Annotated in this window: 99 protein-coding genes, 1 pseudogene and 2 riboswitches; of the genes and pseudogenes, 83 read left to right on the top strand and 17 right to left on the bottom strand. The window is 42.1% G+C overall.

Annotated features, from left to right (window positions below):
* Window positions 1–385 precede the first annotated feature (385 nt).
* Complete coding sequence (locus G573_RS0104185) at window positions 386–1321, bottom strand: dihydroorotate oxidase (protein WP_027975534.1); 936 nt, start codon at window positions 1319–1321, stop codon at window positions 386–388.
* A 1193-nt stretch (window positions 1322–2514) separates the two neighbouring features.
* Here G573_RS0104185 and G573_RS0104190 point away from each other — a divergent pair.
* The 6 genes and pseudogenes from G573_RS0104190 to G573_RS0104225 all read left to right on the top strand — a co-directional run.
* On the top strand, window positions 2515–3207 hold the full coding sequence (locus G573_RS0104190) for a phosphoglycerate mutase (protein WP_027975535.1): 693 nt from the start codon (window positions 2515–2517) through the stop codon (window positions 3205–3207).
* 250 nt (window positions 3208–3457) lie between these two features.
* Complete coding sequence (gene pbp2b, locus G573_RS0104200) at window positions 3458–5536, top strand: penicillin-binding protein PBP2B (RefSeq protein WP_027975536.1); 2079 nt, start codon at window positions 3458–3460, stop codon at window positions 5534–5536.
* A 10-nt stretch (window positions 5537–5546) separates the two neighbouring features.
* Window positions 5547–6146: a recombination mediator RecR gene (gene recR / locus G573_RS0104205; RefSeq protein ID WP_027975537.1), complete on the top strand. Its 600-nt coding sequence runs from the start codon at window positions 5547–5549 to the stop codon at window positions 6144–6146.
* 213 nt (window positions 6147–6359) lie between these two features.
* Window positions 6360–7406: a D-alanine--D-alanine ligase gene (locus G573_RS0104210; RefSeq protein WP_027975538.1), complete on the top strand. Its 1047-nt coding sequence runs from the start codon at window positions 6360–6362 to the stop codon at window positions 7404–7406.
* A gap of 259 nt (window positions 7407–7665) precedes the next feature.
* Window positions 7666–8133 (top strand): hypothetical protein, encoded by a 468-nt coding sequence (locus G573_RS0104220; protein WP_425423397.1) that lies wholly within the window; start codon window positions 7666–7668, stop codon window positions 8131–8133.
* A gap of 106 nt (window positions 8134–8239) precedes the next feature.
* A pseudogene (locus G573_RS0104225) lies at window positions 8240–8488 on the top strand (D-alanine--D-alanine ligase); the annotation flags it as partial.
* A gap of 51 nt (window positions 8489–8539) precedes the next feature.
* On the opposite strand, the gene G573_RS0104230 reads toward G573_RS0104225, so the two are convergent.
* Complete coding sequence (locus G573_RS0104230) at window positions 8540–9103, bottom strand: folate family ECF transporter S component (RefSeq protein ID WP_027975541.1); 564 nt, start codon at window positions 9101–9103, stop codon at window positions 8540–8542.
* 53 nt (window positions 9104–9156) lie between these two features.
* A riboswitch (THF riboswitch) is annotated at window positions 9157–9247 on the bottom strand.
* A gap of 198 nt (window positions 9248–9445) precedes the next feature.
* Here G573_RS0104230 and G573_RS0104235 point away from each other — a divergent pair.
* The 19 genes from G573_RS0104235 to G573_RS0104345 all read left to right on the top strand — a co-directional run bounded on the left by G573_RS0104235 (window position 9446) and on the right by G573_RS0104345 (window position 30164).
* Entirely contained in the window at window positions 9446–10816 is a 1371-nt protein-coding gene (locus G573_RS0104235; protein WP_027975542.1) for a UDP-N-acetylmuramoyl-tripeptide--D-alanyl-D-alanine ligase, read from the top strand.
* 66 nt (window positions 10817–10882) lie between these two features.
* Window positions 10883–12067 (top strand): hypothetical protein, encoded by a 1185-nt coding sequence (locus tag G573_RS0104240; RefSeq protein WP_027975543.1) that lies wholly within the window; start codon window positions 10883–10885, stop codon window positions 12065–12067.
* Between the two features lie 44 nt (window positions 12068–12111).
* Window positions 12112–12789 carry a YwaF family protein gene (locus tag G573_RS0104245; protein ID WP_027975544.1) on the top strand — a complete coding sequence of 226 codons (678 nt, stop codon included), beginning with the start codon at window positions 12112–12114 and terminating at the stop codon, window positions 12787–12789.
* Between the two features lie 196 nt (window positions 12790–12985).
* Entirely contained in the window at window positions 12986–14530 is a 1545-nt protein-coding gene (locus G573_RS0104250; protein WP_027975545.1) for a peptide chain release factor 3, read from the top strand.
* Between the two features lie 316 nt (window positions 14531–14846).
* Window positions 14847–15320, top strand: coding sequence for an Rrf2 family transcriptional regulator (locus tag G573_RS0104255; RefSeq protein WP_027975546.1), 474 nt, complete (start codon window positions 14847–14849; stop codon window positions 15318–15320).
* A gap of 240 nt (window positions 15321–15560) precedes the next feature.
* Complete coding sequence (locus G573_RS0104260; RefSeq protein WP_027975547.1) at window positions 15561–16130, top strand: TMEM175 family protein; 570 nt, start codon at window positions 15561–15563, stop codon at window positions 16128–16130.
* Between the two features lie 123 nt (window positions 16131–16253).
* Window positions 16254–17390 (top strand): low temperature requirement protein A, encoded by a 1137-nt coding sequence (locus G573_RS0104265; RefSeq protein ID WP_027975548.1) that lies wholly within the window; start codon window positions 16254–16256, stop codon window positions 17388–17390.
* 210 nt (window positions 17391–17600) lie between these two features.
* Complete coding sequence (locus G573_RS0104270) at window positions 17601–18029, top strand: YjdF family protein (RefSeq protein ID WP_027975549.1); 429 nt, start codon at window positions 17601–17603, stop codon at window positions 18027–18029.
* Between the two features lie 322 nt (window positions 18030–18351).
* Complete coding sequence (locus tag G573_RS0104275) at window positions 18352–20154, top strand: SH3 domain-containing protein (protein ID WP_027975550.1); 1803 nt, start codon at window positions 18352–18354, stop codon at window positions 20152–20154.
* A 192-nt stretch (window positions 20155–20346) separates the two neighbouring features.
* Entirely contained in the window at window positions 20347–21906 is a 1560-nt protein-coding gene (gene cshA / locus G573_RS0104280; protein ID WP_027975551.1) for a degradosome RNA helicase CshA, read from the top strand.
* A gap of 265 nt (window positions 21907–22171) precedes the next feature.
* The gene (locus G573_RS10895; RefSeq protein WP_051175705.1) at window positions 22172–22417 is read left to right on the top strand and encodes a hypothetical protein; all 246 of its coding nucleotides are present in this window, start codon (window positions 22172–22174) and stop codon (window positions 22415–22417) included.
* Window positions 22418–22437: 20 nt separating this feature from the next.
* On the top strand, window positions 22438–22671 hold the full coding sequence (locus G573_RS10900; protein WP_037586749.1) for a hypothetical protein: 234 nt from the start codon (window positions 22438–22440) through the stop codon (window positions 22669–22671).
* A 1146-nt stretch (window positions 22672–23817) separates the two neighbouring features.
* The gene (locus G573_RS0104315; RefSeq protein WP_027975553.1) at window positions 23818–24279 is read left to right on the top strand and encodes a PTS sugar transporter subunit IIA; all 462 of its coding nucleotides are present in this window, start codon (window positions 23818–23820) and stop codon (window positions 24277–24279) included.
* On the top strand, window positions 24272–24556 hold the full coding sequence (locus G573_RS0104320; RefSeq protein WP_027975554.1) for a PTS sugar transporter subunit IIB: 285 nt from the start codon (window positions 24272–24274) through the stop codon (window positions 24554–24556). The genes G573_RS0104315 and G573_RS0104320 overlap by 8 nt, the downstream gene beginning before the upstream one ends.
* Window positions 24557–24577: 21 nt before the next feature.
* Window positions 24578–25840 carry a PTS ascorbate transporter subunit IIC gene (locus G573_RS0104325; protein WP_027975555.1) on the top strand — a complete coding sequence of 421 codons (1263 nt, stop codon included), beginning with the start codon at window positions 24578–24580 and terminating at the stop codon, window positions 25838–25840.
* Window positions 25841–25898: 58 nt separating this feature from the next.
* The gene (locus tag G573_RS0104330) at window positions 25899–26519 is read left to right on the top strand and encodes an SIS domain-containing protein (protein ID WP_051175707.1); all 621 of its coding nucleotides are present in this window, start codon (window positions 25899–25901) and stop codon (window positions 26517–26519) included.
* Window positions 26516–27418 (top strand): 4-hydroxy-tetrahydrodipicolinate synthase, encoded by a 903-nt coding sequence (gene dapA, locus G573_RS0104335; protein WP_027975557.1) that lies wholly within the window; start codon window positions 26516–26518, stop codon window positions 27416–27418. The genes G573_RS0104330 and dapA overlap by 4 nt, the downstream gene beginning before the upstream one ends.
* A gap of 3 nt (window positions 27419–27421) precedes the next feature.
* Window positions 27422–28057 (top strand): bifunctional 4-hydroxy-2-oxoglutarate aldolase/2-dehydro-3-deoxy-phosphogluconate aldolase, encoded by a 636-nt coding sequence (eda, locus tag G573_RS0104340; RefSeq protein ID WP_027975558.1) that lies wholly within the window; start codon window positions 27422–27424, stop codon window positions 28055–28057.
* A 13-nt stretch (window positions 28058–28070) separates the two neighbouring features.
* Window positions 28071–30164 (top strand): BglG family transcription antiterminator, encoded by a 2094-nt coding sequence (locus G573_RS0104345; RefSeq protein WP_156888795.1) that lies wholly within the window; start codon window positions 28071–28073, stop codon window positions 30162–30164.
* Window positions 30165–30246: 82 nt separating this feature from the next.
* Here G573_RS0104345 and G573_RS0104350 read toward each other — a convergent pair whose 3' ends face one another.
* A complete protein-coding gene (locus G573_RS0104350; protein ID WP_027975560.1) occupies window positions 30247–31245 on the bottom strand; it encodes a GIY-YIG nuclease family protein in 999 nt (332 codons plus the stop codon).
* Window positions 31246–31682: 437 nt separating this feature from the next.
* Between G573_RS0104350 and G573_RS0104355 the strand changes: the two genes are divergently transcribed.
* The 9 genes from G573_RS0104355 to G573_RS0104395 all read left to right on the top strand — a co-directional run bounded on the left by G573_RS0104355 (window position 31683) and on the right by G573_RS0104395 (window position 43145).
* Window positions 31683–32435: a lysophospholipid acyltransferase family protein gene (locus tag G573_RS0104355; protein WP_027975561.1), complete on the top strand. Its 753-nt coding sequence runs from the start codon at window positions 31683–31685 to the stop codon at window positions 32433–32435.
* Between the two features lie 70 nt (window positions 32436–32505).
* On the top strand, window positions 32506–33168 hold the full coding sequence (locus tag G573_RS0104360; RefSeq protein WP_027975562.1) for a helix-hairpin-helix domain-containing protein: 663 nt from the start codon (window positions 32506–32508) through the stop codon (window positions 33166–33168).
* A complete protein-coding gene (locus G573_RS0104365; protein ID WP_027975563.1) occupies window positions 33158–35392 on the top strand; it encodes a DNA internalization-related competence protein ComEC/Rec2 in 2235 nt (744 codons plus the stop codon). The genes G573_RS0104360 and G573_RS0104365 overlap by 11 nt, the downstream gene beginning before the upstream one ends.
* 229 nt (window positions 35393–35621) lie before the next feature.
* On the top strand, window positions 35622–36218 hold the full coding sequence (locus G573_RS0104370; protein WP_027975564.1) for a DUF805 domain-containing protein: 597 nt from the start codon (window positions 35622–35624) through the stop codon (window positions 36216–36218).
* Window positions 36219–36474: 256 nt separating this feature from the next.
* Window positions 36475–37512 (top strand): DNA polymerase III subunit delta, encoded by a 1038-nt coding sequence (gene holA / locus G573_RS0104375; RefSeq protein ID WP_027975565.1) that lies wholly within the window; start codon window positions 36475–36477, stop codon window positions 37510–37512.
* A 72-nt stretch (window positions 37513–37584) separates the two neighbouring features.
* Window positions 37585–38196: a superoxide dismutase SodA gene (gene sodA / locus G573_RS0104380; protein ID WP_027975566.1), complete on the top strand. Its 612-nt coding sequence runs from the start codon at window positions 37585–37587 to the stop codon at window positions 38194–38196.
* A 570-nt stretch (window positions 38197–38766) separates the two neighbouring features.
* A complete protein-coding gene (locus G573_RS0104385) occupies window positions 38767–39828 on the top strand; it encodes a serine hydrolase (protein ID WP_027975567.1) in 1062 nt (353 codons plus the stop codon).
* A gap of 371 nt (window positions 39829–40199) precedes the next feature.
* A complete protein-coding gene (locus tag G573_RS0104390) occupies window positions 40200–42026 on the top strand; it encodes an FAD-dependent oxidoreductase (RefSeq protein ID WP_027975568.1) in 1827 nt (608 codons plus the stop codon).
* Window positions 42027–42281: 255 nt separating this feature from the next.
* On the top strand, window positions 42282–43145 hold the full coding sequence (locus G573_RS0104395; protein WP_156888796.1) for a hypothetical protein: 864 nt from the start codon (window positions 42282–42284) through the stop codon (window positions 43143–43145).
* 318 nt (window positions 43146–43463) lie between these two features.
* On the opposite strand, the gene G573_RS11270 is transcribed toward G573_RS0104395, so the two are convergent.
* The 3 genes from G573_RS11270 to queA all read right to left on the bottom strand — a co-directional run bounded on the left by G573_RS11270 (window position 43464) and on the right by queA (window position 45257).
* The gene (locus G573_RS11270) at window positions 43464–43637 is read right to left on the bottom strand and encodes a hypothetical protein (RefSeq protein ID WP_245543135.1); all 174 of its coding nucleotides are present in this window, start codon (window positions 43635–43637) and stop codon (window positions 43464–43466) included.
* A gap of 20 nt (window positions 43638–43657) precedes the next feature.
* The gene (locus G573_RS0104400; protein ID WP_027975570.1) at window positions 43658–43909 is read right to left on the bottom strand and encodes a hypothetical protein; all 252 of its coding nucleotides are present in this window, start codon (window positions 43907–43909) and stop codon (window positions 43658–43660) included.
* A 319-nt stretch (window positions 43910–44228) separates the two neighbouring features.
* A complete protein-coding gene (queA, locus tag G573_RS0104405; RefSeq protein WP_027975571.1) occupies window positions 44229–45257 on the bottom strand; it encodes a tRNA preQ1(34) S-adenosylmethionine ribosyltransferase-isomerase QueA in 1029 nt (342 codons plus the stop codon).
* Between the two features lie 213 nt (window positions 45258–45470).
* Here queA and G573_RS0104410 point away from each other — a divergent pair, with 213 nt between their 5' ends.
* Window positions 45471–46151 carry a VIT1/CCC1 transporter family protein gene (locus G573_RS0104410; RefSeq protein WP_027975572.1) on the top strand — a complete coding sequence of 227 codons (681 nt, stop codon included), beginning with the start codon at window positions 45471–45473 and terminating at the stop codon, window positions 46149–46151.
* Window positions 46152–46755: 604 nt separating this feature from the next.
* Window positions 46756–47457, top strand: a complete 702-nt coding sequence (nagB, locus tag G573_RS0104415) for a glucosamine-6-phosphate deaminase (RefSeq protein WP_027975573.1) — start codon at window positions 46756–46758, stop codon at window positions 47455–47457.
* 483 nt (window positions 47458–47940) lie between these two features.
* Here the strand turns inward: nagB and G573_RS0104420 are convergent, their stop codons facing one another.
* Both G573_RS0104420 and G573_RS0104425 read right to left on the bottom strand, forming a co-directional pair.
* Window positions 47941–48612 (bottom strand): ABC transporter ATP-binding protein, encoded by a 672-nt coding sequence (locus G573_RS0104420; RefSeq protein WP_027975574.1) that lies wholly within the window; start codon window positions 48610–48612, stop codon window positions 47941–47943.
* Window position 48613: 1 nt separating this feature from the next.
* Complete coding sequence (locus G573_RS0104425) at window positions 48614–49672, bottom strand: ABC transporter permease (protein WP_027975575.1); 1059 nt, start codon at window positions 49670–49672, stop codon at window positions 48614–48616.
* Between the two features lie 324 nt (window positions 49673–49996).
* On the opposite strand from G573_RS0104425, the gene G573_RS0104430 reads away from it, so the two are divergent.
* From G573_RS0104430 to ribH, 31 genes are all read left to right on the top strand, one after another.
* Window positions 49997–50446, top strand: a complete 450-nt coding sequence (locus G573_RS0104430) for a LytTR family DNA-binding domain-containing protein (RefSeq protein WP_027975576.1) — start codon at window positions 49997–49999, stop codon at window positions 50444–50446.
* A complete protein-coding gene (locus tag G573_RS0104435; protein ID WP_027975577.1) occupies window positions 50443–50826 on the top strand; it encodes a hypothetical protein in 384 nt (127 codons plus the stop codon). Before G573_RS0104430 ends, G573_RS0104435 begins: the two co-directional genes overlap by 4 nt.
* A gap of 15 nt (window positions 50827–50841) precedes the next feature.
* The gene (locus G573_RS0104440; protein ID WP_027975578.1) at window positions 50842–51699 is read left to right on the top strand and encodes a CPBP family intramembrane glutamic endopeptidase; all 858 of its coding nucleotides are present in this window, start codon (window positions 50842–50844) and stop codon (window positions 51697–51699) included.
* Window positions 51696–52670 carry a ketopantoate reductase family protein gene (locus tag G573_RS0104445; RefSeq protein WP_027975579.1) on the top strand — a complete coding sequence of 325 codons (975 nt, stop codon included), beginning with the start codon at window positions 51696–51698 and terminating at the stop codon, window positions 52668–52670. The genes G573_RS0104440 and G573_RS0104445 overlap by 4 nt, the downstream gene beginning before the upstream one ends.
* A gap of 124 nt (window positions 52671–52794) precedes the next feature.
* A complete protein-coding gene (locus tag G573_RS0104450; protein ID WP_027975580.1) occupies window positions 52795–53727 on the top strand; it encodes a competence protein CoiA in 933 nt (310 codons plus the stop codon).
* A gap of 85 nt (window positions 53728–53812) precedes the next feature.
* Entirely contained in the window at window positions 53813–55696 is a 1884-nt protein-coding gene (locus tag G573_RS0104455) for a BglG family transcription antiterminator (protein ID WP_027975581.1), read from the top strand.
* Window positions 55697–55784: 88 nt separating this feature from the next.
* Window positions 55785–56231, top strand: coding sequence for a PTS sugar transporter subunit IIA (locus tag G573_RS0104460; RefSeq protein WP_027975582.1), 447 nt, complete (start codon window positions 55785–55787; stop codon window positions 56229–56231).
* Window positions 56231–57628: a fructose-specific PTS transporter subunit EIIC gene (locus G573_RS0104465; protein ID WP_027975583.1), complete on the top strand. Its 1398-nt coding sequence runs from the start codon at window positions 56231–56233 to the stop codon at window positions 57626–57628. Before G573_RS0104460 ends, G573_RS0104465 begins: the two co-directional genes overlap by 1 nt.
* 146 nt (window positions 57629–57774) lie before the next feature.
* Window positions 57775–59589: an oligoendopeptidase F gene (pepF, locus tag G573_RS0104470; protein ID WP_027975584.1), complete on the top strand. Its 1815-nt coding sequence runs from the start codon at window positions 57775–57777 to the stop codon at window positions 59587–59589.
* Window positions 59586–60203, top strand: coding sequence for an HAD-IA family hydrolase (locus tag G573_RS0104475; RefSeq protein ID WP_027975585.1), 618 nt, complete (start codon window positions 59586–59588; stop codon window positions 60201–60203). Before pepF ends, G573_RS0104475 begins: the two co-directional genes overlap by 4 nt.
* A 51-nt stretch (window positions 60204–60254) precedes the next feature.
* The gene (locus G573_RS0104480) at window positions 60255–60962 is read left to right on the top strand and encodes an O-methyltransferase (protein ID WP_027975586.1); all 708 of its coding nucleotides are present in this window, start codon (window positions 60255–60257) and stop codon (window positions 60960–60962) included.
* A gap of 61 nt (window positions 60963–61023) precedes the next feature.
* Complete coding sequence (gene prsA, locus G573_RS0104485) at window positions 61024–62025, top strand: peptidylprolyl isomerase PrsA (protein ID WP_027975587.1); 1002 nt, start codon at window positions 61024–61026, stop codon at window positions 62023–62025.
* Between the two features lie 238 nt (window positions 62026–62263).
* The gene (locus G573_RS0104490) at window positions 62264–62761 is read left to right on the top strand and encodes an LURP-one-related/scramblase family protein (protein WP_027975588.1); all 498 of its coding nucleotides are present in this window, start codon (window positions 62264–62266) and stop codon (window positions 62759–62761) included.
* Window positions 62762–62854: 93 nt separating this feature from the next.
* A complete protein-coding gene (alaS, locus tag G573_RS0104495) occupies window positions 62855–65473 on the top strand; it encodes an alanine--tRNA ligase (protein WP_027975589.1) in 2619 nt (872 codons plus the stop codon).
* A gap of 27 nt (window positions 65474–65500) precedes the next feature.
* The gene (locus G573_RS0104500) at window positions 65501–66199 is read left to right on the top strand and encodes a DUF554 family protein (protein WP_027975590.1); all 699 of its coding nucleotides are present in this window, start codon (window positions 65501–65503) and stop codon (window positions 66197–66199) included.
* 151 nt (window positions 66200–66350) lie between these two features.
* Complete coding sequence (locus G573_RS0104505) at window positions 66351–67190, top strand: TraX family protein (protein WP_027975591.1); 840 nt, start codon at window positions 66351–66353, stop codon at window positions 67188–67190.
* Between the two features lie 42 nt (window positions 67191–67232).
* On the top strand, window positions 67233–67892 hold the full coding sequence (locus G573_RS0104510; RefSeq protein WP_027975592.1) for a response regulator transcription factor: 660 nt from the start codon (window positions 67233–67235) through the stop codon (window positions 67890–67892).
* The gene (locus G573_RS0104515) at window positions 67883–69265 is read left to right on the top strand and encodes a HAMP domain-containing sensor histidine kinase (RefSeq protein ID WP_027975593.1); all 1383 of its coding nucleotides are present in this window, start codon (window positions 67883–67885) and stop codon (window positions 69263–69265) included. The genes G573_RS0104510 and G573_RS0104515 overlap by 10 nt, the downstream gene beginning before the upstream one ends.
* 171 nt (window positions 69266–69436) lie before the next feature.
* Window positions 69437–70273, top strand: coding sequence for an ABC transporter ATP-binding protein (locus G573_RS0104525; RefSeq protein ID WP_027975594.1), 837 nt, complete (start codon window positions 69437–69439; stop codon window positions 70271–70273).
* Entirely contained in the window at window positions 70266–70970 is a 705-nt protein-coding gene (locus tag G573_RS0104530; RefSeq protein ID WP_027975595.1) for an ABC transporter permease, read from the top strand. The genes G573_RS0104525 and G573_RS0104530 overlap by 8 nt, the downstream gene beginning before the upstream one ends.
* A gap of 25 nt (window positions 70971–70995) precedes the next feature.
* The gene (locus tag G573_RS0104535) at window positions 70996–71217 is read left to right on the top strand and encodes a helix-turn-helix transcriptional regulator (RefSeq protein ID WP_037586751.1); all 222 of its coding nucleotides are present in this window, start codon (window positions 70996–70998) and stop codon (window positions 71215–71217) included.
* Complete coding sequence (locus tag G573_RS0104540; RefSeq protein ID WP_037586753.1) at window positions 71210–71959, top strand: DUF3169 family protein; 750 nt, start codon at window positions 71210–71212, stop codon at window positions 71957–71959. Before G573_RS0104535 ends, G573_RS0104540 begins: the two co-directional genes overlap by 8 nt.
* Before the next feature lie 13 nt (window positions 71960–71972).
* Window positions 71973–72662 (top strand): CPBP family intramembrane glutamic endopeptidase, encoded by a 690-nt coding sequence (locus G573_RS0104545; RefSeq protein ID WP_027975598.1) that lies wholly within the window; start codon window positions 71973–71975, stop codon window positions 72660–72662.
* A 146-nt stretch (window positions 72663–72808) separates the two neighbouring features.
* The gene (argC, locus tag G573_RS0104550; protein WP_027975599.1) at window positions 72809–73831 is read left to right on the top strand and encodes an N-acetyl-gamma-glutamyl-phosphate reductase; all 1023 of its coding nucleotides are present in this window, start codon (window positions 72809–72811) and stop codon (window positions 73829–73831) included.
* A gap of 150 nt (window positions 73832–73981) precedes the next feature.
* Entirely contained in the window at window positions 73982–75175 is a 1194-nt protein-coding gene (argJ, locus tag G573_RS0104560) for a bifunctional glutamate N-acetyltransferase/amino-acid acetyltransferase ArgJ (RefSeq protein ID WP_027975600.1), read from the top strand.
* A 127-nt stretch (window positions 75176–75302) separates the two neighbouring features.
* Window positions 75303–76040, top strand: coding sequence for an acetylglutamate kinase (gene argB, locus G573_RS0104565; RefSeq protein ID WP_027975601.1), 738 nt, complete (start codon window positions 75303–75305; stop codon window positions 76038–76040).
* 64 nt (window positions 76041–76104) lie between these two features.
* Window positions 76105–77235 (top strand): acetylornithine transaminase, encoded by a 1131-nt coding sequence (locus G573_RS0104570; protein ID WP_027975602.1) that lies wholly within the window; start codon window positions 76105–76107, stop codon window positions 77233–77235.
* A gap of 60 nt (window positions 77236–77295) precedes the next feature.
* Window positions 77296–77427: riboswitch (FMN riboswitch) on the top strand.
* Window positions 77428–77824: 397 nt separating this feature from the next.
* Window positions 77825–78898, top strand: coding sequence for a bifunctional diaminohydroxyphosphoribosylaminopyrimidine deaminase/5-amino-6-(5-phosphoribosylamino)uracil reductase RibD (ribD, locus tag G573_RS0104575; protein WP_027975603.1), 1074 nt, complete (start codon window positions 77825–77827; stop codon window positions 78896–78898).
* Entirely contained in the window at window positions 78883–79491 is a 609-nt protein-coding gene (locus G573_RS0104580; RefSeq protein ID WP_027975604.1) for a riboflavin synthase, read from the top strand. The genes ribD and G573_RS0104580 overlap by 16 nt, the downstream gene beginning before the upstream one ends.
* Window positions 79484–80659 carry a bifunctional 3,4-dihydroxy-2-butanone-4-phosphate synthase/GTP cyclohydrolase II gene (locus G573_RS0104585; RefSeq protein WP_027975605.1) on the top strand — a complete coding sequence of 392 codons (1176 nt, stop codon included), beginning with the start codon at window positions 79484–79486 and terminating at the stop codon, window positions 80657–80659. Before G573_RS0104580 ends, G573_RS0104585 begins: the two co-directional genes overlap by 8 nt.
* 15 nt (window positions 80660–80674) lie before the next feature.
* A complete protein-coding gene (gene ribH / locus G573_RS0104590; protein WP_027975606.1) occupies window positions 80675–81148 on the top strand; it encodes a 6,7-dimethyl-8-ribityllumazine synthase in 474 nt (157 codons plus the stop codon).
* Window positions 81149–81231: 83 nt separating this feature from the next.
* Here the strand turns inward: ribH and G573_RS0104595 are convergent, their stop codons facing one another.
* Together G573_RS0104595 and G573_RS0104600 are read right to left on the bottom strand one after the other, a co-directional pair.
* Window positions 81232–82716 carry a carbon starvation CstA family protein gene (locus G573_RS0104595; RefSeq protein WP_027975607.1) on the bottom strand — a complete coding sequence of 495 codons (1485 nt, stop codon included), beginning with the start codon at window positions 82714–82716 and terminating at the stop codon, window positions 81232–81234.
* 175 nt (window positions 82717–82891) lie between these two features.
* Window positions 82892–83614: a LytR/AlgR family response regulator transcription factor gene (locus G573_RS0104600; RefSeq protein WP_027975608.1), complete on the bottom strand. Its 723-nt coding sequence runs from the start codon at window positions 83612–83614 to the stop codon at window positions 82892–82894.
* A gap of 311 nt (window positions 83615–83925) precedes the next feature.
* Between G573_RS0104600 and ldcB the strand changes: the two genes are divergently transcribed.
* Entirely contained in the window at window positions 83926–86538 is a 2613-nt protein-coding gene (ldcB, locus tag G573_RS0104605; protein ID WP_027975609.1) for an LD-carboxypeptidase LdcB/DacB, read from the top strand.
* A gap of 165 nt (window positions 86539–86703) precedes the next feature.
* Here the strand turns inward: ldcB and G573_RS0104610 are convergent, their stop codons facing one another.
* The 5 genes from G573_RS0104610 to G573_RS0104635 form a co-directional block, all read right to left on the bottom strand.
* Entirely contained in the window at window positions 86704–88455 is a 1752-nt protein-coding gene (locus G573_RS0104610; protein WP_027975610.1) for a sensor histidine kinase, read from the bottom strand.
* Between the two features lie 207 nt (window positions 88456–88662).
* Window positions 88663–89622 carry a class 1b ribonucleoside-diphosphate reductase subunit beta gene (gene nrdF, locus G573_RS0104615; RefSeq protein WP_027975611.1) on the bottom strand — a complete coding sequence of 320 codons (960 nt, stop codon included), beginning with the start codon at window positions 89620–89622 and terminating at the stop codon, window positions 88663–88665.
* Between the two features lie 22 nt (window positions 89623–89644).
* The gene (locus G573_RS0104620; RefSeq protein WP_027975612.1) at window positions 89645–90025 is read right to left on the bottom strand and encodes a hypothetical protein; all 381 of its coding nucleotides are present in this window, start codon (window positions 90023–90025) and stop codon (window positions 89645–89647) included.
* Window positions 90026–90050: 25 nt separating this feature from the next.
* Window positions 90051–92210 (bottom strand): class 1b ribonucleoside-diphosphate reductase subunit alpha, encoded by a 2160-nt coding sequence (nrdE, locus tag G573_RS10905; protein WP_037586756.1) that lies wholly within the window; start codon window positions 92208–92210, stop codon window positions 90051–90053.
* Window positions 92211–92536: 326 nt separating this feature from the next.
* On the bottom strand, window positions 92537–92761 hold the full coding sequence (locus G573_RS0104635) for a redoxin NrdH (protein WP_027975613.1): 225 nt from the start codon (window positions 92759–92761) through the stop codon (window positions 92537–92539).
* A gap of 266 nt (window positions 92762–93027) precedes the next feature.
* Between G573_RS0104635 and acnA the strand changes: the two genes are divergently transcribed.
* The 8 genes from acnA (at window position 93028) to G573_RS0104675 (ending at window position 105191) form a co-directional block, all read left to right on the top strand.
* Window positions 93028–95688, top strand: coding sequence for an aconitate hydratase AcnA (gene acnA, locus G573_RS0104640; RefSeq protein WP_027975614.1), 2661 nt, complete (start codon window positions 93028–93030; stop codon window positions 95686–95688).
* Between the two features lie 3 nt (window positions 95689–95691).
* Window positions 95692–96810, top strand: coding sequence for a citrate synthase (locus G573_RS0104645; RefSeq protein WP_027975615.1), 1119 nt, complete (start codon window positions 95692–95694; stop codon window positions 96808–96810).
* Window position 96811: 1 nt separating this feature from the next.
* Window positions 96812–97987, top strand: a complete 1176-nt coding sequence (gene icd, locus G573_RS0104650; RefSeq protein ID WP_027975616.1) for an NADP-dependent isocitrate dehydrogenase — start codon at window positions 96812–96814, stop codon at window positions 97985–97987.
* A gap of 676 nt (window positions 97988–98663) precedes the next feature.
* Window positions 98664–99458 (top strand): putative ABC transporter permease, encoded by a 795-nt coding sequence (locus G573_RS0104655; RefSeq protein ID WP_027975617.1) that lies wholly within the window; start codon window positions 98664–98666, stop codon window positions 99456–99458.
* Between the two features lie 316 nt (window positions 99459–99774).
* Window positions 99775–100038 carry a phosphocarrier protein HPr gene (locus G573_RS0104660; protein WP_003089104.1) on the top strand — a complete coding sequence of 88 codons (264 nt, stop codon included), beginning with the start codon at window positions 99775–99777 and terminating at the stop codon, window positions 100036–100038.
* A 4-nt stretch (window positions 100039–100042) separates the two neighbouring features.
* Complete coding sequence (ptsP, locus tag G573_RS0104665) at window positions 100043–101776, top strand: phosphoenolpyruvate--protein phosphotransferase (RefSeq protein WP_027975618.1); 1734 nt, start codon at window positions 100043–100045, stop codon at window positions 101774–101776.
* A gap of 234 nt (window positions 101777–102010) precedes the next feature.
* Window positions 102011–103438 (top strand): NADP-dependent glyceraldehyde-3-phosphate dehydrogenase, encoded by a 1428-nt coding sequence (locus G573_RS0104670; RefSeq protein ID WP_027975619.1) that lies wholly within the window; start codon window positions 102011–102013, stop codon window positions 103436–103438.
* Between the two features lie 112 nt (window positions 103439–103550).
* Complete coding sequence (locus G573_RS0104675) at window positions 103551–105191, top strand: phosphoenolpyruvate carboxykinase (ATP) (protein WP_027975620.1); 1641 nt, start codon at window positions 103551–103553, stop codon at window positions 105189–105191.
* A gap of 118 nt (window positions 105192–105309) precedes the next feature.
* Here the strand turns inward: G573_RS0104675 and G573_RS0104680 are convergent, their stop codons facing one another.
* Window positions 105310–106401 carry a DEAD/DEAH box helicase gene (locus tag G573_RS0104680; RefSeq protein WP_027975621.1) on the bottom strand — a complete coding sequence of 364 codons (1092 nt, stop codon included), beginning with the start codon at window positions 106399–106401 and terminating at the stop codon, window positions 105310–105312.
* Window positions 106398–107378: a Gfo/Idh/MocA family protein gene (locus G573_RS0104685; protein WP_027975622.1), complete on the bottom strand. Its 981-nt coding sequence runs from the start codon at window positions 107376–107378 to the stop codon at window positions 106398–106400. The genes G573_RS0104680 and G573_RS0104685 overlap by 4 nt, the downstream gene beginning before the upstream one ends.
* A gap of 218 nt (window positions 107379–107596) precedes the next feature.
* Here G573_RS0104685 and udk point away from each other — a divergent pair, with 218 nt between their 5' ends.
* The 7 genes from udk to G573_RS0104720 all read left to right on the top strand — a co-directional run.
* Window positions 107597–108226 carry a uridine kinase gene (gene udk / locus G573_RS0104690; protein ID WP_027975623.1) on the top strand — a complete coding sequence of 210 codons (630 nt, stop codon included), beginning with the start codon at window positions 107597–107599 and terminating at the stop codon, window positions 108224–108226.
* Between the two features lie 642 nt (window positions 108227–108868).
* Window positions 108869–109840, top strand: a complete 972-nt coding sequence (locus G573_RS0104695; protein WP_027975624.1) for a LacI family DNA-binding transcriptional regulator — start codon at window positions 108869–108871, stop codon at window positions 109838–109840.
* A 154-nt stretch (window positions 109841–109994) separates the two neighbouring features.
* A complete protein-coding gene (locus tag G573_RS0104700; RefSeq protein ID WP_027975625.1) occupies window positions 109995–111311 on the top strand; it encodes an ABC transporter substrate-binding protein in 1317 nt (438 codons plus the stop codon).
* A gap of 71 nt (window positions 111312–111382) precedes the next feature.
* Entirely contained in the window at window positions 111383–112261 is an 879-nt protein-coding gene (locus G573_RS0104705; RefSeq protein ID WP_027975626.1) for a carbohydrate ABC transporter permease, read from the top strand.
* 2 nt (window positions 112262–112263) lie between these two features.
* Complete coding sequence (locus G573_RS0104710) at window positions 112264–113106, top strand: carbohydrate ABC transporter permease (RefSeq protein WP_037586759.1); 843 nt, start codon at window positions 112264–112266, stop codon at window positions 113104–113106.
* Window positions 113107–113115: 9 nt separating this feature from the next.
* Window positions 113116–114597, top strand: coding sequence for a glycoside hydrolase family 32 protein (locus G573_RS0104715; RefSeq protein WP_027975628.1), 1482 nt, complete (start codon window positions 113116–113118; stop codon window positions 114595–114597).
* 15 nt (window positions 114598–114612) lie between these two features.
* A partial coding sequence (locus tag G573_RS0104720) for an alpha-amylase family glycosyl hydrolase (protein ID WP_027975629.1) occupies window positions 114613–115078 on the top strand: 466 nt, incomplete at its 3' end.

Below are 115078 nucleotides of genomic sequence, written 5' to 3' on the forward strand. Positions count from 1 at the left end.
GGACAAAAATCGGTAAATCGTCATGAAATGGCGATTTCGATTTTCCTCGCTCTCCTATTTTAAGGCTCAGGTAGAAATCATCCACTGGATAATTTCTATCCCACCTCCGCACAGTTTATTAGCTCAAAAGGTCTGGGAGACCTTTTGAGAGTGATAATAAAGCTAACTAAGTTAGCTTCAAATATCCGCTATCACTTGCGTAGCAAGGGATAAGGACTTCCAATTAGCAGTGGTTCATTGGTGCTAAAGCATCTAATGAACTGTGCAGGGGTAAGACTAAGTCGGCTAAGCCAACAAGTCTTACTCCCAACCACTGCGTTAAATATGTGATACTTCATAAATTGAAAGAGTTTGGGACTTTTGGCCCAAACTCTTCTTGAAAAAATTAGTCGATATAGGTCAGCTTGCCACGGAAATCTTCTAAGCTGTCATAACCTTTGGCAGCCATGATGTCTTTTAGTTCTTTGGTAATGCGTTCAAAGACTTCCGGGCCTTCCTGATGAAGGGCAGTTCCGATTTGGACCATGCTGGCACCGCAGAGAATATGCTCAAAGGCATCGCGGCCGGTTTTGACACCGCCTGTTCCGATAATTTGAATAGACGGGTTGAGGCGCTTGTAAAAGGCATGGACATTTGCCAAGGCTGTTGGTTTGACATAGTCACCGCCAAGTCCGCCAAACCCGTTTTTAGGCTTGATAACAACTGCTTCATCTTCAATGACTAGGCCATTGCCGATAGAATTGATACAGTTAACAAAGGTTAAAGGATATTTATTGAAAATAGCGGCTGCCTGATCAAAATGCACAATATCAAAATAGGGCGGCAGTTTAATTCCCAAAGGTTTTGTAAAATAAGAGAAAACTTCTGAGAGAATTTGGTCAGTCGTTTCAAAATCATAAGCAATCTGCGGTTTGCCGGGAACATTTGGGCAGGAAAGATTGAGCTCGATCAAGCCTTGATAGTCAGAAGCTTGGACCGCTTTTAAGATGGTATGGGTCTCTTCAGGAGACATACCAACGAGGGAAAGAAAATGATTTTTACTGTCAGGCTCTTGCTGCAGCTCAATGACATAGTCTAGATAATACTGGAAGCCTTTGTTAGGCAGTCCCATGGAATTAATAGAACCCAGAGCTGTGTCTGCATAGCGTGGTTCAGGGTTGCCGGCACGTTCTTTGAGTGTTCCTGTTTTGGTGACAAAAGATCCTGCAGCCGAATCTTCAATCGCTTTTAATTCCTCGCGTGTCATGCAGTAGACACCTGCGGCATTCATAAGACAGTTGTCAAAGGTAAAGGGACCAATTGTTGTATGAGTTGAAACCATAGAGCCTCCAAAAAGATGAATTTTTTCTATTGTAACACTAGATATGGGCAGCGGCAAGCTTATTTGAAAATATTCTTATGGTTTTATGGCTTCCTTATTGATGTCGGCTTTTTTTATTATCCCTATTTTTCGGGGGGAATTGTGTTTTTTTCATAGACTATACAGTTATGTTAAATTCAGTCAAATGGCTCTGATTCAGAAACATTAAATGTTAAAATCATTTTTTAAGTTATGATAAATGCGGACCATTAATTGAATAGGATTGCTTATGTTTTTAGAGAAATATCGACGCTATATATTTTATAAGTTATATACTCTTAGCTTTATTGTGTGTATTGATTCCCAACAATGACATCAAGTTAATTATATTTACTTTGCTCATATTGCGATCTCTTTTTGTTATTGTCATATACTTAAAAAGTAATAGGTGATAATAATTAAGCTCAGACTGAAGAAAAAGTCTATTTTCTCAAAAAGTAATATTTTGTTATGATACCTTCCTTAGGTAGCACGGACGGTAGCGACTTCCTTCGGAATTCCATACCTAGATTTTGAGCCTAGGTCTCAAAATCTCCGAGAGGCAAAAACTCTATGTTTCTGCCTCTTTTGCTACATCGGAAGGTATCAGGGTTAGGGTTCTTTCATTCTCTATATCATCTTATAAAAAATGAAAAGAGATACTATTCTATGATAAAATTTTAGAGAGAATTTAGTTTTGGAAGTTTGTCTACAACCTGAGCTATTAGATCAATATTTAAGCATGGGATTCAATGGCGTTTGATAATTTCGAAGCAGCGGATGTGGATTATCTGTCCATTGTTGATGGCAGGCTAACCTACTTAGCCCATGAATTTTATGATAGGAGATTAATATGGAGTACTTTATCGTTGGAGCAATTACAGCACTTGTTGTTATAACACTCCTAAATCTAATGAATCGTAAAAAATAATAAATTGGATTGGTACTGCACTAATCCAAGCAGGTGCCTATTGAATTCATTAAAAGTATCATTTATCTCTTTGAGATGTTTTTTATTTCTTCAAGAGGCTAATGTCATTTTAAATCTTTGGTCGTTTGCTTCTGAAACAGGAGATTTCAATCTTTTTCGAAAATGTAGTAGATTTTTTCACGATATTTTTGTAAAATAAAACAGTAAACTATTTGACATTGGTCAAAAATAAAGGAGAACATTAATGGTAAAATTAGTATTTGCTCGTCACGGTGAATCAGAGTGGAACAAGGCTAACCTTTTCACTGGCTGGGCTGATGTTGACCTTTCAGATAAAGGAACCCAGCAGGCGATTGATGCCGGTAAATTGATCAAGGAAGCAGGAATTGAATTTGACCTTGCCTTCACATCAGTTTTGACACGTGCCATCAAAACAACTAACCTAGCTCTTGAATATTCTGATCAGCTTTGGGTACCGGTTGAAAAATCATGGCGCTTGAATGAACGTCACTACGGTGGTTTGACTGGTAAAAATAAGGCTGAAGCCGCTGAACAATTCGGTGATGAACAAGTTCACATCTGGCGTCGTTCTTATGATGTTTTGCCGCCGGCTATGGCTAAAGACGACCAATACTCTGCCCATACAGACCGCCGTTATGCAAATCTTGATGATACGATTGTTCCGGACGCTGAAAACCTGAAGGTAACGCTTGAACGTGCTCTTCCATTCTGGGAAGATAAAATCGCTCCGGCACTTAAAGACGGTAAAAATGTTTTCGTTGGTGCACACGGTAATTCGATTCGTGCCCTTGTTAAACATATTAAACAATTGTCAGATGATGAAATTATGGGTGTTGAAATTCCTAATTTCCCACCATTGGTATTTGAATTTGACGAAAATCTGAACGTGACTGCTGAGTACTACCTCGGAGAATAATTTTTGGATTGTTTGTTTAAAGAAAAAGAAATGAGATTGGCTGAGTTCCAATCTCATTTTCTATAGGCAGGATTCGATTTATTTGCCAATCGGCCGTAAACCTAAGACAGCTGTCGTAAACTTGCCTCTGCTCAGTTCCTGTCTTGCTTTTTCTTTGCAGGAATTTTGCTCTGTTTGAAGAAAAGTCATAAGTTTTCAGCTAAATTATGATAAAATAAAAGACGTAGTTTCATAAAAAATAGGAGGAAAAATGGTACGTAAACTCAAGAAACCTAAGAAGAATCAGTCCAGAACCTTTGTTCTTATCTCAAACAGAATCAATCTCCTATTTTTCTTTATTGTAGCTCTGTTTACAATCTTGCTGTTACGATTAGCACAGATGCAGATCTACGACGCTAAATTTTACAAGGCCAAGTTAACAGAATCAACGAATTATACGATTAAGACATCAAGTCCCAGAGGTCAGATTTATGACGCTAAGGGCGTTCCTCTGGTTGAAAATGAGGTCAAAGAAGTTGTTGCTTTCACCAGAAGCAATACGATGACTGCCGAAGACATCAAAAAGAATGCTCAAAAGTTGGCAGGCATGGTTACGCTGACGGAGAGTAAGGTCACTAAGCGTCAGAAAAAAGATTATTATTTAGCGGATCCTAAGATCTATCAAAAAGTGGTTAAGAAGCTGCCGGATAAGAAAAAATATGATAATTTCGGCAATAATCTGAAGGAATCAGATATCTATGCCAATGCGGTCAAGGCTGTTCCGGACAGTGCGATTAATTATTCTGAAGATGAAGAAAAGATTATCTATATTTTCAGTCAGATGAATGCGACATCGGTCTTTAACACGGCCTCCTTGACAACGGGAGATTTGACAGCCGAACAAATTGCTGTGCTGGCTACCAGCAAGTCAGATTTGGAAGGTATTTCTGTGAAGACGGACTGGGAGCGTAAGGCCGATAAAAATTCAATTACCTCTGTTATCGGTAAGGTTTCCAGCCAGAAAACCGGCCTGCCTGCTGAGGAAGCAAGTGACTATGTCAAAAAAGGCTATTCGCTGAATGACCGTGTCGGAACTTCTTACTTAGAGAAGCAGTACGAAGATTATCTGCAGGGCAGCCGAACTATTCAGTCTATTAAAGTCAATAAGGAAGGCAAGATTGTCAGCAATAAAACCACTGCCAAGGGTACCAAAGGAAAAAATTTGAAACTAACCATTGATCTGGAGTTTCAAAAGGGTGTTGAACAAATTCTCAATAAATACTTTAAATCAGAATTAGCTGCCGGAAATACTAAGTATTCTGAAGGTGTCTATGCGGTTGTTTTAAATCCTGATACAGGCGCAGTCTTGTCGATGGCCGGTTTGGAGCATGACCTGAAATCAGGAGAGCTTTCATCCAATGCGCTGGGAACCATTACAGAGGTTTTCACACCCGGTTCTGTGGTTAAGGGAGCTACTTTAACTGCCGGCTGGGAAAATGGTGTCTTATCAGGCAATCAGGTCATCAATGACCAAGCCATCCAGTTTGCAGGTTCTAACCCCATCAAATCCTGGTTTACCAATGGCTCAATTCCTCTGACTGCCAGCCAGTCTTTGGAATATTCGTCCAATACCTACATGGTTCAGCTGGCCTTAAAACTGATGGGACAGGATTACCACAGCGGTATGACCCTGTCATCAGATGGCTATGAGAGTGCCATGGAAAAGCTGCGGACGGCCTACGCTCAGTACGGTCTCGGTGTGGCAACTGAAATTGACCTTCCGGGTGAATCAAAAGGCTATACACCGGATAAGTTTGATGCTGCCAATGTCTTGACAGAGTCATTCGGTCAGTTTGACAACTATACGGCCATGCAGCTGGCTCAGTATGCTGCTACTGTCGCTAACGGCGGCAAGCGGATTGCCCCCCATTTAGTTGAAGGGATCTATGACAACAATAAGACCGGCGGCTTGGGTAAATTGGTTCAGTCTGTTGATACCAAGGTCTTAAATGAAGTACCGATTTCCAGTGATAACATGGCCATCATCAAAGACGGCTTCTATAATGTTGTTAATGGCGGCAGTTATGCGACTGGTAAGACTCTTGCCAACGGTGCCAGTGTTCCGATTTCAGCTAAAACAGGGACAGCCGAAGCTTATGTTACGGGCGAAGACGGCAAATCTGTCTATACATCTAATCTGAACGTTGTAGCCTATGCGCCCAGCAACAATCCGCAGGTCGCGGTAGCCGTTGTTTTGCCGCATGAAACAGACCTGCACGGGACAACCAGTCATGCCATTACGCGGGATATTATCAATCTTTATCAGAAAATGAATCCGATGAAACAGTGAGGAAAAAAGAATGCTTTACCCAACTCCCATAGCCAAATTGATTGAAAGCTTTACCAAGCTGCCCGGAATTGGGATTAAAACGGCGACACGTTTAGCTTTTTATACAATTGGTATGAGTGATGAGGATGTTAATGATTTTGCCAAAAATCTTCTGGCTGCTAAGCGGGAGCTGACCTATTGTTCGGTCTGCGGCAATCTGACCGATGATGATCCTTGCAGTATTTGTACAGACGACAGCAGGGACAGTTCAACTATTCTCGTGGTAGAAGACAGCAAGGATGTGTCAGCCATGGAAAAAATTCAGGAATACCATGGGCTCTATCATGTTTTGCATGGGCTTATCTCTCCGATGAATGGTATTGGTCCGGATGACATTAATCTGAAAAGCCTTTTGACACGCTTGCGGGATAATAGTGACATTACTGAAGTTATTATTGCCACCAATGCAACAGCAGATGGAGAAGCAACTGCTATGTATATTTCCAGAGTGCTAAAGCCGGCAGGCATCAAAGTAACCCGTCTGGCCCGGGGCTTAGCGGTGGGATCGGACATTGAGTATGCTGATGAGGTAACCCTCCTGCGCGCCATTGAAAATAGGACAGAACTATAAATGAACTCTGCCTGACAGATGCTGCACGCGATTTTCTTCGAGCGTATCGCTGCCTATCAGCAGATTTTAAAGATGGGACGACAAATTTGTTGTCCTTTTTCTTTTTGCTGACTGACTGCTAAAAACTCTTTTTCCTTTTCAATATCTTTTGAAAAGGTACCTTATTTATGATATGATAATTGAGAAATGAATGAAAAATAGAAAAGGTAATTTATGTCAAAAGAAACACTGGTTTTATTGTATGGCGGCCGTTCTGCTGAGCGTGACGTTTCAGTGCTCTCGGCTGAGAGTGTGATGCGGGCGGTGAATTATGACAAATTCTTGGTCAAAACCTATTTCATCACTCAAGAAGGTGACTTTATAAAGACTCAGGAGTTTAGCAGCAGGCCCCAAGACTCAGAAAAATTAATGACCAATGAAACAGCTGTACTTTCTCAAAAAATCAAGCCTAGTGATATTTATGAAGAGGGAGCTGTTGTTTTTCCCGTCCTTCACGGACCGATGGGCGAAGACGGCTCTGTTCAGGGCTTTTTGGAAGTTTTGAGGATGCCTTATGTAGGAACAAATGTACTGACTTCAAGTGTAGCCATGGACAAGATTACCACCAAGCAAGTCTTAGAAAGTGCGGCTATTCCTCAGGTTGCCTATGTGAGCTTTATTGAAGGGGAAGATTTGGAGGCCAAGCTGGCTGAGGCTGAGACCAAATTGACTTACCCTGTATTTGTCAAACCGGCTAATATGGGCTCCAGTGTGGGGATTTCTAAGGCTACTCAGCAGGCAGAGCTGAGAGCAGCTATTGAGCTTGCTTTGAAATATGACAGCCGCATTTTAATTGAACAGGGCGTTGATGCGCGTGAGATTGAAGTCGGTATTTTGGGAAACAGCGCTGTGCAGACAACCCTGCCGGGAGAAGTTGTCAAAGATGTGGCTTTCTATGATTATGAAGCTAAATATATTGACAATAAGATTACCATGGCTATTCCGGCAGCTGTTGATGACAGTACCGCTGCAAAAATGCGCTCCTACGCTGCCACGGCTTTCAGAACTTTAGGGGGCTGCGGTTTATCACGCTGTGACTTCTTTTTGACAGCCGAGGGAGATATTTTTCTCAATGAACTCAATACCATGCCTGGCTTCACCCAGTGGTCCATGTACCCGCTGCTTTGGGAGAATATGGGACTTGCTTATCCGGATTTAATTGAAAAGCTGGTTCAATTGGCAAAAGAAATATTTGCCAAGCGGGAGAGCCATTTGATTTAGCATGAAAAAAGCACCAGAATCCGTTATGGGGACAGGGCATCATGCCGGAAGCTACAGGGGAAATGCTCCGCCATGCCTTTGAGGATATCGGCATGACGAAGGTCTGGTGCGGCTACTTATGAAGGCAACACGAAGTCAAAGCGGGTTCAGGAAAAGGTCGGCTTTAAGTATCGGTGGACTACGTGTTGACGCTCCGTTGATGCATGAGAAACGGATGATCCATGTAATGCCATGACGAAGGAAGAGGGGCTTGCAAAAAATGAATCGGGTTTTGCAGGAGGAAAACGAAATATGCGTAGAATGCTATGCTGAAGAAAATAGAATAACACCATTATTAAATCCGGTGGATTGCTTAAGAAATCATACACAATATATTTGTGGTACTTGTGGGCGGTGCATTTGCATAGAGCATGATCCCAAACGTGGATCGCAACGGTGGAACTTCCCTTTTAAGTCATTAGAAATTGCAAAATTATATTTGCGCACCGCTGATTATTGCTGTAAAAAGCCATGTGGTATTTATGAAATCAAAAATCAAGGCGGTAGAAACTCATATAAAATCTTTGCGGATATTGAGGATTTGGAAATATATTTGAAAAAGAACAAGGGGAAGACGTGTGAAAGCATGAGGCCTGTTTTCATTTTCGAAAGATACACAGAATATGGAAACACGCAGGTAAGGAAATTGACTGTTGACGAGGTAGAGAGATATATGTCAGAACGATAGATTCCAGTTTCACAAGGAGAACGCAATATGTACGCACAGGCAGCGATAAAACAGAATACCTTACTCCGCGTAACGGTGCATACGGCATCGTTATGAGGGGTGTGCAAAAATGCGCTCCTACGCTGCCACGGCTTTCAGAACTTTAGGGGGCTGTGGCTTATCACGCTGTGACTTCTTTTTGACAGCCGAGGGAGATATTTTTCTCAATGAGCTCAATACCATGCCCGGCTTCACCCAGTGGTCAATGTATCCGCTGCTTTGGGAGAATATGGGACTTGCTTATCCGGATTTAATTGAAAAGCTGGTTCAATTGGCAAAAGAAATGTTTGCCAAGCGGGAGAGCCATTTGATTTAGCATGAAAAAAGCACCAGAGGTGGGATGCCCCTCCGGTGCTTTTCTTGTTATTTATTTAGAGATGCTTACTAGCTTACGCAGTTCCGGGATGCGCTGCAGCTGTGGAATGATAAGCATCGTCAGCACTATTCGAATCGGAATTTCAAAGATTTTTAACCAACGGCCGGCAATGTACTGGGCGATGATAGGTGTTCCGTAGTAGATTTGAATTAAGAGCGGTGTAAAGATGAACGTTCCAATCAGCATAACCACTGCTGTTGCGATACCGACATGGATCCAGTCTTTTTTATTTTCCCAATCGAGGGATTTACCATAGAAGAAGTAACCGTAGAAAAATCCTTGAACGGCCTCCACCAAGGTCCACCAAATAATAAAGTTTCCAGTTCCGCCGGACAGATTGTCCACAATGTCATACAGTCCAAGTGTGATAAAGGACCAAACAGGACCTGCTACCATCCCAATCATGGTGTTGACAATAAATGTCAGACTAACAACTAATTGTTGGGGGATGATGGAAATTGAAAACTTTCCGACAATAAAACTAAGGGCAATCAGCATGGTTAGTGTCACCAAGCGCTGCACACTTAACTTGGGAAGTGAAAAAATATTTTTCATGAAAAAAGGCTCCTTAAACTAAATTTGGAGCTGTTTAATCAAGATTTCTTGAAAACAGCGGATGCAATGATTCACCGCGCCTGAGGCTTCGTTGTGTGACGACATCCCATTCACACACACTTAACGCGAATCATTTACTCTGTGCAGGAGAAATATTTCCTACCCTGTGATTATACCATAAGTCCTTCTGCAAATATAGTCCAAAAGCAGTGAAATATGCTATAATGATATGGATACTGGTCTGGTATCCGATGATAACAATAAGAGCAGATATGATTTCAAAAATGAGCAATGAAAGCCGGCTAAGAAATTGTACTGTTTCATCATAATAAGGAAAATAAAATGAAAGTTACCCTACATGAAGTTGCCAAGGTGGTTGGCGCTAAAAATAGCATTTCGGATTTTGATGACGTTCCCCTGCGACAGGCTGAATTTGACAGCCGAAAGATAGAAGCAGGAGACCTGTTTGTGCCGCTCAAGGGGGCGCGTGACGGCCACGACTTTATTGAAACAGCTTTTGCAAACGGGGCAGCAGCAGTTCTTTCAGAAAAAAAGTTAGATGACAGCAGACCTTATCTTTGGGTTGATGACTGTTTGACAGCCTTTCAGGTTCTGGCCCAATATTATCTGGAAAAGATGCGTGTTGATGTCATTGCAGTAACGGGATCAAACGGTAAAACAACGACCAAAGATATGATCGCAGATATTCTGGCAAGCACCTACAAAACCTATAAGACCCAAGGCAATTACAATAATGAAATCGGCCTTCCTTATACTGTTTTGCATATGCCTGATGATACCGAAAAAATCGTCCTTGAAATGGGACAGGATCGTCTCGGAGATATTGCGCTTTTATCTAATTTGGCTCATCCGCATATCGCTGTGGTGACCTTGATCGGTGAGGCCCATTTAGAATTTTTTGGCAGCCGTGAAAAGATTGCTGAGGGAAAGATGCAGATTACGCAAGGAATGGACGGTCATGGTATTTTGCTTGCACCGGCAGATAAGATTATCAACCCTTTTCTGCCGGATAATCAAAAAGTTATTCGTTTTGGCCCTGATGCAGATATTTATGTGACAGAATTGGAAGAGCACAAAGATTTTCTGACTTTTGCTACGAATTTTTTGGAAGAGAAGGTTACATTGCCTGTCACCGGTAAGTATAATGCTGCTAATGCCATGATTGCCGCTTATGTCGGAAAGCTACTGAATGTTTCGGAAGAAAAGATTATTGCTGCCTTGTCTGACCTTCAATTAACGCGCAATCGCACAGAATGGAAAAAGGCTGCCAATGGGGCAGATATCCTTTCAGATGTCTACAATGCTAACCCTACGGCTATGAGGTTAATTTTGGAGACTTTTTCTGCTATTGCAGGCAATGAAGGCGGTAAAAAAATAGCTGTTCTGGCAGACATGAAAGAATTGGGACCTGATTCTGTTCAAATGCATACAGATTTGATTACCAGTCTGAATCCCGATGTTTTGGATACCGTTATTTTTTACGGGGATGATATTGCTGATTTAGCTCAGCTGGCCAGTCAGATATTTCCGCTTGGCAAGGTTTACTATTTCAAAAAAACGAAAGATCAGGATCAATTTGAGGAGCTGCTTAAACGGATCAAAGAAATCCTGCAGCCTGAGGATCAGATCCTTCTTAAAGGGTCAAATTCGATGAATTTAGGTCAGGTCGTAGAATTTTTGGAAGCAGATTAATTGCTGCTTCAACTTCATTCGGGCGGCAGTCCAGCTTGATGATAGAAGGCTTTTTTGGAGAAAAAAATGAATTTAATAAAAGAAGAATGGCGCTTTTTCTTAGAAAATAACACTAAAGTTTACCAATGTTTTTATACTATTGCACTTATAGCTGTCGTTTATACATACTCTTTTAAACGTTATATGGTAGACGATATTTATGTAGAGCTTACCTTGTTTTCTTTGCTGCTAAGCCTTGTGACCTTTATCTGGCATCTTTATTTACATAAGTGGTCAAAGGGAAGCTTATTTGCAGTAACTGCAGTAGGTATCTGCTTGGTTTTGCTGCCTTCTGAATTTTATTTGATAGATTTTGCTCCGGACTTCTCCTTGCTGTCTTTCTTTTTGCTGTCCGTTTCAGTGGATCCTAAACAGCCCAATCTGGTGACTATTGTTTTTTATGCTAAAATACTTTTGGCAATAGGAGTTTTGCTGTTTTATATTAACGGCAAAATACCAGATGCCACTCTTTACAGGCCTGCAAAACATCTGCTTCGCCATTCTTACGGTTTTATGCATCCCAATTCTTTGAGTATGTTTGTTATGAGCTTGTTTTATGACTTTTCGCTCATGCGTAAGAAGACAGTGCCGCTGTCTGAAGTGCTCTGGCTGATTATGCTTGGGCTGTTAGTTTACTCAATAACGGATTCAAGGACAGGTCTTCTTATTTTTACAGTTATTCTTGTGACTTCCTTGCTTAAAAAACAATTGCTGAGATATAAGGTATCAGGAAAGCTTGTATTTCAGTCAATCCTCGCTGTCTTTGTGCTTGGTACCTTACTTTCCTATTTCTACCAGCCTGAGTCGTCTGTGTTTCATTCTTTAAATTCAATGTTCTCCGGCCGTTTAAGAAATGCTCACGCTTATATCAAGGCCTACGGTTTTAGACTTTTGCCTAGGCGGGTTCCGGATTTGCACTATGCCAACGGAGCCAGAATTTTTAATGAAAATTACTATGTTGACTCTCTCATGCGTCAAGGAATCTTGGTTTATCTGCTGTTTCCTGTCATGATAGGGCTTCAGACCTTGAAGAAGCGCTTTACGCTTTATCATTTCATCTTTATTTTGTCAGCTTTTTTGACAGCTATGATTGAAGACTATGGTGTTAGCCTTGGTATCTGTACGATCTTACTGTTTAATTACTTTGGTCTTCCCGATGAAAAATCCGGCAGCTCAGAAAACCTTGAAGAGTATAGCAGGCCGGAGATTTAAGACACCGGCGCAAGCGCTTATAGAAGATAAAAAGAAAGTATATGATGAAGGCATTTTTAACCTCCCAGAAAACACAGCCGCCTGAGATTTCTCTTTTGTGGTATCTTGTAATGATGGCTGTATTGCTTGTATTGATTTATATTTCTGTTAAGTCTTATCGAAATCCCATCTATGTCAGGGCTTTTAAACTGCTGCAGGCTGTGCAGCTGACAGCTCTTTATACCTGGTATGTGTTTGCGGACATCCCGCTTTCTAACAGTCTGCCGCTCTATCATTGCAGGCTGGCTATGTTTGCCCTTTTGCTCCTGCCTGATGGGACAAAGCTCAAGCAGTATTTTGCCTTGATGGGGGCAAGCGGAGCTATTTTTGCTTTGGGATACCCTGTCATGGACGCCTATGATTTTCCCCATATCACAGCTTTTTCGTTTATTGCCGGCCATTATGCTCTGTTGGTCAATGGTTTGGTTTATTTGCTTAATCATTATGACAGTCAGCTTCTCAGTCGGTTCAGAATCAGCAGTTATACTTTGGGTCTCAATCTTTTTTTGATCTTTGTCAATAAAGTGACAGGCGGCAACTATGGAATTTTACGCGATACCCCTTTTATCACTCAAAGCGCTTTATGGGTAAGATATTTAGCGGTTTCTCTGGTTTTAATTGCCATGCTGCTGCTGATTGATGAGATTTTCAAAAGGGTTAAGAAAAGGGAATTTGTTCTTTAAAGAGTTTATTCAGCAGAAGAGTTGGCTAAAATGGCTCTTCTGTTTTTTACAGCAGCTGAGACCTAAAGATAATTGAAAAAAAGCTGAAAATTAAGTATACTAATAGGGTTGGTATGCTGGACATAAGAGAGAGTGTCATAAAAACAACTCTGATAAGCATCAAAGAATTGTATACGATTAACTAAAAAGAGGACCTATGAATTTACAAGAAGAAATCAAAAAACGCCGAACCTTTGCTATTATCAGTCACCCGGATGCGGGGAAAACGACCATTACGGAACAGCTTCTTTACTTTGGCGGTGAAATCCGTGAAGCAGGAACTGTCAAGGGTAAAAAAACAGGTACTTTTGCTAAATCGGATTGGATGGACATTGAAAAGCAGCGCGGCATTTCTGTAACGTCATCTGTTATGCAGTTTGACTATGCCGGCAAACGTGTCAATATCCTTGATACACCGGGGCATGAGGATTTCTCAGAGGATACTTACCGGACACTTATGGCCGTAGATGCGGCTGTCATGGTTGTGGATTCGGCTAAGGGGATTGAGGCACAGACCAAAAAACTGTTCGAAGTTGTTAAACATCGCGGCATTCCGGTCTTTACCTTTATAAACAAATTGGACCGTGATGGCCGGGAACCGCTCGATCTCTTAGAAGAATTAGAAGACGTGCTTGGTATCGCCAGCTATCCTATGAATTGGCCGATCGGGATGGGGAAATCTTTTGAAGGCCTTTATGACCTGTATAATAAGCGTTTGGAGCTCTACAAAGGTGATGAACGTTTTGCGGATTTTGACAAAGGAGCAAAGCTTTTTGCTAATAACCCCTTTTATGAGCAGGTCTTAGAAGATGTTGAATTGCTGCAGGAAGCCGGCAATGAATTTTCAGAAGAAGCCATCTTAAAAGGAGAGCTGACACCTGTCTTCTTTGGTTCTGCCCTGACTAATTTCGGTGTTCAGACCTTCTTAGATTCCTTTTTAGAATTTGCCCCGGAACCGCACGGGCATAGAACGACTGAAGGAAAGCTGATTGATCCGCTCGATCAGGACTTTTCTGGCTTTGTCTTCAAAATCCAAGCCAATATGGATCCTAGGCACCGTGACCGGATTGCTTTTGTTCGCATTGTTTCAGGCGAATTTGAACGCGGCATGTCAGTGAACCTTAGCAGGACCGGAAAGAGTGTCAAACTGTCAAATGTTACTCAATTCATGGCTGAAAGCAGGGAAAATGTAACGAATGCTGTTGCCGGTGATATTATCGGGGTTTATGATACAGGTACTTACCAAGTTGGTGATACCCTGACCGTCGGCAAAAATAAATTTGAATTTGAACCGCTGCCGACCTTTACGCCGGAATTGTTCATGAAAGTAGCAGCTAAAAATGTTATGAAGCAAAAGTCCTTCCATAAAGGAATCGAGCAATTGGTTCAGGAAGGAGCTATTCAGCTCTATAAAAATTATCAGACGGGTGAATACATGCTGGGAGCGGTCGGCCAGCTGCAGTTTGAAGTTTTCAAACATCGGATGGAGAACGAATACAATGCAGAAGTTGTCATGACATCAATGGGTAAAAAGACTGTCCGCTGGATTAAGGAAGAAGACCTGGATGAGCGCATGTCTTCCAGCCGCAATATCTTGGCGCGTGATCGCTTTGATCAGCCCGTCTTTCTCTTTGAAAATGACTTTGCCCTGCGCTGGTTTGCTGATAAATATCCGGATGTTGAGCTGGAAGAAAAGATGTAAAAAACTCTTGCAGGGCTAAAATCATTGCTTATTCTGACCGGACAAGCCATAGTTAAGAACTGATATACTCAGTTCTTTTTTGTTAAATGCAAATTTGAGCTGACAAAGTCCCAACGGCTGCCAGTCTTGACTGTTTAAAACTGTTGATTTTTGCTTTTTTAGAGAAGGCAAAAGAGGTTTATTCAGTTTAGGTCATGTAACAATAACGAGGCTGATAAGCAGTCTTACAGTTTATAGATGTATTTTTAATTTATACAACATTTTTGCCTATTATGATATAATGATTCAAGAAAAAATAATTTGAGAAAGGAGCAAAATGAAACAGTCCGTACAATTTAGCGATGCCATTCATATCATGGTTTATGTGTCCTGTATCAATAATCCTGATTTTTTAAAAAGTGAAATGATTGCAGCCAGCGTTCAAACCAATGCTTCCAATGTTCGAAAAATCATGGGCAATCTGAGAAGAGCCGGTTTGATTGTCAGTCAGCGCGGCAAAGCTCAGCCTAGGCTGGCAAAAGACAGTACAGAGATTACCTTATTAGATATTTTTGAAAGCCTGCCGGCCAATAATGCCTTGCTGCAGGTAGACAGAAATACCAATGCCGACTGTATCATTGCCAGCGGTGTTAAAGAGGTCTTGACTATCAAATACCAAGAAATACAAGAAGCAGCTGAAAAGGCAATGGCTGAGATTACCTTATCCGATATTATGGCTGATTTTTCGCAGATTGCTGTGCAAAGGTATCCTCATTTTGCTGAGGAATTAAGCAAATTTTTGCCTGATTGAGCTGCAAAGCTGAACCGATTGCCAGCTTTAGAAGTCTTGGCAAGCAAGCGGTTCACAATCAGCCTAAATAAAAGAGAACCGATATAGTTTCAAGCTATGTCGGTTCTTGCTTTTGTCATTTTATACTGCTGAAACAGGTGAACACAGTAGTGTCTGTTTTTTAAACAATGTCTTAATCAAGGCTCATGAAATGTGATAAAATAATAGGAAGTAAAAAGAAAAAGGGGACTATCTGTTTTGATGTCAAAAGAACGTTTAACTGCTTTTACCGATGCTGTTCTGGCTATCATTATGACCATTTTAATTTTGGAGCTGGAAAAGCCCGCTGCAATATCTTGGTCAGCTTTTTGGGATCTGCGGATGAATTTTTTTGCCTATACGGTTTCTTTTTTCTGGCTGGGTGCGATGTGGGTCAATCTCCACCAATCCTGGCATGAGGTGGAAAAAATAACCAATAAACAGGCTTGGCAGTCGCTTTTCCTGCTGTTTTTCGCATCATTTTTCCCTTATGCCACCAGCATTGTAGCGACTCATTTTGAGAGCAGTGTGGCTCAAGGCTTTTATGGTTTAGTTGTTCTTTTGGTCAGCTTTTCCAACGTTTGGATGTATAATGGTTTGGCTCATATCAGCAGCAGTCCGCAGGCCAAACACTTTGCTATCGGCCATAATCGGGCCATGGTTTATGATATCACTGTCAAGCTTATTGGGTTGGCGCTCAGCCTGACGGTTTATCCGCCGGCGATGATGTATTCAGTTGTAGCTGCGGCCTGTTTTGTCGTTGGACCGCTCTCAGAGCGCTTCAAACGATAATCATCGGTATCTTGGGCTGCTGGCAAACCAAGGCAGAGAGCAAAGCAAACCTTGACTGCCAAATGGCTCAGCTGTATGCTTTTGCCTTGAAAGGATGACGTATTAAACGATTTAGGAGGATTTATGGCTGCACTTATTAAGCACAAAAAAGTTGAACTGACAGAACTCTTTTACGATTTGGTTTTTGTCTATGGAATCAGCAAGGAAACGGCTCTGATTCATCATGTTCATGGGGGAATTGTTCCTTTTGCGTCCTTTTGGGCCTTTGCCATCGGTATGGTGATCATGATTAATTCATGGATGGTTCAGACTGTTTTTACCAACCGTTTCGGTAAAAATTCACTGACCAATATTTTATTTATGTTTGCGCAGATGAGCATGCTGCTGATTTCCTTAACCTCGGTAACAGGTAACTTTACCCATCGGAACTTTCTTTATTTTTACGGACCCTTTGCGGTTATTTCTTTTTTGCTTTTGCTGCAGTACGTTACCGAGTATTTTAAGACTGACAATCCGGCAGATAAAGCCTTGATTGTACGCTTTTTTTATATTTTAAGCAGCCGTTCGCTGGGCTTGCTGCTTGCCTTATTTCTCCCTTACAGGCTGGGTTTAATCGTTGCTGCAGTCAGTGTGATTGCAACATGGATTTTGCCGGGGATTCTGGCAAACAATAAAACGGAAGTCATCAACGAACGGGTTACTCCTGTCAGCTTTCCCCATCTAGCTGAGCGGCTGTCTCTTCTTGTTATCATCACTTTTGGTGAAATGATTATCGGCATTGCAGATTACTTTGCACCCGATCACCTTAGTTTGTCATCTTTCTTGATTTTTATGATTGTTGCCAGTCTTTTTATGGTTTATATCGTGGAGATTGACCACATGCTGGATTTGGAAACACAGGAATATGCTGTTAATAGTTTGATTTACTGGCACTATCCTATCTTTTTTGGATTGAGTTTTGTAACGGTGTCGCTTGGTTTTTTGGAGCATCAGGAAGCTCAAAACCGTTTTGCTGTCTGCTTGATTTATCTGGGCATTTTTCTGCTGCTGCTCGGCATTTACGGCATCCAAAAATTCAATAAAACCAGTCATAGCTTCACCAGGTCTTTAATGATTGCTCTTCTGGGAGTGCTGGCAGCAGGCTTTTTACTCAGCTGGCTGATGACAGCAGACAGTCAGCTGCTTATTGTCATTTTATTTACAGTCAGTTTGGTTTTAGCTGCATTGCTGGTCAGATTCAACCTCTCCAGACAAGCTTAGCAGTAAAGATTTTAAATGAGAAATTTTCAGTTCATTTGCCCGTACTTTTTTTGCTATAATAGAAGCGGTATAAAAACACATTGCAGTTGGTAGTCTGTAAGCATCGTGAGATGTCAGTAACCTTCCCTCCAAGGTCGTCCCATACCATTTACAATATTATTAACTGAAAAGGAATCAACCTTTTTGGTTTCTTAGTTTGGAGGGACTGGCATGAAAATGACAGTTTATTTTGACGGTGCCTTTTGGGCTGCCCTGATAGAATACGCTGATGTTAAAGGGCAGTACAAGGCTTTTCGCTATGTTTTTGGTAAGGAACCCAAAGATGAAGATATCCTTGCTTTTATTTATCGAGATTTGGGAAAATGGCAGAGCAGGTATGATCATATCAATACACATGTGAGTGCAGACAGCTCAGCTCTTTCTCCAAAGAAAAGCAATCCCAAGCGCATGCAGCGAGAAATGAATAAGGCAAAAAGAAAGCCTGTAACTTCAACTAAAGCGCAAATGGCTATGCAGGAGATTCATGACAGCCTGAAAAAGGAGCGCAGATTGCAAAGCAAAGAGGAGCGCGATGCTGCAAAAGCTCTTAAATATCAGCAAAAGCAAGAAAAGCGCCGTCAAAAGAAAAAAGGACACTGATGTGTCTTAAATAAAGGGCCGAGACAGATGTTTCGGCTTTTTATTTATTGACAAGTGGATAAAAAGGTTCTTCTACTGATGAGTATGCTGAAAAAGAGTGCGGCAAAAGCGTACAGAGGTTTTAGTCTTGCTTGTTATTGGTGAGATTAGGTCAAACAATATTTCAATTATATTACATTTATATTGCGTTATATTTCTTTTGTGTTACAATAAAGATGTAAAAAGTAATCTTAAGACGTGCTTACTTTTAAAAATCAGCTAGGCAGCTCCGTTAAACGGCAGGGATCCTTGCTGAAACTCAAGTGGATAGAAGGAGAAAATCATGAAAAGAAATTATTTAGATCATCAGGCACAGCGTTTTTCAATCCGTAAATATTCGTTTGGAGCGGTTTCTGTTCTTATTGGCTGTCTCTTGTTTCTGGGTGCTCAAAATATTTCTGCAGATGAAGTGACAAGTCCGCTTTCAACAGCTGAAACCACGGTGACTCAGCCAGCTGTTTCTGAAACTGAAGCTAATCAAGACAGTCAGGCAGCATCAGTTGCTGCTGTTCAGCCTGAAAATGAACCTGTCAGGACAGCTGAAGCAGAAACCAGCAGGCAAACAGCAGAGGTTCCTGCAGCTAACACGAGCACTGCTGTCAGCCCCGCTCCTGAAAATCCTTCTGCTGTCTCCTCAAAACCAGTCAGCGAAGCCAAAGCTTCTGCTGTGACAAGCGAGGTTAAACCTGCTGCTCAGACAGTAGAAAAGCCTGCTCCTGTAAGCAGCAAGTCTGCGGTCAGCACTCCAGCTCGCACTAGCAGTAAGGTCAGTGTCAAAGCAGTTCAGCAGCCTGTGAAAAAAACGACAGTCGCTTCAGCAGTTTCTCTTGCGCTCCAAGGCAACTATACCTTTAAAAAACAAACGCCCGTCAAAAATCAACCTAAAATGTCCAGTACAACCCAGTTCTTCTTTAATGCGGGAGATAAGGTCTATTATGACAAAGTTCTGAATACTGACGGACATCAATGGTTAAGTTATATTTCCTACAGCGGCACTCGCCGCTACGCTCCAATCGGGGTAACGTCTTCTGTACCTGCAGTGCCAAAACCTGCAGATACGAAACCATCTCTTCCGGCTTCCGGAACTTATCATTTTACCAAGCAGGCAGATGTGAAAAATCAGCCTAAAATGTCCAGTCCGACCCAATTCTCCTTTTATAAGGGTGACCAAGTTTATTATGATAAAGTTCTGACTGCGGATAATCACCAATGGATTAGCTACATTTCTTACAGCGGTATCCGCCGCTATGTGGTTATTGCTTCACTGACCTCACCAGCCAAACCGCAGCCAAAACCGGCAGCTCCGCAAGCAGCCGGCAGCATTAACATTCAAAATAAGACCGCTCAGCAGTTTGATGTTCTGATTTCTAAGGTTTCAAGCAATCAAACCATTAAAGAAGTCAGAGTTCCTGTCTGGTCAGACCAAAGCGGTCAGGATGATATTGTTTGGTATAAGGCAGCCAAAGCAGCAGATGGCAATTATAAGGTTACTGTAAAAATCAGCGAACATAAAAATAACACTGGTAAATATCATGTTCACCTCTACTACCTGCTGGACAGCGGTCAGCAGATTGGCGTCGGAACTGCTGCAACGACTATTGAAACAGCTAAGCCATCTCCATCAGCACCGGCTAAGTCAACTCTTCCGGCTTCCGGAACATATACTTTCACAGCCAAGACAGATGTTAAAAATGAAGCCAGAATGTCCAGCCCAACCCAGTTCTTCTTTAATAAGGGAGATAAGGTCTTTTATGACAAGGTCCTAGAAACTGACGGCCATCAATGGCTCAGCTACGTATCCTACAGCGGTATTCGCCGCTATGCTCCAATAGCTGTACTTTCATCAAAGAATAGCGGCCAATCCAGTCAGCCGGCACCAGCAAAACCAAATCTTCCTGCTCAAGGTACCTATACCTTTACCAAGGAAGTCAGTGTGAAAAATGCAGCTAAAATGTCCAGCCCAACCCAATTCACATTTAGAGCAGGTGAAAGCATTAATTACGATAAGGTTCTGACCGCAGATGGTCATCAATGGCTCAGCTATGTATCTTACAGTGGTATTCGCCGCTATGTTCTCTTTGCTTAATAACAGGCCTCCGGAAAGCAGCGCAGTAAAGACGGCGTCACTTTCCGGAGGTTTTTGTTTTGAAAACGTGTTATTGCTCCATTCTAAAATAAAAAACTATCAATTTATGCTATTTATGTTATAATAATTAGGTTGCACATACTAATAAGTTTAATGAGGCAGCTTCGCACTGCCTTTTAGAAAGAGAAACCATTGAAATTTACAGAATTAAACCTAACAGAAGACATTCTTTCGGCTGTTGAAAAAGCCGGCTTTACTGAGCCCTCACCTATCCAAGAATTGACTATTCCTCTGGCTTTGGAAGGAAAAGATGTTATTGGTCAGGCTCAGACAGGAACCGGGAAAACAGCGGCTTTTGGCCTGCCGACTTTAAATAAGATTGATATTGCCAGCAACTTGGTGCAGGCGCTTGTAATTGCTCCGACACGTGAGCTGGCTGTTCAAAGTCAGGAAGAGCTGTTTCGTTTTGGCCGTGAAAAAGGTGTTAAGGTGCGTTCGGTTTACGGCGGCTCCAGCATTGAAAAGCAGATTAAGGCTCTGAAATCAGGTGCCCATATTGTTGTCGGTACGCCGGGACGCCTGCTCGACTTAATTAAACGCAAAGCACTTAAACTGAATCATGTTGAAACCTTAATCCTTGATGAAGCCGATGAAATGCTTAATATGGGCTTTTTAGAGGATATTGAGGCAATTATCTCCCGGGTTCCGGAAACACGTCAGACCCTCTTGTTTTCAGCAACCATGCCGGAGGCTATTAAGCGCATCGGCGTGCAGTTTATGAAAAATCCAGAGCATGTCAGAATTGCCGCTAAGGAACTGACAACCGATCTTGTTGACCAATATTATGTCCGTGTCAAGGAACAGGAAAAGTTTGATACCATGACGCGTCTCATAGATGTGGAGCAGCCTGACCTTGCGATTGTATTTGGCCGGACCAAGCGCCGAGTGGATGAGCTGACCCGCGGTTTGAAATTGCGCGGCTACCGTGCAGAAGGTATTCACGGTGATTTGGACCAGGGGAAACGCCTGCGTGTTCTTCGTGATTTTAAAAATGATACGCTTGATATTTTGGTGGCGACAGACGTTGCTGCACGCGGACTTGATATCTCGGGCGTCACTCATGTCTATAATTATGATATTCCTCAGGATCCGGAAAGCTATGTTCACCGTATCGGCCGTACGGGCCGTGCCGGCAGACACGGGCAGTCCATTACCTTTGTTTCGCCAAATGAAATGGGCTACCTGCAAATCATTGAAAATCTGACCAAAAAACGCATGAAAGGGATGAAACCAGCTACTGCAGAGGAAGCCTTTCATGCTACTAAGAAAGTTGCTCTTAAGAAAATTGAACGTGATTTTGAAGATGATAATATTCGTTCTAATTTTGAAAAATTCACAGATGATGCTCAGAAATTAGCTGCTGAATTTTCATCGGAAGAGCTGGCGCAGTATATCCTGACTCTGACCGTTCAAGATCCGGAAATGATGCCTAAGGTCGAAATTGCCAGAGAAAAACCGCTGCCCTTTAAATTTGGCGGCGGCAAGGGCGGAAGCGGACGCCGTCGTGATGACCGCCGCGGCAGCCGTCGTGATTACGGTGACAGCCGCAATCGTGACAGAAGCCGCCGTGAATTCAAGCGGGTATCCAACAAGAACCGCAAGGATTTTGAAAACAAGGGCAACAAACGTCCGCATCGTACTTCCAGCGAAAAACAAAGCGGCTTCACTATCCGCAACAAAGGTGACAGATAACCCTTCAAACTCTCCTGAAACATGTGTTTCAGGAGAGTTTTTTTTGAAAAATTTAAATAAAGGTAGTGGTTTAAGAAAAATTGTCAGAAAATTTTCTCTCTTTTTGTGCTTCAGTATCAATTTGATTAAATAGGCCAAATTACTATTGAATCAGAAATAATTAAGGATTAGAATGTACGTATAGTTTTTACAAGGAAATATTTCCTTGTAAAATTAAAAAAACTTGTAAGTTGATAAGCTTACTGTGAAATTTTAGGAGGATTTTATGAATACAACATTAGACTCAATGGCCTTTGATAATTTTGAGGCAGTAGGTCAAACTGAGCTTTCAGAAGTTGATGGTGGGGGATATGTCATAGCTGCACTTGCTGGGATTGCAGTTGGAGTTGCTGCGGTAGCAGCTGCACCAGAAACAGCTGGCTCTTCTATTGGAGTTGGAGTTAAAGCTGGTGTTCCCGTAGCTCTTGCAGGATTGGCAATTCATTGTCCGGGACTTCCAGCTTGGGTCTAATGTGGTAAGGAGTTGTTTTTATGAACTCATTAGCGTTTGAACGATTTGAAAATTTAAAATCAGACCAACTTTCTGAAATTGATGGAGAAGGATATATCTTGGCTGCACTTGCTGGGATTGGGGTTGGAGTTGGAGCGGCATTAGCCGCACCGGAAACAGGTGGTACTTCTATTGCAGTTGGGGTAAAGTACGGTGTTCCTGCAGCCCTCGCAGGTCTGGCAACTCACCTTCCAGGACTTCCAGCTTGGATCTAAAAGATAAGGAGTGATTTTATGTCTTTAAAAAAATTACAGCATCTATTATTAGACAGTTTACCTTTTATGCTGTTAATTCCTATAATCTTTCCTTTTAAATATATGAATCTTATTATTTTTATTGTGATGTTGATTCAGAGTTTCGCTGGTATCATGATTATGGCAAAAATAAAGCATTCTGAGAATTAGGAAGAACAATGTCATGGAAAGATTTTCTGGACTTCTATTGATGCTGGTTCTCTGTGCTTTAGCAGTTATTTCTTACCGCAGTAAACATATTATTGTTTCATTTATTTGCCTGTTTCTTTTTCTCGGCCTTTGTATCTACAGTATTTTACACTAAAAAACAGAAGCAGCAGGTATTATTAACGGTGCCGTTGCAAGCGGAAGTTGGTATTTAATAACGGGAGGCGATTGAGATTAATTATGAAGTATATTGCACTTATAATCATCGGTGCTATATCAGCAATTGTCGGGCAAATTATTTTGAAGAAAAGAAATAAAAACATGGTAACAAAGTGATGAAGTCTTCTCCTATCGGAGGTTTTGTCGCTACTTTCTTGATGATTTTGTGGCAGTGGATATCGCTTATCTTTCTGAATCAGACGGAGGCGGTTTGATACTTGGTATTACGAGTGCTACCGTAGGTGGTGTAATTCGTGCTGTGCTTCTGGCAGATTTGCAGGACTTGCAATCACAGCCCCTATCTCTTGGCTATAATTTCCTATCAAGAATACTGGAATTAAATGGGATGCTTAAACAATTAATAGTATTTCATACTTTGCCTAAGAATCCGTTATCCCCGCCTGCATCATGGTGTTGGGGGATTTTTTAGGATCTCAGTTATTTTGCAAAATAAGAGCAATAAGTGTGACAGATAAAAAATCAACTCTCCTGAAACAAAATGGTTTCAGGAGAGTTTTTTATGTTTGGACTATCTTGCTAAGCGCTGCAGTCTGGATTTTTGATGGTTTGAAAATTTAGGCTGGCGAAACTCGTTCACGTTTAGCCCTCTGCTTTTGTGAGTGCATTTTTTCTAAAATTTTTCTGGAAAAGATGTACCCAATTAAGAAAGAAAACGCTTTATTTAGTGATATGATAGATTTAGAAAATATCTCGGGATAAATGATAAAAGGAGGGATTAAACTGTTAAGTAAACAATTAAAAACAGCCTTTATTCAGTTGGATATTGAGGTAAATAATTTTGAAGAAGCTATTCGGGAATCCATGCTGCCTCTAAAAGAAGATGCTGCCATTTCGCAGCAATATATTGATGAAGTGATTAAAATTTATCATGAAACAGGTCCTTATATTGTACTCACAAGACATGTTGCTCTGCCTCATGCTCCGGGACATTTGGGGGCCAAAAAGGTGGCAATTGGCTTTACAAGGCTTAAGCATCCTGTCATGTCAGGTAACAAGGACAATGATCCGGTGAAATTTTTATTTCCGCTCAGTGCTCCTGATAGCCACTCCCATATTGCATTGCTGTCAGAACTGGCAGATCTGCTTGGGGACCCTGATTTTCTGGAAGAGATGGCTGTTGTAGAAAATTCTGAGGAGTTTATTACATTTTTAGAAGAATACGAAGGAGGCCAAAATGTATAAAGCTTTAGTAGCGTGCCGTGCTGGTGTTGGTTCCAGCTTGATGCTGAAAATAAAAGTAACAGAAGTTATCAATGAAAATAATCTTCCTGTTGAAGTAGAGCATTCGTCTTTGGATGGTGTTCCAGGATTTGACGGTGATTTTATAATCACTCTAGTGGATGTGGCAGAAGAATTGCGTGAACAAGGCGTTAAGCAGACTGTTATCGGCATGACGAGTGTTGTTGATAAAAATGAAATAAAAGAAAAATTAGAAGCCGCCCTAAAAGAAAAAAATTAAGACGTAAAGGAGAAAGTGATTATGAAATTCATCATTAGTTTTTTAAGTACGCCTGCTGTTTTATTGGGGCTGGTTGCTATGATTGGTCTGTTGGCACAGAAAAAACCAATGACAGATGTCTTGTGCGGGACTTTTAAAACGATTATTGGTTTTTTGGTGTTCAGTGCGGGCGGAACTTTAATGACAACAGTTCTGCAAAATTTTAATACGCTCTTTCAAACAGGCTTTAAAATTACGGGTGTTATTGCCTCTCCGGAAGCAGCAACAGCTTTAGCTCAGACTTCATTTGCTTTAGCTACTAGCTGTACTCTTATTTTAGGTTTTGTTATGAACCTGATTATTGCCCGTTTGACACCTTTTAAAAATATTTTCTTTACGACAGGTCACAGCCTTTTCTTTGCCTGCGTTCTAACACTGATCTTTAAGGCTCATCATTTCTCTGATTTAGCCACTATTTTGCTCGGCGGTACACTGTTGGGATTCTTTTCAGCCTTTCTGCCGCAACTTTGCCAGCCGTTTATGAGAAAGATTACTGGCAGTGACGCTGCTGCTATCGGCCACTTTAACATGATCGGTTACGCTCTTTCAGGTTATATTGGAAAACTGTTTAAAAAACATGAAAAAAATTCGACAGAGAATATCAACTTTCCTAAGTGGCTGTCCTTCTTTCGTGATTTTCTGATGGGCGTTGCCGTTATCATGCTGGTATTGTTCTATGTATCCGTTATCGCTGCCGGTAAAGGAGCAACTGACAAATTAGCCGGAGGAGCTCATTGGCTGGTATTTCCTTTTGTTCAAGCTTTTACCTTCACTGCAGGAATGTCCATTTTGATGACAGGAGTTAGAATGTTCTTGGCTGAGATAACTGCTGCCTTTGTGTCTATTTCTGAAAAATTCATTCCAAATTCTCGTCCAGCTCTAGATGTGCCAACAGTCTTTCCTTATGCCCCTACGGCTGTCATTGTAGGCTTCTTATCTTCTTATACAGCAGGTTTATTAGCTGTTTTAGTCATGGCCGCCTTGAAATTTCCGGTTATTATTATTCCGGCAGCTCACATCTGTTTCTTTTCTGGCGGAACAGCAGGTGTGTTTGGAAATTCCACCGGAGGGTGGCGAGGAGCTATTCTCGGCTCCTTTGTTGTTGGTTTATTGCTGGCTTTCTTGCCGGTTGTCCTTTACCCGCTATATGGTTCTTTAGGCATTGAAGGTTCGACTTTCCCAAATGTAGACTATAATGTGACAGGAATTTTGCTTCATAAATTACTGAGTCTGTTTGGAATGTAATGATTTAACTTGACAAGATTTCTTGTTAAGTTTTTTTAGAAGAAAGAAGGGATTGAGTGTGAATACAAAAACAGTGACAGATTATATTAGCGCAATAGAAGAAAACTATCAGTATTTTCTCAAAAATGTGGTTCTTGAGGACTTAGAAAAGGCTGCCAATTTAATTTTGCTTAGTAAAAAAGCAGGAGGGCGGGTCCATGTTACCGGCATAGGAAAACCCAGCCACATTGCTCAATATATTTCGGCCCTGCTTTCATCAACAGGGACGAAAGCTTATTTTTTAGATGCTACTGAGACTGTCCATGGTTCAGCCGGTCAGGTTGAAGAGGGAGATGTTGTTATTGCTATTTCAAACAGCGGGGAAACTTTGGAATTAAAAGCCGCTATTTCAGCTCTGAAAAATATTGGTGCCAAATTAATTGGCGTCAGCGGTGGGAGAGATTCGTGGCTGGAAAAACAATCAGATGTTTTTTTATATGCTGGTGTTATGAGCGAAGGAGATTCAACTAATAAACCGCCAAGATTATCTATTTTAGCAGAAGTAACAGTTTTGCAATGCCTATCAATCTTGCTTCAAGAAGCATCAGACTTAACAATGGAAAAATACTACAAGTGGCACCCAGGAGGACAGCTAGGCGATTCAGTCAGAAAACAATTAAAAACGGAGGATCAGTCATGAAGATTAAGGGGCTTATTACAGCAATGGTCACTCCTTTAGATGAAAATGGCATTAATGAAGCTGCGACTTGCCGCTTGGTTAACCGTCTCATCGAAAAGGGGGTAGACGGACTCTTTATCCTAGGAACGAACGGGGAGTTCTATGCTCTAAGTAAGGAAGAAAAGGAGAAACTGGTTGCTCTTGTTGTTAAGGAAGCAAGAGGACGTGTCCCAGTTTTTGCAGGTTCGGGTGGTATTTCCACTGCTGAGGTTATTGCCAATTCAAATCGATTTGCAGAACTGGGAATAGATGCGGTGTCAATAATCACTCCTTTTTTGGTAGCATTGAGCGACAGAGAATTGATAAATCACTATGAACAAATCGCCCATGCTCTTTCGCTGCCGATTATTCTCTATAATATTCCCGCAAATACGGGCAATAATATTTCAGAAAATGTTTATCAAAAATTGCTGGAAATTCCGTCTATTATTGCCATTAAGGATAGCAGCGGAGATTTACAGCAGCTAAAAGCTTATATAGAAAATAATTATCGGGATGATTTTGCTGTTTTAGTTGGGTCTGATTCTAAAATTTTAGCAGGTCTGCAACTGGGGGCTGATGGAGCTGTGGCAGCGACATCAAATGTTCTGACAAGAACGGATGTTGGCATTTATAATTCTTTTATGAACAATGAGCTGGAAAAAGCTTTAAAACTGCAAAACAGTATTGAAGATTTTCGACGTCTTCTAAAATTATCAACTGTGCCTAGTGTCCTGAAATATTCCATGAATTTAATAGGCTATCAGGTTGGTTCTCCGAAGCTGCCGGTTTTACCGCCTCCAGCAGAATTTCACGATGAGATAAAAAAGATTTTGAATACCTATAAGGCTGTTGAAAAACTTGAATTTACAAAGGAGTAAGTGATGAAAAAATTAGCAGTATTAAATCGAATTCATGAAGAAAAGGTTATGGCAATTGTCCGTGTTGATACACTGGAGCGGGCTAAGGAGATAGCTGAGGGCTGCTTAGAAGGCGGAGTTTCTATTTTGGAAATCAGCTATACGAACAACAATGCCGGAGAAATAATAGAAAAGCTGCACGCTATTTACGGTGATGATTTGCTGCTTGGAGCGGGAACTGTTTTAGACAGTGAAACGGCTAGAGAGGCCATGATAAAAGGTGCACAGTTTATTATTGCACCTAACTTTAACAGCAGTGTTGCCAGCATTTGTAACAGATATCATATTCCGTATATGCCGGGATGTTTTTCCCTTTCTGAGGTAGTTGATGCCCTGACAGCAGGAGCTGATATGATTAAGGCTTTCCCGTCTTCTGCTTTTTTTGGACCTCAAATTGTCTCAGCTATTAAGGTGCCTTTGCCTTATGTTCCAATATTATCATCAGGCGGCGCTAACACAGACAATATCGTAGATTGGCTGGAGCAAGGGGTTGATTGTCTTGGCATTGGAACCCTGTTAACCAAAGGAAGCAAGGCAGAAATCGCTGAAAATGCTGGAAAAATAAGAGCAATTGTCTCTAACTTTAAAAATAAATCTTAATGAGGAAAGAGTTTTGATAGATCAAAGAACTAGAAGAGTGATTGAAAAACTTATCGAAAAAAACTGTATCTCTAAAAATACACTTTTAAGCAAACTCTCATTAACAAGCAACCAATTAAACTATGCCATCGAAAAACTGAATGCTATTTTTATTGAAAATCACAAACCGGTCATTCAAATAAAAAATGATCTCATCTTTTTATCCTCCCAAAGCTCTCAGTTTTCCATTGATTTTCTGCAAAATGATAAGATATTTAAAAACTATGACTTAAACACAGCAGAACGAAAAAGATATATTCTGTTCATGCTTTATTATTATGTTAATGATTTCTTATCTGTTAATCATTTTTTAAGTTCAATGTCAATCAGCAAGTCTACCTTCATGAATGATTTAAAAAAATTAGAAGATGATCTAAAGCAGAAGAGTATAAAAATTGAGTATTCTAGAAAAATTGGTTATCATCTTGTTGGGCTTGAGTCGGAAATAAGGTATTATGTCTTAGAATGTATTTTGAAGGACTTGAACACTCAAGAGCTTGATTTCTTCTATCGGTATTTTGTAGTTAATGAGAAAATACTCTGCAAAGATAATTTAAGGCTGAAGATCACTAAGCTTTTAAAAAAATATGGATTGCAGCTACCTGAAAGCAGATCAAATGAACTTTACTATTCAATTTTACTCAATATTCCAAGGATGACAGCTAAGGGGCTATTTCAGTATGATGAAGCGGATTTGGCCCTAATAAAAGAGCTCAAAGAGTATCAATTGTCCGGCGAATTATTGAAAGAGCTGAATATTGAAAATCAATATGCCCAGATGTTTGTGGCCAGTCTAATATTAAGTTCAGGAAATGGGGATCCCCATGCACATTTTTCAGATCAAGGACTGATACATTTTGTAGCAGATCAGTGTTTAATGCGTTTTGAATCTATCATGGGGATTGAAATTGATAATAAAAAGTTTGTTTATGAGCAGCTCTACACCCACATAAGACCTGCTTTTTACCGAGTGCTGTTTGACTTGCCGACAGTCAATGTTCTTCATGAAAAAATTGTTCAGGAATATTACCATATTTACCAAATTACTAAAGAAGTGATGCAGTTTTTTAAACCGATATTCGGCAAAGAGATTCCTGAGCAGGAGGTATCTTTCATTACACTTTACTTTGCCATTATTCTTCAAGATTATTCGCTGAAGGCAACTCATTATAAGGCGGTAATTGTCTGCCAAAGCGGGATAGGAAGCTCAGTTATATTAGAAAAAGAGTTGAAAACACTGTTTCCGGCAATCATTTTTTTAGGTCCTTATTCGGTAAGTGATTTAATGCAGTTACAAGAAGAGTTTCAACTTATTTTTACGACTGTTTCCAACTTGCAATTTGCAAAATTTCACAAGCCTGTCTATAAGGTTAATCCTGTTATGACGGATGAAGAAAGAGCTCAGCTTGTCAGAGATGTTAATGGTAATGAAAGTTTGCGAACCAGAGATTTGCAATCCTTAATGACGATTATTAGAAGCCATACGAAGATAACGGATGAACAATCTCTGGAAAAGGAGCTGACAAGATTTATGTCCCAGCAATCATCAGCGGAGCTTCCTTTTGAGGTGAAAAAAGTTTCTAAAACTCTGGGGTTAATGGAATTATTAAGGGCTGAGAATATTTTGGTCCAGAAAAATAAGGTTTCTTGGCAAAAGTCAGTTAAGCACTTAGGCGATATTTTGTATCAAACAGACTGTATTGAGCACAGCTATACCAACACAATTATGGATCATTTACATCAATATGGGCCTTTCATGGTTATTTCTGAAGGAGTTGCTTTATTGCATGCTAAACCTGAAGACGGCGTAAAAAAATTGGGTGTAGCCCTATCTGTTTTTCAAAATGATCTTGATTTTCTTGGAAGGTCAGTTTCTTTACTATTTATGCTGGCTGCGGTTGATACTTATCAGCACATTGGAGTTATTGAAAATATTATAAAAATTTGTGAGAGCGAATCACTCCTGCGTGATCTAAAGAAGTGTCGCACCAACTTAGAGGTTTATCACACCCTGCAGGAATTTTTGTCAGTAAATGACAAGGGAATCTTCAAAACTGCGGACATTTAGGCAGTAAGACTTTAAATATCAATAGTCTGATTTACCATAAAATAAAGGACTTGAAACAATTATCAAGTCCTTGTTCTGTTCCTTATTTAGTATGTTTTGCGATATAATCCAGCTTTTCCTGCCGTGTTTTGCGTTTGAACTTGGCTTCAGCGCTCATGGCTGCATTTTTATGATTGAAAGTCTCATGATAGAGGAGTTTGACGGGAAGTCTGGATTTAGTGTACTTGGCGCCTTTGCTGGCATTGTGCGTGGCTAAGCGTTTGTCCAAATCGGTTGTATAGCCGGTGTAGAGGCTGCCGTCAGCACACTCAAGGACATACATATAAGCTCTGTGATTCTTGCCAAAGTAAATATGATGAATCTCGTCGGTATAATCGCCATTATCCTTATGGACAATCAAAGGCGGCAAAAATTTCATACCATCGGGGGAGCCGTCTTTAATCGCTTCAATCAGCAGCATATTGGCATCTTTATTAGCCTTAGGATAGACAAACTGGATGCGCTTTGGCGCCAGCTTGTATTTTTTCAAAGTATCAATGATTTCAAGAAAGCGATCAGGACGATGCACAATCGCCAGCCGCCCCTTGGTTTTAAGCGCCTGCTGGCTGATGCGGCAAATCTCGTCAAGATTAGTTGTGATTTCATGGCGAGCTAAAAGGTAGTGCCTGCTGGCATTCTTTTTAGATGTCTCGCTTGCTTTAAAATAAGGCGGATTGCAAAGGATGAGATCGACTTTGGAGCGGGGAACATGGGTCATGAGATTTTTTAAGTCGTCGTTAATCATGCTGACTTGATTTTGCAGCTGGTTGAGTTCGATTGAGCGCTGGCCCATATCAGCCAGACGTTTTTGAATTTCAATTTCAACAATTTTAGCCTTGGTTTTAGTTGAAGCAAATAGTCCGACGGCTCCGTTGCCTGAGCAAAGGTCCACAATCAGACCTTTGGATGGAAATTTTGGAAAACGAGAGAGCAGAACACTGTCAATAGAATAAGAAAAGACGTCTTTATTTTGAATAATTTTGACATCGGTAGAAAAGAGCTGATCAATCCGCTCTTTTTTCTTTAAAAGAGGAGTTTTCATAGGACTTATTATAGCAAAAAAATAATGCCTTGTCTGTCGCTTCAATCTGTCACGGGTGTCGAAATTCTTGTCATACGCAATAGTTTTTCAGAAGTCTGACAAATAGTTTAACGATAAATCAAATGGCAGCTCTGGAATAATTCTTCTGTCAAAAATGTTAAATTTTGATATAATGAAATCATTACTGTGTTATCAAAATTGAACACGGGCTAAAAGCGTCGAGAAAAAGACAGCCTGCCTTATGCGCAAGCGCATGGCGTCAGCCTCCTATTTTCTTCTCGCTTTCTTCACGCCCTTTGTATCTTATGTAATTGAACACGGGCTAAAATCCTAGTAAAAAAGATAAACGTCCTTGTGTCTTAGCGGCACAGCGTCCGTTTCCTATTTTTATACGGATTTGAAACGCCCTTTGTATCTTAATTAAAGGAGAATTTTCAGTGCTTTACACGTATCTGCGCTCTTTGCTGGTCTTTTTAATTTGGGCAGCTAATGGCAACATTCATTATCATCATCGCAATAAGCTCCTGCCTCAAGATGAAAATTATGTTTTAGTGGCGCCTCACCGCACACTGTGGGATCCGATTTTTATAGCTTTTGCAGCTCGTCCCAAGCAATTTATTTTCATGGCTAAAAAGGAACTCTTTGGCAATCGTGCTTTTGGCTGGTGGATTCGAATGTGCGGAGCCTTTCCTATTGATCGGGAAAATCCGGGAACGGAAGCTATTCGCTATCCTGTGAAAATGCTTAGAAAGAGTGATCGTTCTCTTATTATGTTTCCAAGCGGCAGCCGCCATTCTTCTGATGTTAAGGGCGGCGCTGCAGTCATTGCTAAAACCAGTAAGGTTAAAATCATGCCGGCAGCTTATGCCGGGCCCACTTCAATTAAAGGGCTGCTTAAGCACGACAGGATTGATGTAGCTTTTGGCAACCCTATTGATATTTCGGATATTAAGCGGATGAATGACGAAGGAATTGAGACGGTTTCACGTCGCATTGAGAAGGAATTTGCTCAGATAGATGCAGAAACGGCAACCTTTAAGGATGACAGCCGTCCGAGCTGGTGGAGCCTGATTTACCGCATACCTGCTATGCTTTTGGTGATTGTGATATTGGGCTTAACCTACCTGTTTTCTTGGTTTGCCAGCTTTGTCTGGAATCCGGAAAAACATCGGGAAAAAAATCTGAAATAAAGTAAAAAAACTTACCCTAAGCAGGTAAGTTTTTTCTGTATTCTGCGAATAAAGAAGTAAGGAGGGTGACATGGTAGAGGAAATTCTGGATAAATGTAGAGAAAACAAGTGGCTCCTTACAGCAGTCGCTGTTTTTGCTGCCTTGGGACTGAGTTTTTATTTTCTTTCTTCAAATGGAAAAGCAGATAAAAATAATTGGTCACATTCACAGGAACAGACCTTCTCGGCAACGACTTTGTCAGTCCGTTCGCAAAATAAGAAGAAATCTCAAGCATCTTCAACAATGATGGTCGATGTCAAAGGTGCCGTAAAGAACCAAGGGGTGTACAGTTTGCCGGCCGGCAGCCGTGTTAATGACCTTATTGAGAAGGCCGGCGGTTTTTCTGAAAAAGCAGACCGTAAGTCAGTCAATCTTGCGCAAAAGCTGCAGGATGAGGCTGTTATTTACGTTGCATCAATCGGGGAAAACATCAGTGTTGTTGGCAATCCTCAGAAAGAAGCAGCTAATCAGGGTGCTAGTTCTCAGTCAGCTGCACACGATAAGATTAATCTAAACACGGCCAGCCTTGCTGATTTGCAAACGATATCCGGTATCGGTGAGAAACGGGCACAGGACATCATTGATTATCGTGAGACCAATGGCGGCTTTCAGTCCATAGAAGACTTAAAAAATATTTCCGGTATTGGAGATAAAACCTTTGAAAAGCTGAAGGATTTGGTGAGTGTTGATTAAAATGTTACCGCTAAAGCCTATTTATCTGGCTTTTTTGACTGTTCTTATTTATTTTTTAATCTATCGTTTTTCGTTCATAACAGCTCTTTTGACCTGTTTAAGCGGTATTTTCCTCATTAGCCAGTATGACCGAAAAACCTGCTTAAGAACTTTCTTCTTCCTATTGTTTTTTGGATTTTATTTTTACTTGTCTTGTCAAAAAATAGAATCTGACTATCAAAATGCTCCTAAACGGGTTGAGGAGCTCAGAATTATTCCGGATACTATCAGTATTAATGGCGACAGCCTTAGTTTTCAAGGCAAATCAGGACATCGCATCTATCAAGCCTTTTACACCTTAAAATCTCAAAAAGAGAAGCGTTACTTTGAGAATCTCAGACAGACAAGCGTTATCAAGGTTGCTTCCGATGTGACTGAAGCTGACAGTCAACGGAATTTTGACGGTTTTGATTATCGCAGCTACTTAAAAACACAAAAAATCTACCGCCTAGTCAATATTAAAAAAATAGAAAGTGTGATACCTGAGCAAGGCTTGTCTTTGGTTGAGAGGCTGCATGAATGGCGGCGCCGGGCTTTGGTGTTTATCCAGCAAAAATTTCCAGCTCCAATGCGCCATTATATGACCGGCCTGCTTTTTGGCTATTTGGACAAGTCTTTTGATGAAATGAGTGATATTTATTCCAGCTTAGGCATTATCCATCTCTTTGCCCTATCAGGTATGCAAGTTGGCTTTTTTATCGGTAATTTTCGCTACCTGGGTCTGCGTTTAGGCGTGAGACGGGATTATATGAACTGGCTGCAGCTGCCTTTTTCTGTCATCTATGCCGGGTTAACAGGTTTTTCAGTATCTGTTGTCCGCAGTCTGCTGCAGAGTAACCTGTCTAACTTTGGTTTTACAAAGATGGACACTTTTGCAGTGACCGTATTTACCATGTTTGTTATCATGCCGCACTTTCTCTTAACAGCAGGCGGAGTGCTCAGTTTTGCTTATGCTTTTATTTTAAGCATGATCGATTTTCAGCATTTGTCTCAGCCCAAGCGATGGGGTGCTCAGATGCTGACAGTGTCTTTGGGTGTTTTGCCGCTTCTGATGTGGTATTTCAGCAGTTTTCAGCCTCTGTCAGTCTTTTTAACAGCGCTTTTTTCCCTTGTGTTTGATGGTCTTATCCTGCCGGTTTTAACCATCGTTTTCTTTTTATCACCTTTTATATTATTGACAAATGTTAATTTATTTTTCATCGTTTTAGAGCGGCTCATTCTTTATATTAACCAGATCTTCAGCCGTCCGTTTGTTCTGGGAAAACCGTCTTTATTACTGTTAGTGCTTATTTTGCTGACTCTGGCACTGCTGCATGATTATCGAAAGAAAAAGCCGCTAGCTGCTGTATTGACTGCTTTTCTTGCTTTATTATTTTTGACTGCAAAAAATCCCTTGACTAATGAGGTTACCATGGTTGATGTCGGACAGGGAGACAGTATTTTTTTACGAGATATAAAAGGGAAGACAATTCTAATTGATGTAGGAGGCCGAGTGTCTTTTGCTAAGCCGGCTGAGTGGCAGCAGCGTGTGAGCGATGCTAATGCTGAGCGAACCCTGATTCCTTATTTGAAAAGCCGCGGTGTCAGTAAAATTGATCAGCTGGTTCTCACACATACTGATGCTGACCATATAGGCGATATGGAAACTGTCGCAAAAACATTTAAAATCGGGCAAGTTTTGGTTAGCTCCGGCAGTCTGACCAAGGCTGATTTTGCAGCTAAACTAAAAAAGATGCAGCTTAAAGTAGCTGTTCTTAAGGCTGGAGACCGGCTTCCTATTATGGGCAGTCAGCTGCAGGTACTTTATCCTTTTAAAACGGGAAATGGCGGTAATAATGATTCGCTAGTCCTCTATGGCAGGCTCTTAAATTTGAGTTTTCTTTTTACAGGTGACTTGGAAAAAGAAGGGGAAGAACGATTGCTTGGAGCCTATCCCAATCTGACGGCTGATGTTTTAAAGGCAGGGCATCATGGATCCAAAGGCTCTTCTTCTGTTAAGTTTTTAAAGCAGATCAGGCCTAGAGTAACCCTTATTTCTGCAGGAAAAAACAATCGCTACAAGCACCCGCATCAGGAGACTTTGAGGCGTTTGATTAAAATTAAAAGTCAGATTTATCGGACAGACCAGCAGGGTGCTCTTCGTTTTAAAGGAATCCGATACTGGACGCTTGAAACGGTGAAATAAAGATAAAACTGCTGCCGGTGCTCTAATGGTGTCTTTGTTGATTGAAGCCGATTTTACTGGTAAATGTGCTGCCGGATTTTTAATCATAACTGATCTTGTAGGAAGAAGTGGCTTTTGAATATTCTGTGACAGGCTTGCTGCGTCCCGAGTAGGGAAATGGAGGTGTTCTTGTTTTCCTGCTGAAATTGTGGTATTCTGATAGAGTAAAAAATAGTAAGGGAGTTTACCTATGTTTACAGCTTATAAAAAATTCTGGACGAACTATGTCAATTTTACAGGCCGAACCAGCCGAACTGATTATTGGTGGGCAGTCCTGTGCAATGTCTTGCTTGTAATGCCTTTCGCTTCTGCGATTACATCTATCTATTATTTAAATTATTATGAATATATGGGAAGGCTTTACAATGGAGACATTGATTCCTTAGCGATTGATACGACACCAAATCTTTTTACTGTTGATATTATTATTCTTACAGTTATTGTTCTTCTCTTTTATTTGGCCATTTTAGTACCGAATTTAGCTATTTCTGTTCGCCGCTTGCGTGATGCTGGTTTTCACTGGTCACTTATTTTTATTCCAGTAGGAGCAGCAGTATTCTCATTGCTCATGCTTGTGCCTTTCTTGCGTGCTATTGTATTTGTTCTTGTTGGGTTCGCAAATATTTTCTATACTATTTTGCTGTGTCAACCGACAAAACCTTATCAGGCACCTGCACAGCCTGTGCAGCCAGTACAACAAGCGCCTCAGCAAGGACAACAAGTACAGCGGCCAGTAGCACAGCCGACTGCACCTGTTCAGCCGCAGGCACCAACCAATCAGCAATAATAAGTATAAGAATTTTAATGAGACTTGGAGCAGTTTGCCCAAGTCTTTTTACTTTTTGTCTGAAAAGTTTGAGCAGCAGGCAGTTTTGTCTGCTGAACGTTCATAAACTGTCAATAAAGCAGGCTTTGAACAAATAAGGCTGAACTAGCAGTCTGAATAGGGAGCCCCAAATCTTTGTCTCAGTACGTTTTGGAGTTTTTTCTTCTGTCTTTAGCTGAAGGTCATACTCCTCGCAATTTTCTGCTATAATAAGAATATGATTGCTATGGAAATGATTGAAAGCTTAAAAAAGGAAAAGCTTGCTCCGATTACTGTTTTAACCGGTGAAGATTTTGGGCAGTACAGCCAGATGAAAGAACTCTTTTTAAATCAGATTGGTTTTGAACCCAGTGATTTGAATTATTCTTATTTTGATATGGCTGAAACGGCTTATCAGGATGCTGAAATGGATTTGGAGAGTCTGCCTTTTTTCGCTGATGAGAAAATAGTCATTTTTGATAATGTTGCCGATATTACAACGGCTAAAAAGTCTTATCTTGATGATAAAGAATTGAAGCGCCTGGAAGCTTATTTAGCCAATCCTCTTGCGAGTACAAAGCTGATTCTTTGTGCGTCCGGGAAGCTGGATGGCAAGAGACGTTTAGTGAAATTGCTCAAGCGAGATGCTCAGATTTTTGAAGCCAATCCTTTAAAGGAAGCGGAACTTCGAACCTATTTTCAAAAGCGGGCCCATAAGGAAGGTCTGGTTTTTGAGTCTGGTGTTTTTGAAGAGCTGCTTGCCAAGTCAGGTTTTGATTTTAGTGAGGTAAACAAGAATCTGACCTTCCTGAAGTCCTATAAAGCAGGCGGCCGGATAACCAGCCAAGACATCCGTCAGGCCATTCCTAAAACGCTGCAGGATAATATTTTTGATCTGACCCAGCTGGTTTTGTTGGGGAAGGTAGATGAGGCGCGTGATTTAATTCGTGATTTGCGGCTGCAGGGAGAAGATGAAATCAAATTGATTGCTGTTATGCTGGGACAGTTTCGTATGTTTACTCAGGTTAAATTACTGGGCAGTCAGGGGAAAACAGAACAGCAGATGGTAGCGGAATTATCTGACATTATAGGCAGAAGGGTCAATCCTTATCAGGTTAAATTTGCTGTCAGAGACAGCCGCAGCCTGCCGCTGTCTTTTCTTAAAAAGGCCATGGTCTATCTTATTGATGCGGATTATCAAATTAAAAGAGGTGTCTATGATAAGGACTATTTGTTTGATATGGCAATTCTGAAGATGGCGCATGAAAAGCAGTGAGCAGAATAGTTGTAAGCTCTATCATTTTACGATATGATGATGGTGTATTAAAAAAGAAAAGAGGTAATTGATATGGCAATTATTTTACCAGATCTTCCTTACGCTTACGATGCTTTGGAACCTTATATTGACGCGGAAACAATGACTCTTCATCATGATAAACACCACGCGACCTATGTGGCAAATGCTAATGCAGCTCTTGAAAAACATCCAGAAATTGGTGAAAATTTAGAAGTGCTTTTGGCTGATGTTGAACAAATTCCAGAAGATATCCGTCAGGCTCTGATTAACAACGGCGGCGGTCACCTTAACCACGCGCTTTTCTGGGAACTTCTTTCACCGGAAAAAACAGAAATTACTGCAGAAGTAGCAGCAGCAATTGATGAAGCTTTCGGCTCGTTTGAAGCCTTTAAGACAGCTTTCACTCAGGCAGCAGCAACACGCTTTGGTTCAGGCTGGGCGTGGCTCGTTGTGAATGCAGAAGGCAAGCTTGAAGTAATGTCAACAGCCAACCAAGATACCCCGATTTCACAGGGATTGAAGCCAATTTTAGCTCTTGACGTTTGGGAACATGCTTATTATCTCAAGTATCGCAATGTCCGCCCGGATTACATCAAAGCTTTCTTTGACATTATTAATTGGAACAAGGTTGCTGAACTTTATGCAGCAGCTATCGCAAAATAATTTTTAATAGATTAATTGGCGACACGACCAAAGGAGAACGATAATTTCTCCTTTGGCCGTTAGTCAGTCCTCTAGAGTGTGGGACAAAAATCGGTAAATCGTAATGACATTACGATTTCGATTTTGTCGTCCCACCTCCGCACAGTTGATTAGGATGGCCGCTATCACTTGCTTAGCAAGGGATAAGGACCTCCAATCAACCACTGCGTCAAACTGCTATATCTTAAATAGTAAAAGAGGAAGGACTTTTGTCCCAGCCTCGTGTGACATCGAGCGTTTAGCCGATGGAACTGAGGAGTGGAAGAAGGTTGCTGAACTTTATGCAGCAGCAAAATAGTTTTTCGCCATTATTTAGCAGGGACTGAGGCATTTTACCTCAGCCCCTTTTTATTATTCATAATAGGTGCCGAAGTCAGCAGTAACAGATGTTGATTTAATGTTTTTCTGAGCACAGTTGCATGGAGTGAAACTTTTGCCTGATTAAAAGCAGCTGAAATACTAAAGAAATTTTTTTAATAGTCTTGTCATTTCACTGTCAGTCCTTTATAATGGTAGGGTCAGGAGAAAATTGTGAATCGAAAAAAATTAATTGTATCAGTACTTGTTCTTGCTTTAGCAGTATTATTGGGTAGTTTTTTCTTTCAATCTAAAAATATCATGAAGCAAAACCGGTCTTCCTCAACAAAAACCTCATCCAGTCTCAGTGAAACCAGTGAAATAAAAAATGGCAATGAGGAACAGAAAACTTCCCCCAAGGTCGTTGAAAAAACAGCAGAAGAAAAACAAGCGGTCATGGATGCTGATGCAGCAACGATGGACGCTATCGGACTGCGCTATGACTACGCTAATTTGACCCTTCCTCAAGTCGTTCAGACATACTTGAACGAAAGGGGAATTGACCATTCCTGTGTTGCTTTTTCCTATAAAAATACAGCCAGCGGTGAAGTGATTGCCATGAATGAAGCGCAGCCAATGACTGCGGGTTCAACTTATAAGCTGCCTTTGAATATGCTGGCAGTGGATGCTGTGAAAAAAGGAGAACTTTCTTTAGAGCAGCCTTATGATATTACGGACCTTGAGTATGAATATATCGGCGAATACCAGGCTTACCGCAACCAGTTTGGTGATGATATGACCATTCCTGAAATGCAGGAGTACTCACTGATTTATTCCGAAAACACCCCTGCCTATGCCATGGCTAAGGCACTTGGAGGCTTTGATAAAGTTTATCCGATGTTTAAACGCTATGGCAAGTCTAAAGGCGACGTCAAAACGATTGATCAAGAGGGCAATAAAACGACAACAGACTATTATATTCAGGTTTTAAGCCACCTTTGGCAGCACCAGGATAAATACGCTGACATCCTTGGCTATTTGGGACAGTCTTTCCCAGGACTTTACTATGAAACCTATCTTCCCGATATAGATATTCGCCAAAAACCGGGTTATGTCCGTGAAGCCCTCAATATTGATGCTGTTGTTTATGAAAAAACACCTTATCTGATTGCGCTTTACACCGCCGGTCTGGGAGGAACTACTCCTGAAAACGATGAAATCAACGATGTCGGCTATTCTCAGCTCTGCCAATTGACCTATATTATCAATGAATGGCATCGTGTCAATCGCAATTAACAGACAAAGCCTCAGCTGCTCGCAAGCAGCCGAGGTTTTTTATAACAGCTTAATCATCGTTACCAAAAGATTGAAACCGGCAAAGTTATGGCAGATATCAATGATTCTTGGCGAAGGACGGTTGCGTTTTTCAAAAAATATTTAGAAGAACAGCTGTGATATTAAATGTTTCAGCATTTTATGAGTTTCACTCCATTATTAATTGAGTATTCAATGAGAAAATGGTAAACTGATTTTGAAAACGGGTACATCATTTAAAAGGGAGGACGGTTAATGGTTTAATATATTAATGAAAAACGCTCTTGCTAATTGCATGTTACTGTTGCTTTGTTTGTTAATAAGGTTATGTCACATGGAAAGGAACAAAAATCATGGTCTCATTAAAATCAGGAACCTATAAGGTGGTTGCAGAAGGCTATGAAGGCAATACAACACCTTATGAGGTTGTTATTAAAGATGGCAAACTTTCAGAGATTAATCCTCAAAAAGAAGTTATCCCGGATAGTTTAGAGGATACTGTTATTAAGCGTTTAACACAGCAGATGATTGGAGAGCAGACCCTTGAGGTTGATGCGATTTCCGGTGCGACTTCAACGTCCAAAGGTTTGGTTAAAGCTGTTGGTGAGGTGATTGCTCAGGCCGGCGGTAACCCTGATGAGTATCATCAGTCAGTCTCTGGCTCTGTCAGCAATTCCGAAGAAGCTGCAGCAGTTTCAAAGGCCGGCACTGCAGATGATTACAGCGAGTGGCGAACAGCGCCTGAAAAGATTGATAAGGAAATAAACACCGATTTTCTGATTATCGGGGCAGGGATTTCAGGATTGGCAGCTGCAGTTCAGGCAGGTGAGCTGGGACTGAAGACAACTGTTCTTGAAAAAATGCCCTTTGTTGCCGGCAATGGCGGCGGTGTCGAAGGGATTTTCGGCATCAACACTAAAATGCAAAAGGCAGCAGGCATTCACGCCAATAAAGAAGAAATCATTGCGCGTGAAGCTGAGCTGGGGCAATACCGTGTAGACGGCTCTTTCTGGGTTGATCTTGTCAATAATTCGGCCGACAATATTGACTGGCTGGTGGATCATGGTGTTCAGCTGACGTCTGTGGATGACTACCACGGAACTTGCCAGTTTCCGACCTTCCATTGGTACAAGGGCGGTTTTGCCTCTGTCGGCTATGTTCCTTATATGAAAGAACATGCTGACAAACTGGGTGTCGAATTTCTGCTGGAAACCAGTGCACAGGGACTGATTTATGAAGATGGTGCAGTCCGCGGTGCTTATGCTAAAAATAAAGACGGCATTTTGAAAATCAATGCTAAGGCGACCTTGGTTGCTACAGGCGGTGTGGGTCACAGTGAAGAGCTGATTGCAAAGCAAGGCTGGCAGACAGAAAACCTGCATTACTGCTCCATGCCAAGTAATACTGGTGACGGTTATAAGATGGCCATGTCTCTGGGTGCCAAGGACATGCTTTTGGAATCACCGGAGTTTATGATGAACTATATCATGGCGCTGCCGCACGAAGGTGTACACCTTTATATTGATCCTATCAATGGCTTTATGGCTCTGCCATCCGGCGGTCCTGTTGTATGGGTAAACCAAGAGGGCGTACGGCTGGTCAATGAAAATGTTAAGAAATATAATCTGCTCTATCAAAGAATGGCTATCCACTCAACCAAAAATACCTATCAGATTTTCAATCAGGCTATTTATGATAAGATTACCGAAGGGGTTGAAAATGCTCAGGAAATTTTGGCAGAAGCTGTTCGGACCAATGACGGCAATTCTTTGTATAAAGAAGACCGCATTGAAGATTTAGCACAGCATTTTAACCTGCCCAAAGATACAGTGGCTGATACGATGAAACGCTACAATCACTATTGTCACCAAGGCAAGGATGAAGAGTTCAACAAGGATGCGGACATGCTGATTCCGATTGAAGAAGGACCGTTTTATATCGCTCGGCTGGATCCGTCAAATCTGATTGGTATTGGCGGTGTCGGTTCTAACCGTAAATTTGAAGTTATTGATGAGAAGTTTGAAAAAATTCCCGGCCTTTACATTTCAGGAATGGACAGCACCATGCAGTACCGCAGTGTTTATACCATTACCTTGGGCGGTTCCGCCTGCGCTCACAATGTTAATTCAGGGCGCCACGCTGCCATGAATGCAAAAGACTACATTGTTAATGAATTCTAGATGCCAAAAAGAAAGGAAAGGGGTCAGGGTAAAATTTTGCCGCTTTTTCCGTATATTAGGCAGAGCAGCTTGCTGAATTTTTAAGGGATTGCTTGTCCTGCCAGTGATTATCAATCGTGCTAAGGCAGGAGACAAAATCAAACATCTGTCAAGTTAGCGATTTTTATAGCAATCTTGTTGATTGCAGCGGTTTATGGGTGACGGCGGAGCCAAACAGGTGTGTCTGCTCCGCTCTCATTGTTAGATTTAGGGGTTATGATGAAAAAACGTCACAAGGTTCACACCGGTCTAAGACTGAGCCTTTTAATAATTGGCTTACAGTTATTAAGTGTGGTTATCAGCATCAATTTTGGACGAACTGTGAACGAGCAAAGAATACTGTTTATTGTTCTTTTTATCTTAGTATGGATTCTTGTAATATTCCTTTTAAGGAAGTATTCGAAATTCATTGCAGCCAAAAGATTTGTTGCGGCCATTGCAGTCGTTTATGTCTTGCTTTATGGTGCTTTGTTTATGACTATGATGACAGATTCATCACCCAAGCCGATTCAGGGCAATAATCTGGCGACCATGAATTATACTAAGGATCTTTTTGCCAAGGGTTATCCTCATATGGAAGATGTTCTCAAAAAGGCGAAAGTTTCTTCTAATCGCTATAAGGAAATCTACCGGTTTGAAAACAAAGATTCGGCCTGTGTCATCTATTATGCACCTGCTCCAAAATCAGTTAAAAAAGGCCCTTCCCAAGCAAAAAATCCATTCTATCTATGCCCAAAACTGGAAAGTACTGAAATGTATAAAAAGAATGGGAAATACTATTACATTGGCAAAAGAAATCTGAACTGTTCATTTCATAAGAAATACTCCGATGAAAAGACGCTGCGATCAGATCTGCAGGGATCTCTGAAAAAGAAAGGGACATTTCCGGAATTTCAATCGGTTTATGCCTGGGGATGTTCTGCCTATCCGAATATGGAAAATGTTTCGATAGCAGGAAAAAAATGCAGGAAGGTCATTCCGCTGGCTGGGAAAGATGGAAGCACACTTTATTTTTGGCTGATTGATGGCATCTGTGTTAAGACCAATCCGGCTTCCGTAACTATCCGGGGCATGAATTGAGCTGTTTGGGTAAAATATCATAACTCCCTAATAACTGCTGCATAAACACTGCCTATTAAGGTAAAACCAGTTAAAGGGCTGCTGATTGACTGTTCACAAAAACAGGTACTCCAAAGATGAAGTACCTGTTTTTTTATCTAATGCTGAAATTGAAAGAGTTTGAGACTTTTGTCCCAAACTCTGGATTCATTTTTTATCATCCACTGCACTTGACAGAGTGCCCAAATAACTGATGTTACAGCACTGACAATAATATCAAATGCTATTAACTGTTTAAGCAATAGCATTTGAATTAATCTCAGTTATTCTTCACAGAAATTATAACCATGAGATAGGGGTGTGAATAGAATATCCGGCAAATCCGGCTAAAAGTCCGCCGATTATGGCACCGCCGATTGTCATCATCCAGCTGCCTGAAAAACTATAGCATAGCAGACCAAGTCCCAATGCTCCAAAAACGAGCCCAACTAATCCTAAAATTACAGATTGCATTCTGATCATCTCCGATTCATTTAAATTGGTGAAATAGGGGTTGTGATTGCCAATCCTCCTAAGCCGCCAGCGACCGCACCACTGATAGCGCCGCCCCAAATACCTGTAGCGTCGGCACCAGAGCCTGCGGCTAGCAAACCGCCGCCAAGGCCGCCAAGAACTGCACCGGCAGCTCCAAGAGCCCAGCCTCCGCCTTCAACATTCTCAAGGTAATCATTTCCTGCTGTTTCAAAGTTATCAAAAGCTACTGTGTCTAATGTTACTGTGTTCATAAAAATTCTCCTTTAATTTTTATTTTTATATTTGCCGCTTTATTTCAGCTGACGGTACTTACTTTAGCGGAATTATTTTCAGTTGGCAATGAATTTAAGATTTTTTAATAAAATAAAAATAGTAATGAGATAATGAGATATTGTGAAAATTATTCTGACAATTCACAGCAAAACTCAATTATAATCAACTCTGCTTCCAAAATATAGTCTTTAGAGACTATTCTTAGGTGACAATAGGCAGTGACTTTTTTGTACTCAAAAAGCTCTATAACTTCTGTACCTACAGCAATTATAGAGCCGATTTTTTTATGTTTAGCCTTTACTTAACAAACATGGCATCGCCGAAACTAAAGAAACGGTAGTGTTCGTCAATGGCATGCTGGTAAGCGTCCAAGACAAACTGACGTCCGGCGAAGGCAGATACGAGCATGACCAGTGTTGATTTTGGCAGGTGGAAGTTTGTAGAAAAGGCATCAACAATCTTAAATTGGTAGCCCGGTTTGATAAAAATATCGGTCCAACCGGAGTCAGCTTGGATGTGGCCGTCAAATTTGTTGCCGATGGTTTCAAGAGTGCGAATCGACGTTGTACCAACAGCCACAATGCGGCCGCCCTTTGCTTTGACATCTTTTAACGTCTGGGCGGCTTCTGCGGACAGACTGTAAAATTCTGAATGCATCTGATGCTCTTCCACATTGTCAACTGAAACAGGGCGGAAGGTTCCAAGTCCCACATGCAGGGTCAGGTAAACGAGTTTTACCCCTTTGGCTTTGATTTTAGCCAGCAGCTCTTCTGTAAAATGCAGTCCTGCTGTCGGTGCTGCTGCAGAACCGTTTTCTTTGGCATAAACGGTTTGATAGCGGTCACGATCGGTCAATTTTTCATGGATATAAGGCGGCAGGGGCATCTCCCCTAAGCTTTCTAAAACTTCCAGAAAAATGCCATCGTAAGAAAATTCAACGATGCGGCCGCCGTGTTCTAATTCTTTTATGATAGTTGCTTTTAAACGGCCATCGCCAAAAGAAATTCGGCTGCCGACTTTCAAGCGCTTGGCCGGCTTAGCAAGGACATCCCATTGGTCACCCTGCGTATTTTTCAACAGCAGCAGCTCAACATGTCCGTGTGTTTCAGCTTTTTCTCCGTGCAGCCGGGCAGGAAGCACGCGCGTATCATTCATAACCAAGGCATCTCCCGGATTCAATTCATCAATAATGTGATCAAAATGAGTGTCTTTCATCGTTTTGCTTTTATGGTCGATAACTAAAAGTTTGGAGCTGTCGCGCTGTTTGAGCGGTGTTTGGGCAATTAAATGTTCGGGTAAGTCAAAATCAAAATCAGTCGTATTCATAGTATTCCTCTAATAATCACTTTTTCAGCCTTACCATTATAACACGAGATAGCTTTTCAGTCATCATTGTAAATTGTATTGTAATGATTTTAGATGAAAGGTATAATAATATTATCTATAAAAAACATGTCATAAAAACCTGCGGTCAACAAAGTTTAACAGATTGCCGGTTTATTTCAAATTGCAGTCAAGAAAAACGGTTGGGAGTTATCTATGGAAAAGGAACAAAACTTTTCAAAGCGCTTGAATATTCTGCGCGCAGGGGTTCTGGGAGCAAATGACGGCATCATTTCTATTGCCGGTGTGGTTATCGGGGTTGCCAGTGCCACAGCTGATTTATGGATTATTTTTTTATCAGGTCTCTCAGCTATTTTGGCGGGGGCTTTCTCCATGGCAGGGGGAGAATATGTCAGTGTCAGCACTCAAAAGGATACGGAGCAGGCAGCTGTCGCGCGTGAGCAAAATTTACTGAAGAGCAACCCAGCTGCTGCCAGAAAATCTCTCTACAATGTTTATCTGGCTAAGGGTGAGTGCGAAACATCAGCAGAACTTTTAGTTAACAAGGCTTTTCTCAACAATCCCATCAAAACGCTGGTTGAGGAAAAATATGGCATTGAGTTTGGTGAATTTACCAATCCCTGGCATGCTGCCATGTCGAGTTTCATCTCTTTTATCATTGGCTCTTTATTTCCTACTGCAGCGATCATGCTTTTTCCGGAGCACATTCGGATTATTGCTACGGTTGCCGTTGTAGTCGTGGCCCTGCTGATTACCGGCTATGTCAGTTCCCGTCTGGGAGATGCTCCGGTCGGACCTGCCATGCGCCGCAATGTTTCCATCGGTCTTTTGACCATGCTTGCAACCTATCTCATTGGCCAGCTCTTTTCGCTTTGATGAGGTATGCTGACTGTTTTTCTAATCTGTGACCAAAGGCTGCTGTCTTGGTTTCAGACTGAAGAAAAAGTCTATTTTCTCAAAAAGTAATATTTTATTATGATACTTTCCTTAAGTAGCACGGACGGTAGCGACTTCCTTCGGAATTCCATACCTAAGTTCAAGATACAAAGGGCGTCTGCGGATAAAGGCAAAATAGGGAGTTCGACGCGGAATCGTTAAGATTCTAGGCGGACTTATCTTTTTGCCACAATCCGCAGCCCGTGTTCAATTAAGATTTTGAGTCTAGGTCTCAAAATCTCCGAGAGGCAGAAACAGTGAGTTTCTGCCTCTTTTGCTACATCGGAAAGTATCAGGTTAGTTTTTGATAGATTCTATATCATTTTACAAAAATGAAAAGTGATACTATTCTATGATAAAATTTGAGAGAAAATTTAGTTTTGGGAGTTTGTCTACAAACTGAGACCAAGACAGCAGTCTTGGTCTTTTTTGCTAGTAAAAGCAATCAAATCGGAATACTTTAATTGTTAATGTCTATAAGACTTGACACTAATTGGTCTATACCATATAATAATTGTATAGACCAATTGTGGAGGAGAACACCATGAAACTAATCATCGTTAAAGATCAAACACAAGGGGGCAAACAGGCCTTTGAGATTCTGCAAAGAGAGATAGAAGCCGGAGCTAAAACCTTGGGCTTGGCAACAGGCAGCACACCTCTGGAACTTTACCGTGAGATGCGGGATTCTCACATCGATTTTTCGGCTTTAGTATCTGTCAATCTTGATGAATATGTAGGACTGTCGCCTGATGATGAGCAGTCTTATGCCAGATTTATGAAAGAGCATCTGTTTGAGGCTAAACCTTTTCACAAGACCTATCTGCCCAATGGAAAAGCAGATGATTTAGTCCAAGAAACGGAGCGCTATGAGCAGATCATTGCTGACAATCCTATTGATCTTCAAATTCTGGGAATCGGCCGCAATGGCCATATCGGTTTTAATGAGCCGGGCACCGCTTTTGACAGCACAACCCATGTTGTCAATTTAAGTCCAAGTACCATTGAAGCCAACAGCCGCTTTTTTGAAAAGCCGGAGGATGTCCCGACACAGGCTATTTCCATGGGTATTGCCTCTATTATGAAGTCTAAAAAAATTATCCTCATGGCTTACGGCAGTCAAAAGGCTGATGCTGTTGCTCAGATGGTTAAAGGGCCGGTTACGGAAGCTCTGCCGGCCAGCATCCTGCAGAATCACCCTGATGTAACGCTGATTTTGGATGAGGCAGCAGCCGGCAAGTTATAATAAAAATAAGGAGCTGACAAGCTCCTTTTAGACTGAAGAAAAAGTCTATTTTTTCAAAAAGTAATATTTTGTTATGATACTTTCCTTAGGTAGCACGGACGGCAAAACCAAACGCCAAGGCTATAGCTCTTGACTAGGTTTTGCATTAGATTGCCGTTAGAAATAGTATCGATTTCTAACGGCAATCGTCATAGCGACTTCCTTCGGAATTCCATACCTAGATTTTGAGCCTAGGTCTCAAAATCTCCGAGAGGCAGAAACTCAATGTTTCTGCCTCTTTTGCTACATCAGGAAGTATCAGATTAGGCTTCGCTCATTTCTATATCATCTTACAAAAACGAAAAGTGATACTATTCTATGATGAAACTTTAGAGAGAATTTAGTTTTGGGAGTTTGTCTACAACCTGTAAGGAGCTGACAAGCTCCTTTTATGCTGTAATGAATCTATGTGCTCGATAGATGACTGTTTCAGACCTATTATAGTTATCCTTTTTCCAGGACGCCGTCGTTAAGATGATAAATGTCATCTGCGAAATCTTGCAGGCGGCTGTCATGGGTTACAATGACAATAGCTTTATTACCTTGGTGGGCCAGATCAGCTAGAAGTTTACCGACTTCTTTAACCCGCTCACTATCCAGTGCAGCAGTCGGTTCATCGGCGAGAACTACCTCGGGCTGAGTGTAAAGTGCACGAGCGATGGCTAAGCGCTGACGCTGACCGCCAGAGAGCTGGTCAGGGTATTTGTTTTTTAACTCGTAGATATCAAGCTGTTGGAGGAGCTGTGTCAGGGCATCTGAGCTGATATTTCCCTCTTTTTTGATACGATCAACCAGCTGAAACTGCTCCATAGCCGTCAAATAAGGAACCAGACTGTAGTTTTGCAGAACAAAACCAATCTTATTGAGGCGCAGATTATCCCGCTGCTTAGGCGTCAGCTTGAGCATATCCTGACCATTGATTGAAATGCTGCCCTTATCCGGTGTCTGCAAGCCGCCTGCAATAGTCAAGAAGGTACTCTTACCAGACCCGGACGGTCCCAGTACCAGAACAAGTTTGCCCTTATCAACGCTGAAATCTAGGTCTTTAAGGACGTGAACACGGGCACTGTCTTTCCCAAAGTATTTATTGATCTGTTTTAGTGTTAATACTGCCATGCTAACCTCCGATGATGCTTGTAGGATCGATTTTAGCGGTGATGCGAATCGGGATGAGTGATCCCAGAAGAGCCATAACGATCATACCGACTGATACCAGAGACAAGAGATCGATCTGGAAGGACATAGGAACACTGTTAGGGATAACCATGGCAGTTACAACTGTCAGACCAATCCCGATGACAAGTCCAACCAAAGTTAATAAGAAGGACTGAGCCAGTGTAGCACCCATCAAACGCCCGGCGGGAATCCCTTGAGCTCTAAGAACAGAGTAGTTGTTAATCTTCTGGATGGTAATAATATATAGGAAGACCGAAATGATAACTAAGGAGATAATCATCAAGAAAGCAATCATAAAGATGAATGTCTTATTTTGCGCCGAATATCCTGGCAGTTTTTGAATCATGGCATCGATTGTGTAGGATTTGACACCGTTCCTGTCAATCTTTAGGTTGGCACCCTTAGAGATGATGGCACTGGCCGCAAAATCTTTCGTTCCTTTGAGGGTTTGCCAGTCTGAGAGCTGTCCGTAAACAACGGGAGAAATATTGAGCTTGGCTCCCTTGGTAAATCCAACAATCGTGAACGTTTTATTATAGCCGTTGAGTTTGATGCTGTCACCAACATCATAACCGTCCTCAGCCAGAGAATCATCGACAACAACCTCGTAATTCTTTTTAAAGAGGCGTCCTTTGGAAATAGCCATGTCTTGGGCAATGAACTGATCTTCCTCAATCCCGACAAAATTTGCAGCCTTTTTATCAGCGCCGTTAGCTGTCAAAATGACAGTCGTTTCACCAATTTGCGCTTTATCCTCATCTTGACTGTAAGGACTTACCTGATCCTTAGTCAAGAGTGACTGACGCAAGGTTGTGTTGGCATTATCGTTGAGCAGGATGCTTTTGACCTTCCAAGACTCAATAGCTGCAGTGTTTTCATGAGCCAGCCCCAAAGCGAGACTAGTCATGATAAAGATGAGATAGGTAACGAGGGTAATCATGGCAATAACCATCCCATAACGAACTTTCTCATGTTTCATTTCTTTTAAGGCGAGAAACATAAATAACCTCCTATTTGTGTCAATAGAGTAACTATACTACTATGACAAGGGCTTGTCAAAAAGTTTGCAGACAAATTAAAAATAAACGATTTCTGTGTTTAAAGGAGCTAGGCAGTGGCTGTTTTATACAGCATTTAAGAGGCTGAAATATCGGACTTACAGCCCATTCTAAAAGGTTTAGCAAGATCATCATAAATGGCATCTGCACTGTTTTAGCTATCCAGTTACAAAAAGCCTGTAATTCAGTTGCCCTATCCTGTATCTTAGTAGCTGCGGGATTTTTTTGCTGCTGCGGCTGTGCTATAATGAATGGCAGGTGATACTATGAAATTAACAATCAAGCAAGACCCGTCTGTTAAAGATACAGCTGTTCATCTGACTTACGGGCAAAAAGATGAATTGGTCAGACGTATTCTTCGTTTTTTAGAGTCTGTTGATAAGCAGCTCAGCTGTTATCTGGATGGTGAAGAATATCTGGTTAACGTGTCTGATATCTACTATATTGAAAGTGTTGATAAAAAGACCTTTATCTATCTGAACCAAGCGGTTTACCAGACCGACTTGCGTCTTTATCAGCTGAATAGCGACCTAGAGTCGTATGGTTTTGTACAGATCAGCAAATCCTGTCTGCTCAACATTGATCGGCTGGCAAGTATGCGTCCGCTCTTTAACAGCCGCATGGAAGCAACTTTGAATAATGGCGAAAAATTGATTGTCAACCGCAGTTACTTGCAGGCTGTCAAGGAAACGTTAAGAGGAGGAGAGGACAGATGAAAAAATGGTTTATCAATGTTTTTGCAACCACAGGACTGTCCCTGCTTTTGGTCGCCTTAGTAGCGCTCTGTCTGGGAGCACATTGGCTGTATCTGGTCTCTATTTTTCAGGTACTCCTCTTAAATATCCTCATTCATCTCACGATATTAGCAACACGTCAGCTAGCTTTGACTTCTTTTCTTTGGCAAGCCTTGCTGGATATAGCAGTGATAGAGGGCTTGACCGGCCTTTTGGGACTTGTTTTCAATTGGAATCAGTGGCTGATGCTGGTTCTGATTGGGTTGATCATGTATGCCGTGTCTCAGATTTTGGATCTTTTTGATCTCAATCAGGAAGCAAAGGAAATCAATGACCTGATTCAAAAACGTCAGCACCGTTAAAAGAGCGGAGGGTTTATGGTTACTAACTCTAAATTAAAACTGTGGTCTTTTATCCTGATGATTTATGGTCTTTGCTTTGCCTGCCGTATTTTGGAATACCTTGTTTTGCGGACCGATCAGACAGTCTGGGGTGAGGCTTTTGTTCATAAATTAGCTGGGATCGCAATTCTCTTTTGGGCAGCTAAAAGCCGTGGTTTCAGTCTGCGGCAGCTGGGATTTTCTAAACGAGGTATTGGGAAGGATCTCTTAAGAGGATTGATTTTTAGCCTTGCTGTTTTTGCTTTGGCTTATGGTGCAGAAATTGCTGCTCTGACTGGCCGAGGGAAATTCCAAGGGTTAGAGGTCTATGTCAGTATTTTTAATATAGATAAAAATATTGAAAAAGAGGCAGCTCCCATTTTCTTTTTGCTTTGCATAGCTGGCAATATCATTAATGTCATTATGGAAGAAGGTATCTTTCGCGGACTTTTTCAAAGACTGCTGGAAGAAAAGTATCGTTTTATCATGGCTGCTGTTTTGTCCTCAATCCTCTTTGGCCTTTGGCATGTGATGGCTCCTATCAGAAGTTTGATTGATGGTGAGACAACGCTGGTGCAAACAGTTGTTCAGACGATAGTGTATATCACAGCCTCTGCTTTAGTAGGATTTACTTTTGCACTTATGACTAAACTGACCGGCAGTCTCTATATGGCGATGATGGCGCATTTTATCAATAACAGCAGCGTCAATCTGCTGCATGTGTTGTCAGAATCCGGCAGTGATGAACTGATGGCAGTGAGAGTGGCTGTTGCTCAAAGCTTAAGTTTATTGCTGGTTCTAGTCTGGTATAGCCATATTCAAAAACGTCACAGAAAGGAAGTAAAAAGCACATGAAGATTTTAGTTGTCGGTTTAGGCGTTATCGGGGCAACTTACGGTTATTTATTTGAAAAGGCAGGTCATCAGGTTGAGCACTATATTCGTGACAGCAGCAGTCGAACAAAGCTTGCTGTTCTGGACGTAGACCTCTTAGACGGCAGAAAAAGTAAGACAGGCTTACATGTGCAGGATCTTTACCATGTCCAAAAACAAAGTCAAAGAGCCTATGATTTTATTTTTGTCAGTCTCCCTGAAGGAAAGATTAGGGAAGCTATCGATTACCTGCAGGAAAATCAGATTTCCGGTAAGATTTTGCTGGCGTGTGGGATTTGGCAGGATAGGCATTCCTTAGATGAGCTGATGAAAGGACGTGACTATATTCTGGGCTATCCCGTAGCTGGGGGACGAATTTCTGACAAGCAGCTGACTGCCTGTGTCTTTGATCATTTTATGCTGGAAGAAAAGGGCAAAGCGAGGATTTCCAACTATACGGATTTAGAAAAACTCTTTTCCAGCTGTCAGATCCAGCTGGAAAAGCCTTACGATATGCTGGAGTGGATTTGGCTGCACATGGCCATTAATGCCGGTGTTATCTCCACCATAGCTGCTCATGCCGATCTTAAGAATCCCAGTCAAGCAGCTGAAAATATGATTAGCTCAACTCAGTCGCTTTCTCAAGCTGTCAGAGCTATTCGTGAAACTGCTAAAATTGTAAAGAGCAGAGGGGTAAATTTGAAGTACTATCGGAACGAATTGCTGCCCTACCGACTGCCAGTCTGGCTTTCTGCACCGCTTATGAAACGCATGTTTGCTAAAAATATTCTGAGCCGCACGATTATAACCCTGCATAACAATCTGCCCGACTTGTTTTTTGTATGTCAATGCCTCTATGATCTCGGCAAAAAGAAGCAGGTAGCGGCACCGACCTTTTATAAAACTTATAAAGAAGCTTTGCAAAAGGTGAGCGGCAATAAAATCGAATTTTGAGAGCTGGTTAATACGTTAATCAGCTTTTTTATTGATGCTGACAGCTGTCGGGCAGCAAGGTTTATAAAATGGAAAAAGGAGCTGGGTTCAGCTCCTTTTCGTATAACTAAGTAGGAGGTCATTTATGTTAGCAGCATTTGATGAAGAAGGAAAGCTTGTGAATCTGGCTGAAGCCGTTCCTCGCAAACAGCATTTTACCTGCCCGGCTTGTGGGGAGGCAGTGCGCCTTAGGCACGGCTCCGTTATGCGGCCGCACTTTGCTCACATTAGTCTTCAAAACTGCCGATTCTACAGTGAGAATGAATCAGCAGAACACTTGGGTTTAAAAGCGGAGCTTTATAAAAGTTTTTCGGCATTTTCTTTAGTTGAAGTAGAAAAGCTGCTGCCTGAATTAGGGCAGATAGCAGATCTTATGGTCAATGAAAAGTTAGCGTTGGAAGTTCAATGCAGCCGCTTGTCTAAGGAACGCTTGCATGAGCGAACACAAGCCTACCTAGAACATGGCTGTCAGGTCCGCTGGCTGCTGGGGGAAAAGCTTTGGCTGGACAGAACGCTGACCAGCCTTCAGCGAGATTTACTCTATTTTTCAGCCAATATGGGCTTTCACCTCTGGGAGTTAGATTTGGACAGGCGCTGCCTGCGTCTGAAATATCTCATTTATGAAGATTGGCACGGACATGTTCATTATCTGGTAAAAGAGTGCCCTTTTGACGATAATCTTTTGACTTTTCTGCGCCTGCCTTTTATTAAACAGAAGATGGCTTCCTATTATGTCAAAATGGATCAGCAGCTCCTGACTTATATTCAAAGGCAGCTGGCAGGACGCAATCCTCATTGGCTCAAAAGACAAGAAGCTGCTTATTTAAAAGGAACTAACCTGCTCAGCCTAGATGTGGCGGCTTTTTATCCGCAGGTCAGACCGCTTGAAAGCGAAACTGGTTTTTGCCAAATTACTCAAGATTTATCAAACTTCTATACAGCCTTTTTCCAATATTATCGCAGCCAAGAAAATAAAAGCATTCAAAGACTCTATCCGCCGGCTTTTTATGAAAAATAAACAATCTTTTAACAGATTATTGTGGAAGAAATTTAACTGTTAAGAACGTCATTTTTCTTTTAAAATAAAGACAGAGGTGGTCTGTATGAAACGATGGCAAACTATTTTACAATTATTATCCAAAGATGAGTTTACGACAGCAGAAAGTTTAGCTGCCAAGTTAGAAGTCAGCAGCAGAACTGTTCGAAACGATATTGCCTGGCTGAATAAGGATTTAAAAAAATATGGAGCAGTCATTCTTGCTAAGTCAAGAAAGGGATTTCTTTTGCAAATTACGGATGAAGAAGCCTATTCTTATTTCTTTAACAGATTAAAAAATCAAGATTTAGTCAGTGAAGATAACCGAGTACAGCAGTTGTTGGAATATTTGTTAATGGCAGCTGATGCGGTAAAAATAGAAGATTTGTGTGATATTTTTTTCGTCAGCCGCTCCACTGTTAAAAATGATTTAAAAAAAGTCCGAAAAAGATTGCAGAAATATGGTATTTACCTTGACTATCGGGCTAATCAAGGATTGAAAGTCATCGGCAATGAGCAACAGCTGCGCCTTTGTCTGGCACGTTCAAAAATGGAGGATTCTGTTCAATTTGGCAAACAAAATGATAGTTTGGAAATAATTAAAAGGATTATTCAAAGACAAGCCGATAAATATAGATTTGGAATCTCTGATTTTTCGATTAATAATTTAGCTATTCATATTTATATTGCCCTGAAGAGACTTCAGTCTGGAAGGGTGATTGAGCTGATAGACAGTGCCAAAAAAGAGGTTGCACAAAGTGCAGATCTTGACATGGCTTTAGCCATTGTTGATGATTTGGAGACTGTATATAATGTCCAGTTTCCACAAAGTGAGATTTATTATCTGCTTTTACATCTGTCCAGTAAAAAAATTATTAGTCTTGATTCGCTGACTGCCAATACCGTTGTTAGTGATGATATTTATAAAATGGTATTAACAATGCTTGAGCAGGTTAACCTTGTCTTTAAAATTGACTTTAGATATGATTTAGAATTAATTACTTTGCTGTCACTTCATCTAATTTCTTTTCAAGTCAGAATCCTTCATGATTTATCATCATATAACCCTATGATGGATGAGATTAGGCATCATTATACTTTGGCTTATAACATGGCAACAATCGCCTGTGAGAAACTAGAGGAAAAATATCATAAAAAAATAACATTAGATGAAATTGCCTATATTGCTCTTCATTTTAATGTCGCTCTGGAGAAAAAACGGACTAAGAAAAAGGAGAAGGTTCTAATTGTTTGTGGGGAAGGCCGGGCCAATTCAGAATTACTAGTCTATCAGGTTCAAAAACATTTTGGGAACCAGTTGACTATTGCCGGTACCATCAATTTGTTTCAGCTGGAGAAGGTCAATTTTAAGCAGATTGATTATGTTCTAAGTACCGAGGTGATTACACAAAAAATTCCGATTCCTATTATTGAGATTAACAGTTTATTGGCAGAAGAAGAAGTTGAGCAAGTCAGTCAAAAGTTAAAAAATGTTCATGGACATCAGTTTATTAATTATTTTAAGCCAAACTTATTTTTTAAAATTCCGGCACATCAGCAAAAAACGGCTGCTTTAAGTTATTTATGTGAGGCTATAGGCCGGCAAATTTCCTTGCCGAATGGTTTTTATCAGTCAGTATTGGACAGAGAAAACATCGGACATACTGCCTTTGGCAACGGCGTGGCTATACCGCACCCCATAAAGCCCATAGGTCAGCAAAGTTTTATTGCTGTTGGCATTTTAGATAAAAAAATCCTTTGGGACGAAGAAGATGTTCAGCTCATATTTTTATTGTCAATGAAGGAAAATGGTGATGAAAATATGCAGGATCTATATAAGATTCTCAGTAGAATTATTAGCAGCAAAGCTTATGTCAATCAAATTATTAAAGCTGGGACGTTTATTGAGTTTAAAGAACTTATTATCAAAATTGTAGAGAGCATGAGTTAGTATTTTCCGCTTTTTTCTTGAAAAAGACTGTCTTTTCATTTTTTCTTGGACATGTTTTAATGAATTTACTAGTAAGGAGGCGGATATTATGTTTGAAAGGCATTTAGTAAATTTTTCTCAAGAAACTTATCAAAATAAGTATCAGGTAATTGAGTCAACGGGGCATCTTCCTAATAAACATATTGATAATGCAGATCTCTATATTCAAGATGTCAAAGAAAGGGAAGACGCTGTACCTACTTATATTGGTTTTGGTATTGCTATTCCTCATGCTGTATCAGAAGGTGTCAAGGAACCTTTTGTTATTTATCGCAAATTAAAAGAGCCTTTGATTTGGAGTGAGGATAGTGAAAAGGTTTCCCATATCTTCATGATTGGTGTTCCAAAAGACAAGGGGTCCAAGCAGCATTTGAAAATCATTTCAGAACTAAGTAAGAGCTTGATGAGAGAAGATTATCGCAATCAGCTTCTTCATGCAGAAAATGAAGATAGCGTCTACCGCTTATTACAGCAAATAGAAGAGAGGTTATCCTGATGAAATTAGTAGCAGTATGCGCCTGTACAGCAGGAATTGCCCATACCTATATGGCTCAAGAAGCTATTGAGCAAGAATGTCGTAAACGAGGCATTGACTGTAAAGTTGAAACGCAAGGAGGAATGGGCATTGATAATGAATTAACTGAAAAAGAGATTAATGAAGCAGATGCGGTTGTTTTAGCTATCGCTATTGGCATTAAAGGAGAGGAGCGCTTTGATAAGCAAAAAGCTGCGGGGAAATGTATTGAGGTTGATCCTTCAAAAGCCATTAAAAATATTACAGGTGTTATTGACGACGCAGAAAAACTGACGACCGGCAAACAAAGTAAGGGGATGAAAGATCTAGGCAATACTTTGTTTAAAGCGTTTAATACTGGGATTTCTTATTTTCTTCCGGTTATCATAGTTGGCGGTATGCTTTTCTCTTTTACCCTGATGACCGGAAAAATTGAACATGGGGAAATCACACCGTCCAATCAGTTTTTTAAAACACTCTATGATATGGGGCAAGCAGGCTTTGCTATGATGGTCCCAGTCTTGTGTGCCTATATTGCCTATGCTATTGCTGGGAAACCAGCTTTGGCACCAGGTTTTATTCTAGGATATGTGGCTAATAATCCTATAGGAGCTGATAAATTGTCAACTGGATTTTTAGGAGCTATGCTGCTTGGGGTAATTATTGGATATCTTGTTAAATGGATTAAGACTTGGAAAGTACCTCAAGTGATTCAAGCTGTTATGCCAACGATGATTGTACCACTGATAGCAACCCTGATTGTCGGAATAGGATATGCTTATATCTTGATTTATCCACTAGATGCTTTTGTCAAGCTTATGGTTAGTGTACTTAGTAGTTTAAATGGCTTTGGTGCAGCAGCTCTTGGAATCGGAATCGGTGTTTTAGCTGCTTTGGATATGGGCGGCCCCTGCAGTAAAGCAGCTACAGCCTTTACGTTGGCTCTAATGGCAGAAGGAATCAACGGACCCAATGGAGCATTTAGGCTATGCTGTGCTGTTCCGCCATTAGGTCTGGCTCTCTCGTCTTTAATTATTTCAAGACAAAAGTACACAGAAGCTGAAAAGCAATTTGGCATTTCTGCCCTGTTTCTCTCAAGTGCGGGTATTACAGAAGGCGCCATTCCTTTTGCTGCCAAAGATTTTAAACGTGTTATCGTCTCTATTGTTATTGGAACAGCTGTAGCAGGAGTGCTTGGCATGCTTCATGGTGTTGAATCCATTGTTGCTTTCGGTGGTATTGTTGCCATTGGCGGTGTAACAAAAGGTGCTCTTTGGTATGTTGTAGATATGCTGATTGGAGCTTTGGTTATTGCAGGTATTTTGCATGTTTGGAAACCTGATCTAGATGCTGATGGAAATCCAATTATCAAAACTTAATTTTGAAGTATGAGAAAGTACAGGGCGAGCTTATCGCCCTTACTTTTTTATGATCAGATTAATATATATGAAACATGAATTTGCTTTCTTAATACCCGCTTTTTATGTTAAAATGGTTGATAATGACAGCGAAAGAGGGGAAGCAAATGTCTGATAATCGTAAGCATATTGAGAAAAGATACCAGTGGGATTTAACAACCGTCTTTTCAAAAGATAAGGATTGGGAAAACGAGCATCAAGCACTCGACAGAGAGTTTGAAAAAGCTAAGGCTAAGGCAGGGCATCTTCTTGATTCCGGCCAGAGCCTGCTGGAGATTACTGAACTTTACCTGGCTTTGAGCCGCCGCTTGGAAAAAGTTTATGTGTATGCTTCTATGAAAAATGATCAGGATACAACAGTAGCTAAATATCAGGAATTTCAGGCCAAGGCAACTGCTCTGGTGGCAAAATTCAGCCAGACCTTTGCTTTTTATGAACCTGAATTCATGCTGCTGTCTGAAGAAAAGTATCAGGATTTTTTGGCAGACTGTCCCCAGCTGACTGACTACAGCCATTTCTTTGAAAAATTATTTAAGCAAAAAGAGCATGTCCTGTCGCACAAGGAAGAAGAATTGTTGGCTGCGGCTGGTGAAATTTTCGGTTCGGCCGGTGAAACCTTTGAGATTCTGGATAATGCCGATATTGTCTTTCCGGTGATTCTGGATGAGAATGGTCAAGAAGTGGAATTGTCACATGGCAATTTCATTACGCTGATGGAATCCAAGGACCGTCAGGTCCGAAAGGCTGCCTATGAGGCTTATTACAGCGTCTATGAGCAATTTCAGCATACCTACGCCAAAACCTTGGAGACCAATGTCAAGGTTCATAATTTTAAGGCTGAGACAAGAAAATATAAAAATGCGCGTGAGGCCGCTCTGGCTGAGAATTTTATCCCGGAAAGTGTCTATGATACCTTACTAAAGGCTGTTAACAGGCACCTGCCCTTGCTTAGACGCTATGTTAAACTTCGCCAGAAAATTTTAGGACTTGATGATCTTAAAATGTATGATATTTACACGCCTTTATCAGAGATGGATATGAGTGTCACCTATGATGAAGCCTTGAAAAAAGCCGAGGAAGTACTGGCAGTTTTTGGCAAAGATTATTCAGAACGCGTGCACCGTGCTTTTACAGAGCGCTGGATTGACGTTCAGGTCAATAAGGGCAAGCGCTCAGGTGCTTATTCCGGTGGGTCTTACGATACCAATGCTTTTATCCTGCTCAACTGGCAGGATACGCTGGACAATCTATTTACGCTGGTTCATGAGACGGGACACTCTATCCACTCAGTCTTTACCCGTGAGAATCAGCCCTATGTTTATGGAGATTATTCCATTTTCCTGGCTGAGATTGCCTCAACAACCAATGAAAACATTTTAACCGAGATGCTTTTAAAAGAAGTGACAGATGACAAGCAGCGCTTTGCCATTCTCAACCATTATCTTGATGGCTTCAAGGGGACTGTTTTCCGGCAAAGTCAGTTTGCCGAGTTTGAGCAGCGCATCCATCAGGCCGCTCAAGCAGGTGAGGTATTAACCAGTGACTATTTGAATAATCTTTATGCCGAGCTGAATGAGAAATACTATGGCTTAGCCAAAGAAGAAAATCCTCAAATTCAATTTGAATGGGCAAGGATTCCGCATTTCTACTATAATTTCTATGTTTATCAGTACGCAACAGGCTTTGCAGCGGCCAGCTATCTGGCTCAGAAGATTGTTTACGGAAAGCAGGAGGACAAGGATAAGTACCTGAACTACCTGAAAATGGGCAACTCAGATTACCCTCTTGCAGTTATTGCTCAAGCAGGAGTTGATATGACTAAGGGTGATTATCTTGATGCTGCCTTTAAGGTCTTTGAAGAACGGCTGACAGAATTGGAAGAATTGGTTGAAAAAGGTATACATCGTAAGGAAGGAATATGACACAAACAACATTTATCTGGGATTTTGATGGGACTCTGGTGGAGTCCTATGAAGCCATTCGCGAGGTTTTGATCTTGCTTTATAAGTCCTATGACCTGCCCTTTGATGAGGACTGGGTTATGGATTATATTATTAAAGAATCGGTCGGCAGTTTGTTAAGAAAGCTGGCAGCCAAATACCATCTGTCTTTTGACGAAATGCTGGATTTTTTTAATCGTGAGCAAGAAGTGCGTGACTATATGATCAGCCTCATGCCCTATGCCAAAGAGGTTCTGCAGGAGACCAAGGAAAAGGGTGTCCGGCATTTCATTTATACCCACAAGGGAGCGACAACGCAATCAGTACTTGAGCGCTTGGGGATTGACCGATTTTTCACGGAGGTCATTACCTCTGCCAATGGTTTTGCCAGAAAACCTCATCCTCAAGGAATCCGCTATCTGGTGGATAAGTATGATTTGGATAAATCGCAAGTCTATTATATCGGTGACCGCAGGCTGGATGCAGAAGCGGCGGCAAATGCCGGTGTCCAATCTATCAACCTTCATCAGCCCAACTCAGCTGTCAATCGTAAGATTGAGACTTTGAAAGATTTGCTTCTGCTGGAAGAGCTTTAAGAAAGAATTCTCTGGGCAGTGCCAGAGAATTTTTGTTATAATAAAGACATTATGGTTAAAACGTACAGTAAAAATGCCAACCGCAATATGCGCCGGCCTGTAGTAAAAGAAGAAGTTGTTCGCTTTATGCGTGAACATCAGGCTCAGAATACAGGTTTTCTAAAAAAATTGGAAGATTTTGCACAGTCTGAAAATATTCCGATCATCCCGCCGGAAACATCAGCCTATTTTCGGCTGCTGATGCAGGTTCTGCAGCCCAAAAAAATTCTGGAAATCGGGACAGCGATTGGCTTTTCAGCACTTTTAATGGCAGAGAATGCACCTTCGGCTGGGATTACAACGATTGACCGCAATCCTGAAATGATAGCTTTGGCTAAGGACAACTTTGCCAACTATGACAGCCGCAGGCAGATTCGCCTTATTGAAGGTGAGGCTTCAGATATTTTAGCTGAGCTTGACGAGACTTATGATTTTGTCTTTATGGACTCGGCAAAATCAAAGTATATTGTCTTTTTACCTGCTGTTTTAGAACATTTGGCTGTCGGCGGTCTTGTTGTGCTGGATGATGTTTTTCAAGGGGGCGATGTGACCAAGCCGATCGAAGACATTCATCGCAGCCAAAGGGCGATCTATCGAGGTCTGCAGAAATTATTTGACGCAACCCTAACCAATCCCGATCTGACAGCCAGTCTCCTGCCGATTGGCGATGGTTTGCTCATGATTCGCAAGAACACTAAAGAGGCCAGACTGCCTGATTAAGTCATCTTTAAGAAATTATGATATAATGAAAGGGTTAATGACAAAAAGGAGTTTATTAAGAATGAAAAAACGGACGATTGTTACAGGACTTGTTACCTTACTTTCTGTTGTCACATTGGCAGCCTGTTCCAAGACAACACAAAACAGTAAAATCATTACCATGAAAGGTGACACCATCACTGTCTCAGACTTTTATAATGAAGTTAAAGAGTCAACCGCTTCTAAACAAGCTGTGCTGTCTCTTGTTGTTTCAAAAGTCTTTGAAAAACAATACGGAGACAAGGTTTCTGACAAAGAAGTGACCAAGGCTTATAACCAAGCAGTCAAATACTACGGTGATTCTTTCTCAAGTATTCTGGCTTCTCGCGGCTACACCAAGGAATCCTATAAAAAGCAGATTCGTTCTGAAAAATTATTGGAATATGCTGTGAAAGAAGAAGCGAAAAAAGATTTGACAGATGCTAACTATAAGGCTGCTTATGAGGATTACAAACCGGAAGTAACGGCTCAGGTTATCCAGCTGGATGATGAAAATAAGGCCAAATCTGTTTTAGAAGATGCCAAAGCAGACGGTGCAGACTTTGCTAAAATCGCCAAAGATAATACTAAGGGCGACAAGACCGAGTATACGTTTGATTCAGGCTCAACAGACCTTCCAAGTCAGGTGATGACGGCTGCTTTAGCGCTTGATAAAGACGGCGTGTCTGATGTCATCACAACAGCAGATTCTTCTACTTACAAGCCTGTCTATTACATTGTCAAGGTTACTAAGAAAGAAAATAAAAATGCTGACTGGAAAGCTTATAAAAAGCGCCTGAAAGAAATTATCATCAACCAAAAACTGGCCGATACTAATTTCCGCAATGCTGTTATCGGCAAGGCCTTCAAAAAAGCTAATGTCAAAGTTAAAGACAAGGCGTTCAGTGAGATTCTCTCACAATATGCCACAGCAGGCGAAGGTGACTCTTCTGCTTCAACAACGACAACAGCAGCTTCAAGCGATGATGCAACAACAGCTGCCGATGACCAAACGACAAATGCTGAAACAACAGCGGCAGAGTAATCTGTAAGGATTGACGAATGCTGCAAAAGACAGTATAATTGACCTATCAAGAATTGATTTTTATGCCCTTGCCTCAGAAAAATAGCGGTTGATGCGAGCTATGCAAAGCGAAAAATCTTGCTGCTTGATTGAAGTTAAATAAAATAAGAAAATAAGAATGACAAGTTCATTGAATGAAGGTGGTACCGCGGTTTTTTCGCCCTTCTTGCAGTGGACTTGTTTTTTTGGAGAAAAGGTTATGAAGAATTTTCAGATTAAACAAAAAATGTGGTCGCTTGGCGGTAAATTTACTATTACAGATGAGGCTGGTCTGCCCTCTTATGAAGTGGTTGGGAGCTTTTTGCAAATTCCTAAAACCTTTACAATTTACGATATGCAGGGCAATCAGGTCAGTCATATTCAAAAGAAAACCTTGTCTTTTCTTCCTAAATTTTATGTGAACCTAAGCGATGGCTCTTCATTTTCCTTGAAAAAGGATCTGTCGTTTTTCAAACCTCATTACACCATCGAAAATCTGGGTATGGAAATTCAAGGCGATTTTTGGGACATGAATTTTCGTCTCCTAAAAAATGGTCAGGAAGTTGCCAGTATTTCTCAGGAGTGGCTGCGCCTGACCTCGACATACAATATTAAGGTTTATGATGACCAGTATGCGGATATGGTGATATCACTTGTCATTGCCATTGACTATGTCAAAGAAATGGAACACAGCGCAGCAAATTCTGCCAGTAATTAAATGTCACTCTAAGACTCTCATCATTAATTTAAGAAAGGAATGAAGACAGAGCTAACCTCTGTGAAAACAAGGTAAAGCTCTTGCTATTTTATTATGAAACAATTAACAAGTGCTCAAGTACGCCAAATGTGGCTGGACTTTTGGAAATCTAAGGACCACGCAATCGAACCGTCTGCTAATCTGGTTCCCGTCAACGATCCGACCCTGCTCTGGATTAATTCAGGAGTCGCAACGCTGAAGAAATACTTTGATGGGTCAGTAACCCCTGAAAATCCTCGTATTACCAATGCGCAAAAGGCGATTCGGACCAATGATATTGAAAATGTCGGCAAAACAGCTCGCCATCATACCATGTTTGAAATGCTGGGCAATTTCTCAGTGGGCGATTATTTCCGCGATGATGCCATCAAATGGGGCTTTGAACTTTTGACCAGCCCTGAGTGGTTCGATTTTCCCAAAGACAAGCTCTACATGACTTACTATCCCGATGATAAGGAGTCATACAACCGCTGGATTGAGGTCGGAGTAGATCCCAGCCACTTGATTCCGATTGAGGATAATTTCTGGGAAATTGGTGCCGGGCCTTCAGGACCGGATACTGAAATTTTCTTTGACCGCGGAGAGGACTTTGATCCGGATCATATGGGTGTTCGTCTCTTGGCTGAAGATATCGAAAATGACCGTTATATTGAAATTTGGAACATCGTGCTGTCACAATTTAATGCAGATCCTGCTGTTCCGCGCTCTGAGTATAAGGAACTGCCGCATAAAAACATTGATACGGGAGCAGGTTTAGAACGTCTAGTGGCAGTCATGCAAGGAGCTAAGACCAATTTTGAAACTGATCTCTTCCTGCCAATCATCCGTGAGATTGAAAAATTATCCGGTAAAACTTACGATCCGGACGGTGACAATATGAGCTTCAAGGTCATCGCTGACCACATTCGCTCACTTTCATTTGCTATCGGTGATGGGGCTCTTCCCGGCAATGAAGGACGCGGCTATGTTCTGCGCCGTTTGCTGCGCCGTGCTGTCATGCACGGACGCCGCCTTGGTATCAACGAGCCCTTCTTGTATAAACTGGTTCCGACTGTCGGACAAATTATGGAGTCTTACTATCCGGAAATTTTGGAAAAACAAGATTTTATTCAAAAAATTGTTAAACGCGAAGAAGAAACTTTTGCCCGTACGATTGATGCCGGTTCAGGCCACTTGGATCAATTGCTGGCTGAGCTTAAAAAAGCAGGCAAGGATATGCTTGCCGGTCAGGATATCTTCAAGCTCTATGATACCTATGGATTCCCTGTAGAATTGACCGAAGAATTGGCTGAAGATCAAGGTTTTAAGATCGACCATGATGGTTTTAAAGCTGCCATGAAAGAGCAGCAGGAACGGGCTCGTGCCAGTGTCGTTAGAGGCGGCTCAATGGGTATGCAGAACGAAACCCTGTCAAGTATCACTGAAAAGTCAGTCTTTAATTATGAAAAAGAAGCTCTCGACAGTAGGCTGTCTGTTATCATTGCAGACAATGAGCGCAGCGAAGCTGTTTCAGAAGGAGAAGCTCTTCTTGTCTTTGCAGAAACACCTTTCTACGCTGAGATGGGCGGTCAGGTCGCTGACCACGGTCTTATCAAAAATGATAAGGGAGACATCGTTGCGCGGGTGACAGATGTTCAAAAAGCACCAAACGGTCAGCCTTTGCACACGGTAGAGGTTTTAGCAAGCTTGTCAGTCGGAACAGCTTACAGGCTGGAAATTGACCATGACCGCCGCAATCGTGTCATGAAAAACCACACGGCTACTCACTTGCTCCACGCTGCGCTTCACAATGTCATCGGCAATCATGCTACTCAGGCCGGTTCTCTCAACGAAGAAGGCTTCCTGCGCTTTGACTTTACACATTTTGAAGCTGTTACAGCTGAAGAGCTCCGCCGCATTGAAGCAGAAGTCAATGAACAAATCTGGAAGGCTGTTCCCGTGACAACTATTGAGACAGATATTGATACGGCTAAGAAGATGGGTGCTATGGCTCTCTTTGGTGAGAAGTACGGGAAAAATGTCCGTGTCGTCTCCATCGGAGATTATTCGATAGAGCTGTGCGGCGGTACTCACCTGAAGAACACTTCTGAAATCGGCATCTTCAAGATTGTCAAAGAAGAAGGTATTGGTTCAGGAACGCGCCGCATCCTGGCAGTAACCAGCAAAGAAGCCTTTGAAGCTTACCGCGAGGAAGAAGACAGCCTCAAAGAAATTGCTGCAACCCTTAAAGTGCCGCAAATGAATCAAGTTGTAAGCAAGGTCGCTGCTCTTCAGGAACAGCTTCATCAGCTGCAAAAAGAAAATGCCGAATTGAAAGAAAAAGCAGCTGCGGCTGCAGCCGGCGATATTTTCAAAGAAGTCAAAGAAGCAAACGGTCTTCGCTACATTGCCAGTCAAGTTGAGGTTTCAGATGCAGGTGCTCTGCGTACCTTTGCTGATAACTGGAAACAAAAAGACTATTCAGACGTTCTTGTTTTAGCAGCAAGTATCGGTGAAAAGGTTAACGTTCTTGTTGCCAGCAAGAACAAGGCTGTTCACGCCGGCAATTTGATTAAGGAACTTGCACCAATTGTTTCCGGCCGCGGCGGCGGAAAACCTGACATGGCTATGGCTGGCGGATCAGACGCCGGAGCTATTCAAGAGCTTTTGGCCGCTGTCGCTGATCATCTCTGATAAGGAGAATTAGCATTGGGCACTTTAATGAATGTTGCTTTGATTATAGTTGGCGGCGGTTTGGGGCTGGGATTTAAAAACCATCTCAAACCCCAGCTGCAGAAAACCCTGATGCAGGCAACGGGTGTAGCGGTCATCTTTTTAGCCATTGCCGGTGTTTTGGGGAAAATGATGGCGGTTGATAACAATCATCTTCAAAGCGGTCATAGTTTTCTGCTGATTATCAGTATGGCTCTTGGTGCTGTTCTCGGTGAGCTCTGCCAGATTGAAGCGCGCATCGAGCAGTTCGGTGATTTTCTCAAACGCAAAACAGGCAGTCAAGGAGACAGTCAGTTTGTTGACGGCTTTGTCACAGCAACCTGCACCGTCTGTGTCGGAGCGATGGCTGTTGTTGGCTCTATTCAAGATGGTATTTACGGCGATGCTTCTATTTTGCTGGCTAAGGGTGTGCTGGATTTGATTATCATTGCTATTTTGTCAGCCTCCTTAGGCCGAGGCGCCATCTTTTCAGCCATTCCGGTAGCTGTTTTTCAGGGGGGTGTCACGCTTTTAGCAGCTTTAGCAGGAAATTTTCTGTCAAGTCAGGCCGTTGACGGTATAGCCCTTGTGGGCAACGCAATTATCTTTTGTGTCGGCACTAATCTGGCCTTCGATACAAAGGTCAAAGTCGCCAATCTCCTGCCGGCCCTCCTTATCGCTGTTATTTGGAACAGCTTTGCAGGTTAACATTTCTAAGAATAAGAAAACCTAAGTTCATGTGGACTTGGGTTTTTCTATTGTTCAATTTTTATTAGTTTATCGATTTTTGCTTTTCCTTATAAAATCCTTAAATTTGTTTTTTATACTAGGAATAATAAAAAATAAAAGGAGAAATATAATGATAAAATTTAAAAGACTAACGGGATTTCAGCTTAAATACATCGCTTTAGGAACTATGCTGTTGGATCATATTCATTATTTTTTTGACTATACAGGCAAGATTCCGCTATGGTTCAGTCAGATAGGGAGAATCGCAGCACCTTTATTTCTATTTGCCATTATTGAAGGCTTTGTTCATACGCATGATCGTAGGAAATATTTCCTCAAAATCTATGGCTTAGCTGTTATGATGGGTCTTATTCAGTTTGGCTTTTATAATGTGCTTCATCCGCTAGTACGAGAAGATGGTTTTTTCCCGCAAAATATGATGCTGTCTTCGTTTGCGATTTTATTGGTTGCTCTTCAAGGCATTGCTTGGATTGAGGAGAAAAAGTATCTTCGAGGTATTCCAACTCTTCTTTTTCCGATTCTTCTGCCTTTCCTTTTCATGCCTTTTTACCGAACCTTTATGGATTCTGGTAATCAGCTGGGTATGTTCTTTATTAACTTGCTCAATTTTACCATCCTGCCCTTGCATTTTTCAATTATAGATGGAGGAACTGCTACTCTGATGGTAGGGATAGCTATGTATCTCTGCCGGAAGAATTTGAAAAAAGAAGTTTTAATCTTTGTAATTGCTTCTTTGATAATTGATTTAGGGCGTGTATTGTTGGTAGGTGCTCCACTGACAGTTCACAGTCTCTTCTTTTCCTATTTCGAATGGTTAGAAATCTTTGCAGCACCGCTCATGCTCTTGTACAATGGTCAGCGTGGTCAAGGTAGTAAATACCTTTTTTACATTTTCTATCCGCTGCATATTTACTTGCTTTACACCTTGTCAGTGTTGCTCTATAGGTGATATGATATTAAGGATTCAAATAACAGAAGAAAAGGTAGAAGTATGACACGCATTTTGGCAATTGATGATGATGCAGATATTTTGGCTCTGATAAAAAATACCTTGCAGCTGCAGAATTATTTAGCAGACACTTTCACGAGTGCTAAACAGGTTGACCGTTCGAAATTAATGCGCTATGATTTGATTTTACTGGACATTATGATGCCGGATGTGGATGGGCTGAGCTTCTGCCGAGAGATTCGCCCCTTGGTGGATTGTCCCATTCTTTTTCTGACGGCTAAGACACAGGAAGCTGATATTGTCACGGGGCTTAGTTACGGAGCGGATGATTATCTGGTTAAGCCCTTTGGTGTACAAGAGCTGCTTGCGCGAGTCAATGCTCACTTGCGCCGTGAAAAGCGTGAGCGCCATGCAACCTTGCTTTTGGGTGATGTCTATTTTGATTTATCCAGCAAGCAGGTGTGGGCAGGTGAGCAAGTCTTGGACTTGACTAAGTCAGAATATGAGATTTGCGAACATTTGGCTAAACACCGCGGTCAGGTTTTTTCAAAAGAACAGCTCTATGATTATTTGTATGGGTACGAAGAAAGAGGAACACCGGCTGCTATTGCTGAGCATATTAAAAATATTCGCGCTAAGTTTAGAGCTGCCGGGGTGGAACCCATTGAAACGGTCTGGGGGATAGGTTATAAATGGCAATGAAAAAATCAAGTCGTTCTTTAAAAATGATTTTTACCTTGTATTTTGCGACAGTCAGTTTGGCTTTTATTGCCTTATTGTGCTTAATTTGGCTTGCCTTTATCCTAAGTCTCAATACTAACCTTGTCATTCCTGCCAATCAAACAGAGCAAAAACTCCAGCGCTTAGACAAGGAAATTAAGCAAACTGGTAGGTTTAAAGCAAATCGTTTGCCTAAAGATACAACTTACCTTTTGCTGACTAAAGATGGCAAAATCAAAGAAAGTACGATGACTAAGAAGCTGCAGCAGCAAGCTTTAGCCAGTTATTCTGGGAAAGCGGTCAGCCCTGGCGATTACGGCTACTTTATGATTTTGAAGCCTAAAAATGAGATTGTTGTTGTCAGCTATCAGCTAAAAGCCCATTACTCCATTGCCTGGATGAATAGGTATCTGCCTAATGTGAGCTTGTTATTCCTTATTCTGACGGGACTGGGAACCTTGCTAGTGTTTAGCTTAGTGACGATCCTCTTTGCCCGCAGACTTCAGCGGCAGCTGTCTCCGATTATTGCTGCTACTGAGAAAATCGCCAAGCAAGATTTGGACTTTACCATACAATCGTCTAATGTTAAGGAATTTAATCAAGTTTTACAGAGTTTAGACACCATGCGGCAAGCTCTGAGAGAATCGTTGCTGCGCAGCTGGCAATTGGAGCAGGAAAAGCAAGATCAAATAGCTGCTTTAACGCATGACATTAAGACCCCCTTGACTGTGATTCGCGGCAATACCGAATTGTTAAACAGCACAAGCCTGTCTGATCAGCAGCAGGAATTCATCCGCTACAGTTTGAAAAATATTGAGCAAGTAGAGACTTATCTTCAGCAATTGTCTTACCTGACTAAGAATAGAGAATTACAAGATTTCCATCCGGAAAACATAAATCTTGCAGCGTTTTTAGAAGAATTTTCCCAGAACACTCAGGCCCTTGCTGAAGCAAAAGCAATCAAAGTACAATTTCTCAATACTTTGTCTGATGTTCAGCTTACTGCTTTTTGGGATAAAGAGTTATTGAAACGCGCCTTAATGAACATCGTCGCTAACGCTGTGGAGCACAGCCCGCAAGGAGGCCGTTTACAGCTGAGCTATGGTTTGCAGGGTGAGGTGGTAAGCATTTCCTGTTTGGACAGCGGAGCGGGTTTTTCTAAGGAAGCCTTGGAAAAAGGGACTCTGCAATTTTTCAAAGATGATAAGAGCAGGTCACAGGTCAATCATCAAGGCTTGGGCCTGACTATTGCGGATAATATTGTGCGCTTGCATGGTGGCAGTCTTGAGCTGTCAAATGCTGAACAAGGCGGCGGTCAGGTTGATATTGTTCTGCCGCTTCATAAATCAGATTGAGACCAACTAATGGTTCTCAATTTTTTTGACAAAAATCCTATCTTTTTTGACAATAATCATTGTCAAAATGAAAAGGAAGTGTTACAATGTAACTGTCAAATATCTTATGATTGCTTTGAGCAGCAAGAAGAAAAAATGACCGTTTACAAACTGTAACTAAGGAGGTTTAGGATGACAAAAGTTATTGAAGTCAAAGATTTGGTCAAACGCTTTGACAATCAGACGGCGCTGGATGGTATTTCTTTTGAAATAGCAGAAGGTGAGATTTTCGGGTTTTTAGGTCCGTCAGGCTCGGGGAAAACGACAACGATCAATATTTTGACAGGACAGCTGCTGATAGATGCCGGTCAAGCGATGGTTTTTGGCAAAGAAGCGCTTGATTTGAACAGCGAAGACTTGGCACAGATTGGGATTGTCAGTGATACCAGCGGTTTTTATGAAAAAATGACACTGTATAAAAATATCCAAGTCTACAGCAAGTGGCATGGGGTTTCTAACAGCCGTGTTGATGAGCTGCTGCAGCGTATAGGCTTATACGAAAGCCGCAATAAGCCTGCCGAAAAGCTCTCAACGGGAATGAAGCAGCGCATGCTTTTGGTGCGGGCTCTCATTAACCGTCCTAAGTTTCTTTTCTTAGATGAACCGACCAGCGGGCTTGATCCGGCAACATCGCGTATGATCCACGATTGGCTTTTGGAGCTGAAGGCACAGGGGACAACGATCTTTTTGACAACGCATGACATGCAGGAAGCGACTCTTCTTTGTGACCGTGTTTCCCTGCTCTATCAAGGAAAGTTGGTTGAAACAGGACGTCCCAAAGACTTGATTCAAAAATATTATCAGGATAAGCGTGTCCGTATTCACTATGCCGATGGGAATGAAGCAGAGCTGTCCTACAGTGAGCTGTCTCAGTTAGAACATGTAGGGGATATTGAAACCATTCATTCTTGTGAACCTACTTTAGAAGACATCTTCATCTCACTGACAGGAGGTAAATTAAATGTTTAAGCGGTTAAGGGCTCTTTTTTGGAGCCGCAAAGAGATGGTACTTGCCAATAAACCGATCATGGTCAATATTTTCACACCGTTTTTGCTGGTTTTGCTTTATCAATTTATGTATAAAGACTTAAAAATGCAAGATACGAATGAACTTATTTTGTATCTGGTTTTGCCGATAATTCCGGCTTTCATTGGTTATATCATACCGACTTTAGTCGCAGAAGAAGCTGAAAAAAACAATCAGCGCAGCCTGCGTTTGGCAGGTGTCAAAAGCTGGGAGTATGTGCTGGCAAGCTTGTTTTTACCTTTTATTCTGAACGTGCTTTATATGATCCTCTTACCCGTCTACCTAAGGGTTGATTTTGCTGATTTAGGCCTGTCTTACTTACTTGTCATGCTCTTAACCTCTCTTGTTATCTTCCTCTTATTTTTGATGGTGGGCCTTTTGGCAGACACTCAGTCTCGGGCAACTATTTTGGCCATGCCGATTATGATGCTGACATTTCTCTTGCCCTTATTTTCGATGATGGACAAGGGAATTGAAAAGTTTATTGCCTATACCTACATAGGAGCTTATACGAAAGCCGGTACCGATTGGACGGCTTACCACTTAACAGATAAGAGTTTTTGGATTCTTCTGATATGGCTGCTGCTGTCTTTAGCCGGTGTTATTTGGGCGACAAAACGAAAGCAGATCATTAGATAATGTAAATTGTCTAAAGGAGGAAACCATGGCTTTCATATTGAAAAACAGACTCAAAGAACTGCGAGCCAGAGAAGGGCTTAATCAAACAGAGTTAGCCAAATTAGCCGGAATTTCCCGCCAGACTGTCAGTCTGATTGAGCGCAATGAGTACACGCCTTCGGTTGTGATTGCACTAAAGATTGCTGAGATTTTCCGCGAACCGGTAGAAGAAGTCTTTCGTTTAGAGGAGGATAAAGAGAATGGTTAAGAAACAAAAAGGAACTTTTAAACGAGCCGGGAAGAGGCTCCTCATAGGTGCTTCAATCGGCGGTCTGGGAGGAGCTTTGATTGGCTACTTTCATGCTTCCGGCCAAAAACTGCCAGTTTCTCAGAAGGAATTGACAGAACTTCTTCTTGTCAGCCTGCGAATTTTATTTGTCATTTCCTTTGTTCTCAGCATTTTTTACATCGTTCAAGTGCTGCAGGCTTATAAACAGTACCAAAACAGTAGGGATGATGAGTCGGAAGAACTCTATCGGACAATGAATAAAAGGCATTCCTATGCAGTGATTTATGCAGGCGTAAGCGGTGTCTTGGCTGTCCTTAGCTTGATTTTAGCCTATAAGCTGATATTTGCGGACAGCTATGCTGAGATGTCTTTTCCTTTTCTGGATTTTCTGGCAGCGATTGCTTCAGGCGCTTTGCAGGGTTATGTGCTCAAAGTTTACAATCGTATCCGCAATCTTAACATGCCCTTAGTTCCGACGCTTAAAGAATTAAAGAACAATATTATGCAGATGGATGAAGCAGAGCTGGAAGCCAATTACAAAATATCTTTTGAAATTGTTATGAATCTGGGCGGTGCTATCCTGCCGGGAATCTATCTTGCTTTGTTTTTTCTCTCTCTTTACCTGCAGAAAGTTGAGCTGTCCGGTCTTATAGTAGCAGCTGTCATCCATCTTTACATCATGGTTATGCAGTTTAAAATGACAAAGGAGTATTATAAATAAAAGGAGAATTTTTATGAAATTAGTTATTAATATCGTTAAAGTAATCGGTCTTATTTTTCTGTCCCTGCTTTGCAATATCACTCCCATGATTCTGCTGCAAAGGCAGTTCACATTTTCTCTGCCGCTTAAATGGGGATTGGGAATTGCTTATATTGTATTTATCGCTGCTGTTATTTATTTCTTATGGAAGGCGCATAAAAAGCATGAAGATGCAGCTGTTGCCCAGCAAAAATTCACTTGGAAGGATTTCGGTTTTGCCTTTTTATTCTTTTTGCTGGCGCGTGTTGTAGCAATTGGAGGAACCTTATTGAACCAGCAGCTGAGCGGTCAGAGCACAACAGCTAATGATGCCGGCCTGCAAGGTTTAGCCAATTTCTTTGCCGGAGGTTTCTTTTTATACACCCTCTTATATGTTATTTTAGTGGGGATTGTCGGTCCGATCATCGAAGAATTGGCCTACCGTGCCTTTCCTAATCATCTCTTGTTTAAGCATGGTCATAAAGTTTTAGCCGGTATTGTGACCACTGCTGTCTTTGCTCTTCCTCATGCAACAACGGTCTTTGAGTTTCTGATTTATGCCTGTCTTGGTGCCATACTTTATCTGGCTTATCAGCGCCGCGGCAATGTTAAGGACTCGATGGCGGTTCATATATTGAATAATCTTCCATCTGCTATCTATCTCCTGCTTATGGCCTTTAAATAAGTATAGTAGTTTATTACAGCCGATTTTCTCATCTGTCTGCATACTATTGCGGACAGATTTTTTTGTATTTTATTTATTTTTATTCTTGACTTATGTATAAATATACGATAAAATAATCAACATATTCAGTAAAGGAGAGATTAAGCATGAAAGTTTCAATCGTTGGTATTACAGGATATAGCGGATTAGAATTGGTTCGTCTTTTGAATCATCACAAGAAAGCAAAACTTGTATCAGTGTATGCAACCAAAGAGATTGGAACACGATTGTCTGATCGTTATCCTTATTTGCAGGGGATCTGTGATTTAACCATTCAAGCTTTTGACAGCCAAGCCATTATGAAGGAAGCTGATGCGGTTATATTTGCCACTCCAAGCGGTGTTGCTAAGGAGCTGGCCGGAGATTTTCTGGCGGCGGATTTTCCTGTTATTGATATTTCCGGAGACCACCGTCTGCCTGCCAAGACTTATGAAAAATGGTATCAAAAGCCTGCTGCAAAACAAACAGATCTGGATAAATTTACTTACGGACTGGCTGAATTTACCGATGTTAAAGGGAAGAAATTTATTGCCAATCCCGGCTGCTATGCTACGGCAACAGAACTGGCCTTGCTGCCCTTGATCAAGGCTGGGACAGCTGATTTGAACAGTATTATCGTAGATGCCAAGTCAGGCCTGACAGGAGCCGGCAAGGGTTTGTCAGAGTCCAGCCATTTTGTCAATGTGCATGACAATTATGTGACCTATAAACTCAACCGCCACCAGCATATTCCTGAAATTGTTCAGGAGCTGCAGCTGTTTGACAAGGATTTTCAGCACCTTCAGTTTTCAACCTCGCTCTTGCCTGTCAACCGCGGCATTATAGCAACCTGCTATGTTAAGCTGAAAAAAGCTTTGTCTGAAGCTGAAATTGACAACATTTATGCTGACTGTTATGCGGACAAGGCATTTGTCCGTATGCAAAAGAGTCTGCCAGAGCTTCACAATGTCATCGGCTCCAATTTTACAGATATTGGTTTTGCTTATAACGAAGTCACCAATGTCCTGACGGTTGTATCTGTTATTGACAATTTGGTCAAGGGAGCCGCCGGTCAGGCTCTTCAAAATCTCAATCTCATGATGGGATTTGACGAAACAGAAGGGCTGCTGACGTCTCCCAGTTATTTGTAGGGATGAATGTGGATGAGTTTAGAAAGGAATGGAACTTCAAAGATACAAGCACAGCATCATTATGACAGCTGATGGGAGGTTAGATCCTCGGATAGCTGTTCAGCATTTTAATGGGCTTTTAGATGTTTTTAGGTTCCTAGTAGTTGAGTTATGAAAGTTATTGATGGAAATATTGCCAGTCCGCTGGGCTTTTCGGCAGATGGTTTACATGCCGGTTTTAAAAAACGCAAAAAAGATTTCGGCTGGATTGTCTCAGAAGTACCGGCCAGCGTTGCCGGGGTTTATACGACTAACAAGGTGATTGCAGCGCCTTTGATTGTCACTCGAAATGCGGTCAAAAAAGCGCAAAAAATGCAGGCTCTGGTTGTGAATTCAGGCGTTGCTAATTCCTGCACAGGCGTGCAAGGGCTGGAAGATGCTCAGACCATGCAGCAGTGGACAGCTGAAAAATTGGGTATCGATAGTGACCTTGTCGGTGTTGCCTCAACAGGTGTTATTGGAGACCTTCTGCCTATGGAAACGCTAAAAAAGGGATTATCAAAACTTGTTATAAATGGCAATTCACATGACTTTGCTGAGGCGATTCTGACAACTGATACAGTGACAAAAACAGTGACTGTCACTGAACAGTTTGGCCGTGACGAAGTCACTATGGCAGGTGTTGCCAAGGGGTCTGGTATGATTCACCCCAATATGGCTACCATGCTGGCCTTTATTACTTGTGATGCTGTTATTTCAAGCGAGACGCTGCAGCTGGCTCTCAGCCAAAATGTGGAAACAACCTTCAATCAGATTACAGTTGACGGTGATACCTCAACCAATGATATGGTTCTTGTTATGGCTAATGGCTGCACTTTAAATGAGGAAATCTTGCCTGATACTCCGGAATTTGATAAATTTGCAGCCATGCTTCATTTTGTCATGCAGGAATTGGCTAAAAAAATAGCCAAAGACGGCGAAGGAGCAACCAAGCTTATAGAGGTTGAAGTACTTAATGCTCCCAATGAATCAGATGCCCGCATGATGGCTAAAAGTGTGGTTGGCTCAAGTCTGGTTAAAACAGCTGTTTTTGGTGAAGACCCCAACTGGGGGCGGATTTTAGCAGCAGTGGGCTACGCTGGAGCAGATATCGCTGTGGACAATATTGACATTTATCTGGAGACGATTCCTGTCATGCTTGCTTCAAGTCCTGTGGATTTTGATGACGAAGAGATGCAGGATATCATGCAGGCTGACGAAATCAAGGTCAGCATTGACCTGCATGCCGGTGAAAAAAAGGGCACCGCTTGGGGGTGTGATCTGTCCTACGATTATGTGAAAATCAACGCCCTTTACAGAACCTAAACTAAAAAAATCTTTATGAGAGAGTAAAAGCTATGACCGGAAGCAGAGAAGCTGAAAGATTCCCAGTCTTATCTGTTTATTCTCGTTTGAATTTTGTGAGTTTAAGCTGTATTTGAAAGGAAAATCCATGTCAGAAATCATAGTCATTAAAATTGGCGGTGTCGCCAGTCAGCAATTAGATTCGAGCTTTATTGAGCAGCTAAAAGCTTGGAAGGCTGCCGGCAAAGCTCTTGTTATTGTGCACGGCGGCGGCTTTGCCATCAACAGGCTGATGGAGGAAAAGCAGGTTCCCATCAAAAAGGTTAAAGGCTTACGGGTGACCAGCCGTGAGGATATGACTTTGGTTAGCCATGCCCTGTTAGATATTGTCGGAAAGGATCTAAGTGATCGGCTGACGCAGGCAGGCCTTGAGAATCTGCAGCTGAAATCGCAGCTCAGGCAGCTGGTAAGAGCCGATTTTTTGGATAAGGCTACTTACGGTTATGTAGGAGAAGTCACCGGCATTTGTACAGCTCCGCTTTTAGAGCTGCTGCAAGAAAACAAGATTCCGTTCTTGGCTTCTTTGGGCTATTCTCAAAAGGGCGATCTGCTCAATATCAATGCGGACTATCTGGCGACAGCGGCAGCAGCGGCGCTTGCTGCTGAAAAGCTGATTCTTCTGACAGATGTCAAAGGGGTCTTAGAAAATGGGCGTGTGCTGCCAGAATTAACGATTGGTCAGATTCCTGAAAAGATTGCAAAGGGCGTAATCACAGGCGGCATGATTCCTAAAATTGAAAGTGCTGCAAAGACGGTGCAGGCAGGGGTTGCCCAGGTTTTGATCGGTGATGATTTGACAAAGGGAACACTGATTCATAAGGGCTAACAAATGAAGGCAAGAAGGCCACAAAGTTAATCAAGCTTTGAGCCGTGATAGGAGAGATACAGGAATGAGCAAATTATTTCAAAATTATAAAAGAGCGGCTATTGAATTTGTCAAGGCAGAAGGCAGCTATTTGTTTGATGCAGACGGTAAAAAGTACCTTGATTTTTCATCAGGTATCGGTGTGACGAATCTAGGCTTTCATCCGCAGGTCAAGGCCGCTCTGCAGGCACAGGCTGACCGCATTTGGCATACACCCAATCTTTACCAGAACTCTCTGCAGGAAGAGGTAGCAGAAAAACTGATTGGTGATCGCGATTATCTGGCCTTCTTTTGCAACAGCGGAGCCGAAGCCAATGAAGCGGCCATCAAGATTGCCCGCAAGGCGACCGGCAAACAGGAAATCATCACGTTTAAAGATTCCTTTCATGGCCGGACTTTCGGTTCGATGTCTGCAACCGGTCAGGACAAGATAAAAGAGGGGTTTGGTGACGGGGTTCCCCATTTTCTTTATGCAGATTATAATGATCTGTCCAGCGTCAAAAGTTTGGCTTCTGAGCGCACTGCTGCGGTGATGCTGGAATTGGTTCAGGGAGAATCCGGTATTCACCCGGCCGAGGCAGACTTCGTGACAGGCCTGGCTGCCTTTTGTCAGGACAAGAATATTTTATTGATTGTTGATGAGGTTCAAACAGGCATGGGCCGGACGGGCAAGCTGTATTCTTTTGAGCATTACGGCATTGAACCGGATATTTTTACATTGGCTAAGGGTTTGGCAAACGGAGTTCCTGTCGGAGCCATGCTTGGAAAAACTAAGCTGTCGGCAGCTTTTGGTTACGGCAGCCACGGTTCGACCTTTGGCGGCAATAAATTAGCTATGGCAGCAGCCAGTGCCGGTTTAACGATTTTAAAAGAAGATGGCTTTTTAGAAACTGCACTGGCAAAGGGAAACTACCTGCAAGATCAGCTGAAAACGATGCTGGCTGATAATCCCAAAGTCACTCAGGTTCGCGGACTGGGCTGCATGATTGGTATTGAAACAAGCGCAGATTTGGGTCAGCTGGTTGCCTCAGCGCGTGCCAAGGGCTTGATCGTCCTTACCGCAGGCAGCAATGTCATCAGGCTGTTGCCGCCTCTGACCCTGACCAAAGATGAGCTGGATCAGGGTCTGGCTATTTTACAAGAAGTTTTTGCCTGAGCATAGGTAAGTGTTGACAAATTGCGGCCAGCGTGTTATCCTTTAGGCAATTGAATAGATTTATTTCTTCGGGGCAGGGTGAGATTCCCGACCGACGGTGACAAGCTGTGCTTGAAGTCCGTGAACTGCGAGAGCGGTTGATCCGGTGAAAATCCGGAACCGACAGTATAGTCTGGATGGGAGAAGAAAATAAAAGAAAGGGCTGGGCCTTCAAAAAGAATTGACTGCCTAAGCCTGTCAAGTGATGCCTTGACTGTTACAGCATCAGGTATCCTTGTATACAAGAAGTTTTGCAGCTATGCATGAGTTTTTAGCTAATGTTTCTTTTTCAAAAGCTGTTGTTTGCTCTGCTGAAGTGAACAGTAGGGCAGCCTGTCACGCTGCTTGTACAGGCAGGGTTGCTGCAAGAGCATTTTTGAGACATTTGCTTAATTCTCTTTAAGTCAAGAACAGCTCCGGACTTCTTGTTAAAGACAGAAACAGTTTGAAACTTAGTATTGAATCATTTTTCTGTCTGTCTTTTATGACTGTAGACCTTATCTGCCCCGTAATGATGTTACGGGGTTTTTTGTGCTGGAAAGGAGGCAGTATGGAGGAACAATTTATGGCCTTAGCTATTGCTAAAGCCAAAGAGGGAAGACGCCAGACTTATACCAACCCTTTGGTTGGAGCCGTTATCGTTAAAGATAATCAAGTCATTGCCGAGGGCGCTCACTTAAAATACGGCGGTTATCACGCAGAACGGCAGGCGATAATAGCCTGTCAGAATACTGAACAATTAAAGGGAGCTACTCTTTATGTGACGCTTGAACCCTGCCATCATCAGGGTAAGCAGCCTCCCTGCACTGAAAGTATTGTTCAGGCAGGCATCACACGGGTGGTTATTGCCCAGCTGGATCCTAATCCGCTGGTAGCTGGAAAGGGCAGGCGGTTTTTAGAAAAGCAGGGGATAAAGGTTGATGTCGGTCTGCTGAAAGAGAAAGCAGAAGCTCTCAATCCCTACTATAATCATTTTTACCGGCATGGGCGGCCCTATATTGTTTTAAAGAGTGCCATGAGTTTAGATGGCAAAATTGCTTTCAAGGGTAAGCGAACGGCTTTGACCGGGCAGAAAGCTAGGGAGCTGGTTCATCAGGAACGCGATGACTATCAGGCTATTTTGATTGGCAGTGAAACGGCTCTTCTGGATAATCCCAGCCTTTTAGGAACAAAGAGCAGTCTTCTTCCGCCGATTCGTGTGGTTTTAGACAGACGAGGGCGGCTGTTCAGCCAAAGACAGCTGCAGCTTTTTACCAATGATGAGGCTCCGGTTTATTTGTTCAGCCAGAGGTCAGAGGAAGATCTGCCTGCTCATGTCAGCGTTTTTTGTGACCCTGACTGGACGGTTGATAAAGTGGTCAAAAAGCTGGCTGAAGAGGGTATTCAATCGCTTTATGTCGAAGGTGGCAGCCGCATTCATGATGCTTTTTATGAAGCCGGGCTCTGGGACGAATATCTGCTTTATTTAGCACCCGTTCTTTTAGGAGGGAATGCTCTAGGCAGTATGAGCAGCTCCAGAAGGTCACAAAGACTCACTTATCTGTCCGATGTATCTTTGGAGCAGGTTGGTGAGGATTGGCGGATTTCTGCCAAAAGAAAGGAGGATCCATGTTTACAGGATTAATTCAAGAAAAAGGGAAAATCAGTCATTTCAGCAAGAACAGCCAAGGGGTTCGCCTGACCTGTCAGGTGTCTGCCCGTTTTCTTGACCAAATAGCTATTGGTGACAGTATCGCGGTTGACGGTGCCTGCTTGACCTGTGTTGCCAAAAGAGGGCGGGAATTTGTTGTCGATATTATGCCGGAAACGTTTAAGAGAACCAATCTACGCTATCAGCATATTGGAAATGCTGTTAATATTGAACCTGCTTTATCAGCTGCCGGACGCTTTGAAGGACATTTTGTGACCGGGCATATTGATGCCACAAGTCAGCTCCTTGATAAGAAAAGTTTGGGGAATGCTGAGATTTTAACCTTTTCCTGCCCTCAAGGGCATGACGGTGAAATCATTGCGCAAGGCTCCGTTGCTATTAACGGGGTCAGTCTGACAGTTGTGTCCTGCGATGAGGAGCGCTTTACAGTGTCCTTAATCCCGCACAGCCGCGATAAAACGAATCTGGGGCAGCTAAAGACGGGCGACTGGGTTAATATTGAAACGGATATTTTGGGGAAATACATCAAGGCACAGGCAAATGCTGAAAGGAGACGCCATGTTTGAAAAAATTGAAGCAGCCATACAAAGGCTCAAAGACGGAGAACTGATTATTCTGACGGACGATGCTGATCGAGAAGCTGAAGGTGATTTGGTTGGCTTGGCCAGTCTTGTGAGTGCTGACAAGGTCAATTTTATGACGCAGAAAGCACGCGGTCTTATCTGTGCTCCCATCTCAAGGGAAATAGCTGAGCAGCTGGATCTGTCTGACATGATTGCCGACAATACAGATGTCTTCGGAACGGCTTTTACGGTCAGTGTCGACCATCATACAACGTCAACGGGCATATCAGCCTTTGACAGGTCGAAGACTATTCAGGCACTTTCCTCGGAAGAAAGCAGAGCTCTTGACTTCAAGCGGCCCGGCCACATGTTTCCCTTGATTGGAAAAGACGGGGGTGTTTTGGAACGGCGCGGTCATACCGAAGGCGCCCTTGATCTGGCCAGTCTGGCCGGCAGCAGACCTGCTGCTTATATCTGTGAAATCCTTAAAGCGGACGGTCACATGGCAAGACGAAAAGATTTGGAACAGCTGGCCCAAGAATGGCAGATGCCCTTAATTTCGATTGAAGAGCTGGCAGTCTATCTGCGTTTTAAAGGGGCGGTTAAAACCTCTCTGCCCACCCGCTATGGCTATTTTGACCTGACCCTTCTGGAAGACGGAGAGGGCAAAGAAAATCTGCTGTTAACCAAGGGCGATCTCACAAAAGAATCTGCTCCGCTGTTTCGGATTCATTCAGAATGTGCCACGGGAGATATTTTTTCTTCCGTGCGCTGCGACTGCGGTGAGCAGTTAGAAGCGGCCATGAAAGCAATTGAAAAAGAAGGAAGCGGTGCGATTTTGTATCTGAGGCAGGAAGGCCGCGGCATCGGGCTGAAAAACAAGCTGAGAGCTTATCAGCTGCAGGATGCAGGCCTTGATACCTACGATGCTAATCTGGAACTTGGCTTTGCAGCTGATGAGCGGCACTATGATTTTGCCAAGATTGTTTTAGACTATCTGGGATTAAACAAAGTCAGACTTCTGACCAATAACCCCGATAAAGTCCAGCAGCTCAAGGCTGCCGGTATAGAAGTAGCTGAGAGAATTCCTCTGCAGGTTCCGGCCCGCAGGGAAAATCTCTCTTATCTGAAAACTAAAAGAGAAAAATTTCATCACGACATTCAAGTCTGAAAAAGGAGAGAAAACATGACAGTATTCGAAGGACAGTTTCATTTTACCGAGGAAAAGAAAGTTGCCATCGTTGTTGCCCGCTTTAATGAATTTATTACCTCAAAATTGCTGGCGGGAGCCAAGGACAATTTAGAGCGCCACGGGCTATCTAAAGCAGCTATTGATGTTTACTGGGTGCCCGGAGCTTTTGAGATTCCCTATCTGGCTAAAAAACTTTTAAGCAACAAGCAGTATGATGGCATTTTGACCTTGGGCTGCGTTATCCGAGGAGGAACCAGTCATTATGATCTGGTCTGCAACGAAGTTGCTAAGGGTGTTGGCCAGCTTAATCTCGAAGGCGATATTCCTGTAATTTTCGGGGTACTGACAACAGAGGACATTGAACAGGCGATTGAGCGCTCAGGCACCAAAGCAGGCAACAAGGGCTATGACACGGCTCAAAGCCTGCTTGAGATGATGTCTCTGACAGATCAGATCGAAAAAGCCTAGCTCACCTATTTACAAGAAAAAAACAGAGTCAAAATCGTTATTCAAAAGAAACGATTCTGACTCTGTTTTCGTATGTTTGATTCTTACATATCCAGCGAGGTGTAATAACTGATTGGCCTTTGGTCATTCAGCAAGAAGGATTCGGGGTCTAAGCGGTGCAGCTGCTTTTGTCCGGAATGCCAGAAGAGTGCTGTCAAAACGGCTGTAATCAGTGCTCCTAAAAGATAGGTCAGGCTTGACAGTCCCATATGAAAACCAAGAGGTTCACTGAGAATATAGACCACCACTGCATAAAGCATGAAGATGCCCGGTATCAAGGTAACCCAGAAGTTCCGGCGTTTCAAGACCAGATAGCGCGTCGCAACCAGCAATCCGATAACGGCAGTTACTTGGTTGGCCCAGTTAAAGTAGCGCCAGAGTAAGTTGAAATCTACTTTTGTTAGGATAAAGGAAATCACATAGAGCGGAATGGTAACGGCGAAAATCTTAGGAAGCGTGTCTTGTTTGATATGGAGATAATCTGCCACGATAGTTCGTAAGCTTCTGAAAGCAGACAGCCCTGAAGAAACCGGCAGGACAATAACACCAATGATAGCGATGGTTCCGACCATATTGCCTAAAAGCATAATCATAACCTTGTTAACAACGGCAGAAGCAGTACCGGCAGCGATTAATTGAGCCAGTGTTTTACCATCAAACAGGCTCATGGAAGCCGCAGCCCAAATCATGGCAATGACACCTTCAGCCAACATCATGCCGTAGAACGTAAAGCGGCCTTCGCGTTCATTGATAGTGGTACGAGAAACCATCGGTGCCTGTGTGGCATGGAAGCCGGAAATCGCTCCGCAGGAAATCGTAAAGAAGAGGGCAGGGAAGATAGCCAGTCCTGTTGGGTGCATGTTTCTAAAAGTAGCCACCGTCAGATTAGGCATGTCAAAGCCGCCAGTCAGCAGACGAAAGGCAATGGCAGCCGTACTTGCCATCAAAACGACACAAAAGACAGGATAAACTTTACCGAGCGCCTGGTCAATGGGCAGTACGGTTGAAATCAAGTAATAGACAAAGATAAGTCCCACAATCCATGGCAGTGCAATAAGGCCTTTTGGCAGAATGCTGAAAATCAGATTGGCCGGTGTGATAACAAATACCGTTGCAACCAGGATCAGCAGCAGCATGGAAAAGAGATTGATGACCAGCTTCATGGATTTGCCCAGATAACGGCTGGCCAGTTCAGGCAGAAAAGCGCCTTTGTTTCTCAAAGAAATCATCCCGATCATATAATCATGGACGGCTCCTGCAAAGATACAGCCCAGAATAATCCATAGATAAGCGACAGGCCCGTACAAGGCTCCCATAATAGGCCCAAAGATAGGACCGGTTCCTGCAATATTGAGCAGTTCAATCATGGCGTTTTTCCATTTGGGCATGGGAACAAAGTCATATCCGTCCCTCAAAGCCTCGGCTGGGGTTTTTCTTTCCGTGTCAATTTGGAAATTCTTTTCAATATAAGCACCGTAGGTAAAATACCCGACAATCAGCAGTGCTATACCTCCCAAAAATGTTATCATGGCTAATCCTCCTTTAGCGATGTAGGATTTTTATTTTTAAAAATTTAAACGCTTACATGGCTTTATTATAACAATGAAAAGAGAATTTGAGCCGTTTTCAAAATGAATGACCTGATTTAGGATATGAATGGTTAGATAAGGGAGATAAGCAGCATGTTCCTGCAAAAAAGAACACTTAGGAGATACCCAAGCGTTCTTTTAAGGATTTAACATTAGCCCGGCTGACAGGCACTTTTAGGCGGTCAGCCAAGGTGAGCCGCAGGGTTTGATTGAACCAAGGCTCAACGACCGTAATCATTTGCAGATTGACAAGGTAGGAGCGATGAACACGGACAAATTGCTCATCTGGGAGTTTTCCCTGCCAATAGGCCAGAGAATCATGAGATTCGTATTGCTTTTGGCTAGTATGGATAATGGTCTTGCCCTGCAGGGCTTCGATCATGATAATATCATCGGCCTGAACCATATAAATGCGGTCTTCTTCGCTGATAGGATAGGCTTGCGGCTGCGCGTGTTCACTTGCTGCGTCAGTCCTTGTCCTAAGGCTCTGTCTGACCTTGTCCATAGCCGCTTTCAAGCGTTCAGGTTCATAGGGTTTTAGCAGATAGTCGCGGGCATTATTTTCAAAAGCTGTAATGGCGTACTGATCATAAGCAGTCGCAAAAATAATAATCGGCGGATCCGGCATTTTATTGATACTCTCAGCCAAACTCATACCCGAAGCTTCCCTGAGCTGAATGTCCAAAAAGGCAACATCGTAGTGCTCTTGCAGCAGCAAAGCCAAAGCAGAAGGAATATCGTCAGCTTCCTCGATGGATAGGTGTTCATCGTATTTATGGAGCAGATAGATGAGCTCGTTGCGCGCCAAAGGCTCATCGTCAACAACCAATACTTTCATGAGTTAGGTCCTTTCTTTTTGAATAAGACATAATATAATCTTACAGATAACTGTTTTATTATAACATAGAAAAAGGGAGAGAAGCAGAGTTCTGAAATGTCCATAAAAAAAAGATCTTAAAGTATAATGGATAACCTTTAGGATGATTGTTGAAAACGCTGTCATTAAGTGGTACAATATTAGTAAATAAAACGTAACAAAAAAGAAATTATTGTAACAATAAGTTTTGGAGAAATATTTTCATTTTTAATACCAGATGAACTAATTGTTTATGCTTAAAAGATGGTAACAAAGAAAGTGGGTGATTAATAATGAAAAAAGAAATGTTTGCTGTTAAAAGACAGCGGTTTTCTATTCGGAAATATGCTATTGGAGTTGCCTCCGTTTTGATTGGTTCTCTTCTTTTTCTTAGTGGTGTGACTTTTGCGGATGAGCAGACAGAAACAGCTGTCAATTCACCAACAGTTGAAACTGTAGAAGACCACACTGCTGCATCGGCCACCTCTCAAAGTACAGCACCCGCAACAGTCTCATCAGAACAGGTAACAGAAGCAAGCCACACTGATATCAGCAGTAACGCTGCTGAGATTTCAGATGCTGCCCCTGCTAATAATGAACAGCCTCAAGAGCCAGTGGTACCTAATCAAGCGTCCACAGCTCGTGCTGCTGATCCAATTAATGCTAATCAAGTTAATCAAGCAGTTAAGCAAATCAAACAAGCAGTAGTCTCTCCTCAAGTTGACATTAAGAGACAAGAACAAGCGGCAAAAACTGTTAGAGCTGTTAATATTAATAAAGCTTCTGCAGCTGCTCCTACAAAACAGCTTCCTAGTCAGGGAAACTATGTTTATACGAAACGCACACCAGTCAAAAATGAAGCTAAGGTTTCAGCTCCAATTCAATTTTATGCCAATGCAGGTGACAAGATTTTTTATGATCGCGTTTTAAATCAAGATGGTTATCAATGGCTGAGCTATGTTTCTTACAGTGGAACTCGGCGTTATGCTGCGATTAATCAGCTGACTCAAAAAGCTCCCAGTACACCAGCGAAACCTCAGCCATCACCAGTGAAAAAAATTCCGGCTCAAGGCCGCTATACTTTCACAGTGCGGACCAATGTTAAAAATGAGGCAAGAACAGCCGCTCCAACTCAATTCTATTTTAATAAAGGAGATCAGGTCAATTATGACAGACTTTTAGAAAACGATGGTTATCAATGGCTGAGCTATGTCTCTTATAGCGGTATCCGCCGCTATGCTGCTATTAATAAGTTGGAACAAGCTCAGCCGCAAAAGCCGACAGCTTCTAAAGTTTCAGGAAAAATTAATATTCAAAACAAGACAAGTCAGGGATTTGATGTTCTCATCACTGATGTTTCCGACAGCAATGGTATAACGGCTGTAAAGGTTCCTGTATGGACTGATAAAAGCGGACAAGATGATATTGTCTGGTATAATAGCGTTAAACAGGCCAATGGAAATTATAAACTAGCTGTTAATATCAGGAACCATAAGAATGAACGCGGAATTTACCACATTCATCTTTATTATCTTGAACCGAGCGGCAGGGTGCAAGGAGTGGCTGCAGCTCAGACGAAGATAGCAGCTCCAAATGCAATGGCTATTCCTTCTCAAGGTTCTTACACTTTTACACACCAAGTTAATGTCAAAAATCAGGCTAAACTATCTGCTAGAACTGAATTTACTTTTGAAAAAGGTGAAAAAATTAATTATGATAAGGTGTTAGAGGCAGAAAAATACCAATGGTTGAGCTATATCTCGTATAGTGGTATTCGCCGCTATGTTCAACTGGATCCTATTTCGCCGACGAAAACAACAGCAGATAAAGTTACTGGTAAATTAACTATTGAGAACCGATCATCCCAAGGATTCAATGTTGTGGTGAGTAATGTGTCATCAACCAAGGGAGTGATGGCAGTAAAAGTTCCTGTTTGGACCACGCAAAATGGGCAAGATGATATTGTTTGGTATGATGCTTCCCATCAGTCTAATAATACCTACAAGGTAAGTGTTAATATTGGCAAGCATAAAAATAATCGAGGTGAGTACAATATCCATCTTTATTATGTTCAAAAAGATGGGACTATGGCAGGAGTTGCGGCTACTAAAACGACTGTTGAATCTCCAACATCAAAATCTGTAACCTATAATGGCTCTTATTACAGCATTAAAGGCAAATATGATGAAATTGTTATTGTTAATAAAAAGTATCCATTATCAGCTAGTTATAACCCTGGTGAAAACCCAACGGCCAAAGCCGCTTTTATCCGTCTCAGAGATGATATGATTGCCCAAGGTTACAATGTTGGAAAATCTTATAGTGGTTTTAGGACATATGATTATCAAAAAAATTTATATCAAAGTTATGTTAACCGTGATGGCAAGGCCGCTGCAGATCGCTATTCAGCAAGACCGGGCTACAGTGAACATCAAACAGGCTTAACCTTTGATTTGACTGATAAATCGGGTAACCTTTTGGAAGATAAATCAGCAAGCAATTGGCTTAAAAATAATGCTCACAATTACGGCTTTGTTGTTCGTTACCAACCAGGAAAGGAATCCGTTACAGGCTATATGCCTGAAGCTTGGCATATCCGTTATATAGGGGAAGAAGCCAAGGAAATTTATCAGTCTGGTTTGAGTTTAGAGGAATATTATGGCTTTGAAGGAGGCGGTTATAAAGCAGAATCTGCAGCAGTAGAACCGACTATCCCGTCTCAAGGAAGCTATCGTTTTACAAAGCGTTCTTCTGTCAAGGCAGAGCCAAAGCAGTCCAGTCCAGAAATTGCCTATTATAATGCAGGACAAACTGTTAATTATGATAAAGTCGTAAATTCCGATGGTCTTACTTGGATTTCTTATGTTGCGTTTAGCGGTAATCGACGTTACATTGCTATTAATTGATAAGGTAGCTGTAAAAGAATTTGGCTGAAGTCTCCAATCAAATTTCGCAAGGGAAGCTAGTAACGAGTTAAGAGCAATGAGGTTTGAACAAAGTGTAAGCCAGCGTCTTTAGGCGCTGGCTTATTTTATGGGCTTATGATTCTTATTCAAAACGGGTGGCTATTATTATGTGACTTTCTCTTCTGTTAAGGGAACAGCAACATAAACGCTTGTTCCGTCGGGTGATGACTGAAAACTAAGGCTGGCTTCGTGTCCGTAGATGAGGGTCAGACGGCGGGAGAGGTTTTCCAAGGCTGAGCCTGAACCTTCGGCTGATTCCTGCTGAACCTTGCCCAGCGTTTTTAACTTGTCGGCTGGAATACCCTGCCCATTGTCCTCAACGGTAATGTGAAGCATTTGTTCCTTGCGTTCAATCAAGACACGCAGATGATTGTCGGTCTTAGATTGTTTAAAAGCGTGCTTGTAGGCATTTTCAACCAATACTTGCAAGGTAAAAGGCGGAATCAAGACTTTGCCGTCTCGATTTTCATCAACTATTATGTGATAGTGGACCTTGTCTGGGAATCGAGCTTCTTCCAAAGCAAGGTAGGCATTGACCTGTATGATTTCCTGACTTAAAGGAATGACATTTTGGCGGGCTCCCTGCAGGTTGCCCCGCAGAAATTTGCTGAGCTCTTTAAGGAGGTGACGGGCTTTTTCACCGTCCATGCGGATGAGGGCCAAAATAGTGTTTAAGGCATTAAAGAGGAAATGCGGATTGACCTGAGCCTGAAGGGATTTCATTTCTGCATCCTGCAGCAGATGGGCGGCCGCTTCGGCCTGCCCCAGAGCCAGCTGTGTTGAAAAGATATTGCCCAACCCTTCAGCGACTTCCTGTTCCACATAGCTCATTTTGTGGTTTCCTGAAAAATAGAGCTTTAGCGTTCCGACCGTTTCATTTTGAATTTTCAAAGGAATGACAATAGCTGAGGTGAGGGTGCAGCCTTCGTGATCGCACTCGATTTCGCTGCGGTCTTTGGCAATGCAGATGCTGCCTGTTTCAATAGCTCGCTTGGCTAGTTTTGTCAAAATTTTAATATTGGGAACATGGTGATCGGCACCCGCTCCGACATAGGCTAAAATAGTGTCTCTGTTAGTCAGACTGACAGCCGCAACCCGCATGTATTGATGGATAATTTCGGCAACCGGCTGACAGGACTGAAAACTGAGCCCCTGCCGCAAATAAGGCAGGGTTTCATTGGCCAGTTTTAGGACATCATGCGTCTGGACTGCTCTGGCCTGTTCTTCCAGCTGCTGAGTTGAGGTGATGATTGAGATGAAAATACCTACCCCCAGCGTATTGGCAAAAATCATGGGCAGCCCGATGAAGCGGACCAATTCCCAAGACTGATGAAAGTCGGAGCTGAAAATCAAGATGCAGATCATCTGCAAAACTTCCATGGACATGCCGACAAACATGGCCTGTCTGATTGTAACCATGGGCCGCTGCCTGCGGAAATATTTTCCCAGCAAGCCCGAGCACAGCCCGATTAAGAGTGATGAAATGATATAAATGTAAGGAGCCAGTCCGCCCTGCCAGTAGCGAAATAAAACCGAGATGGCACCGACGAAAACGCCGACTACAGGTCCTCCGATCAAGCCGGCCACACCGATTGTCAGCACCCGGGTATTGGCAACAGAAGAGTGCTCGGCAATCTTGCCCAGAGTTTGGTTGACGATGGCTAAATTCGATTGGATTTCCACACCGGTAAAATTTGAAATAATGGCGAAAAAGCTAAACAAGAGCAGTAAAATCAGCTGATGCTTTTTAACCTCAGGATGGTTGAGCGTTTGCTTGATAAAGGGAACATGAACAAACGCATAGGCCAGCAAAATAATCAGGCCTGCCCGCTCCATCATAATCAAGAATAAAATCATACCGTGCCTCCGCTGAAAGATTCTTTTTCATTATAACACAAAAACTAAAAATGAATGTCCCTTGTCAAAAACAAGCGTCTTGGCTGAGCAGAAAAACAAAAAGCCAGAACAGAAATTCTGGCTTTTCTTATGTTTGAACAGCAGCTAAGCTGGGCTTAATAGAGGTGTCTCAGATATTACAGCTAAACTTATTTCTCCTGTGGCTTTTTACAAACCGTAGTTGTAATCATCGTCCTGCATGGACTCAACAGTGCCGAGGAGATAGCCGTTTCCGACCTGACTGAAGAAGTCGTGGTTGGAGGTTCCGGTTGAAATACCGTTCATGACGATCGGATTAACATCATCGGCTGTATCAGGGAACAGCGGATCCTGCCCCAGATTCATCAGAGCCTTGTTGGCATTGTAGCGCAGGAAAGTTTTCACTTCCTCACTCCAGCCGACACCGTCATAAAGTGTTTCGGTGTAGCCTTCTTCGTTTTCATAGAGTTTGTAGAGAAGGTCATACATCCAGTCACGGAATGTATCCTGTTCTTCTTCAGACAGTTCGTTAAAACCAAGCTGGAATTTATAACCGATATAGGTACCGTGAACGGATTCGTCACGGATAATCAGCTTGATGATTTCAGCCACGTTAGCCAGCTTGTTGTTGCCCAGATAGTAGAGCGGTGTGAAGAAACCTGAATAAAAAAGGAAGGTTTCAAGGAAGACGCTGGCAACTTTCTTTTCCAGAGGATTGCCTTTAAGATAGATTTCGTTGATGATTTCAGCTTTTCTTTGCAGGTATTCGTTGTTGTTGGTCCACTCGAAAATAGCATCAATTTCTGATTTTGTGTTCAGGGTTGAAAAGATGGATGAGTAGGATTTGGCGTGGACAGACTCCATGAATTGAATGTTATTAAAAACAGCCTCTTCATGAGCGGTACGCACGTCGTGGCGCAGAGCTTCAACACCTGATTCGGACTGCAGGGTATCAAGCAGGGTCAGGCCGCCAAAAACTTTGCCAACCAAATCTTTTTCAGGAGCTGAAAGCTTGCGCCAGTCATCCAAGTCGTTGGAAAGCGGAATCCGCGTATCCAGCCAAAATTGTTCGGTCAGTTTTTCCCAAGTTGATTTATCAATAACATCTTCAATAGCATTCCAGTTTATTGCTTTGTAATAAGTAGTCATGATGTAATAATTCTCCTAAAACTTATTGTAAATGTGTTTTTATAATATTTGCATAATCATGTAAATTGCGCTTTTCAAGCTCTTTGATAAAGATATCTAAAGGAGGAATATTACTCATGTACGGAGAACTATCAGGTCCGGTGTAGAGACCACCACCAGGTCCGGTGTAGAGACCACCACCAGGTCCGGTATATAGGCCACCACCAGGTCCAGTATATAGGCCACCACCAGGTCCAGTATATAGGCCACCACCAGGTCCGGTATATAGGCCACCACCAGGTCCAGTATAGAGACCACCACCAGGTCCTGTGTAAGCACCGCCACCAGGTCCGGTGTAGAGACCACCACCAGGTCCGGTGTAGAGACCACCGCCAGGTCCAGTATATCTATTTCTTATCCACATAAGTACACTTCCTTTCATTGTTCAATTAAATCACACAGCTTTCACATTGGTTTGAACCAATCTCATCACCGTCATCGGTGAAAGTGCGGATATAGTAAATGGACTTGATTCCTTTATTAAAGGCATAGTTGCGAAGGATGGACAGATCGCGTGTTGTTTGCTTGCTCTCTGTTTTCCATTCATAGAGGCCTTGAGGGATATCGCTGCGCATAAAGAGCGTAAGCGATAAGCCTTGATCGACATGTTCAGTCGCAGCAGCATAGACATCAATAACTTTTCGCATATCCATATCGTAGGCTGATGTGTAATAAGGAATGGTATCCGTTGATAAACCGGCTGCCGGATAGTAAATCTTACCGATTTTCTTTTCCTGACGCTCTTCGATACGCTGCGTGATAGGGTGAATAGAAGCAGAAACATCATTGATATAGGAAATTGATCCGTTTGGAGCAACCGCTAAACGATTTTGATGGTAAAGTCCATCTGTCATAACAGCCTGACGCAGAGCCTGCCAGTCAGCAGCCTGAGGGATGAAGTGATCTTTAAACAGTTCCTTAACAAGGTCGGATTTCGGAACGAATTGGCCAGTGACATACTTATCAAAATAAGAGCCGTCAGCGTATTTTGACTTTTCAAAACCGACAAAAGTTTCCTTACGTTCGCGGGCAATGTTATTGGATTCCACCAAGGTCCAGTAATTCATGAGCATGAAATAGATATTGGTAAATTCAATAGATTCCGGACTGCCGTACTCAATGTGGTGCTGTGCCAAGTAGGAGTGCAGTCCCATGGCACCGAGCCCGAACGTATGAGCTTGGGCATTGCCGTGCTTGATAGTTGGAACAGCTTCAATGCTTGATGAGTCTGTCACAAAAGTAAGCGCACGTGTCATAGCTTTGATGGAGCGGCCGAAGTCGGGGGAAGTCATCATATTGACAATGTTTGTTGAACCGAGGTTACATGAAATGTCGGTTCCCATTTTGACAAATTCCTGAGCATCGTTGATTTCACTTGGTGTCTGAACCTGCAGGATTTCCGAACAGAGATTGGACATGACAATTTTGCCGTCAATCGGATTGGCACGGTTGGCAGTATCAACATTGACAACATAAGGGTAGCCTGATTCCTGCTGCAGTTTGGAGATTTCCGTTTCCAAATCGCGGGCACGAATCTTGGTTTTGATAATATTAGGATTGGCCGCCAATTCGTCATATTTTTCCGTAATATCTATATAATTGAAAGGAATACCGTACTCACGTTCGACAGAATAGGGGCTAAAGAGATACATGTCTTGATTCTTGCGGGCCAATTCATAAAACTTATCCGGAATGACAACACCGAGGGACAGAGTTTTGACGCGGACCTTCTCATCGGCATTTTCTTTTTTAGTAGAAAGAAAGGCGATGATATCCGGATGAAAGACATTGAGGTAAACAACCCCCGCACCTTGGCGCTGACCTAATTGGTTGGAGTAAGAAAAGCTGTCTTCAAAAAGTTTCATGACAGGAACGACCCCGGATGCTGCACCGTCAAAGCCCTTGATAGGAGCTCCGGCTTCGCGCAGATTGCTGAGAGAAATCCCCACACCGCCGCCGATACGGGATAACTGCAGAGCAGAGTTGATAGAGCGGCCGATAGAATTCATGTCATCGGTTACCTGAATAAGGAAACAAGAAACCAGTTCACCCCGGCGGCTGCGGCCGGCATTAAGAAAACTTGGTGTCGCCGGCTGATAGCGCTGAGCAATCATTTCCATAGCCAGATCTTTTGCCAATTCTTCATTGCCGTCAGCAAAATAGAGAGCATTAAAGAGAACACGGTCTTCAATACTTTCAAGATAAGCTTCGCCATCATTGGTTTTAAGCGCATACTGCTGATAGAATTTATAGGCTGCCATAAATGATTTAAAGTGAAAATCATAGTCATAAAGAGCTCGAGACAGCTCCTCAATAAATTCGGGTCTGTATTTAGCGATAAAACCTGCTTCGATATAATCATTTTCAATCAGAAAACGAATCTTATCAGTAATACTGTCAAAAGCTTTAGTATTCGGACGCACATTTTCGGCAAAGAAAGCATTTAGGGCTTCCTTGTCTTTATGAAGCGGAATCTGTCCGTCGACAGGGCGGTTAATTTCATTGTTGAGGCGGAAGTAAGAGACATCGCCGAGATTTTTGAGACTCATCTATAAGTTCCTATTCCTTACTAATTTCATCATATTGCTGGAAGAAAACAGGTAAACATCCTGACCTTCCTATTTTTGTACATAGAGCAGCTGAGTGATCAAGGATAAATTCCCTGTCAGAAAATTGTGAAATCTTAGCTTTTTTGTACCTAAAGACTTGATCGGATTTGATTAAGGCATGAGCCTGAAAATTTCGAAAGGCCCATCCTTCAATCAGCTGCTGCGCTCTTAGTGAGCGGCAAGTCGTTTTGCAAAACTTTTTTGTCTTATTTTTTGCTTATCTGCTTTAGATATTGACAGCAGACAGCTCTGATAGCTTGAAATCCTTAGATAAGAGCTTTTAATTTAGCAGGCTGGAAGCCTGAAAAGACAATATCGCCCGCTTCGATAACAGGAGCAGCGGTAAATCCTAAGCTTTTCACATAGTCGATTTTGTCCGGCTGTTCATCAATATTAATTTCTTGGAAGTCAATATTATTTTGTTCCAGAAATTTCTTAGTCATCTTGCATTGCATGCAGTTATTTTTTGAAAAAACAGTTATTTTAGCCATTTTCTCCTCCTAAAATTTTTACTTTTTTTATAAGTTGCTTTACTAGCATATCTAAATTTAAGAAAAAAAGCAAGAAAATTTGCTTGAAAAAACACAAAATATAGTAGGGATATGTTCAAAAATACACAAGATATAGTGTTTTTGCTGGATAAAAAACTTCGCTAAGTTCATGTTATATTTTATGACATAAAATGCAAGTTTAGGTTTGATTGCGGATTTATAAAATTGTATAATTTTTATTAAATAAGCAGAAAAGGAGTTAAAATATGGTTAATTATGCATCAACTTTTTCTTTGAATCAGCAAGACTACCATTATATTGATTTAGACAAAGCCTCTAAAGATTATAATGCAGAGCTTGAGCGCCTTCCCTACACGATTAGAATTTTAATTGAAAGTTTATTAAGGAAAAACGATAATATTGATGTTATAAAAGATAACATATATTCTCTTTTTCATTATAATCCGCAAAATCCTAAAGGGGAGGTTCCTTTTAAACCCAGCCGTGTCATCCTTCAGGATTTTACGGGTGTTCCGGTTGTTGTCGATCTGGCTTCTATGCGTGATGCTGTTGTCAAAAATGGCGGCGATCCTGATTTGATTAATCCCGAAATACCAGTGGACCTCGTTATCGATCACAGCGTTCAGGTTGATTTTTTCGGTAATGATAAAGCTTTTGACAAGAATATTGAGCTGGAATTTCAGCGGAATAATGAGCGCTATGAATTTCTCAAATGGGCTGAAAAATCTTTTAAAAATTATCGGGCGGTACCGCCGGCAACCGGAATTATTCATCAGGTTAATATCGAATTTCTAAGTGATGTTATCATTGAAAAAGATGGCTTTGTGTATCCGGATTCTATGTTTGGCACCGACAGCCACACAACGATGATAAACGGCATCGGGGTTCTTGGCTGGGGTGTTGGCGGTATTGAAGCTGAAGCTGCTATGCTGGGGGAAGCATCTTATTTTCCTATTCCTGAGGTGATCGGCGTACGTCTGCACGGAGAACTGTCTAAATTAGCGACAGCGACAGATTTGGCACTTAAGGTTACACAGGTTTTGCGTTTAGAAAATGTGGTTGGAAAGTTTGTAGAATTTTTTGGCCCCGGACTGGCTAATCTTTCTTTGGCAGATCGGGCAACTGTTGCCAATATGGCACCTGAATACGGTGCTACCTGCGGTTATTTTCCTATAGATGACGAAACGCTGAACTATATGGCGTTAACAAACCGCTCAAAAGAACACATTGCTTTGACAGAAGCTTATACTAAGCGCAATCAGCTTTTTTACAATCCCGATTCTGAACCTGGCTACAGCAAGGTTATTGACCTTGACTTATCAACTGTTGTCCCTTCGATTGCCGGTCCGAAACGTCCTCAGGATTTGATAGAATTGAACCGAGCAAAAGAAGAATTTGAAGCCAGCCTTGTGCGGGAAGCCGGTGTCCGCGGTTTTGGCTTGGATGAAAGTGAGTTAGATAAAAAAGCAGTGGCGCATTTTGAAGATGACGACATTGAAATAAAGACCGGCCATGTTGCTATTGCGGCTATTACTTCCTGCACCAACACTTCTAATCCCTATGTCCTTTTGGCTGCCGGCCTCTTGGCTAAAAAGGCTGTGGAACGCGGACTTAGTGTTTCTAAGGCAGTTAAAACTTCCTTAGCACCGGGTTCTAAGGTTGTCACAGCCTATTTGAAAAAGAGCGGCCTTCAGCCCTATCTTGATCAGCTTGGTTTTCATCTGGTCGGCTATGGCTGTACAACCTGCATTGGCAATTCAGGCAGCCTGCCGGCAGCCGTTGCTAAGGCTGTTCAGGAAAAGGATTTGCTTGTCAGTGCTGTTCTTTCGGGAAACAGAAATTTCGAAGGTCGGGTCAATCCTTTGGTAAAGGCTAACTTTTTAGCCAGTCCGCCCTTGGTTGTGGCCTATGCGCTGGCCGGCAGCACAGCGATTGATTTGACGACTGAACCGCTGGGCTATGATAAGGATAATCAGGCGGTTTACTTGGAGGATCTCATGCCGGCTAAAGAAGAAGTGATGGCCTATGTTGACAAGTATGTCACTGCTGAACTCTTTGCCCAGGAATATGCGCAGGTTTTTTCTGACAGTGATAAGTGGAACCACATTCAAACCGAGCCTTCCGCTAACTATCAATGGAATCAGGCGTCTACCTATATCCAAAATCCACCCTATTTTGAACACTTAAATAATTCAGCTGCAGCAGATTTGACGGATTTGAAAGTACTGGCTAAATTCGGTGATTCAGTTACGACGGACCACATTTCACCTGCCGGTAATATTGCTCGGAATAGTCCGGCTGCTCGCTATCTGGAAGAAAAAGGTCTTGCTTATGCAGATTTCAATTCCTACGGCAGCCGGCGCGGCAATCATGAGGTCATGATGAGAGGAACCTTTGCCAATATTCGGATTAAAAATGAATTAGCCGATGGCAAGCTTGGCGGCTACACAAAATACAAGGGGGAACTTCTTCCTATTTATGAAGCTGCCATGAATTACCAAAAAGAAGGTCAGGCGACAATCGTCATTGCAGGCAAGGACTATGGCATGGGTTCAAGCCGTGACTGGGCAGCTAAGGGAGCCAGTCTTTTAGGTGTGAAAGTTGTTTTGGCAGAAAGTTTCGAGCGCATTCACCGCTCTAATCTGGTTATGATGGGGATTTTGCCCTTGCAGTTTCTTGAAGGTCAGACCGCAGCCAGTCTCCAATTAACAGGATACGAGACTTACACGGTTATCCTTCCAGACAAACCACAGGTGCATGATCTTGTGACTATCAGGGCTGTTTCAGACCAAGGAGTCAAAGAATTTCAAGCCCTTCTTCGCTTTGATGCAGATGCTGATATTCAGTATTATGAAAATGGCGGAATTCTTCCCATGGTTGTTCGTAAGAAGTTAAAGGGGGGTTAAACTATGGCAGAAGCAAACGGTTTAAAAAACACTGTTGCCTGTGAGAGCAGTATCAGTGCCATTGAGGGAGACAGGCTCTTTTATGCAGGCTATGATATTGCTGAACTGATGGATAATAAGGTTGCTTTCGAGGAAGTTATTTACCTGCTCTGGAACCTTCGTCTGCCTAAGCAGGCTGAACTCAGGCAATTTGAAGAAAGATTGCGCAGCAATTATGCCATCAGTGATGCTATCGAGCAGTGCATTTTGATTCAGTCGCGCCAGCACCTGCATCCTATGAGTGTCTTGCGCTCGACGGTCAGCTTGCTGGGGGTCTACAACATCCGCGCTGAAGAAAGAACACCTGAGGCAGCTTACGATCAAAGTATTCAGCTGATGGCTAAAATACCGACCATTATTGCTGCCTTTTCAAGGCTGCGTCAGGGCCTGTCACCCATCGCTCCAAGAAAAGACTTAGGTTTTGCTGAAAACTTTCTGTACATGTTAAAGGGGCACAAGCCCAGTGAGCTTGAAACATTAGCGATGAACCGTGCCCTTATCTTACATGCTGAACATGAACTCAATGCCTCGACTTTTGCAGCCAGGGTCTGTGCGTCAACCCTGTCTGATATTTATTCCTGTGTGACAGCAGCTATCGGAACTTTAAAGGGACCGCTCCATGGCGGTGCCAACGAACGGGTTTTTGAGATGCTGCAGGAGATTCGGGAACGTGGTGATGTGGGAGCCTATTTGCAGGAAAAACTAAGTTCCAAGGAAAAAATCATGGGATTTGGCCACCGTGTTTATCAGCGGCAGGATCCTCGCGAGAAATATCTGCGGGAAATGGCCAGAGAACTGACACGGGGAAGGCAGAACGACGTTTGGTATCGGCTGTCTAATGAAATTGAGAACTACATGAAAGAAGTCAAAAATCTGATTCCCAATGTTGATTTTTATTCGGCAACCGTTTATCATGTTTTAGGAATTGACAGTTCCATCTTTACCCTCATTTTTGCAATGAGCCGGGTTTCAGGGTGGATTGCCCATATTCAGGAACAGCAGAAAAATAATAAACTGCTGCGTCCGCGCTCTCGCTATATCGGCAGAAGAAATCTGAAATATATTCCTCTGGAAAGGAGATAAAATGGCAGAAAAAGTAACATTTAAAAACGGGAAATTACACGTTCCTGCTGATCCTATTATTCCTTATATTGAAGGAGACGGTGTAGGACAGGATATCTGGCAGAATGCCCAGCTTGTTTTTGACCGAGCTGTTGAAAAGGCCTACAAAGGAAGCAGGAAAATCGAATGGCTGGAAGTCTTAGCCGGGAAAAAAGCTTTCAGCCAAAGCGGCGTCTGGCTGCCGGATGCCAGCTTGGAAGTTATCAAAAGTCACCTGCTTGCTATAAAAGGTCCCTTAGAAACGCCGGTCGGCGGCGGTATCAGGTCGCTAAATGTTGCTCTGCGTCAAGAGCTGGATCTTTTTGCCTGTGTCCGCCCTGTCCGCTATTTCCAAGGTGTTCCCAGTCCTTTGAAGCATCCGGAAAAAACAGACATCACCATCTTTCGTGAAAATACGGAGGATATCTACGCAGGAATTGAATGGGAGGCCGGCAGCAGTCAGGTTCAAAAGGTCATTGAGTTTTTGCAGACACAGATGCAGGTTCAAAAAATCCGTTTTCCTGAGAGCAGCAGTATCGGTATCAAGCCGATTTCTATTGAAGGCAGCAAGCGACTGATTCGATCAGCTATTGACTATGCTCTGGCTAAGGGGCTTAGGAAGGTCACATTAGTACACAAGGGAAACATTCAAAAATTTACAGAAGGAGGTTTTAGAAAGTGGGGATATGAACTGGCTCAAGAGGAGTATGCTGCTGAACTTGAAAAAGGCCGACTGGTGGTTGATGACATCATTGCCGATAATTTTCTGCAGCAGATTCTTCTCAATCCTGAACGTTTTGACGTAGTTGCTCTGACCAATCTCAATGGTGACTATGCCAGCGATGCTTTGGCAGCACAGGTCGGCGGCATCGGTATTTCACCCGGAGCCAATATTAATTATCAAACGGGGCATGCGATTTTTGAGGCAACTCACGGCACTGCTCCTGACATTACCGGACAGGATAAGGCCAATCCTTGTTCACTGCTCCTGTCGGGCTGCATGCTGTTTGAGTACATAGGCTGGAAAGAAGCGGCTGATCTGATTACCGCAGCTATTGAAAAAAGTTTTGCTGCAGGCTGTTTTACAGCTGATTTGGCAGGAGAGGCACCGTCTTATTCAACCAGTGAATTTGCCCAGGTGCTGATTGAAAATTTATAAGAAAAGAAAGACTGGACATGCGTTCCGGTTTCAGACTGAAGAAAAAGTCTATTTTCTTAAAAAGTAATATTTTGTTATGATACTTTCCTTAGGTAGCACGGACGGCAAAACCAAACGTCAAGGCTATAGCTCTTGACTAGGTTTTGCATTAGATTGCCGTTAGAAATAATATCGATTTCTAACAGCAATCGTCGTAGCGACTTCCTTCGGAATTCCATATCTAAGTTCAAGATACAAAGGGCGTCTGCGGATAAAGGCAAAATAGGAAGTTCGACGCGGAATCGTTAAGATTCTAGGCGGACTCATCTTTTTGCCACAATCCGCAGCCCGTGTTCAGTTAAGATTTTGAGCCTAGGTCTCAAAATCTCCGAGAGGCAGAAACAGTGAGTTTCTGCCTCTTTTGCTACATTGGAAAGTATCGGGTTAGGTTTTGATAGTTTCTATATTATTTTACAAAAATGGGAAGTGATACTATTCTATGATGAAATTTTAGAGAGAATTTAGTTTTGGGAGTCTATCTATAACCTGAGACTGGACATGCGTTCCAGTTTTCTTTGTATCGCTGCCAAATTTAAGCGCTGTCCAAAGAAACAGACTTGTATTTTGGAAACTTGTTTGGCATCGACGGGTGAAAAGAGGTATAATAGGGGCATATTGTCAAGAAAGGCGGCTGGCTATGCCCTACTCACTTTCGGATCTTATCTATCTTTTTTTTGTTTATTCTTTTATAGGCTGGCTGTGGGAGACGGTTTATTGCTCTATTCAGGACAGGCGGTTTGATTACCGCGGTTTTTTGTTCGGGCCCTATTGTCCGGTCTATGGTTTTGCAGTAACCACTGTTTTGGTTTTTACCGAACCTTTTCAGGACAATCTTCTTGGGCTGTTTTTGAGCGGCATAGTGATTGCAACAGCTTTTGAATACTTTGCCGGCTGGCTTTTAGAAAGCTTCTTTCATATGAAATTATGGGATTACAGTCGGGAGTTCGGCAATATAAAAGGGAGAATTGCTCCGCTTATTTCACTTTTTTGGGGAATCGGCATCGTCATTCTTGTCTGCTTGATTCAGCCGATTGTCATGGCGGTTATCCTAAAAATGAATGACTGGTGGGCGGGTTTAATTGTTCTTGTGATGCTGTCTGATCTTGTCTGGACCGTCACGGATACTGTCCAATTTCACGAAGCTGCGCTTGCCTTAGAGGAACATATTCGAGCAGAGCAGGAAAACATAAGAGAGTCTGTCAGGCAGGAAGTCGATGACTTGGCAGAGCAGGCGGAGCTTATCAGTCAGCGTCTGGCAGAATTTCGCCTCCATCTGGATGACTTTTTACACGCTAAAAGTATCCGGCCTTTCCGGCTCAATCAGCGCCGTCTCTTAAAAAATTACAGTAAATTTAAGGAAATTGATGCTCCATTTGTCACAGAAGTCCGTAAGCAGGCAGCTTCATTTAAAGATAAAGCCAAAAAGAAATAGCCGGGCTGCTGTTTCTTTTTTATTCGGCTGGGGAAAGGACGGCTTTCGTGACATTTGTCATGACTTCACTGCTTTTTATCTGACTAAGGCTGTCCGGTGTTTTTCAAAGTGGAAATGCCGGGCATTTGTCAGGTGGCTTTGACAGCGGCGATAGTTCTTATAAAAAGCACTGTAAATTATTGAAAATGATTTGCATTATTCTTCCAATTTGGACTTTAGTTCTTGAAAATCGAATTTCAATATGCTATAATCTAGAATTGTAAGGGTTATCATCAGGATAATTCAAAAAAACACATATTAAAAGGAGAACCATACTATGGCTTCAAAAGATTTTCACATTGTTGCAGAAACAGGAATTCACGCACGCCCAGCTACTTTGCTTGTACAGACAGCAAGTAAATTTGCTTCAGATATTACACTTGACTACAAGGGAAAAGCTGTAAACCTTAAATCAATCATGGGTGTTATGAGCCTTGGTGTTGGTCAAGGTGCAGACGTTACAATCACTGCTGAAGGTGCAGATGCTGACGATGCAATTGCAGCTATTGATGAAACAATGACTAAAGAAGGATTGGCATAAAAATATGACAGAAATGCTTAAAGGAATTGCAGCATCTGACGGTGTTGCCGTTGCTAAGGCATATCTGCTTGTCCAGCCGGATTTGTCCTTTGAGACAGTTACTGTCGAAGATACAAAGGCCGAAGAAGCTCGTTTGGATGCAGCTCTAGAAGCATCTCAGGACGAGCTTTCTCTTATCCGTGCAAAAGCAGTAGATACCCTTGGCGAAGAAGCCGCAGCTGTATTTGATGCTCATTTGATGGTTCTTGCAGACCCGGAAATGATCGGTCAAATCAAAGAAACAATCCGTGCAAAACAAGTTAACGCTGAAAGTGCTCTTAAAGAAGTAACAGACATGTTTGTGACCTTGTTTGAAAACATGGAAGACAATCCCTACATGCAGGAACGTGCGGCAGATATTCGTGACGTTGCTAAACGGGTTTTGGCTCACCTCTTAGGTGTAGAATTGCCAAATCCGGCAACCATCAGCGAAGAATCAATTGTAATCGCACATGACTTGACTCCGTCTGACACTGCTCAGCTGGATGCTAATTTTGTTAAGGCTTTCGTCACTAATATCGGCGGCCGTACCAGCCACTCAGCTATCATGGCGCGTACCCTTGAAATTGCTGCGGTGCTTGGAACAAATGACATCACTGAACGTGTTAAAAACGGAGACATTGTTGCTGTCAACGGTATCACCGGTCAGGTTATTATTAATCCGACTGATGAGCAAGTGGCAGAATTTAAAGCAGCCGGCGAAGCTTATGCGAAACAAAAAGCTGAATGGGCTCTCCTTAAAGATGCTGAAACAATCACTGCTGACGGCAAACATTTTGAATTGGCTGCTAATATTGGTACGCCTAAAGATGTTGAAGGGGTTAACAATAACGGTGCTGAAGCCATAGGCCTCTACCGTACAGAGTTCCTTTACATGGATTCACAGGACTTCCCGACAGAAGATGAGCAATACGAAGCTTATAAAGCTGTTCTTGAAGGCATGAATGGTAAACCGGTCGTAGTGCGTACAATGGACATCGGCGGAGACAAAGAACTTCCTTACTTTGATTTGCCAAAAGAAATGAACCCATTCCTTGGTTTCCGTGCGCTTCGTATTTCGATTTCAGAAACGGGCAACCAAATGTTCCGGACACAATTGCGTGCTCTTCTGCGTGCATCTGTGCATGGTCAATTGCGCATCATGTTCCCGATGGTGGCTCTTGTTACTGAATTCCGCAAGGCTAAAGGAATCCTTGAAGAAGAAAAAGCAAAACTTAAAGCAGAAGGTGTTGCTGTCTCTGATGATATTCAAGTAGGTATCATGATTGAAATTCCAGCAGCAGCGATGCTGGCGGATCAATTTGCCAAAGAAGTTGATTTCTTCTCTATCGGTACAAATGACCTCATCCAATACACGATGGCAGCTGACCGTATGAATGAACAAGTGTCATATCTTTACCAACCATATAACCCATCAATTCTTCGCTTGGTTGACCGTGTTGTTAAGGCGGCACATGCTGAAGGTAAATGGGCTGGTATGTGCGGTGAAATGGCTGGCGATCAAACGGCTGTTCCACTCTTGATCGGTATCGGACTTGATGAATTCTCCATGAGTGCCACTTCAGTTCTGCGTACTCGCAGTCTCATGAAGAAACTTGACACCAAGAAAATGGAAGAACTTGCACAGCGCGCTCTTACAGAATGTGCTACAATGGAAGAAGTCCTTGAACTTGAAAAAGAATATATTGATTTTGATTAATCAGAAAAAAGATTGGAAATACAATTTCCGGTCTTTTTTTGTAAAGCAGCTTCTATTTTTGGCTCTTAACTGAATTTAAGGAGCTTAAAAATCTGCTGAATGACTAAATTGCCAGAAGAATAAAAGGAAATGAAGCGTTTTTGTCTTAATTTTCTGAATTTTATCGTAACAAAAGATTGAAAAAAAATAAAAAAATGATAAAATAAGGGTATTACAGTAAAAAGGAGATATACTTTGACAAAACAGTATAAAAATTATGTCAACGGTGAGTGGAAACTCTCTCAAGATGAGATTAAAATTTACGCTCCTGCTTCAGGTGAAGAGCTTGGCTCTGTCCCTGCTATGAGCACCGATGAAGTAGATTATGTCTATGCTTCGGCTAAAGCTGCATTTCCGGCTTGGCGTGCGCTTTCTTATGTGGAGCGTGCTAACTATATCCGCAAAGCAGCTGATATTTTGCAAAGTAAGGCAGAAGCGATCGGTTCTGTCCTTTCCAAAGAAATTGCTAAAGGGCTAAAATCATCTGTAGGTGAAGTTACACGTACAGTAGAAATCATGGAATTTGCGGCTGCTGAAGGTGTTCGTACACAAGGTGAAGTCCTTGAAGGCGGAAGCTTTGAAGCTGCCAGCAAGAAAAAAATTGCTGTGGTTCGCCGTGAGCCAGTAGGTCTTGTGTTAGCAATTTCGCCATTTAATTATCCGGTGAATCTTGCCGGTTCGAAAATTGCTCCGGCGCTTATCACAGGAAATGTTGTTGCCTTTAAGCCACCAACGCAAGGTTCAATCTCAGGTCTTCTGTTAGCGGAAGCCTTTGCAGAAGCTGGACTGCCGGCTGGTGTTTTCAATACCATTACCGGACGTGGTTCTGTTATCGGTGATTATATTGTTGAGCATAAGGCTGTTGACTTTATCAACTTTACCGGCTCGACACCGGTTGGTGAAAACATCGGCCGTTTGGCTGGTATGCGTCCAATCATGCTTGAACTTGGCGGTAAAGATGCAGCTATCGTGCTTGAGGATGCTGATCTTGAACTGACAGCTAAAAATATCGTTGACGGTGCCTTTGGCTACTCAGGTCAGCGTTGTACAGCTGTTAAACGCGTTCTTGTTATGGACAGCGTTGCTGATGAATTGTCTAAGCTTATCGTTGATCGGGTCAAGAACTTGACTGTTGGCTTACCGGAAGATAACACTGATATCACACCATTGATCGATACAAAAGCAGCTGATTATGTGGAAGGCCTTATCAATGATGCCAAGGAACAAGGAGCAACAGCTCTGACTGACATCAAACGCGAAGGTAACACCATCTATCCGACAGTCTTTGATAATGTTACAACAGATATGCGCTTGGCTTGGGAAGAACCATTTGGTCCCGTACTGCCGATCATCCGTGTCAATTCGACTGAAGAAGCTATTCACATTGCTAACCAATCCGAATTTGGCTTGCAAAGTGCTGTATTCACCAATGATTATCCATTGGCTTTCAAAATTGCAGAGCAGCTTGAAGTCGGTACTGTTCATATCAACAATAAGACGCAGCGCGGCACAGATAACTTCCCATTCTTGGGTGCTAAAAAATCAGGTGTCAATACACAGGGAGTTAAATACTCTATCGAAGCTATGACTCGAATTAAATCAGTTGTATTTGATATCAAATAGACCTCTATGAAACTCGGCTTTTGCTGAGTTTCATTTAGTTTTCAAAAAAATGATAACGTTTACATAAAAATGTGGTATAATAGTAAAAGATAATATTTTGAGGAGGAATATAATGGTCACACGACAACATTTTTCAGAAGAGTCTATGCGCAAAAATAACCCTTATTTTTCAGCATTAAAGACAACCATCGAAACTGCTTTTTACGAAAATCACGTAGTTTCGCTAAAGGGGCTGGCAGAAGCTTACCGCTTAGCCGCTAAAGCTCCCAATACCATCGTTTTAGATTCACCAGTTGCTCACGCCGATGATTTGGGTCTTCCGCGGGATGCTAAAATCCTCTTGGAAAATTCAGGCGGCATTGTCGGGCGGACTGCCAAAGCCCGTCGGATTTTCGGACGTGACAGTGCAGAAGATGCTAAAATTTTGCAAATTGTGCGTGAAGCGATTTTCCAAGCAAGACACCGCACCTTTTACCGTGCAGATGCCATTGTAGGTCTTGATGAAGCCTTCATGCTCCGCGCTCATTTGATGGTTCCGCAGGATGATATCAATAATCTGTATTCATGGCTTAATAATTTCCAGATGTTAAACGATACCTATCGTGCACGTTTGAAAAATTCCAAACGCTATGAAGAAACGGATATTTATATCTTCTCAGATCCGGAATGGAGCCACCCAGATTATCCGGATGGATTGGTTTACTTTGACACTAATCATAACTGTGCGGCTATCTTGGGTCTTCACTATTTTGGAGAATTGAAGAAAGCGACGCTGACCTTAGCTTGGGGCACTGCCAATCGGAACAAGTTTGTTGCCTGCCACGGCGGTCTGAAAATTTTTGAAAAAGACAATCAAGAATCACACGTAGCTTCTTTCTTCGGACTTTCCGGTTCCGGTAAATCAACATTAACCCATGCAAAACATGACGGTAAATATCATATCAATGTTTTGCACGACGATGCCTTTGTTATTTCTGAGGAAGACGGCTCAACAATCGCTCTGGAACCTGCTTATTTTGATAAGACCAGTGATTATCCGGCAGGGCACAGAGAACAAAAATATTTTGTAACCGTTCAAAACTGCGGTGCTGCCTTGGACAAGGAAGGGCATCTTCGTTTGGTGACAGAAGATGTTCGAAACGGTAACGGACGTACCATAAAATCACGTTTCTCAACACCAAACCGTGTTGATCGCATTGATGATCCGATTCAATCCATCTTTTGGATCATGAAGGATGACTCTCTGCCACCGCTCATTAGAATTACAGACCCTGTCATGGCTTCAACAATGGGCTGTACCCTAATCACCACACGTTCGACTGCTGAAAATACATCAGACAGTCTGGATACCTTGATTATTGAACCTTATGCAAATCCATTCCGTGTCTATCCGCTGGTCGAAGATTATCTGAAATTCCAGCATCTGTTTGAATCAGGCGTTAAATGCTATATTATCAACACAGGTTCCTATCTTGGTCAAAAGATTCCTAAAGAAACATCTTTAAGTGTTATCGAACAAGTTGTGGACGGTACGGCAGAATTCAAGCCTTTTGGCTCTGTCAAAGGTTTTGAATACTTGGCTTCGTCTGACTACAAAGTTCCTAATTTTGATCAGGCTTACGTTAAAATTATCCGTCAGCGGATGAAAATCCGCCTGCAGTATCTGGAATCTTTCAACCAAAAGAATCCAAAATCAGCTCTGCCTGCAGAAGCCATTTCTCATTTGCAGGATGTCATTGATAATTTGGGCTGAGACTTTTCAGTAAACTAAGGCATTCGCTGCTATAAAAATAATGAGAGTGGGGACAATCGCTTTGAACGATTGTTCCCACTCTCATTTTGTATGTGGAAATATTTAATTGATGCAGCGGCTATCTATTTGATTTTGGCTGCAGGATTTGATTTTTTAAGGTGATTTCAGATACATTGGCAAATTTTTTCAGTTTTTTCAGTTCTTCCTTATGGCTGACAAAGGTAATAACTGCTCCTGTTTTTCCCATGCGTCCTGTGCGTCCGGCACGGTGCGTATAGGCCTCTTTGTCGCGGGCAAGATCGAAATTAATAACGTACTCTAAATCATCAATATCAATACCGCGTGCTACTAAATCAGTCGCTAAAAGCAAAGCCAGCTCGTACTCTTTAAATTTTTCAAGAATAACCTTGCGGAATTTCACATTGATATCGCTGGCCAGCGAAACGGCAGATGCATGGCTGTACTGCAGGCGCTCTTCGCTGGCTCCCAAATCAGACAGGCTGTTGAAAAAAACCAGTGCACGAAAATCGGGAATATTGGAAAACTTGCGCAGGAGTTCCACGCGCTCCCGCTTATCCACGGTGATGTAATAGTGCGAAATGCTGTCTAATGTTTGATCGGATAAATCAACCGTAAGGGTGTCTGCTGCCAGATCTGCTGTGCTGAGCTTGTTTGTAGCGCTCATGTAAATCATTTGGTGGTCACGAGGCACACGTTTGACAATGCCTTCAACGAACTGGTACTGGGAATCATTTAAGAGTTCATCAAATTCATCAAGAACGATAGTATTGACAGCCATCATCTTGATTTTCTTGAGTCTGACCAGCTCAAAAACCCGGCCGGGTGTCCCGATGAGAATCTCAGGGCCCTTTTTCAAGCGCTCAATTTGCCGCTTTTGACTGGAGCCCGACAGGAAAAGCTGAGCTGTCAGACCAAGCGGCTCGGCCCAGGTTTTAGTAACGTCAAACAGCTGGCCGGCTAATTCGCTGTTGGGGGCTAAAATCAGTAACTGCTGTGCTTTTTTAGCCTGAAGTGTTAACAAACTAGGCCAGAGATAAGCCAGCGTTTTTCCGGTTCCCGTGGGACTGATGCCCAGAAAATTTTTGCCGCTGTTGATGGGCTCAAAGGCCTCCTCTTGAATTTGGGTAAAGTCTGTAAAATGGAGCTGCTGAAGTTTATCCTGCCAGCTTGTTGGAAAGTGTGTTTTCATTGTTTGTCCGCCTCAAATACAATACCTGCGCTCTGGCGCATTTGGTAGAGAATCTGGCTGGCCGATTTTGCATCCTCCAGCCAAATTTGGTAAAGTGTTTCATCTGGATTTTCCATCATTTGTGCAAAATGCTTGGCTTCCTCCAGCATTAAGTGCTCAATTTCAGGGAGAGCCAGTTTTTCACGACTGCCGTCAAGTTTTTGGAAAACAGCAGAGCTGATAGCTTGAATATGATTGAGCAGCAAGGTCCCGTCGGTCGTGTAAATTTCGGCATATTCCAGAGTGTTGTAATTTTTTCCGGCTCTGATAGACACGTGAAAATGCGGATAAATCAGATTGCCGTTGCCGTTTAAGTCAACCGTGTTTTCCAGCTGTGTGGCAGTGTAATTAACACTTTTTGGTTTGCCGAACAGCTTCAAAGCCGCATAAATGGGGTAAATTCCCAGATCAACGAGAGCTCCGCCTGAAAACCTGTCTGAAAAGACATTTGGCATTTTCCCATCAAGCAGATCCTTCATTTTTGAAGAATATTTAGCGTAGGAAAAATCAGCGCCGATGATGGTTTTGTGAGCCAGAAAGTCTTTGATAACAGCCATCGATGCTTCATGGTAATTTCTAGCCGCCTCAAAGAAAAAACACTTTTTCTCAGCTGCCAGCTGAATAATCTCGGCCAGCTCTTCCGGTTTTGAAAAGGCCGGCTTTTCAACGATGACATGTTTGCCGGCTGTTAAGGCCGATTTTGCATGCTCAAAGTGGAGAGCGTTTGGGCTGGCAATATAAAGGACATCAAAATCAGCTGTCAAAAAATCAGCCAAATTTTCATAGCAAGTGACATCGTGATAGCGGGCAGAAAAGTTTTGAGCTGTTTCCAGCTTGCGGGAATAAACAGCGGTCAGCTGATACTTTTGCGAGAGTTCAGCGGCTTCAATAAACTGATGTGAAATAGATCCAGTTCCGATAATAGCGAGTTTAAGCATAGGATGCCTCCGGCTCTTTAAATTTTTATTTCATTATAACATGATTTAGTGTAAAATAGATAGGAAGATATTTCAGTGAAGTAAAAGAAAGGAATGAAAAAGGACAAAAGCTTAATTTTTGAAGACTGATGCAGCAAATAAACAGTCCGACGCTGTTTTTTCGGGCTGTTTCAGACTGGTAGTCAGAATTTAGCTATTTAGTGTCCTTCTTGTTTATTATGCGAAAAAAACCGATTATTATTGGTGTTACAGGCGGTTCCGGCGGAGGAAAAACCAGCGTTTCGCGGGAAATTTTATCCCACTTTCCCAGTGCCAAGATCGCTATGATTGAACACGATTCTTATTATAAGGATCAGAGCCATCTGACCTTTGAAGAGCGTGTTACGACCAATTACGACCATCCTCTGGCTTTTGATACGGATTTGATGATTGAACACATAAAAGAGCTGCAGGCAGGGCGTCCGGTGGATATTCCTATTTACGATTATACTCAGCACACGCGCAGTGATAAAACTTATCGGCAGGAGCCGCAGGATGTTTTCATTGTTGAGGGGATTTTGGTTCTGGAAGATGAGCGCCTGCGCGATCTGATGGATATCAAACTTTTTGTGGACACTGATGATGATATTCGCATTATCCGGCGTATCAAACGCGATATGGAAGAGCGCGGCAGAAGTCTTGACAGTATTATTGAGCAGTATATAGAGGTCGTAAAACCCATGTACCATCAGTTCATCGAGCCGACCAAGCGCTACGCTGATATTGTTATTCCGGAAGGCGTATCCAATGTCGTAGCTATTGATCTGATCAATACCAAAATTGCCAGTATTCTGGGGGATTCTTATTAAAGCACAGGTTAATCTGTGTTCAGGCTGTAGACAAACCTCCATTTGCTTACCTTGATAAGCAAAAAGAATCTGCAGACTGCCCTATAAATTTAAATTTTCACGAGCGCAAGCGAGCTAACTAAAGGATACGATACTTCCGCCGTGATGAAAGTGTCAGAATTGGGGCATGTAAGCCGATTCTGACACTCGGAAACTTTGAGACTAATTGAGCACGGGCTGTGGACTGTGCAAAATAGATGAGTATCTCCTAAAGTCTTCTGAGACTCGTCGTCGAACTCCCTAATTTTGCTGTGTCCACTAACGCCCTTTGTATCTTACATTAGGCTCAAAGTTTAGGCATGGAATTCCGGAGGAAGTCGCTGTGACGATTGCCGTTAGAAATCGATACTATTTCTAACGGCAATCTAATGCAAAACCTAGTCAAGAGCTATAGCGTTGGCGTTTGGTTTTGCCGTCCGACATCACCTAAGGAAATATCAAAGAAAAGAGACTGTTTCTTCAAACTGAGCACAGGTTAATCTGTGTTTTTTGCTTTGCCGCAAAGCAGGTCAAATGGAAATGATGATGAAAAAAGAATAAAAAGCTGGGAAACGCTTTCTGATAGTGTTACAATAGAGATATTAAAATGAAGTGGAGTAATCTATGAAAGTAACGATGAAAGAAGTTGCCGCATTGGCAGGAGTCGGTGTCGGAACTGTTTCACGTGTCATTAATGGCGTCAAGGTCAAAGATAGCACTTATCAGAAAGTACAGGCCGCTATCAAAGAGCTTAATTATCAGCCGGACGAATATGCCAGAGGGTTAAAAACCAATAGAAGCAATACGATAGCACTGCTCATTCCGACGATCTGGCATCCTTTTTTTTCGGAATTTGCTTATTATACTGAAAAGAATTTAAGTAAATTTGACTACAGGCTTTATATTTGCAATGTTGAAGAAAATACTCTAAATGAAATTAAGTATCTTGAAATGCTGAAGAGTAACAAGGTTGACGGGATTATCGGCATTACCTATTCAGATATTGACCAATACGTTTCAACCAATCTGCCCTTTGTCAGCATTGACCGGCATTTCTCTGAAAAGATTCCTTATGTCACGTCGGACAATTTTTTAGGCGGACAGCTGGCTGCTCAAAATTTGATTGAGAGAGGTGCTAAGCATCTGGCTTATATCGGCGGTAAAAATAAGTTTGAAAATGAAACGACCAACCGCAAAAAAGGATTTTATGCCTACAGTGAAAACGAAGGCTTCACAGTTGAAAAATGCGATTTGCTGGAACCTATTGAAGATTTGGAAGGTAAATTAGAAAAATTTTTCTTGGATCATCCGCAAATTGATGGCATTTTTGCTGTTAATGATTTTATGGCTCTGACAGTTATGAAAGTGCTGAAAAAGCTGGGCAAAGAAGCACCGAAAGACTATCAAATCATTGGTTTTGATGGCTTGAAATCAGCTATTGATCAAGATTATTTTCTGTCTACTATCAGCCAGTCAACAGATCTTTTAGCCAAGTCAGCTGTAGAGCTGCTGCTGAATTTGATCAATGGTATTTCAGAAGAAAAAAGAGTGATTGTTCCCGTTCAGTTTAAAGAAGGAGGAACAACCAAAAAATAAAAGCAATTTAGGCAAAAAGGGGCTTGACAAAACGAATGAAAGCGCTTATAATTTATTTGTATTTGAAACGTTTCCATTTTTTAGAAAGAGCTTCTTTTATTTTTAATTAAAAATTGAAACGTTTCCAAAAAAAGAAGAAGTCAGGAGGAACGCCATGCGTAAAGGATTGGTCGGATTGGCAGTAGTTTCTGCCATTGTGCTGGGATCTCTTGCAGGATGCGGCAGGGGGTCGAAGAGTCAAAAAACGGATTCAGATCCAAACACTATTAAAATCTGGGTTCAGTTTTCAGATGAAACTGCAGAAGGGAAGGCTTGGAAGGAAATTGTCAGTGGTTTTAACAAGGAACATAAGGGTGAGTATAAAGCCGTTACAGAATATATCCCTCGAAGCGGCAGCGGCGGCGGATATGAAGATAAGGTCAATGCAGCCATAACAGCTGACAATTTGCCTGATGTCATTACCTTAGATGGTCCAAATACAGCTGCTTATGCCCATGCAAAAGTGATTATTCCTCTTGATAAGTATGTCAAAGATGCCAATATGGACGATGTTTTAGACAGTATTAAGCAGCAGGGAACTTATAAGGGTAAGTTCTATGCTTTTGGTTATTCAGAGTCCAGTGTCGGTGTTTATTACAATAAAAAAATGTTTAAAGAAGCAGGCATTGATTTATCAAAACTGCCAACCATTGATGATCCGTGGACATGGTCGGAATTTAATGCCATCAGCAAACAGCTGAAAAAACATTTCAAAAGACCTGCCATTGATTTCAAACTGAATTCTATTGATGAAATGCTGCCGTATGCCTACATGCCGCTGATTTGGTCAAATGGAGGTACCGTTGTCAACAGCAAGGGAACAAAGGCAGAAGGTTATTTTAACAGCAAGAAAACAGTAGAAGCAGTTGAATTTATCCAAAATCTGGTTAAGAAAGGCTATACAACCATCAGCCCGGTGGAAAAAGGGTTTGAAACAGGTGTTTATCCTATGCTTCTAAGCGGTTCATGGACGATTAATGACATGGCGGCTAACTATAAGGATGTTGATTATGGCATTTTGCCATATCCGGTATCAGATAAAACGAAAAAGCTGGTTTCACCGACAGGGAGTTGGCAGATCGCAGTGACTTCTAAATCAGACAAGCCAAAAATTGCGGCAGAATTTGTTAAGTATGCGACCAATACAAAATCAAGTAAAATTATCAGTCTAGCTAACAGTGTTCTTCCAATTCGCAAATCAACAATTAAAGATATGCAAGATGAAGTTCCTAAAGAAATGGCCTTTTTGATGGAGCAAAATCAAAAGTCCGGCCATGCTCGTCCGGTTGTCGTGGCTTATCCGCAAGTATCGCGTGCCTTTCAGCAGGCTATGCAGGATATCAGTTACTATAAAGAAAATCCTGATGTCAAAAAAGCCCTTGATATAAAGGCTAAAGAAATGCAGCAGGCGATTGACGATGCTCTGGACTGATGACACCGATAGCAGATTGAGCTGCAGCATTTAAAAAGCTGTTCTATCTGCCATTTAGAAAGGGTAAATGAATGTATAAAAATAATAAGTTAAAAAACAATTTGCTGGGTTATGCATTTTTGTCGCCTGCCTTGATATTGCTTTTGATTTTTCTGGTGATTCCGGTTTGCATGGTTTTCTACTATGCTTTTACCAACTATTATTTGCTGACACCAGATGCCAAGCAGTTTGTCGGCTTAAATAATTTTATCAAACTTGCACAAGATCCGATTTTTCTTAAGAGTATTTTAAATACATCCAAATTTGTTGTCTGGATTATTCCTGTTCAGCTGGGATTGGCTCTTGGCATGGCCTTGATTATTAACAAACCGCGCAAGGGAAATATGTTTTTCAAAGTTGCTTTCTTTGCACCGGTAGTCATGTCGCTGGTTGTCATTTCGATTCTTTGGCTGTATTTGTTAAATCCTAACAATGGTTTGCTCAATGCTTTGCTAAACCGCATCGGAATTGCTTCACAGCCTTTCCTGAAAAGTCCTAAACAAGCCATGTATGCGATTATTTTGGTTTCTGCCTGGCAAGGAGCTGGCTACCAAATGCTCTTATTCCTTGGCGGTCTGCAAAATATTCCCCACGATGTTTACGAAGCAGCAGAGCTCGATGGTTTTTCAAAATTTCAGCAATTTCGCTACATCACTTTGCCACTGTTAAAACCAACAGCCTTGTTTGTTTTGCTGACAACCTTGATTTCAGCCTTCAAACTCCTGGTACAGCCAATGGTTATGACCCAAGGAGGACCAATGAACTCAACAATGACCATGGTTTATTATATCTATCAAAAAGGTTTCACCGATCGTTTAGTCGGCTACTCAAGCTCAATCGCCTTGGTGTTTACAACCGTTATTGGCCTTATTACACTTGTGCAAAGACGCGTGCTAAAGGAGGATGACTAATCATGAAAATCAAACCTATTAAAATTTTAGAATATGTCCTGCTGACTCTTTTAGCATTCTTATTCCTGTTTCCAATGGTTTGGATGATTGTTTCTTCCATGAAACTGGAAGCTGATGTTTATAATAACTTGACATCATGGAAAGCCTTTTTGCCAAGCCTGAACCCGGCAAACTGGTTCAAACCCTATCAGGAAATCTTAAGCCGTTTCAGTATCTTTACCTATTTGGGCAACAGTATCTTTTATTCAGTGACCTTTGCTGTTGGTTCGATTATTATTAATGCTTTAGCTGGCTTTGCTTTTGCCAGAATTGATTTTAGCGGGAAAAAGATTCTTTTTGGTCTCTTGTTAGGACTTTTGATTATCCCGATGGAAACCATACTGATTCCGCAGTTTACCATTATTAATACTCTGGGTCTGGTTAATAACCGTTTGGCGGTTATTATTCCGGGAATGGCCAGTGTTTTCAATATTTATTTGTTTAGAAATTTCTTTATTGCTATTCCGGAAGAAATCGTTGAATCTGCGCGTATGGATGGAGCGGGAATCGTACAGACCTTCTTTAGAATTATGCTGCCCATGTCAAAACCAGCGGTAGCCACTGTCGGCGTCCTGTCTTTTATCAGCAGCTGGAATGATTATATTTGGCCTTTGATGGTTCTGACTGATTCGTCAAAATTCTCAATGCAGGTAGCGATCACAACCATTAATACAACACAGCCTGTTTATATTAACCAAGTCATGGCCGTTTTGACGATCTCCACTATCCCATTGATCGTTGTCTATATTGTTGCTCAAAAATATATTGTTCAAGGTTTGGGGAGCTCTGGAACAGGTATCAAATAGGAGACTTAAATGGGAAAAATTATTGACAAAGCTAATCAGTATATCCAAGAGCATAAAAGTGAGGTGGACAGCCGCTACAGAGAAAAGTTTCATGCCATGGGGCCGATTGGATGGATAAATGATCCTAATGGATTTGTTTATTATAAAGGTGATTATCATCTTTTTTATCAATTTTATCCCTATGGCAGTGTTTGGGGCCCCATGCACTGGGGCCATTCCAAGTCAAAAGATTTAATCCACTGGGAAGACTTGCCTGTAGCCCTTGCGCCGGATGAGCCTTATGACAAAGACGGCTGCTTTTCAGGAAGTGCAGTTGTTGCTGACGATCAATTAGTTCTCATGTACACCGGTTTCGTCAATCAAGACGGTAAGATCAAGCAGACTCAGTGTATGGCCTATTCTACGGATGGTATTACTTTTGAAAAATCTCCCTTAAATCCTGTCATTGCGGATTCTCATATAAAAGGTATCGCGGATATCGCAGACTTTAGAGATCCAAAGATATTCGTCAAAGACGGCCGATATTATGCGGTTGTTGCTGCAAAAACGCGTGACAGCAGAGGTCAGATTTTATTGTTTCAATCGGACAATACTCAAGACTGGACCTTTAAGTCGGTTCTCTTAGAAGGCACGGCAGAACAAGGAATTATGTGGGAGTGTCCCGATTTATTCCAGTTGGATGGTAAATGGGTGCTTCTGGTATCGCCGATTGAAATGAAAGCACAAGGCCATGCCTATAAAAATTTGAATTCGACCGTGGCTTTTATTGGAGAACTTGACTGGGAAAGCGGCAAATTAAGTGTTGAGAATTATCATGAGATTGACGGCGGTTTGGATTTTTATGCGCCGCAGACCTGCTTAGATGCTGCTGGCAGCCGTATTATGATTGCCTGGATGCAGATGTGGCAGCGCAATATTCCGACACATGACCTAGGCCACAGATGGGCCGGCATGATGAGTCTGCCAAGAAAGCTGAGTGTGAAAAATCTCAGACTCTGTCAAGAACCGGCTCCGCAGCTCTATGATTACTGTGAGACAGTTAAAGAATGGCAGGGACAAATAACACCGGATCATCCTTTGGAGTTTAACGCTATTACAGGCTCTCAGCAATTCATTGAGCTCAATATTTCCAAAAGTTACTCATGGGAGCTGCGCTATCCTTTACAAGCAGACGGCAGGGCTTCAATCAGTTTGACTTACAATGCTGATGAGCAGCTGCTGAGTTTAAGCCGAGACAGTTTTGGCTATGCGATTAAGGGACTGGAAAATCCGGTTTTGAATAGCCGCAGCCTTGATGTCAGTGATTTAGCGGATGCGGATTTGGAAATTGAGATTGTCAGAGACACATCGTCTGTTGAAGTCTTTATTAATCATGAAAAAACAATGTCTATGACCTTTTATGAAAAAACTGATGCCAATCGCCTATCCCTTCGTTCTCAAGGAAAGGCAAGGGTTCAGAAACTATCCGTTTCAACGATTAGAGTTAATTGAGATTAGGAGTTCACTATGTCCATAAAAAATCAAACCATGCTCATTACTTACTCAGACAGTCTGGGTAAGAACTTAAAAGAACTAGAAGACAATCTGGAGCGCTACTTTGGTGCCGCAGTCGGCGGTGTGCACCTGCTGCCTTTCTTTCCCTCAACCGGTGACCGCGGCTTTGCTCCCATTGCCTACGATGAGGTGGATCCCGCCTTTGGCGACTGGACTGACGTTAAGCGCTTAGGAGAGAAGTACTACCTCATGTTTGACTTTATGATCAATCATATCTCGCGTCAGTCTAAGTACTATAAAGATTTTCAAGCGAAAAAAGAAGCTTCGGCCTATGCGGATTTGTTTTTGCGCTGGGAAAAATTCTGGCCGCAAGGCCGGCCCACTCAGGCCGATGTGGATCTGATTTATAAGCGCAAAGACCGTGCGCCCATGCAGGAAATTGTCTTTGCGGACGGCAGCAAGGAACATCTCTGGAATA

Source organism: Streptococcus devriesei DSM 19639 (assembly GCF_000423725.1).
GTDB lineage: Bacteria > Bacillota > Bacilli > Lactobacillales > Streptococcaceae > Streptococcus > Streptococcus devriesei.

Bases quoted from the DNA above. Each gene is read 5' to 3' on its own strand.
- G573_RS0104185 (WP_027975534.1), bottom strand. From the start codon at position 1,321: ATGGTTTCAACTCATACAACAATTGGTCCCTTTACCTTTGACAACTGT.
- G573_RS0104190 (WP_027975535.1), top strand. From the start codon at position 2,515: ATGGTAAAATTAGTATTTGCTCGTCACGGTGAATCAGAGTGGAACAAG.
- pbp2b (WP_027975536.1), top strand. From the start codon at position 3,458: ATGGTACGTAAACTCAAGAAACCTAAGAAGAATCAGTCCAGAACCTTT.
- recR (WP_027975537.1), top strand. From the start codon at position 5,547: ATGCTTTACCCAACTCCCATAGCCAAATTGATTGAAAGCTTTACCAAG.
- G573_RS0104210 (WP_027975538.1), top strand. From the start codon at position 6,360: ATGTCAAAAGAAACACTGGTTTTATTGTATGGCGGCCGTTCTGCTGAG.
- G573_RS0104220 (WP_425423397.1), top strand. From the start codon at position 7,666: ATGAATCGGGTTTTGCAGGAGGAAAACGAAATATGCGTAGAATGCTAT.
- G573_RS0104230 (WP_027975541.1), bottom strand. From the start codon at position 9,103: ATGAAAAATATTTTTTCACTTCCCAAGTTAAGTGTGCAGCGCTTGGTG.
- G573_RS0104235 (WP_027975542.1), top strand. From the start codon at position 9,446: ATGAAAGTTACCCTACATGAAGTTGCCAAGGTGGTTGGCGCTAAAAAT.
- G573_RS0104240 (WP_027975543.1), top strand. From the start codon at position 10,883: ATGAATTTAATAAAAGAAGAATGGCGCTTTTTCTTAGAAAATAACACT.
- G573_RS0104245 (WP_027975544.1), top strand. From the start codon at position 12,112: ATGAAGGCATTTTTAACCTCCCAGAAAACACAGCCGCCTGAGATTTCT.
- G573_RS0104250 (WP_027975545.1), top strand. From the start codon at position 12,986: ATGAATTTACAAGAAGAAATCAAAAAACGCCGAACCTTTGCTATTATC.
- G573_RS0104255 (WP_027975546.1), top strand. From the start codon at position 14,847: ATGAAACAGTCCGTACAATTTAGCGATGCCATTCATATCATGGTTTAT.
- G573_RS0104260 (WP_027975547.1), top strand. From the start codon at position 15,561: ATGTCAAAAGAACGTTTAACTGCTTTTACCGATGCTGTTCTGGCTATC.
- G573_RS0104265 (WP_027975548.1), top strand. From the start codon at position 16,254: ATGGCTGCACTTATTAAGCACAAAAAAGTTGAACTGACAGAACTCTTT.
- G573_RS0104270 (WP_027975549.1), top strand. From the start codon at position 17,601: ATGAAAATGACAGTTTATTTTGACGGTGCCTTTTGGGCTGCCCTGATA.
- G573_RS0104275 (WP_027975550.1), top strand. From the start codon at position 18,352: ATGAAAAGAAATTATTTAGATCATCAGGCACAGCGTTTTTCAATCCGT.
- G573_RS10895 (WP_051175705.1), top strand. From the start codon at position 22,172: ATGAATACAACATTAGACTCAATGGCCTTTGATAATTTTGAGGCAGTA.
- G573_RS10900 (WP_037586749.1), top strand. From the start codon at position 22,438: ATGAACTCATTAGCGTTTGAACGATTTGAAAATTTAAAATCAGACCAA.
- G573_RS0104320 (WP_027975554.1), top strand. From the start codon at position 24,272: ATGTATAAAGCTTTAGTAGCGTGCCGTGCTGGTGTTGGTTCCAGCTTG.
- G573_RS0104325 (WP_027975555.1), top strand. From the start codon at position 24,578: ATGAAATTCATCATTAGTTTTTTAAGTACGCCTGCTGTTTTATTGGGG.
- dapA (WP_027975557.1), top strand. From the start codon at position 26,516: ATGAAGATTAAGGGGCTTATTACAGCAATGGTCACTCCTTTAGATGAA.
- eda (WP_027975558.1), top strand. From the start codon at position 27,422: ATGAAAAAATTAGCAGTATTAAATCGAATTCATGAAGAAAAGGTTATG.
- G573_RS0104350 (WP_027975560.1), bottom strand. From the start codon at position 31,245: ATGAAAACTCCTCTTTTAAAGAAAAAAGAGCGGATTGATCAGCTCTTT.
- G573_RS0104360 (WP_027975562.1), top strand. From the start codon at position 32,506: ATGGTAGAGGAAATTCTGGATAAATGTAGAGAAAACAAGTGGCTCCTT.
- G573_RS0104370 (WP_027975564.1), top strand. From the start codon at position 35,622: ATGTTTACAGCTTATAAAAAATTCTGGACGAACTATGTCAATTTTACA.
- holA (WP_027975565.1), top strand. From the start codon at position 36,475: ATGATTGCTATGGAAATGATTGAAAGCTTAAAAAAGGAAAAGCTTGCT.
- sodA (WP_027975566.1), top strand. From the start codon at position 37,585: ATGGCAATTATTTTACCAGATCTTCCTTACGCTTACGATGCTTTGGAA.
- G573_RS0104390 (WP_027975568.1), top strand. From the start codon at position 40,200: ATGGTCTCATTAAAATCAGGAACCTATAAGGTGGTTGCAGAAGGCTAT.
- G573_RS0104395 (WP_156888796.1), top strand. From the start codon at position 42,282: ATGATGAAAAAACGTCACAAGGTTCACACCGGTCTAAGACTGAGCCTT.
- G573_RS11270 (WP_245543135.1), bottom strand. From the start codon at position 43,637: ATGCAATCTGTAATTTTAGGATTAGTTGGGCTCGTTTTTGGAGCATTG.
- G573_RS0104400 (WP_027975570.1), bottom strand. From the start codon at position 43,909: ATGAACACAGTAACATTAGACACAGTAGCTTTTGATAACTTTGAAACA.
- queA (WP_027975571.1), bottom strand. From the start codon at position 45,257: ATGAATACGACTGATTTTGATTTTGACTTACCCGAACATTTAATTGCC.
- G573_RS0104410 (WP_027975572.1), top strand. From the start codon at position 45,471: ATGGAAAAGGAACAAAACTTTTCAAAGCGCTTGAATATTCTGCGCGCA.
- nagB (WP_027975573.1), top strand. From the start codon at position 46,756: ATGAAACTAATCATCGTTAAAGATCAAACACAAGGGGGCAAACAGGCC.
- G573_RS0104420 (WP_027975574.1), bottom strand. From the start codon at position 48,612: ATGGCAGTATTAACACTAAAACAGATCAATAAATACTTTGGGAAAGAC.
- G573_RS0104425 (WP_027975575.1), bottom strand. From the start codon at position 49,672: ATGTTTCTCGCCTTAAAAGAAATGAAACATGAGAAAGTTCGTTATGGG.
- G573_RS0104430 (WP_027975576.1), top strand. From the start codon at position 49,997: ATGAAATTAACAATCAAGCAAGACCCGTCTGTTAAAGATACAGCTGTT.
- G573_RS0104435 (WP_027975577.1), top strand. From the start codon at position 50,443: ATGAAAAAATGGTTTATCAATGTTTTTGCAACCACAGGACTGTCCCTG.
- G573_RS0104440 (WP_027975578.1), top strand. From the start codon at position 50,842: ATGGTTACTAACTCTAAATTAAAACTGTGGTCTTTTATCCTGATGATT.
- G573_RS0104445 (WP_027975579.1), top strand. From the start codon at position 51,696: ATGAAGATTTTAGTTGTCGGTTTAGGCGTTATCGGGGCAACTTACGGT.
- G573_RS0104450 (WP_027975580.1), top strand. From the start codon at position 52,795: ATGTTAGCAGCATTTGATGAAGAAGGAAAGCTTGTGAATCTGGCTGAA.
- G573_RS0104455 (WP_027975581.1), top strand. From the start codon at position 53,813: ATGAAACGATGGCAAACTATTTTACAATTATTATCCAAAGATGAGTTT.
- G573_RS0104460 (WP_027975582.1), top strand. From the start codon at position 55,785: ATGTTTGAAAGGCATTTAGTAAATTTTTCTCAAGAAACTTATCAAAAT.
- G573_RS0104465 (WP_027975583.1), top strand. From the start codon at position 56,231: ATGAAATTAGTAGCAGTATGCGCCTGTACAGCAGGAATTGCCCATACC.
- pepF (WP_027975584.1), top strand. From the start codon at position 57,775: ATGTCTGATAATCGTAAGCATATTGAGAAAAGATACCAGTGGGATTTA.
- G573_RS0104475 (WP_027975585.1), top strand. From the start codon at position 59,586: ATGACACAAACAACATTTATCTGGGATTTTGATGGGACTCTGGTGGAG.
- G573_RS0104480 (WP_027975586.1), top strand. From the start codon at position 60,255: ATGGTTAAAACGTACAGTAAAAATGCCAACCGCAATATGCGCCGGCCT.
- prsA (WP_027975587.1), top strand. From the start codon at position 61,024: ATGAAAAAACGGACGATTGTTACAGGACTTGTTACCTTACTTTCTGTT.
- G573_RS0104490 (WP_027975588.1), top strand. From the start codon at position 62,264: ATGAAGAATTTTCAGATTAAACAAAAAATGTGGTCGCTTGGCGGTAAA.
- alaS (WP_027975589.1), top strand. From the start codon at position 62,855: ATGAAACAATTAACAAGTGCTCAAGTACGCCAAATGTGGCTGGACTTT.
- G573_RS0104500 (WP_027975590.1), top strand. From the start codon at position 65,501: ATGAATGTTGCTTTGATTATAGTTGGCGGCGGTTTGGGGCTGGGATTT.
- G573_RS0104505 (WP_027975591.1), top strand. From the start codon at position 66,351: ATGATAAAATTTAAAAGACTAACGGGATTTCAGCTTAAATACATCGCT.
- G573_RS0104510 (WP_027975592.1), top strand. From the start codon at position 67,233: ATGACACGCATTTTGGCAATTGATGATGATGCAGATATTTTGGCTCTG.
- G573_RS0104515 (WP_027975593.1), top strand. From the start codon at position 67,883: ATGGCAATGAAAAAATCAAGTCGTTCTTTAAAAATGATTTTTACCTTG.
- G573_RS0104525 (WP_027975594.1), top strand. From the start codon at position 69,437: ATGACAAAAGTTATTGAAGTCAAAGATTTGGTCAAACGCTTTGACAAT.
- G573_RS0104530 (WP_027975595.1), top strand. From the start codon at position 70,266: ATGTTTAAGCGGTTAAGGGCTCTTTTTTGGAGCCGCAAAGAGATGGTA.
- G573_RS0104535 (WP_037586751.1), top strand. From the start codon at position 70,996: ATGGCTTTCATATTGAAAAACAGACTCAAAGAACTGCGAGCCAGAGAA.
- G573_RS0104540 (WP_037586753.1), top strand. From the start codon at position 71,210: ATGGTTAAGAAACAAAAAGGAACTTTTAAACGAGCCGGGAAGAGGCTC.
- G573_RS0104545 (WP_027975598.1), top strand. From the start codon at position 71,973: ATGAAATTAGTTATTAATATCGTTAAAGTAATCGGTCTTATTTTTCTG.
- argC (WP_027975599.1), top strand. From the start codon at position 72,809: ATGAAAGTTTCAATCGTTGGTATTACAGGATATAGCGGATTAGAATTG.
- argJ (WP_027975600.1), top strand. From the start codon at position 73,982: ATGAAAGTTATTGATGGAAATATTGCCAGTCCGCTGGGCTTTTCGGCA.
- argB (WP_027975601.1), top strand. From the start codon at position 75,303: ATGTCAGAAATCATAGTCATTAAAATTGGCGGTGTCGCCAGTCAGCAA.
- G573_RS0104570 (WP_027975602.1), top strand. From the start codon at position 76,105: ATGAGCAAATTATTTCAAAATTATAAAAGAGCGGCTATTGAATTTGTC.
- ribD (WP_027975603.1), top strand. From the start codon at position 77,825: ATGGAGGAACAATTTATGGCCTTAGCTATTGCTAAAGCCAAAGAGGGA.
- G573_RS0104580 (WP_027975604.1), top strand. From the start codon at position 78,883: ATGTTTACAGGATTAATTCAAGAAAAAGGGAAAATCAGTCATTTCAGC.
- G573_RS0104585 (WP_027975605.1), top strand. From the start codon at position 79,484: ATGTTTGAAAAAATTGAAGCAGCCATACAAAGGCTCAAAGACGGAGAA.
- ribH (WP_027975606.1), top strand. From the start codon at position 80,675: ATGACAGTATTCGAAGGACAGTTTCATTTTACCGAGGAAAAGAAAGTT.
- G573_RS0104595 (WP_027975607.1), bottom strand. From the start codon at position 82,716: ATGATAACATTTTTGGGAGGTATAGCACTGCTGATTGTCGGGTATTTT.
- G573_RS0104600 (WP_027975608.1), bottom strand. From the start codon at position 83,614: ATGAAAGTATTGGTTGTTGACGATGAGCCTTTGGCGCGCAACGAGCTC.
- ldcB (WP_027975609.1), top strand. From the start codon at position 83,926: ATGAAAAAAGAAATGTTTGCTGTTAAAAGACAGCGGTTTTCTATTCGG.
- G573_RS0104610 (WP_027975610.1), bottom strand. From the start codon at position 88,455: ATGATTTTATTCTTGATTATGATGGAGCGGGCAGGCCTGATTATTTTG.
- nrdF (WP_027975611.1), bottom strand. From the start codon at position 89,622: ATGACTACTTATTACAAAGCAATAAACTGGAATGCTATTGAAGATGTT.
- G573_RS0104620 (WP_027975612.1), bottom strand. From the start codon at position 90,025: ATGTGGATAAGAAATAGATATACTGGACCTGGCGGTGGTCTCTACACC.
- nrdE (WP_037586756.1), bottom strand. From the start codon at position 92,210: ATGAGTCTCAAAAATCTCGGCGATGTCTCTTACTTCCGCCTCAACAAT.
- G573_RS0104635 (WP_027975613.1), bottom strand. From the start codon at position 92,761: ATGGCTAAAATAACTGTTTTTTCAAAAAATAACTGCATGCAATGCAAG.
- acnA (WP_027975614.1), top strand. From the start codon at position 93,028: ATGGTTAATTATGCATCAACTTTTTCTTTGAATCAGCAAGACTACCAT.
- G573_RS0104645 (WP_027975615.1), top strand. From the start codon at position 95,692: ATGGCAGAAGCAAACGGTTTAAAAAACACTGTTGCCTGTGAGAGCAGT.
- icd (WP_027975616.1), top strand. From the start codon at position 96,812: ATGGCAGAAAAAGTAACATTTAAAAACGGGAAATTACACGTTCCTGCT.
- G573_RS0104655 (WP_027975617.1), top strand. From the start codon at position 98,664: ATGCCCTACTCACTTTCGGATCTTATCTATCTTTTTTTTGTTTATTCT.
- G573_RS0104660 (WP_003089104.1), top strand. From the start codon at position 99,775: ATGGCTTCAAAAGATTTTCACATTGTTGCAGAAACAGGAATTCACGCA.
- ptsP (WP_027975618.1), top strand. From the start codon at position 100,043: ATGACAGAAATGCTTAAAGGAATTGCAGCATCTGACGGTGTTGCCGTT.
- G573_RS0104675 (WP_027975620.1), top strand. From the start codon at position 103,551: ATGGTCACACGACAACATTTTTCAGAAGAGTCTATGCGCAAAAATAAC.
- G573_RS0104680 (WP_027975621.1), bottom strand. From the start codon at position 106,401: ATGAAAACACACTTTCCAACAAGCTGGCAGGATAAACTTCAGCAGCTC.
- G573_RS0104685 (WP_027975622.1), bottom strand. From the start codon at position 107,378: ATGCTTAAACTCGCTATTATCGGAACTGGATCTATTTCACATCAGTTT.
- udk (WP_027975623.1), top strand. From the start codon at position 107,597: ATGCGAAAAAAACCGATTATTATTGGTGTTACAGGCGGTTCCGGCGGA.
- G573_RS0104695 (WP_027975624.1), top strand. From the start codon at position 108,869: ATGAAAGTAACGATGAAAGAAGTTGCCGCATTGGCAGGAGTCGGTGTC.
- G573_RS0104700 (WP_027975625.1), top strand. From the start codon at position 109,995: ATGCGTAAAGGATTGGTCGGATTGGCAGTAGTTTCTGCCATTGTGCTG.
- G573_RS0104705 (WP_027975626.1), top strand. From the start codon at position 111,383: ATGTATAAAAATAATAAGTTAAAAAACAATTTGCTGGGTTATGCATTT.
- G573_RS0104710 (WP_037586759.1), top strand. From the start codon at position 112,264: ATGAAAATCAAACCTATTAAAATTTTAGAATATGTCCTGCTGACTCTT.
- G573_RS0104715 (WP_027975628.1), top strand. From the start codon at position 113,116: ATGGGAAAAATTATTGACAAAGCTAATCAGTATATCCAAGAGCATAAA.